Here is a 111828-nt window from a genome sequence, read left to right on the forward strand (position 1 = left end):
CGCAGGGGATTGAGCGCGGTCATCGGCTCCTGGAAGATCATGGCGATGCCGGAGCCGCGCACGGCGCGCATCTCCGCTTCCGTCAGCTGCGTCAGGTCGCGGCCGTCGAACAGAACCTGGCCGCCATCGATGGTCACGCCGGTCGGCAGCAGCCGCATGATGGCATTGGCAGTCATCGACTTGCCGGAGCCGCTCTCGCCGACCACGCAGAGGATCTCGTTGCCGGCAATGGCGAGCGAAACATCCTTCATGGCGTGCGGGCGGTCGGCGCCGGCGGGCAGCCGCACGCTCAGGCCTTCGAGGGTCAGGACGGGGGCCATGGTCACCGACCCTTCAGGCGCGGATTGAGCGCGTCGTTCAGCCCCTGGCCTACCAGCGAGACGGCGAGCACGGTGAGGAGGATGGCGATGCCGGGAATGGCCGAGACGTACCACTGGACGCGCAGCACGTCGCGGCCGAGGCCGATGAGATTGCCCCAGGAGGCGACGTTGGGATCGGAGAGGCGCAGGAAGGCCAGGGCGCTCTCCAGCAGGATGGAGACCGCCATGACGACGCTGGCATAGACGATCACCGGCGGCAGGGCGTTGGGCAGGATCTCGCCGAAGATCAGCTTGAGGTCCTTGAGGCCGAGGGTGCGGCCGGCCTGGACGAATTCACGGTTGCGCAGGGACAGGAACTCGGCCCGTGTCAGGCGCGCCGGCGCCGGCCAGGAGACGATGCCGATGGCGATGATGACCGTGTTGATGTTCGAGCCGAAGACAGCGACCAGGACGAGCAGCAGAAGGAAGTTGGGCAGGGTCTGGAAGGCTTCCGTGATGCGCATCAGCACATTGTCGACCCAGCCGCCATAATAGCCCGAGACGGCGCCGATGACGATGCCGATGAGGACGGCGATGACGGTCGCAACCCCGCCGATCAGCAGCGAGATGCGGGCGCCGTAGAAGATCTGGGCGGCGATGTCGCGGCCGGAATTGTCGGTGCCGAGGGGAAAGCGCGGATTGGTGAAGGGCCAGACCAGCGGCCGTCCGGCCAGGGCCAGCGGGTCACGCGGGAAGAGCCAGCTGGCACTCGCCGCCATGGCGATGACGACGAGGAGCAGGAACAGGCCGACAATGGCCGCCGGGGAGCGGAAATAGGCGCGCACGATCTCCACGGCTCAAACCCCCGTGGTGATGCGCGGGTCGAGGCGCGCATAGATGAGATCGACGATGAAATTGACGGTGATGACCAGCAGCGCCGAGACGAAGATGATGCCCAGCAGCGTGTTCAGGTCGCGCTGGACGACGCTCTCATAGGCGAGGCGCCCGAGGCCGGGCAGCGAGAAGACGCTCTCCACCACGACCGAGCCGCCGAGCATCGTGCCCGCCTGCAGGCCGATCAGCGTCACCATCGGCAAAAGCGCGTTGCGCAGCACGTGGCGGGTGATGATGCGCGTCTCGTCGAGGCCCTTGGAGCGGGCGGTGCGGACGAAGTCGAGGTTCAGCACCTCCAGCATCGAGGCGCGCATGATGCGCAGGTAGATGGCGAGGAAGATCAGCCCCAGCGTCAGGGTCGGCAGGATCAGGTGCCGCGCCGTGTCGAGCACCGCGCGGATGCCGGTCGCCGTCGAGGTGATGTCGGAGAGGCCGCCGGCCGGCAGCCATTGCAGATAGATGGAGAAGACGACGATGGCCATCAGGCCGAACCAGAAGGACGGCGTCGCGTAGAAGATCAGGCCGACGGTCGAGATCAGCGTATCCGGCCATTTGTTGACGCCGCGGGCGGCGATGACGCCGAGGATCAGGCCGAAGAAGAAGGCGAAGGACAGCGACGCCGTCATCAGGAGGATGGTCGCCGGCAGGCGCTCGGCGATGACGGTGGCCACCGGCTTGCCGTAGATGGCGGAGAAGCCGAGATCGAAACGCACCAGCCGCCACAGGTAATTGCCGAGCTGGGCCGAGACCGAGAGATCGAGGCCATAGAAGCGGCGCAGGTCCTCGGCGGTGCGGGCGTCGCCGCCGCCCATCTGCGCCATCATGGCGTCGACCGTGTCGCCCGGCGCGAACTGCAGCAGCAGGAACACGCCGACGAGGATGAGGATCAAGGTCGGGATCGAGGCGGCGAGACGCCGCCCCGCCAGGTTCAGGACACGCATGGGATGAGGCCTGGCTCCGTGCTGCGGACCTATTCGGCCAACCAAAGATCGTGCCAGGACGAGGACCCCCAGCGCGGCGTGTTGGAATGGTTGCGCGCCCGGGCCGTGATCGTGGTGACGAAGATCTGCTCGATCGGCATCCACAGCGGCAGGGCGGCATTGGCCTTGGTGACGAATTCGGCATAGAGCGCCTTGCGCTTGACCGGATCGACCTCGGTCGCGGCATCATCGATCACCTTGTCGATGACATCGTCCTTCCAGCCCCACTGGTTGGTCCAGGGCGCGCCGGCCGGCTGGCCGGAGCGATACCAGACCGTGGTCGAGACGGCGGGATCGTTGCGGTACTGGTGCCAGCCGGTGGCGAGATCGAAGGCATGGTCGGCATAGACCGACTTGAGGAAGCCGCCACCGTCGTTGCGCACCACCTCGACGCGGATGCCGACTTCGCCCAGCGACTGCTGGATGAAGGTCGCCCAGAGCGAGATGTCCTCGCCCCAGGGCGCCGGGAGCAGGCGCAGCGTCAGGCGTGTGCCGCCGGCGCCGGGGCGCAGACCCGCCTCGTCGAGCAGCCGGATCGCCCGGGCCTTGTCATAGGGATATTGCGGCGTGTTGGGGCCCGGATAGAAATCGGTCGAGACCGAGGGGATCGGGCCGGTGCCGAGCTTGGCGAAGTCGCCGAGGAAGTTCTCGATGAAGAAGGGCACGTTGATGGCATGGGCGATGGCCTGGCGCACCTTGATGTCCGCCAGTTCGCGGCGCCGGAAGTTGAACTCCAGCGTGTTGGTGCGGGCATTGCCCTCGTTGCCCTTGGTCGAGACGATGAAGCGCCGGTCCTTGGCGAGGCGCGCCATGTCGGAGATGGTCAGGCCGGAGAAGGGCGAATAGTGGAGCTGTCCGGCCTCCATCTGGGCGGCGGCGGCGGAGCGGTCGGTGATGACGCGCCAGACAATGCGGTCGAGATTGGCCGGGCCCTTCCAGTAGCCGTCATGGCGGTCGGCGATGATGTGCTGGCCGCGCTCGTACTGGACGAACTTGAACGGGCCGGTACCGACCGGGGCGAGGTTCAGCGGGTTCTGGCGGACGTCGCCGTTCTCGTAGAGGTGCTTGGCGGTGATGTAGCCGAGATCGGGCAGCGCCCGCAGCAGCAGGTTGAGCGGCATCGGCCGCTCGTAGCGGAAGATGGCGGTATGCGGGTCGGGCGTGTCGACGGCGGTCAGGAAGAGCTGCAGCGTGGTGCCGTAGTTGAGCACCTTCTTCCACATCTCCATGGCGGTGAACTGCACGTCCGCCGAGGTGAAGGGCTTGCCATCGTGCCAGGTGACGTTGCGCCGCAGCTTGAAGGTGATGGTCTTGCCGTCAGGCGTGGATTCCCAGCTCTCGGCAAGCACGCCGACCGGATTGCCCGCCGCGTCGAGATCGACCAGCGGCTCCTGGATCTTGCCGCTGACGATATAGACACCGGTCGAGGCCTGGATGCTGGGGTTCAGCTGGCGCTGCTCGGCGCCATAGTGGACGACGAAGACGCCGCCCTTGCGCGGAGCTGTCTGGGCGAAGGCGCGGAAGGGATCGACGACATTGGCGGCGATGGCGGCCGAGGTCATCAGGGCTGCGCGGCGGGTGAAGTTCATGGAGCTCTCCTAGCGGCAGGCAAGACAGATTTCACGATGGGCGACTGCGGATAGACCGTCAATCGCCGAACTGGTCGCGGGGTCGTCGTGCCGCTCAATGGGGCACGAAGCTGACGATGACGCCATTGGCGCGGGAGGCCGGCACGCTGACCGTCTCCTCGCCATGGGCGATGCCGCCCGAGGCCTTCGCAGCCTTGGCAAGATCGTCGGTGGCGATGACCAGGGCGACGGCGCCTTCCGATGCGGCGCCCTCGCGGATGGCGGCGGGATAGAGCGCCGCGAAGGTCTTGGCGTCATAGAAACGGAAGTCGGCGCGCTTGCCGCCCGAGGGCACGCGCCAGCCGTCCGGCGTCTCGGTCGCCGGCTCGTCGATCAGGCCGGCCATCTTTGCGGCGGCCGCCTTCGGATCGGCGGTGAGGATCTCGATGCGGGCGATGCGCCTGGCGCCGTTGGCATGGGTCATGATCTCCGGGATCCAGACCGTGTCGCGCGTCAGGTGCTGACAGGCGAAGATGCGCATGCCGCCGGGATTCTGATCCAGGGGCCAGCGGAAGACGTTGAACTTGGCTTCCCCGGTGCCGCCACCGGGAAGGTCGACCGGACGGCCGAAATGGACCGGGCCGAGCGGCACGAGGCCGCGCGCCTTCAGCTCTTCGGCGCCGGCCGCTGCATCGTCGGTGGTGAAGGCGGTGCGCTCGATGCCCTCGCGCCGGGCGAGGAAGTCGCGCGTCGGCTTGTTCTGGTCGGTCTCGGTGAGGACGCCGAGCAGTTCGAGATAATCGTCGGCGAACATGGTGGTGTAGTTGCCGGTCCCCAGATGGGGCGAATGGGTGCCGCGCGGCGACATGGAAAAGCCGATGCCCTCCCAAGCCTTGGCGGCGGCGTCGAGATCACGCACTGTGACCACCACATGGTCGGCGCCGAGAATATGCTTGAGCGGCATGGCAACAGCCCTCCCCTGATCATTGTGTGGGCACTTGACCCCAACATGGCGGCGGAGGCAACGCGGCGAGGGCGGCAGATTTGCCGGGTCACGGCTGCTCGGCACACATAGCTGGTCTAGCATATTATTCTTTTGGAAGTGGATTTTTAAGATACAAACGATATCATTTTTCTTCTTAAGGCATTACAAATGAAAATTTCATACTGACTCTCTGGGCAGTAGCCCGATCCCCGCGCTGTCGGGCCGCCCTCGCCGGGCCCGCCCGGTGGCCGCGCTCTTGCCGCGGCGCTGCCGGGTCGCTTTCATGGATCATGCCACATTCCGCGGAGATTGCTTCCATGCCGTCCACATCATCGGCTCCCTGGCCGCCGTCCCTCTGGGCGGCGACGGCCCCGCCGGGTCCGACCCTCGCGCCGCTGGTGGGAGACGAGACCGCCGACGTGGTGGTGATCGGCGCCGGCTTCACCGGCCTGTCGACCGCCATCCACCTGCGCGAGATGGGCGTCGCCGTCACCGTGGTGGAGGCGGTGGAGCCGGGCTGGGGCGCCTCGGGCCGCAACAACGGCCAGGTCATCCCGACGCTCGCCGGCCATGATCCCTCGGGCATGACGGCCCGCCATGGCGAGGCCGGCGAGCGCTTCAACGCGGTGCTGCGCGACGCGGCGCAATATCTCTTCGACACCGTCCGCAAATATGACATCCCGGCCGAGGCCGAGCAGGCCGGCTGGGTGCAGCCGGTCCATTCGCCCGGACGGTTCAAGATCGCCGAGAAGCGGGTGAGGGAATGGTCGGCGCTCGGCGCGCCGGTCGAGCTGCTCGACCGTGAGGCCATGGCGCGGATGCTGGGCTCGGAAGCCTGGTTCGGCGGGTTCTGGAACCGCACCGGCGGCCATATCAACCCGCTCGCCCTCGCCCGCGGCCTCGCCGAGGTCGCCCTCAGGCTCGGCGCGGTGATCCGCGCGCGCTCGCCGGTGCAGTCCTATGGGCGGGTCGGCGACAGCTGGGTGGTCAAGACCGAGAAGGGCCAGGTCACGGCCAAGGCCCTGGTGCTCGCCACCAATGCCTATACCGGCGAGTTCAGCGACACGCTCAATCCCGCCATCGCGCGCGAGGTGATCCCGGTCCTGTCCTGGCAGATGGCGACGCGGCCGATCAGCGACAATGTCGCCAAGTCGATCATCCCCGACCGGCAGGCCATGTCGGACACCCATCGCGAGCTCTATTTCTGCCGCTGGGACGCGCGCAACCGGCTGGTCACCGGCGGCGCCGCCATGTTTCCCGGCGCCGGCGGCGACAATCTGAGGCCCTATCTCGCCGAGCGCCTGAAAAAGCTCTGGCCGCAGATCGGCGATGTCGAGTTCGATTTCGTCTGGTCGGGCTATGTGGGCATGACGCCGGACAACCTCCTGAAGCCCCATATCGCCGGTTTCCCCCGGTTCCACCGGCTCGGTCCCGATGGCTATGCCTGGGCCGGCTGCAACGGCCGCGCCGTGGCGCTCTCGGTCGCGCTCGGCCGGGAGCTCGCGAAGGTCACCCAGGGCGTGCCGGAGAGCGAACTCGGCCTGCCCTTCTCGGAGCCGAAGCCGCAGCCCTTCCAGCCGATCATCCGGCGCATCGCGCCCTTCGCGCTGCCGCTCTACCGCCGCCTCGACGCACAGGAGATCTGAGCCATGAGCGCGCCCGTGCCCGGCGAGGTGAAGGTCTTCGGCCCGGAGGAAAGCCCCTCCTACTGGCAGCCCGTGCCGGCCAACGGCTTTGTGCGCTGCATCCTCAACCCGAAGACGATCACCTCGGACAGCCGCTTCGCCATGGGGACTCAGACCGTGGCGCCGGGCTGCCATATCCGCGAGCACACCCATGACCAGCACGAGGAGGTGATCCACCTCACCGCGGGCAAGGGCTTCGCCCGCATCGACGGCGAGGACATCCCGATGGAGGCGGGGTCGACGGTCTTCATCGGCCGCGACCGCAAGCACGGCTTCGTCAATCCCGGCCCGGAGCCGATGAGCTTCGTCTGGTTCCTGATGCCGGGCGGGCTGGAGGATTTCTTCGCCGCCATCGGCCGCGAGCGGGTGCCGGGACAGCCGGCGCCGGAGCCTTTCCCGCGCCCCGCCGACGTCGCCGAAATCGAGAAGCGCACCGTCTTCGGCTGGGCGGATCCGTCACATAATCCCCAAGCATTTCCGAGCGAAGCGGGCACCGGTTCGCGCGAAGGAAATGCGTCTCCGACGAAGACAGGATAGGACCATGATCGTCGAGGAGCGCGACTACCGCATCAAGACCGGGCACGTGGCGGAATTCGTCGGGCTCTACGAGGAGCACGGCCTGCCGATCCAGCAGGAGCTGCTCGGCACGTTCCACGGCTATTTCACCTCGGAGACGGCGGAGCTGAACCACGTGGTGGCCTGGTGGTCCTACGAGAGCCTCGACGACCGGCTCGCCCGCCGCGACCGGATGATGGCCGACCCGCGCTGGCAGGCCTATCTCGCCAAGGTGAAGGGGCTGGTGGAGACCCAGCACGTGCGGTTTCTCAGGCCGACGCGGTTCTCGCCGTTGCGGTAGGGGCGGGACGGGCTCTCGTTCGCGATGGACTGACCGCCGCCTGAAGGCTCACATCGCCCTCCCCGCGTCATGCCCGGGCGCGGCCCGGGCATCCACGAATTCCTTTCGAAGTGCGGCGTTCAAGTCGTGGATGCCCGCCACATGGGCGGGCATGACGGAAAGGTGGTGCGAGAGGTGGAGAGCGGCGCCCGTCGCGCCCCTCCAGCCCCTATTTGAATCCCACCACGGCATGCGGCACATAGGCACCTTCCAGCGTCGCGATCTCCTCGGCCGTGAGCTTCACCTTGAGGGCCGCCACGGCATCGTCGAGGTGGCCCATCTTGCTGGCGCCGATGATGGGCGCGGTGATGCCGGGCTTCTGCAGCACCCAGGCGAGCGCCACCTGCGCCCGCGGGATGCCGCGCGCCTTGGCGACGGCGGCCACCGCCTCGACCACCTTGCGGTCGGCGGCGGCGGTGGCGGCATAGAGCGTCTTGCCGAAATCGTCGGTCTCGGCACGGGCGCTGCCCTCCTCCCAGTCGCGGGTGAGGCGGCCGCGGGCGAGCGGGCTCCAGGGGATGACGCCGATCCCCTCCTCACGGCAGAGCGGCAGCATCTCGCGCTCCTCCTCGCGGTAGAGCAGGTTGACGTAGTTCTGCATGGTGGAAAAGCGCGTCCAGCCATGGGCCTCGGAGGTCTTCAGCATCTTCATGAAGCGCCAGGCGCTCATGGAGGAGGCGCCGATATAGCGGGCCTTGCCGGCCTTCACCACGTCGTGGAGCGCCTCCAGCGTCTCCTCGATCGGCGTGTCGTAATCGAAGCGGTGGATCTGGTAGAGGTCGACATAGTCGGTGCCGAGGCGCCGCAGCGAATGGTCGATCTCGGTCATGATCGCCTTGCGCGACAGGCCGGCGCCGTTGGGCCCCGGGCGCATGCGGTTGAAGACCTTGGTGGCGATGACGATGTCGTCGCGCCGCGCCATGTCCTTCAGCGCCTTGCCGACGATCTCCTCGCTGGAGCCGAGGGAATAGACATTGGCCGTGTCGAAGAAATTGATGCCGAGGTCGAGCGCCCGCCGGATGAAGGGGCGGCTCTCGGTCTCCCCCATGGACCAGGGATGGGCGCCCATGTCGGGGGCGCCATAGGTCATGCAGCCGAGGCAGAGGCGGGAGACGTCGAGGCCGGTGCGGCCGAGCTTCACGGTGTCCATGGGGCGGTCCTCAGGGGGCGGGACGGGAGGTCTAGCGCGCCGCGGCCGCCGCGGAAACGGCGGCGGCGCAGGGACCTGCCATGCCGTCAGTCCTCGCGGGTGCGGATGCGGCGCACGACGAGGGCCATGACCAGCACCACGAAGGGCAGGACCGCGGCAGTCGCCACCGTCGGTTCGAAGGGCAGGACTCCGGAATCCTTTCCGCCCTTGAACAGGTAGCCGAGCAGGCCGAGCACGTAGTAGGAGACGGCGGCGATGGAGAGCCCCTCCACCGTCTGCTGCAGGCGGAGCTGCAGCCGGCCGCGCTCGGACATGGTCTCCAGCAAGGTGCGGTTCTGCTGTTCGAGGGCGATGTCGACGCGGGTGCGCAACAGGTTGGCGGCGCGGGTGAGTTTCAGCGACAGTTCGGCCTGGCGGTCCGACGCGGTCTGGCAGGTACGCATGGCGGGCGCGAAGCGGCGGTCGAGGAAGGCCGCCCAGGTGGAATGGCCTTCGACCGGCGCCTCGCCGATGACGGCGAGACGCGAGCGCACCAGCGCCTCATAGGCCCGCGTCGCACCGAAGCGGAAGCTCGACAGGGCGGCCTCGGCCTCGAGCTCGGCGGCCTGGGCGACCAGAGTGTCGAGCAGCGCGGCATTGCTCTCCAGGCCCGTCGCCGTCTTCATTCGGCCGGCGACCGCCACGAGTTCGCGTTCGATGCGGCCGATGATGGGGCCCATGCGCTGGGCCTCCGGCAGGCCGAGCAGGGCGAAGCAGCGATAGGTCTCGACCTCGAGGAGCCGCTGCACCAGCGCGCCGGCCACCGCCGGGGTCAGCGCATGGTCGATGACCAGAATGCGGGTATAGCCGCGGGAGTCCTGGCGGAAATCGGTGGCGATGGTGGCGGCGCCGTCCATGGCCCCGGACACGCACAGGGATGCCGGATCGAACAGCCCCTGCCAGTCGGCCGGCAGGGCGCTGGCGCGCACCAGGGCAAGGTCGATGGCGACCAGAAGCGACCCTGGCGCGGCGACGGCCCCGCCCACCGGGCTCGGCTGCGGCAGCGGCCAGTGGAAGGGATCGCTGCCGGGCGCCGGCACGTCCCAGCCATAGGTGGAGAACTCGCTGTGCCGTTCCCACCGCAGACGCGCCGTCGGGAACACCGCGCGATGGAAATTGGCACCGTCATCCGGTCGCGCGGCGCCGGTGGCCGTGCACCAGGCGGCAAGCGCAGCGCGCTCCTGCGCCACCGGCATCTCGGCAGTGGCGAAGGCATGGAGCAGCACCCGGCGCGGCGTCTCCACCAGCTGGAACGGCCGGGCGTGCAGTTCATCCAGCACCTGGCGGCGGAGCGGATGCGGCGCGAAATCAAGACTCACGGGGAGCGCGTCCTTGGGCGAGGGAAGACGACATTGGAGCCCCGCCCCGCCGGCTTGGCAAGCGGCGGCGCGAGGCTGCGTCACTCGATGCCATAGGCCTTGCGGGCTTCCTCCACTTCCTTCTCGTCCCAGTAGCCGATGAGGATGCCGCCGCGCAGCTGCCGCGCCGGGCCATAGGTCTCGATCGCGGCGTCCGGCATGGTGATGCGGTTGTGATCGGTGAGGGCCCAGGCGAGGAGATGTTCCTTCAGCCGCTCGCGCTCGGCGGCGAAGTCGGGATCGTCGCCGCGGTCGCGATATTCCTGCGGGTCGGTCGCGAGGTCCCAGAGCATGGGGCGGAAGCCTGGCGCGTGGACATATTTGAACCGGCCGTCGAAGACCATGAAGAGGCGGCACTCGTCGGGGCCGCGGCCGAGCGTGCGGCGCGAGTCGAGCATGGAATAGTCGTATTCGGAGATCGCCACCTGCCGCCAGTCGAGCGGCTTCTGCCCGCGCAGGAGGGGCTTCAGCGACCGCCCCTCGATGATATGGCGCGGCACCGTGCCGCCGAAATGCTCGATGAAGGTCGGCGCGAGATCGATGGCCTCGACAAGGGCGTCGCAGGTGGTGCCGCGGGCCGCCGCGGCCTCCGGCGAGGGATCGACGATGATGAGCGGCACCTTCACCGAGACCTCGTGGAACAGGTCCTTCTCGCCGAGCCAGTGGTCGCCGAGATAGTCGCCGTGGTCGGCGGTGAAGACGATCATGGTCTTGTCGGTGAGGCCCTCGTCATCGAGGAATTTGAACAGCACGCCGAGCTGGTCGTCGATCTGCTTGATGAGGCCCATATAGGCGGGGATGACGCGGCGGCGCACCTCCTCGCGGGAGAAGTTCCGCGACACCCGCATGTCCATGAAGGCGCCGTAGACTGGGTGCGGGTTCTGCCGCTCCAGATCCGAGCGGATGGCCGGCTGGACGTCGTCCTCGGAGAACATGGTGTGGTAGGGCGCGGGCGCGATATAGGGCCAGTGCGGCTTGATGTAGGAGAGATGCAGGCACCAGGGGCGGCCGTCGCCCTTGGCCTCGCGGATGAAGTCCATGGCCCGGCGGGTCATGTAGGGCGTTTCGGAATGTTCCTCGGGGATGTTGGCTTCCTTGTCGGCATGGGCGAGCAGCCAGCCATTCTGCTTCTCCCCGTCCGGCCCGATCCCGGAATTGGCCCGGTCCTCCCAGGGGTTGCGGGCGGCAAATCCATGATCCTCGAGGTATTTGTCATAGGCCGGCCGGGCTGCGCCGGGGCGCGAGGGATGCAGGCCGTCGTCGCGCTCATAGGGCTCGAAGCCGCATTGCGCCGCCTCGACGCCGATGACCGAGCCCTTGGGGATGCCGAGGCGCTCCATGCCCTCGTCGTCGGCGGTCATGTGGGTCTTGCCGACGAGGACGTTGCGCACGCCGAGGGCCTTGAGGTGCTGGCCGAGGGTCGGCTCGCCGATGCGCAGGGGGAAATTGTTCCAGTTGGAGCCGTGGGAGCGCATGTAGCGGCCGGTATAGGTGCTCATGCGCGAGGGGCCGCAGACCGGCGACTGGACATAGGCCCGGGTGAAGCGCACGCCGCGGGCGGCCAGCGCATCGATGTTCGGCGTCTGCAGGGTCGGATGCCCGTAGCAGCTCAGGTAGTCGAACCGGAGCTGGTCGCACATGATGAAGAGGACGTTCTTGTCGGCGTGCGGCATGGAATGGACTCGGGTCGGACTTGAGGGCGGACAGTGCGACGGGATGGCAGGGCAAACAAGGTAGCTGGGGGCTCCGCGGGGTGCATGAGCCGCCCTCTGCGTCATGGCCGGGCTTGTCCCGGCCATCCACGACTTGAACACCGCACCATCAAGAAATTCGTGGATGCCCGGGACAAGCCCGGGCATGACGGAGGGGGCGGTGAACCTGTCAGGCCAGGCGGCGAGCCGACCTGCCCCTCAGCTCGGCTTGAACCCCGAGGCCTTCACCGCCGGCGTCCAGGCCTCGTGGTCTTCCTTCTGGATGCGGGCGAGATCCTCCGGCGTCGAGCCGGACGGCACCATGGAGAGGCGCAGGACCTTTTCCCTGACGCCGGCATCGCGCATCGCCGCCATGGTGGCGCGGCCGACACGGGCGATCGTCTCGGCCGGCGCGCCCGCCTTGGTGTAGAGCCCGTACCAGGCGCTGCCGACAATGGGGATGCCGGCTTCGGAGAAGGTCGGCACGTCGGGCAGGAAAGGCGAGCGCTCACGGCCCGAGACCGCCAGAACCCTGATGCGGCCGGCCCGCGCCAGTTCGGTGACGTCCGAGGTCGTCGTCATCACCATCGGCACCTGGCCGCCGAGCAGGTCGTTGAGGGCCGGCGCCGAGCCGCGATAGGGCGCATGCTGCATCGGTACGCCGATCGTCTCGGCCATCAGCGCCCCGAAGAAATGCGGCAGGTTGCCGACACCGGGCGAACCGTAGGTGGTCCGCCGCGGATCCTGCTTCATCCAGGCGACCAGTTCGGTCAGCGTCTTCGCCGGCGTGTCCGGGTTGATGGCCAGGGCGAAGTCGAAGGTGGTGACCAGGCTGATCGGCGTGAGGTCGCGGAACGGGTCGTAGGGCAGCTGCGGGAAGATGATCGGGTGGATGATGATCGGCGCCACCGGTGTCAGCAGCAGGGTGCGGCCATCGGCCGGCGCATTGATCACCGCCTGGGTACCGATCTGCCCGCCGGCGCCAGGCCGCGCCTCGACGATGGCCGTGTCGTTCAGCGCCCGCCCCACCTCGTCGGCGACGATACGGGTCAGGGCGTCCCCTGCCCCGCCGGCGGCGAAGGGAAAGATGAAGCGCAGCGGACCGGACTGGGCGCGGGAGGCCCCCGCCGCGAAGGGCGCCAGCGCTGCTCCTGCGATGAAATGCCTGCGATCCATGATCCCCTCCCGCTCCCTGTCGTTGCGCCCATCACTGCACGACGGCCGCATCCTAGCAACGGCACCCCTTCCTGTCAACGACAATTTTCCTATGATAGGTCTTTTTGTCTAGATCGTCACCACCGGCGCTCCCTGCCCGGCCGGCGCGCGGTGCCGCTCAATAGGCCCTGACCGGATGGATGAAGGGCCAGGGCGAGGCTTCCGAGCCACGGGCGACCTTGACCTCGATGAGGGCCGGCGCGCCCTTGGCCAGCGCTGCGGCCAGCACCGGCCGCAGCGCGGCCGGCGACGCGACGCTCGCCGTGTCGATGCCGAAGGCCCTGGCCAGGGCCGGAAAATCCGGATTGACGAGATCGGCGCCGATCAGCCGGTTGCCGTAGCGGGTCTCCTGGTCGCGGCGGACATTGCCGTAGGCCTCGTTGTTGAACAGGACGGTGACGAGGCCGATGCCATATTGGACCGCGGTGGCCAGTTCCTGCACGCCGAACATGAAGCCGCCGTCGCCGGTGATCGCCACCACGGGCCTGTCGGGATGGGCCACCTTGACCCCCAGCGCCGTCGGGAACCCATAGCCCAGCGTGCCCTGGAAGCCGGTCGAGACATAGGTCCGCGGCTGGTGGACGGGATAGCCGAAATAGCTGGCAAAGCCGGCCTGGCAGAGTTCCTCGACGAGCAGGCCGTCGGCGGGGAGGACGTCGCGGATGACGTCGAGATAATCGATCTCCGGCTGGACGATGCGGATCGCCTCTGCGGCCGCAGCGCGGGCGTCTTCGATCGCGGCGCGGTTGTCGACGGCGCGGTGTCCGTCGAGGGCGGCGAGCAGCGCCATGACGGCCTCGCCGCTGTCGGCGACGATGCCGGCATCGGCCTCGAGCCGGCCCATTTCCGCGGGATCGATGTCGATGCGGATGAGCGAGCGGCCGCCGTCGAGGTGGGTCGTTACCTGCATCATGTTGGCCCAGCGCATGGTCGGCATTTCGAGCCGCGTGCCGATGCCGATGACGAGGTCGCAGTCGCCGTAAAGCCGGAAGGCGGCATAGGAGGACAGGCCCCAGGGGCCGGCCTCGTCGACGACGCCGCGGCCGCCGCGGAAGGCCGCCACCGGCGCGCCGATGCGCTCGGCGAGGCGGGCGATGGCCGGGCCGGCATCCTGTGCCCCCGATCCGGTCATGATGATCGGGCAGCGGGCGGCGCGGATCAGATTGGCGGCATGGGACACCGCCAGCGGGTCGGGCTTCGGCGGCGTGTCGCGCACCGCGGCGGCAGCCTGCGGCACGTCCTCGGCTCCGGCCATGACGTCCCAGGCCATTTCGAGTGCCACAGGGCCGGGCCGGCCTGACTGCGCCTGACGGAAGGCCTCGGCGACGAGGGCCGGCGCATCGGCGGGCCGCTCGATCCGGGCCGCCCATTTCACCAGCGACGTGAGGGTTCCGAGCTGGTCGGCGATCTCGTGCAGATGGCCGCGCCGCCGGCCGATGAAGCCGGAGGGGATCTGCCCGGTGAGGCAGACCATCGGCGTGTTGCAACCCCAGCCGGTGGCCAGCGCCGCGGTGGTGTTGAGGACCCCGGGGCCCGGCACCACGGAATAGACGCCGGGCCGGCCGGTCGAGCGGCCATAGCCGAAGGCCATGTAGCCGCAGGCCTGCTCGTGGCGGGCGCCGACGGTGCGTATCCGGTCGGTGTTGCGGGCCAGGGCGTCGAAAAGCGGATACATCTGGGCGCCCGGCAGGCCGAAGACCGTATCGACTCCGTTGGCGATCAGTGCCGCGACGATCGCCTCGCCGCCGGTCATCGGCACGGACCCGCCATTCGGTGTTGCGGCTTTTTCGCTCACGGCCATTTCACCACCGGCGGCAGGGACGACAGGATGCTCTCGACATTGCCGCCGGTCTTCAGGCCGAAGACCGTGCCGCGGTCGTGCAGCAGGTTGAACTCGACATAGCGGCCGCGGCGGACGAGCTGTTCGTCGCGGTCGGCCTCCGTCCAGGGCGTGGTGAAATTGCGCCGCACCAGCTGCGGATAGATCTCGGCGAAGGCACGGCCGACATTCTGGGTGAAGGCGAAATCGGCGTCGCGGTCACCGCTGTCGAGATAGTCGTAGAAGATGCCGCCGATGCCGCGCGGCTCCTTGCGATGCGGCAGGTAGAAATAGTCCTCGCACCAGGCCTTGAAGCGGGCGTAGTCGGCGACCCCGTGGCCGTCGCAGGCGCCCTGCATCGCCGCATGGAAGGCGAGCGTGTCGGGATCGGTCTGGTTGCGCCGCCGGTCGAGGACCGGCGTCAGATCGGCGCCGCCGCCGAACCACATGCGGCTGGTGACGACGAGGCGGGTGTTCATGTGCACGGCCGGCACGTTCGGATTGACCGGATGGGCGATCAGCGAGATGCCGGTGGCGAAGAAGCGGGGATCCTCGCTGGCGCCGGGAATCTGGCTGCGGAACTCGGGCGCGAACTCGCCGTAGACGCTGGAACAGTGGACGCCGACCTTCTCGAAGACGCGTCCCGCCATCATGCTCATCACACCGCCGCCGCCATCGGCGCCGGTATGGTCGGTGCGCGTCCAGGGCTTGCGGGAAAAGCGGCCGGCCGGCGCCGTGGAGCCGGGCAGATCGTCCTCCAGCGCCTCGAAGCGGGCGCAGATGTCGTCGCGCAGGCTCTCAAACCAGGTTCGGGCCCTGACCTTGCGGTCGGACAGGTCGGGCGGCATGGGCGAGGGATCGGGACGGGGAGCGTTCTGTGTCTTCATGGCCCTGCGATCTAGCGCCCTTGGAACGTCGCGTTCAAGCCTGTCGGACGGCAAGGGGGCGGGACTTGGCGGGGCGGGACTTGGCGGGGCGGGATTTGGCGGGGCGGGATTTGGCGGGGCGGGATTTGGCGGGGCGGGATTTGGCGGGGCGGGATTTGGCGGGGCGACGACGGGCGGCATCCCGCCCGTCTCACAGCCGGGCGCTATCGTACCAGAAGCGCTCGATGCTCTCGGCGAGCGCGCGGTAGCCGTCGGAGGAGCGCGGCTTGACCACATAGGCATTGGCATGGTCGCGGTAGCAGCGCCGGATGTCGGTACTGCTTTCCGAGGACGAGAAGATCAGGGTCGGAAGGCCGCGGGTGACCTCATCGCTGCGGATCTGCAGGAGGACGTCGTGGCCGTCCATCCCGGGCATGTTGAGATCGAGCAGCACCAGATCGGGATTGAAGCGCGTGATCTCGGCGAGCGCCGCCTCGCCGCTGTCGGCGTGCCTGATCTCCAGCGGGACAGGCGCCGCGGCGAAGGCGTTGCGCAGAAAGAGGACCTCGTTGGGATCGTCATCAACGATCAGCAGTTTCCGGCCGGGATCGCGCATCGTCTCCTCCTGCTGGGCGGGTCTTCTCGTCCCGCTGCCGGGGCAGCGTGAACTGGAAGCGTGCGCCTTTCGGCCAGTCCTTGTCGAGCCAGATTTCACCGCCATGGCTTTCGACGATACGGCGGCACAGGGCGAGGCCGAGACCGAGGCCGGGATAGCGGCTCTCGTCGCGGTGCAGACGGCGGAAAATCTCGAAGATCCGCTCGCTGTACAGCGGGTCGATGCCGATGCCGTTGTCCTCGACGCTGATCTCCCATGTCCGGCCGGCCGGGCGGGCGCGGATCTTGACGACGAGCCGCTCCTCGCCGCGGTATTTGATGGCGTTGCCGACGAGGTTCTGGAACAGCCGCGCCAGCAGGTCGCCGTCACCCGCGACCTGCGGCAGGTTGAAGACCTTGATGGTGGCGCCGGCGGCGGCAATGTCGGCATCAAGCAGGGCGACGGCCTCGCGAACCGCGGCGGCGAGATCGATCTCGTCGCGTTTGACCTCGGCATAGGCGACTTGCGTGTAGGCGATCAGGCTGCGGATCAGTCGCTGCATGCGCTCGACGCTGGCCATGATGTTGGCCGCATAGCCGGCAGCCTCGGCATCGGTCTCGCCGATCCTCACCTTCAGCATGTCTGAGAACATGTTGATGTGGCGCAGCGGCGCCTGCAGGTCGTGCGACACGATGGCGGAGAACTGGCGCAGCGCCTCGTTGGTCTGCCGGAGCTTGGTCTCCTGGTCCTGCCGCTCGGTATCGTCGCGGACCACGACCATGATGTTGGGCTCGTGCGGACCGACGCCGTCGATGCGGCTGTAGGCCGCCTGGATCCAGACCCAGTGTCCCTCCTTGTGGCGCAACCGGTGGATGCTGAAGCCGAGATCGCGGCCCTCGCCGATGGCCCGGTTGATCGCCTCCACCCGTTCCCAATCGTCCGGATGGACAAGGGTGACGGGCCGTACCTCCATGAGTTCGTCGGCGGTGTAGCCGACGAGCCGCGTCGCCGAGGGCGAGGCGTAGAAGATGCGCCCCTCGACAGTCCGCAGCAGGATCATGTCGCGGGCGTTCTCGGCGAGCAGCCGGTAGCGCGCCTCGCTGGCCCGGAGTTCCAGCCCGCGCTGCTCGACCCGCTGCTCAAGCTCGCGGTTGGCCCGGGCGAGGGCCGAGGCCTGGAGATGCAGCTGGACGGAGGCCCGTCCGAAAGCCTCGCCGACCCGATTGACCTCGGCGACGCCGGTGCGCGGCACCACCGTCAGCTGGCCGCGCTCCATGGCGACGGCGGCATCGGCCATGGTGGCATTGGCGTCCGCCAGGCGCCGGACGATGAGCGTCGCCATGACGGTCGCGACGGCGATCAGGGCGACCGCGACCACGAGCATCCAGCCCAGCGAATGCCAGAGCGCCCGGTCGAGCGCCGCGACGTCGACGCCGAGCGACAAGAGCCAGCCCGAGGATGACAGGCGGCTGTAGAGGGCCGAGACCTCGACCCCGTCGGGTTTGACACCACGCCAGGTGCCGCCGCTCCCCGTCAGCATGTCGAAGGCCGGAAGGGGCCGGCCCATCAACTCGACATGGCGGGACGAGCGGGCGATGATCAGCCCCTGCCGGTCGGCGAGGGTCGCGTAGAAGGGCGCAGCGACGCCGAAATCGGCCATGATCCGGGTGAAGACCTCCGGCGTGAAGGTCGTGGACACGACGGAGACGACTTCACCGCCGCGGATGACAGGCAGGAAGATCGCCACTGCAAAGGTGCCGGTACCGCGGCTGACAAAAAGGTCGGAGAAGACCGGCGCCTTGCCGGTGATGGCGGCACTGATCGGGGCGAGGAGTGACCAGCGCGGCAGGGGGCTCCCCGGCTGCGTGCTGGTATCGACGAGCAGCTGCCCGTCCAGGCGCCGCAGGCGGATGTCGATGCCCATGGCGGCGAATTCGCGCGCCTGGGCGTCGAAGCCGGCGACATCGCCGCTGTCGATGGCTGGCGATGTCGCCAGGACGCGCAGGATGTCGAGGCGCGAGGACAGCAGGCGATCGATCTCGGCCGCAACGTTCTGGCTGCGCTGCAGAGCACCGGCCTCGAGCTGGCGGCCCTCCGCCTGGATGAAGCGCCAGGTGAGAAAGGCGGCGAGCAGGAGCAGGGGCACGGTCAGGGCTGCGGCGAAGGCGGCCAGGTAGATCGCCAGCGAGCGTTCCTTGACTGCGCCGTCCACGTCGCCCCGCCACGTCCGATTCGCGCCACTCCGCGGCGGTTATAGCATTATGACCGTCGTTGCGGCGCCAGCGACGGCATCAGCCGCCCGGCGACTCGTCGGTTCCGCAGAAGATGTCGTGGACGACGCTGATGACACGCCGCACATCGTCATTCGCGAGACTGTAGTAGATCGTCTTGCCGTCGCGGCGGGTCGAGACGAAACCTTCGAGGCGCAGGCGCGCAAGCTGCTGCGACACCGTGGGCTGCCGCAGGGAGAGGATCGTCTCCAGTTCGCCGACGGAGCGCTCCTTCTCCGACAGCAGGCAGAGCAGCACGAGGCGGTTCTCATGGGCGAGCGCCTTGAGGAACCTGCTGGCATCACGCGCCTTGTCGGCGAGACCCACGGTCGCAGTGGAGAGGTCCTCGGCGGCTCGCCAGTCGACCGATACCGCCTTCGCCATTCCCGCTGCCATCTCCGCGTCTCCCGTGTGCCCCGCCGCGCATCGCCGTCTCCGACATGCGCCGGCTGACTGGCCGAACGTCCGGCCAGGGCTCCAGAAAACCCTATATCATTAAGATGTTGATCATTCATACCGCCCGCTCGCGCACAGGTCGGTGAGGCCGCGGCCGGAGCGGGCGCGACCGCCAGTGCCGGAGCCTCCCCACAACCGCCCGGTGCAGAAGGCAGCCACAAGGACTTCCCCCGGGCACAACGATCACTGCAAGACTGGGCCTTGCAAACACAGGCTCATCACGCAGGGAGACTGAGTCGGGACCATGATATCGCGATTCCGATGATGCGCCGCACAACTTACGGATGCTCACCACCTTCCGCGCAACGTCATCATGCCGACTAAGGTTTTCGACCAGCACGGGATTTTAACGCTCGCATCTCCCATCGTAATCTGACACTGTGCCGGTGCCCATGCGGGCAGGTGCTGGCGCACCTCAGGCGCGACCGTCGCGTCGGCCCTGACGGAGGTACGTCCGTCCAGGTAGTGGAGTTCACCATGACCATCATCCGAGGCAGCCGTCTGGCTGCCGCCTTCGCCGTCACGATGCTGGCGTCCGGCCTCACCCTCGGACTGCCGTCCTCGGCGGCGCGGGCCGCCTCGCTCATCGACACGGCGCCGGTGTCGTCCCTCGACGCCGACCGTTCGCCGGTCGAAATGCAGCAGCGTCGCGGCGGTGGTTTCCGCGGCGGCCCTGGCTTTCGCGGTCCCCGCCCCGGCGGCGGTGGTCGACCCGGTTTCCGCGGCGGACGCGGGGGCGGCAATGTCGGCGCGGCCATCGGCCTCGGCGCGGCGGCCCTGATCATCGGCGGCGCTGCCGCCGCGGCGGCCTCGCAGCGCGACGGCTATTACCGGGACGACTATCGCCGGAGCTATGGCCCGCGGGAATGCTGGATCGAGCGTCGCTGGGTCGACACGCCCTATGGCCCGGAGCGCCGTCGCGTGCGCATCTGCGAATAAGCCGATTGCCGTGAATTGACGGGCCGGCCTCGTTCCTGCGGGAGCGGGGCTGGCCTTTTTGCGGAATATGATCGGACAGGCATCACCAAGCATACACTACCTGGCTACCCACCTGTCGCGGTCATTCCATAGTAGCCTCGCGGCGAGAGCACCCGATTCCGCTGGAGACTGGCATGCGGCAGTTGACTCGCCTCATGATCATTGACGACGAGCTTCATGACATCGGGTTCATGCTGCAGTTCTTCGAGGAGCGGATTCCCGATTGCGCTTTCGAGACATTCGGCTCCGCCGAGGAAGCCCTGGCGCGCCTGCATTTTACCGAGGCGCGGGGTGACAATCCGCACCTGCCGGAAGATCCCGATATCATCATTCTCGACCTGAAGCTGGGCGCAATGGACGGGTTCGATTTCCTGAGGTCGCTGCGCCGCGACGAACATCTGCGCCACATCCCGGTGATCGTGATTTCGGGCACGGCATCGCCCCTGGCCGTCGACCGCGCCTATGAATTCGGCGCCAATGCCATGTTCCGGAAGCCCTCGTCGCTGGGTGGCTATCGGGAAATGATCGGGGCGATCGTCGACTACTGGCAGCGCACGGCCCGCCACGCCGCAGCCTGAAGGACGCAGGGCTGCGGCTGACACCATCCGGCGTCCCCCCTGGTCAGGCGCGTGCCACGCATTCACGCCGCAGGCCGACCGATGGTCGCCGCGGGGAGAGCATCGGAGCGCCGGCGGCCGGCCTGATGCCGGGGCCCGTCCTGAGGCAGAGCCTTTGGTCCCCCCCCCCGCCCCAGAACCCCTCGGAGATCCGCATGATTCGCATCGCCCTCGTCTGCTTCGCCCTCCTCCTCGCGCCAGGCGCCGCAGCCGCCCGCGACGCCGGCTGCCGGATCGAACAGGCGGGACGGGTGGTGCTCGACCGGATCTGCGATTTCACCCCCGACGGTCGTAACGGCTCCTTCGCCCTGTCGCCGCGCGGCGGTGGCCAGGGCGCGCTGTTCGGGCCGATCCTGATGGTGTCGGTCTCCGTCATCGAGCCGGGGCTGGCGGAGGTCCGCGGTCTGACGCGCGACGGTATCAATTCGCGCTGGGGCACGGCCCGCCGGTCGGTCAGCGACCGGGCCTGCTGGGAGGGCAGCGACTTCCGGATCTGCGCCCGCTGACCGGAAGCCCCGGCCTCAGTCGGTGCCGGTGGGAGCGCCTGCTTCGGCATCCATGCCGAGTTCCGCGGCGACGGCCCGCATAATCTCCATCTGGCGGGCGGTCACCTCGCCCTGGAGCCTCGCATCCAGGGCGAGATCGACCGCATAGAGCGGCAGATTGCCTTCGATGAGGGCGAGGACGCGGTCGGAGGCGGGGGCGCCGTTGCGCGAAACCATGACGTTCTGGTGCGTGTCGGCGGTGCAGACCCGCGGCACGGACCGGCGCTCGGCATGCACTTCGGAGGCCAGCGTCACGAGAGCGAGGAGCCCCGCCGCCGTGCCCTGGCAAAGGTGTCGGTTCATCGCTGTCGTTCCCGGCGTGTCGGCTCCGCGTGACGAACGCCGCGAGAACCTGATGGCTGTGGAACGTGGAAGGACGCTGGGAGGTTCCGCTGCGGCCAGGTCTGGGGCCAGGTTGTGCCGTGGGCGATGCACAGGCTTCGCCTTCCCGGAATCACCAGGGGCGTTGGCTGGGTCGCTAGGATTCGAACCTAGATAGCGGGTACCAAAAACCCGAGTCCTACCATTAGACGACGACCCAAAGCCGGATTGCCCCGGCGCGGCGCGAAGCAGCGGGCGAAGCAGGCGGGCGGGACCATAGCGATGTGATCCGCCGGGTTCAACGGGCGCTGTGGAGACATTGCGGGCCGTCCTGCCTGCCGAACGGCCAAGCCGCGGACAGTGGACGGCGCGCGCCCTCCTGCACTAGGTTTCGCGCGAAACCGGCCGGCATCCGTTCGGCCAGCGCATCGCCGTGGAGGATACCATGCTGGGCCTGATGCAGGATTGGCCGCTGCTGATCCCGAAGATCATCGATCATGCCGGGCTCTATCACGGCGGCCGCAAGGTGATCTCGCGCTCCATCGAGGGGCCGATCGTCGAGACCACCTATGCCGACATCCGGCGCAACGCGCTGCGCGTCGCCAAGCGGCTGGAGAAGGACGGCATCGGTCTCGGTGACCGCGTCGGCACAGTGGCCTGGAACACATGGCGGCATCTGGAGGTCTGGTACGGCATCACCGGCATCGGCGCCATCTACCACACGCTGAACCCGCGCCTGTTTCCCGAGCAGATCGCCTGGATCGCCAACCACGCGGAAGACCGGCTGATGCTGGTCGACCTCACCTTCGTGCCGCTGATGGAGAAGCTGCAGGACAAGCTGCCATCGGTGGAGCGCTTCGTCGTGCTGACCGACGGGGCGCACATGCCGCAGACGGGCCTGCGCAACGCCGTCGCCTACGAGGACTGGCTGAACGAGGTCGACGACGACTTCGCCTGGAAGAGCTTCGACGAGAGCACCGCCGCCGGCATGTGCTACACGTCGGGCACGACGGGAAACCCCAAGGGCGTGGTCTATTCCCACCGCTCCAACATCATCCACTCGCTGATGTGCAACGCGCCCGACATGCTGGGCCTGTCGTCGCGCGACGTGATGCTGCCGGTGGTGCCGATGTTCCACGCCAATGGCTGGTCGCTGGCCTTCACCGCGCCGATGGCGGGGACCTCGCTCGTCATGCCCGGCGCCAAGATGGACGGCGCCTCGATCGCCGAACTCCTGACAACCTACAGGGTGACGCATTCGGCGGCGGTACCGACCGTCTGGCTGATGCTGCTGCAGGAACTGGAAAAGACCGGGCAGAAGCTGCCCGACCTGACCAAGGTGATCATCGGCGGCTCGGCCTGCCCGCGCGCCGTGACGGAAAAATTCCGCGACATCTATGGCGTCGAGGTCATGCATGCCTGGGGCATGACGGAAATGAGCCCGATCGGGACGCTCTGCTCGCTGAAGCCGGAATATGCCGACCTGACCGGCGATGCCTGGCTCGACATCAAGGAGACGACAGGCCACCCGCCCTTCGGCGTCGAGATGAAGATCGTCGACGACGCGCGCACCGAACTGGCGCGTGACGGCAAGGCCTTCGGCCGTCTGATGGTGCGCGGCCCCGCCATCGCGGGCTCCTACTTCAAGGGCGAGGGCGGCGCCATCCTGGACGCCGACGGCTTCTTCGACACCGGCGACGTCGCCTCCATCGATCCCTACGGCTATATGCGGATCGTCGACCGCTCCAAGGACGTCATCAAGTCCGGCGGCGAGTGGATCTCCTCCATCGACCTGGAAAACCTGGCGGTCGGCCATCCCGACGTCGCCGAGGCCGCGGTGATCGGCGTGGTCCATCCGAAGTGGGACGAGCGGCCGCTGCTCATCGTGGTGCCGAAGGCTGGCCGCACGCCGACGCGCGAGGCGATCCTCGCCTATATGGAGGGCAAGATCGCCAAGTGGTGGATGCCCGACGACGTGGTGGTGGTGGACGAGATCCCGCATACGGCCACAGGCAAGATCCAGAAGACCACCCTGCGCGAACAGTTCAAGGCCTACCGGTTCCCGGCGTGACCGTCCTGCAACGGTGATGCGGTCATCCCGGCGTGGCGCCGCAACCTGCGCGACGCTAGGATGGGCCAGCCGATGCCGCCGGAGAATGAGATGACCGATGCAGCCCAGCCCGGGCCATGGGGACCGCGATCCGCCGCCGCGGCCATGGCGGCGGCGGAACAGGCGCAGCAGCAGCGGGCATCGACGACCTCGGTGCCGGGCACGGTCCGGGCGACGCCCGCCACGACAGCGGTCGGCTTCACCGGCCGGGCGGGGGAATTGTTCGGCCTGCTGGTCAAGGGCTTCCTGCTGCAGGTGGTGACCCTCGGGATCTACCGGTTCTGGTTCATCACCGAGATCCGGCGCTATTACTGGGCGCACAGCTTTGTCGGCAGCGAGGACATCACCTATACCGGGCGCGGCCTGGAACTGCTGAAAGGGTTCCTCATCGCGCTGGCCATCCTGGTGCCGATCCAGGCGGCCTCCTTCTTCGTGCTGCTCGGCCTGCCGCAGGCGGAGATTGTCGTCACCCTCGTGGTCTTCGTCCTCTACCTGCTGCTTGGGCAGTTCGCCGTCTATGCCGCCCGCCGCTACCGGCTGACCCGCACCGCATTCCGCGGCCTCAGGCTGCGGATGACCGGCTCGGCCTGGTCCTATGCCTTCAAGGCCTTCGGACTGTGGATCCTGGTGATCCTGTCGCTCGGCCTCGCCTATCCCTGGGCGGCGACGATCATGGAGCGGCTGAAGATGCGCGCCACCTGGTTTGGCGATGCCCAGGGCGATTTCGTCGGCACCGCCGGCGACCTGATGAAGCGCGGCATTCTCCTGTGGATCCTGGCCCTCGGCCTGCCGCTGCTGATGATCGGGTCAGTACTCGCCGCCATTCCGGCGGATATCTGGCGCGAGCTCTTCGCCGCCCTCGACGACGGGGTGATCAGCCGGCGGTCGGCCACGGGCCTCGCCTTCGCCGCGCTGACCGGCGCGGGCATCCTCACCATCGCCATCCCGATCCTGCTGTTTCCGGCCTTCTCTGCGGTGGTCTTCCGCTGGCGGATGAACGGCACGCGGATCGGCGGCGCGGCGCTGGCCTCGACCTTCAGCATCGGCAGTTCCTACCGGGTCTTCGTCCTCGGCGGGCTCGCCATGTTCGGCATCGTCGTCCTCATGGCGATCGTCGGCCTTGTCATGTTCGGCGGCATCGCCGCGGTGGCCTTCGCGCGCGACGACCTGACCTTCGATTCCCCCGTCGCGGGGGTGACGGGCGTGGTGCTCCTGGTGCTCGTCTATATGGTCTTCATCGGCTCGCTGTGGATCGCCAAGCAGCTCCTCATCGACCTCAGGCTGCAGCGGGCCCGGCTGCGGTCGCTGAGCGTCCTCAACCTCGCCGCCCTGGACGCGGTCCGTGCCAACAATGTCGACGCCTCGGCCATGGGCGACAGTCTCGGCGACGCCGTCGACTTCGGGTTCGGTGCCTGATGCCCAGCGTCGCCGCCACCTATTACGACGGGATCGTGAGCCGCCGGCAGACGGTGGAGGTCTCGCTCCATCCGCAGGGTCTGGCGATCTTCTCCCAAGACGGCCTGGTGGCCGCCACCTGGCCCTATGCCGACATCCGGCGCATCGAGGGCTTTCGCGGCAGCGGCCTCGCCGTGACGCGGGTGCCCGAACCCGGTTCCACCGCCGAACCGCGCCTGGAGATCGCCGATCCGGTATTCGTCGCCGAACTGTCCGCCCGGGCGCCGCTGACGCTGACGGGCAAGGCTGCCGGACGCAGGGAAACCCGGTCGGTGGTCATCTGGGCCATGGCCGCCGTGGTCTCGCTGCTGGGGCTCGCCTATTGGGGCCTGCCGGCCATTGCCGGCCGCATCGCGCCGCTCGTGCCGGCCAGCGTCGAGGCGCGGCTGGGCGCCGCCATGGATCCGCAGATCCGCGCCGAGTTCGGTGGCCCCTCGGGCATGAAGACCTGCACCGCGCCGGCGGGCCTGGCGGCTCTCGCCGAACTTGTCGGCCGCTACGAGAAACTCGCCAACCTCCATGTTTCCCTCAAGGTCGTGGTCGTCGACAACCCGATGGTGAACGCCTTCGCCCTGCCAGGCGGCTACATCTATCTCATGCGCGGGCTGATCCAGCGCGCCCGCTCGCCGGACGAGGTCGCCGGCGTGCTCGGCCACGAGATCGGCCACGTCAAGTTCCGCCACGGCCTGCAGTCGGCGATCCAGAGCGGCGGGCTCGGCTTCCTCCTCGGCACGATCTTCGGCGACTTTGCCGGCGGCACGGCGATCCTCCTCGCCTCCCGCACGCTGCTCAGCAGCGCCTTCTCGCGTGATGCCGAGCGCGAGGCGGATGCCTTCGGCGTCGACCTGATGCTGAAGGGCGGCGGCAATCCGGAGGGCCTCGCCGGCTTCTTCGGCTCAGCCGGCGGCGGCGGCGCGCCGGGAGCGCTCAACTGGCTGACGAGCCATCCCGCCAGCGCCGAGCGCGAGGCCGCCATCCGGCGCCTGGCACAGAACCGGCCCGTTCTGTCCCCGGCGCTGACGCCCGACCAGTGGCAGGCGCTGCGCGGCATCTGTCAGACGACCAGCTGATGCGGAAGGCCTGACGATGCGCCGCGTTCCCCTCGTCGAACCGACCTCCCGCCTGGCGGTCTGGAGCCTACGGATCACGCTGGTCGGCCTCGCCGTGATGGTGGTGGCGGTGCTGGCGGCACGAACGGACAGGCTCGACGGGCTGCAGGCGGTCGTCGCCCTGGCCATCGGCATCGCCATCACCGGGATGGGTCTCCTGGCGGCGCTGATCGCCGGGGCGACGATCTGGTTCAGCGGTTATCGCGGTGCGCGCCAGGCGGCGGCCGCCGCGCTTCTCGGCCTCGCCGCAACGGCCTATCCGGCGGCGATGGTGCCGATCGGCCTCAGTCTTCCGGCGATGAACGACATCACGACCGACTTCGCCGATCCCCCGGGTTTTTCCATCGCCACCATGGCGCGGCCGGAGACCGCCAATCCCGTGGCCTATCCGGCGGCCTTCGCCACCATCCAGCGACGTCTCTATCCCGAGATCCGGCCGATCGAGGTCGACCTGCCCGCCGAGAGCGTCAATGCCATCGTCACCGACCTTGTCGAGGACCGCCGCTGGACCGTGCTCGACCAGGTCGATTATCGCGGGCCCGAACGCGAGGGCCGGGTCGAGATGGTGACCCGCTCGCTGCTGCTCGGCTTCCGCGACGACATCGTCATCCGCATTCGCACGGTGAACGGCAGGTCCCGGATCGACATGCGGTCGGCGTCGCGTTACGGAAGCCAGGATTTCGGCGTCAACGCCCGGCGCGTCATCGCCGCCCTGGACGAGATGCGCGCGGCGGCGCGGCGGGCCCAGCGCGAGCGATAGGTGACTGACATGAGCATAAAGGCGGCGACCGTTCCCCTCCATGAGGACGAGGTGATCGAGGGCATCCGCCGCTGGGTGACCATCGAGAGCCCGACCTATGACGTCGGCGGGATCGAGGCCGTCCTGGATGCGGTCGAGCAGGACTTCGAAGGCCTGCCCGTGGTCTTCGACCGGCGCGAGGGCCGGGACGGCTATGGTGGCATCCTCAAGGTGTCGTCGGCGGAGCCCTCCAACGAGAAGCCGATCCTCGTCCTCACCCATATCGACACGGTCCATCCCAAGGGGACGCTGACCGGCCGCCTGCCCTTCCGCCGCGACGGCGACAAGCTGTTCGGGCCGGGCCTCTACGACATGAAGGGCGGCGCCTATCTCGCCGTCGCCGGCTACCGGGCGCTGGTGCGCGCCGGCGTGCCGACCGCCCGGCCGGTGACCTTCCTGTTCACGCCCGACGAGGAGGTCGGCAGTCCCACCTCCCGCGCCGTGATCGAGGAGGAGGCGGCCAGGGCCGCCTATGTGCTCGTCACCGAGCCCGCCCGCGACGGCGGGCGTATCGTCACCGCCCGGAAGGGCGTCGGCCGCTTCACCCTCACCTGCACCGGGCGGCCCGCCCATGCCGGTGCGCGCCACATGGACGGCCGCAGCGCCATCCGCGAAATGGCGCACCAGATCCTCGCAATCGAAGGCATGACCGATTACGCGCGCGGCATCACCACCACGGTCGGCCTCATCAAGGGCGGCACGGCGGCCAATGTCACGCCCGAGACCTGCACGGCCGAGATCGACCTGCGGGTGCCCGATCCGGAGGTCGGTGCCGAGATGGTGGCGCGGATCCGCGGGCTCTCCCCGGTGGACCCCGACGTGACGCTGGCCATTGACGGCGGCATCAACCGGCCCGCCTATCCGAAGACCGCGATGATCGTCGACATGCTGGAGCGGGCCCGCCAGGTCGCCCATGCGGTCGGCTTCGACCTCGCGGACTGCCCGATGACGGGGGGCGGCTCGGACGGCAATTTCACCGCCGCCCTCGGGGTTCCGACCCTCGACGGCCTCGGCATCGACGGGGCCGGCGCGCACACGCTGGAGGAACATGGTTTGGTTTCCTCGATCCTGCCACGGGCCCGTGTTCTTGCAGGCTTGATGGAAACCCTGAGGTAAGGCGCATCCGCTAAATCTGTCCGCCGTTGGGCTCAGGGAGCAGGCGTGGCATGGCCGAGATGTGTGGCAATTGCCGGAATTTTTTCGAACCGCGCAGCGGCGGCGTCTGCCGCGCCCACCCGCCCACGGCGCGTGACGACGGAACGGCGCGCTGGCCCTCGGTGGCGCGCAGCGACTGGTGCGGCGAGTATCGGGTCACGCCGCCGCCGGAAAATCCCGGAATCCGGCGCCTCGCGACCGCGTGATCGCGCAGGCCCTGACCGTGCGGCGGCGGCGTGGCCCGCCAGCAGAAGTCACGGGACAGTCAGCGACCACATGATCAGATAGGCGCCGAGCAGGATCACGGCCGCCCCCAGGCTGATCACAAGCACGAGCAGGACCGGCTTTCCGAGGGGGCCGCTGCGGGCGGTGTCAGCTTTCAGGATCTGAGCGCCCGGTGCAGCCTCGCGCGGCGGCGGCATCTGCCGGTGATCGGGCTCAATAATCTTGGTGCCGTCATCGACCATGGTTCTCTCCCGTGACACGGAGAACCAACGCTGTCCGGGCGCCACCGGTTCCGCGACGGGCGGCCGGGCGCCCCCGGGAGATTGACGGTCAGCGCAGCGGATCGGCCGGGGTCAGCAGGACCATGTCGGAGGGCCGCATCCGGAACGTCTCGGCTTCGGCCTCCATATAGGCGGCATTCACCGCGAAGGTGCGGATCACCAGTTCCTTGACGCTGCGGACCAGCGCCAGACTGGTCTCCGGGTCGAGCGGCCCCTCGTCGATCAGCTGCGCGGCGCGCCCCAGTGAGGCCGTCGCCTCGGCGAAGGCCCGTACCACCTTGGCGCGCCCTGCCGCCTCTTCCGAGACCTCGCGCTGGGCGAAGAGCGAGACGATGTTCGATTGGGGTGTTGCACCGGGCGGCATGGGGAACCTCGACGTCGTCAAATAGTGCTTTTCTTGCACGTCACTTGGGGGAAAATGCTAGGCCAGCACGGTAAAAAAAGGATTAATGTTTACGTAACGTCATGCGTAAAGTGTCTACATGGACGGCTGTCCCGACGGTCTCTTGCAGACAAGATCGCAGTCGTCGAGGCGGTGAAAGCCGGCCCGCGGCGCGCTTGCCGGAGGACGAGGGGACAGTGGCCCAACGAAAAAGGGCGACCCGCAGGTCGCCCTTTTCGTCCACGAAGCCGCCAGAAGGCCTGAAGGCTTCCGCTGGTCGGAGTGGCAGGATTTGAACCTGCGACCCCCACGTCCCGAACGTGGTGCGCTACCAGACTGCGCTACACTCCGCCTCGCGAACAGGCCGCGTGTATAGCGGCGCCTTCGACCCCGCGCAACCCCATCCATGCCGCCTTTCGATGCTGCCGCCAGACGTCTCGACGCCGCCACCTGCGACCCCCTAGATTGCCGCCATGAGCCGACATTCCTTCGAGGCCGTCGCCTTCGCCGGCGGTGGCAACCGCTGTTACTGGCAGGGCGGGTTCTGGGACGCCCTGAATGCCGCCAGCCCGCAAAGGCCGGCCATCGTGGTCGGGGTCTCGGCGGGCGCCTTCCAGGCCTGTTTCTCGCTGATCGGCGCCGGCGACCGCGTGCGCCGGATCGTCCTCGACGCCTGCGCTGGGATCGACCGGGAGGTGGAGTGGCGCCGGCTCCTGCGCGGCCGGTCGCCCTTCATCGTTGCCGGGCTCTACCGCGACCTCATCGCCGAGGTCTTCGGCGATCTCGAACTGGCGGCGCTGCGGGCGGCGCCCGAGATCCTGATCCAGGTCACCCACCCGCCGGCCTTCATGCCGCCGCTGGTCGCCGCCTATGCCGCCATTGCGGCCTATCAGGTCGAGAAGCTCTGGACGGGCGCCGGCCATTCGCGCGCCGGGCGCCATGTCGGCCTGACGGCGGGCTTCGTCTCGACCCATGGGATCGCGACCCGCGAGGACCTGGTGGCGGCCCTGATGGGCACGGCGGCCGTGCCGCCCTTCATGCCGGTGGGGCTGGTGAACGGGCGCCCCGCCCTCGACGGCGGGCTGGTCGACAATCCGCCGGTGGAGCGCATCGCCGCGGTGGAAAAGGCCGGCGGGCGAACGCTGGTGCTGACGACGCGCGCCGGCGGCACCATCCCGGCGGTGGAGAACCGCACGGTGGTGCGCCCCTCGGTGCCGATTCTGTCCAGCCGCTTCGCGGTGACCGACGGGGCGGCGATCCGCGCCGCCTATGAACTCGGCCTCAAGGACGGCGAGGCTTTCGCGCGGCGCCGGGACTGACGAGGCTCAGGCCCGCCGGTCGAGCCAGGCGGCCACATCCATGAACGAGGGCAGCACCACGTCGGCATGGATCGCGAAATCGGCGGGCACCAGGGGACCGGTGGTGACGCCGACGGCGACAACGCCGGCAGCGCGGGCGGCATGCATGTCGTGCAGGCTGTCGCCAATCATCGCAACCTCGTGGGGCGCCATCGACCAGGCGTCGAGGAAGGCGTGGATCTGGCCGGGGGCCGGCTTGCGACCGTGGCCGGAATCCCAGCCGACGATGAAATCGAAATGGTGGTCGATGCCGAGCCGCGCCGTCTGGCTGCGGGCGCCGTTCTCGGAATCGTTGGTGACGACGCCAAGGACGAGGCCGCGGGCCTTGAGCGCGCCGATCGCCCCGGCGGGATCGCCGATGGGGGTCAGGCCGGCGAGCCCCTCCTCGACGAAGAGCACGTCCATCTCGTCGGTGACGGCCTTGGAGAAGGGCACGCCGATGGCCTCGGCCCAGAGCGGACCGTAGTCGGCGGAGGAACCGGCCACCAGCGGCGAGGTCGGATGGAAGCGCAGGGCGGCCTCGTCGAAATGGGAGACCTGCATCAGCCGCTCGATCTTGCCGCGGTCGCCGCGGGCCATGCGGTCCATGACGCGGAAGGCGGCCGGCCCCCAGGTCTTGTCGAAATCGACGAAGGTGCCGTCCTTGTCGAAGAGAATCGCGCGAATGGTCATGGGGCAGCTCCTAGACCCGCCATGTGACATGCAGGTCACAAGCGGTCCAGACGCCGCGGCGGGCTTGCCATGGGCGGGCTTGCGGCCTAATCCCGCCTCGACCCTTGATCCAGGCCGTGGAGGCCTTGCCATGCGCTACATCTCGACCCGGGGCGAAGCACCGGTGCTGGACTTCCCCGATGCGCTCCTCGCCGGCCTTGCCCGCGACGGCGGCCTCTATGTGCCCGAGACCTGGCCGGCCCTGACGCCGGAGGCCATCGCATCGCTGTCGGGCCAGCCCTATGCGGAGGTTGCCAAGCGCGTGCTCGCCCCCTTCGTCGACGGGGCGATCGCCCGTGGCGATCTCGAACGCATGATCGATGAGGCCTATGCCGGCTTCCGCCATCCGGCGGTCACGCCGCTGGTCCAGCTGTCCGCGTCGGAATGGGTTCTGGAGCTGTTCCACGGCCCGACCCTCGCCTTCAAGGACTGCGCCATGCAGCTCCTTGGCCGGCTGATGGACCATGTGCTGAAGGCGCGCGGCCAGCGCGCCACCATCGTCGGCGCCACTTCGGGCGATACGGGCGGGGCGGCGGTGGAGGCCTTCAAGGGGCTTGACCAGGTCGACGTGGTCATCCTCTTCCCCGAAGGCCGGGTGTCGGACGTGCAGCGTCGGATGATGACCACCGTCGATGCGGCCAATGTCCATGCGGTGGCCATCGACGGCACCTTCGACGACTGCCAGGCCATCGTGAAGGGCCTGTTCAACAACCACGCCTTCCGCGACCAGGTGCGGCTGTCGGGGGTCAACTCGATCAACTGGGCGCGGATCGTTGCGCAGGTCGTCTATTATTTCGCCGCCGGCGCGGCGCTCGGCGCCCCGCATCGCGCCGCCCGCTATGTCGTGCCGACGGGGAATTTCGGCGATGTCTTCGCCGGCTATGTCGCCAAGCGCATGGGCCTGCCGATCGCGGAACTGGTGGTCGCCACCAATGTCAACGACATCCTGGCGCGCACGCTCAAGACCGGCCGCTACGAGGTCACCGGCGTGGTGCCGACCTCCTCGCCGTCGATGGATATCCAGGTCTCGTCCAATTTCGAGCGGCTGCTGTTCGACGCCTATGGCCGGGATGCCGGTGCCGTGCGGCGGCTGATGGCGGGCCTTGCCCAGTCGAAGAGCTTCACCATCGACACGGGGCCTCTGACGGCAATGCGCTCTGAATTCGCCGCCGCCCGCGCCGACGAGGCGGAGGTCTCGGCCATGATGAAGGCGACGCTGACGGAGGCGGGCTATCTCCTCGACCCGCACACCGCCGTCGGCATGGTGGCGGCCCGCAAGGTCGCCGCCGACCCGGCCGTGCCGACCGTGGTGCTCGCCACCGCCCACCCGGCCAAGTTCCCCGATGCGGTCGAGGCGGCGACCGGCACCCGGCCAGCCCTGCCGCTCTGGCTCGGCGACCTGATGACGCGCGAGGAGCGCATCACCCTCCTGCCGAACGACCAGGCGGCGGTGGAAGCCCATGTGCTGGCGAAGACGCGGGCGGCGGTGGCCGGCGCTGCGTGAGGGTCACATCCCCAGATAGGCCTTCCTGACGCCGTCGTCGGCGAGGAGCTCGGCGCCCGTGCCGGTCAGCGTCACCCGGCCGTTCTCCAGCACGTAGCCGCGGCTGGCAAGCCGCAGGGAGACCGCGACGTTCTGCTCGACGAGGAGGCAGGTGAGGCCGCCCTCGGCGAGGTCGCGGATGGTGCGCAGCACGTCCTGGACGACGGTCGGAGCAAGGCCGAGGGAGGGCTCGTCGAACATGACGAGTTCGGGCTCGCCCATCAGGCAGCGGCCGATGGCGAGCATCTGCTGCTCGCCGCCGGAGAGCGTGCCGGCCGCCTGACCGGCGCGCTCCAGGAGCCGCGGAAACATGGCGTAGACGCGCTCGATGTTGCGGGCCTTGTGGCGGCGGGCGCGCGGGATCATGGCGCCCATGGCGAGGTTGTCGGCGACGGAGAGCGAGGGGAAGACCTGACGGCCCTCCGCCACCTGGCCGATGCCGAGATCGCAGACCTCGTGGCTGGGCAGTCCGGTGATGTCGCGGTCCTTGAAGCGGATGGTCCCAGCTGCGGGGCGGTGCATGCCGGCGATGGTGCGGATCAGCGAGGTCTTGCCGGCGCCGTTGGCGCCGACAATGGCGACGATGGAGCGCTCCGGCACCTCCAGCGAGACCTTGTCGAGGGCCTGGGCGTCGCCGTGGAAGACATCGATGTCGTGGACGAACAGCATCTAGAGAGCCTCCGCCCCGAGATAGCTCTCCAGCACCTTGGGGTGGCGCGTCACCTCCTCCGGCGTGCCCTCGGCTATGGTGGCGCCGTGATGCAGCACATGGATGCGCCCCGCCAGCGCCATGGTGGCGCGCATGACATGTTCGATGAGGAGAATGGTGACGCCGGAGCGGTTGATCTCGCGCAGGATGGCGACGATGCGGTCGACCTCGGTGGGACGCAACCCCGCCATCACCTCGTCGAGCAGCAGGAGCCGCGGCCCCGTGGCCAGCGCCCGGGCGCATTCCAGGCGCTTGCGGTCGGGCAGGGTCAGCGACTTCGCCTTGGCCTCGCGCCGGTCCCACAGATCGAGCTGGCGCAGCACTTCGCCGGCCTTCGTCCGTGCCGCCTCCATGTCGGGCGCGCGCATCATCGCGCCGATGGTGGCGTTTTCCAGCACCGTCAGTTCCGGGAAGGGCCTGACGATCTGGAAGGTACGGGCGAGCCCGCGCCGGCAGAGTTCATGCGGCGGCAGGCCGTCAGCCCGCGTGCCGGCGAAGGTCACGGTCCCCGCATCGGGGGTCATGGCGCCGGCGATCATGTTGAACAGCGTGGTCTTGCCGGCGCCGTTGGGGCCGATCACCGCGAAGATCTCGCCCTCCGTGACGGTGAGGGAGACGGTGTCGACGGCGGTGAGTCCGCGGAAGCGTTTGGTGACGCCGCGGACGTCGAGGAGCGGCGTCATTCGCGCCCCTCCGGAATGCCGAGCTTCTTCTTCAGCCAGGGCCAGACGCCGTTCGGGGTGAACCAGATGATGACCATCAGCGCCGCGCCGTAGAAGACGAGATTGACGCCGGGAATGGCGCGGCCGGCGATCTTCTCGACCAGGGCGATGAGCGTCTGGCCGAGGGGGGTGAGGATGAAGGCGCCGAGGATGGGACCGAACAGCGTGCCGAGACCGCCGATGATCGGCGCGAGGATCATCTCGATGGAGCGGGCGATGTCGAAGGTCTGGCTGGGAAAGAGATTGTTCTGGTAGAAGGCGTAGACGACCCCGGCCACCGCCGTCATGGCGGCGGAGATGACCACTGCCGCCATCTTGGCGCGGAAGACGTCGATGCCGAGGGCCCGCGCCGCCTCCGCATCCTCGCGCACGGCGAGCCAGGCATGGCCCAGCCGCGACCGGCGCAGCGCCGCGCAGAGGATGAAGGCGATGATCATCATCGCCAGCGCGACGTAGTAGAACAGCATGGGCCCGCCGCGCAGGTTCACCGGGCTGGCGGCCGCCGATACGGGGATGAAGAAGCCGGCGGCGCCGCCGACGAAGGACCAGTTGTCGAAGCCGATGCGCGCCACCTCGGCGAAGGCGATGGTCAGCAGGGCGAAATAGACGCCCTCGATGCCGAAGCGGAAGCCGAGCCAGCCGATGACGGCGCCGAAGGCCATGGCGACGAGTATGGCCGGCACGATGGCGATGGCAGGCGAGATGCCGAACTTCACCCAGAGCAGCGCGCCGATATAGCCGCCGAGGCCGACATAGAGGGCATGGCCGAGGGACAACTGGCCGCAGAAGCCCATCATGATGTTCCAGGCCTGGCCGACGGTGGCGAACCAGAAGATCAGGAAGAAGACCGAAAGCAGATAGCGGTCGAGCACGACCGGCGCCACCAGCAGCACGGCGAGGAAGGCCGCCAGCAACAGAAGGGCGCGGCGCGGCGCCTCGTCGACCAGCCGGGCGAGCGTTGCGAAGGGGTTCATGCCCGCCTCCCGAGGAGGCCCTGCGGCCGGAGCGCCAGGACAAGGACGAGCAGGCCGAAGGAGGCCATGGTCTTCATCGAGGGCGCGATGAGGACCGAGGCCAGCGCCTCGGCGATGCCGATCAGCAGGCCGCCGACGATGGCGCCGGTCATCGAGCCCATGCCGCCGATGATGACGATGGTGAAGGCGAGCAGCGTGAAGGCCGGCGCGATCATCGGCGTCGCATCGGTCAGCGTCACCATCAGCGCGCCCGCCGCCCCGACGCAGGCAAGGCCGAGGCCGAAGGTGAGCGCGTAGAGCTTCTTGACGTCGAGGCCGACCACGGCCGCGCCGACGAGATTGTCGGCGCAGGCACGGATGGCGACGCCGGTCGCGGTGAAGCGGAAGAAGGCGAAGAGCAGGGCCGCCACCGCCAGCGCGGCGATGGCCGCATAGACACGCACCTTGTCGACGATGATGGCGCCGATTTCCCAGCTGTCGAAGGAATAGGGCAGGTTGGCGCTGCGGGCATCCGGGCCGAAGATCATCAGCGTGCCGTTGACCATGATGATGGCGAGGCCCACCAGCAGGATGAACTGCTCGTGTTCAGGGCGCGAGACGAAGGGGTTGATCAGCGTGCGCTGCAGCCCGTAGCCGATGACGAAGAAGGCGGCGGCGATCGGCAGCATCGACAGGAAGGGGTCGATGCCGAAGGAGCGGAACAGCACGAAGGCGGCATACATCCCGACAACGGCGAATTCGCCATGGGCGAAGTTGACGACGCGGACGACGCCGAAAATGACCGAGAGGCCGAGCGCCATCAGGCCATAGACGAGGCCCGTCAGCACACCCTGGACGAGAACATTGGCGTAGAGCGACCAGAGCATGCCGTTCGGGGTGTCCGTTGTGGAAGACAGCCGCAGTTAGCCTGTCGGCAGGCCCGCGGCAACAGCCGGGGGCAGAGGCCCCCGGCGATATGCGCAGATTCAGCTCCGTCCCTGCCAGGCCGGGAAGGGCAGCACCGGCTCGGCGACCGCCACGTCCTTCGGCAGGACGACGGTCGGGACCCGTCTGAGGTTCTGCACCAGGGCGGAGCCGATATTCGGGTTCTGGCCCTTGGCGTCGAAGGTGATGGGACCGCCGATCATCACGTGCTCGGGCAGGTTGGTGGCCTTCACCGCCTCCATGAGCTGGGGCCCATTGGTCGTGCCGGCGCGCTTGAAGGCGTCGGCGGCGATCAGCATGCCCTCGAAGGCGAAGCCGGCATTGAAGCTGTCGACGGCGAAACGGTTGTTGGGGTTCGCCTTGACGAAGGCCTTCTCGAAGGCCTGGGTCATGTTCGACTTCGGGTTGGCCCAGGGCAGGCCGAAGAGCACGAAATCGGCCAGCGGCCCGAGGGCCTGGTAGAATTCCTCGTCATAGAAGCCGGGCGAGCCGGGCGAGATGATCGCCTTCGGCTGGAAACGCTGGCGCACCATGTCGCGCACCATCTTGATGGCGTCGGAGGCGCGGGTGACGCACATGACGAGATCGGGATTGATCGAGCGGATCTTGGTGACCTCGACCGAAAGGTCCTGCGCGCGCGGGTCGTAGGCGATCTTCTCGACAAGCTGGATCGGCAGGCCGACGCGCGGCCAGATGGCGTCCATGGCGTTGCGCTGGGCGGTGCCGAACGTGTCGTTGGCGTGGAGGAAGACCGCCTTCTCGAACTTGATGGACTTGGCCTCCATCACGTCTCTGATCAGACGCAGGCCGTTGGTGACGAGCTGGCCGCCGGTCTGGAAGTTGCGGACGAGGAACTTGTAGCCCTGCTCGGTGATCTGCGGGGCGGCAGCCACGTTGACGACGAAGGGCACCTGACGCTGCTCGGTCACCTGGGCGATGGCGAGGGTGTGGCCGGAATCGAAGGCGCCGGTCAGGACGTGGCAGCCATCGTTGATGGCGCGCTCGGCCTGGGTGCGGGCGACGTCGGCATTGGATTCGGTGTCGATATGGACGATCTCGACCCGGTAGCCGAGCTGACCGAGCAGTTCGGGGGCGGCCAGCACGCCACGATGCATGGACTGGCCGGCCTGGGCGAAGAAGCCGGAGCGCGGCAGCAGCGAGCCGATCTTGAGCGTCTGGCCCTGCGCCTTGACGACGGCGGGGGCGACCAGCGTGGCGGCGGCCCCGGCCATGGCGGTGCGGCGGGTGATGGTGGTTGTTGTCTTCATCGGTTCCTCCCTGGATCCGAATGGTCTTCCATCTCGGATCGCCTCGTAGCCCGATCTTACGCGAAGACGCGCCGAGGGAAAGCGGGGGCAACGCAAGGCCACGCCGCCGGCCTGCAGTCCCTTTGATCAGGCCGGGGTCTTCTGCTCGAAACGGCAGATATCGGCAATGAGGCAACGGGGGCAGTCGGGCCTCGCTGCCTTGCAGACATAGCGCCCATGCAGGATCAGCCAGTGGTGGGCGTGCAGCCGGTAGGCATCCGGCACGACCTTCTCCAGGCCGAGTTCGACGACGAGCGGCGTCTTGCCGGCCGCGAGGCCGGTGCGGTTGGCGACGCGGAAGAGGTGGGTGTCGACGGCGATGGTCGGCAGGCCGAAGGCCATGTTGAGCACGACATTTGCTGTCTTGCGGCCGACGCCCGGGAGCTTTTCCAGCGCCGCCCGGTCGGCCGGCACCGCGCTGCCGTGCTCGGCGATCAGGCGCTGGGACAGGGCGATGACGTTCTTCGCCTTGGTGCGGAACAGACCGATCGTCTTGATGTAGCCGATCAGCGCCTCCTCGCCGAGGGCCACCATCTTTTCGGGCGTGTCGGCGACCTTGAACAGGGGGCGCGTTGCCTTGTTGACCCCGATATCGGTCGCCTGGGCCGACAGCGCCACGGCGACGAGCAGCGTATAGGCGTTGACGCTTTCGAGTTCGCCCTTGGGCTCGGGCGTGACCTCATGGAAGCGGAAGAAGATCGCCTCGATCTCCTGCGGCGTCAGCCGGTCACGCTTGCGACGCCTGGCGGCGGCTTTCGCTGCGGCGAGATTGGCGATCGCCTTGGCCGGCCGCTTCGCCGGGCCCCCGTCGACCTTGGTTCGGATGGACTTCCGGGGAGTGGTCGGAGCACGCATTCCGGTCGTATAGTCTGCTGCAATGAGCAGCGGCAAGGCAGACGCGGTCCTGGATGCGGAGGCGAGAGCGGAAGAGGCGCCGCTCTTCGCCGCCCTGCTGACACCCCACCGCTCGATGGGCTGGCCCGGCTTCCTGGCCGTGATGGCGGCCGTGGGCCTGGTCAATCTCGTCGGCGCGGTGATCTTCTTCTCCATCGGCGCCTGGCCGGTCCTGCCCTTCCTCGGCCTCGACGTCCTGATCATCTTCCTCGCCTTCCGCGCCAATTATCGTCATGCGCGGGCCTTCGAGGAGGTGATTGTCACGCCCACCGAGATCCTGGTCCGCAAGGTGACCTGGCACGGCCAGGCGCGCGAATGGCGCTTCAACCCGGCCTGGACGCGCCTCCACCAGACGCGCGACGATGAGGACGGACAGGTGCTCGGCCTGACGCTCGACGAGGGGCGGCGGCAGCTGGACATCGCGACCTTCCTGCCCCCCGTCGAGCGCGAGGGCTTCGGCAAGGCGCTCACGGTGGCGCTGGCCGAGGCCAGGCGCGGACCGGTGCGCACCCATTTCGACTAACGGACCATTCGCATGGCAGGATCGATCGACCGCGTGAGGGCGGCGCTCAGGGACGCGGGGCATGACGACACGATCGTCACCTTCCCGGACAGCACCCGCACGGCGGCGGAAGCCGCCGCGGCCGTGGGCTGCGCCGTGGCGCAGATCGCCAAGTCCCTGGTGTTTCGCGCCGGCCCGCGGCCGGTGCTGGTCATCGCCAGCGGCATCAACCGGGTCGACACGGCCAAGGTGGCCGCACTGGTCGGAGCGGCTGTCGAGCGGCCCGACGTGCGCTGGGTGCGCGATGTCACCGGCTTTGCCATCGGCGGCGTGTCCCCCGTCGGCCACCTGACCCCGCCTGTCGTGCTGGTGGACCAGGACCTTGCCGTCCTCGACCCGATCTGGGCGGCCGCGGGTGCCCCGAATGCGGTGTTCCGGACGCGCTTCGCCGACCTGCTGACGCTCTCCGGCGGCCGGGTGGCTGCTATCGCCGAATAGGCGGTACGATCCGCAGGAATCGGGTGGCTGCCGGCAGGGTCATGGCCCATTGTCGCGGCAGATCGTCCCCTGGAGCCCCATCATGCTCAACGTCGTCCAGCTCGAACAGCACGGCCGGCCCATCCGCCTCAGCGAGGCCGCCGATGATTACGAGACCGTCCGCAAGACACTCGCCTTCATCACCGACCACTGGCGCCGCCAACCCTCGGTGGAGGAGATGGCCGGTCATGTCGGCCTCTCCGCCGGCCATCTGCACCAACTGTTCCGGCGCTGGGCCGGGCTGACGCCGAAGGACTTCCTGCAGGCGATCACGCTGGATGCGGCGCGCGCCCTGCTGCGCGACGAGGCAAGCGTCCTCGATACGGCCTACGAGGTCGGTTATTCCGGACCGGGGCGCCTCCACGACCTCTTCGTGACGCATGAGGCGATGTCACCGGGAGAGTTCAAGACCGGCGCGGCGGGGCTCGTCATGCGCTACGGCTTCCACCCCTCGCCCTTCGGCCTCGCCATCGTGGTGGCGACCGACAGGGGTCTCGCCGGCCTCGGCTTCTGCGACCCGGGCGGCGAGCCCTCGGCCCTCGCCGATATGCAGGGACGCTGGCCGAAGGCGGTCTTCGTCGAGGATGCGGCCGCCACGGCGCCGCTGGCGCTGCGGGTCTTCGATCCCGCCGCATGGACGGACGAGCGTCCCCTGCGGGTCTGTCTGATCGGCACCGATTTCGAGGTCAGGGTCTGGGAGACGCTGCTGCGCATCCCCATGGGCAAGGCGACGACCTATTCCACCATCGCCGGCCATATCGGCAGGCCGACGGCGGCGCGGGCCGTGGGAGCGGCGGTGGGCAAGAACCCCATCTCCTTCGTCGTCCCCTGCCACCGCGTGCTCGGCCGCTCCGGCGCGCTGACCGGCTATCACTGGGGCCTGACGCGCAAGCAGGCCATGCTCGGCTGGGAGGCCGGGCACACGGGGTGAGTGGCTGCCGGGCATCTGTCTTGGAAGAGGCTCTCACTCTCCGTGATGGCCGGGCTCGGCCCGGCCATCCACGACTTGAACACGACCGTTGCTGAATGACGTCTTGGATGCCCGGGCCAAGCCCGGGCATGACGGACAGGGTGGGGTCCATCCGCAAGCCCCATGCCTCCCCTGCCCGCCCGCCGCTGGAATTCCGCCGGCACCCGGCTAGAAGGGCGGCGTGACCACCGCTCTCGCAGCCTCCCCCGTCGTGACCCATCGCCGCGTGCTCGCCATCGCGGTGCCGATGATCTTCGCCCATGTGACGACACCGCTGCTCGGCATCGTCAGCGCCACAGCCATCGGGCGGCTCGGCGATGCGACGGCACTGGCTGCAGTCGCCCTCGGCGCCGTCATCATCGATGTGATCTTCTGGGCCTTCGCCTTCCTGCGCATGGGCACGATCGGGCTGACGGCGCAGGCGGTCGGTCGCGCCGATGCGGTCGAAAAGCGCGCCGTCATCGCCCGGGCCCTCATCCTCGCGGTGGCACTCGGGCTGGCGCTGATCGTGCTGCAGAAGCCGCTGCTGTTCCTGTTCTTCACGGCCATGGGCGCCTCCCCGGCCGTCACCGCCGCGGCCGATACCTATGTGTCGGTCCGCCTGTGGTCGGCGCCGGCGGTCTTCGTCAATTTCGCCGTGCTCGGCTGGCTGATCGGCCAGGCGCGGACCATGACCGGCCTGGTGCTGCAGATCGTCATCAACGTCGCCAACATGGCGCTGACGGTCGTCTTCGTCTCCGTCCTCGGCCTCGGCATCACCGGCGCCGCTACCGCCAATGCCCTGGCCGAATATGGTGGCGCGGCCGTCGGCCTCGTCGTCGTCATGGCCTCACTCGGCTGGCGCTTCGCCGTCCCGTGGCGGGTCGTCCTCGACCGGGCGCGCATCCTGCGCACCATCGCCATCAACCGCGACATCATGATCCGCACCGCGGCCCTCGTCGGATCCTTCGCCTTCTTCACCCGCCAGGGGGCGGTCGGCGGCGATGCGACCCTCGCCGCCAATGCCATACTGATGAATTTCGTCGGCGTCGTCGCCTTCTTCCTCGATGGCTTCGCCACATCGGCCGAGCAACTCGGCGGCCAGGCGGTGGGGGCCCGCGACGAAAAGGCCTTCCGCCGGACCCTCTGGCTGTCGAGCCTGTGGGCGATCGTCTTTGGAACGCTCGCCTCCATCGCCTTCTTCGCCGGCGGGGCGCAGGCCATCGACCTCGTCACGACCTCGGAGGCTGTCAGGGCGGAGGCGCGGCGCTTCCTGCCCTATATGGCGCTGACGCCCTTCACCGGGGTCATGGCCTTCCTGCTCGACGGCGTCTTCATCGGCGCGACCTGGACCGCCGCCATGCGCAACTGCATGCTGGCGGCGGCGGCGACCTTCGTCGCGGCCTGGTGGCTGCTCTCCGGCTACGGTAATGACGGGCTGTGGATCGCCTATCTCGTCATGCAGGCCGTGCGCGGCCTCTATCTCGGCCTCGCCATGCCCGGCCTGATGCGCGCAACCTTCAGGTGAGGCGCCACTCGGCATTGGCCTTGCCGACGAGGTCGGCGACCGAGGCGACGCGTTCGCGCACCAGCCGCTGGGCCAGCCCCTGCTTGATCTCCCCGACCAGGCCGAAGCCCTTGAACACCAGGCCCGAATAGAGCTGAACCAGCGTCGCCCCCGCGGCGATCTTGGCATAGGCGTCCTCGGCCGAGGCGACGCCGCCGACACCGATCAGGGGAAACTGACCCTCGACGCGGCGCCAGGCCTCGGCGAGCATGACCGTCGACCGGCCGAAGAGCGGCCGTCCCGACAGGCCGCCGGTCTCCCTGGCGGTCGCCTGGTCCTTCAGGCTCGCCGGGCGGTCGATCGTCGTGTTGGAGACGATCATGCCGTCGATGCCGCGGCGGCGGCTGACGGCCACCATGTCGTCAAGGCCTTCCAGCGACAGGTCGGGCGCGATCTTGACCAGCACCGGGCGGCCCGGCGCGGCCTTGTCGCGGGCTTCAAGGCAGCGGGCGAGGACCTCGTCGAGGAAGCTCGCCTGCTGCAGGTCGCGCAGGCCCGGCGTATTCGGCGAGGAAACGTTGACCGAGAGATAGGACACGTGGGGGCTGAGCTTCTCGACCAGCAGGCCGTAATCGGCGACGCGGTCGGCGGAGTCCTTGTTCGGCCCGATATTGACCCCGACGATGCCGCTGCGGCCCGCCCGTTCCGCGAGGCGCCGGGCGACGACGTCAGCGCCGTCGGAATTGAGGCCGTAGCGGTTGATGACCGCTTCGTCAGGCACGAGGCGGAAGACACGCGGCTTGGCATTGCCGGGCTGGGGCTTCGGCGTGACGCCGCCCACCTCGACGAAGCCGAAGCCGAGCCTGAGCGACGCATCGGGCACTTCCGCGTGTTTGTCGAAGCCGGCGGCAAGACCGATCGGATTGGGGAAATGGAGGCCGAAGGCCGAGACAGCAAGGCGCCGGTCATCCGTGCCGCAGCCCGGCAGCGGCAGGGTCTTCAATGCCGCAATGGCGAGGTTGTGGCCCGTCTCCGGATCCGTGGAGAGCAGAACCGGGCGGACGAGGCGCGAGGCGAGAGAGAGCAGGGACATGGGTGGTTTCTGGCACCGCGCGGCGGGGCGGGCAAGGGTGGAGGTCAAGAACCCTGCCCTCAGCCCGCCGCGTCACGTCAAATCCGCACGATCTTGGCGTCCACCGGCCATTCCAGCGTCTTCAGCGCCTGGGCGAGGTCCTCGATCAGGTCGTCGGGATCCTCGAGGCCGACGGAGAGGCGCAGCAGCCCGTCGGTGATGCCCATTTCCAGCTTCTCGGCAGGGGTGAAGCGGTCGTGCGTCGTCGTCGGCGGATGGGTGATGAGGCTCTTGGAATCGCCGAGGTTGTTGGAAATCCTGATGATGTTCAGCGCGTTGGCGACGCGGAAGGCGCCGGCCTTGCCGCCCTCGACCTCGAAGGCGATCAGCGTCGAGCCGCCGCGCATCTGGCGCTTGGCGAGCGCGTATTGCGGATGGTCCTTGCGGCCGGGATAGATGACCTTGGTAATGCCCGGCAGCGCGGCCAGCGCATCGGCAATCCTGGCCGCGCTGGTCGTCTGGCGTTCGACGCGCAGCGGCAGGGTCTCCAGGCTCTTCAGCACCACCCAGGCGTTGAACGGGCTCATGGCCGGGCCGGTCTGGCGCAGGTACTGGTAGACATTGTCCTGGATGAACTGCCTCGAGCCGAGGATGACGCCGCCGAGGCAGCGGCCCTGGCCGTCGATGTGCTTGGTGGTGGAATAAACCACGCAGTCGGCGCCGAGGGCGAGCGGGCTCTGCATCATCGGCGTGGCGAAGACGTTGTCGACGGTGACCTTGATGCCGCTCTTCCTGGCGATCGCGACGATGGCGGCGATGTCATAGACCTCGAGGGTCGGATTGGTCGGGCTCTCGAGGAAGAAGACCTTGGTGTTGGGACGCACCGCCGCTTCCCACTGGGCGAGGTCGGCGCCGTCGACAAGGGTCGACTGCACGCCGAAGCGCGGCAGCAGCGTCTCGATGATGTAGCGACAGGACCCGAACAGCGCCTTGCAGGCCACCACATGGTCGCCGGCGGAGAGCTGGCCGAACATGGCGGCGTTCACCGCGGCCATGCCCGTGGCGGTCGCCTTGGCGGCCTCGGCCCCTTCGAGCAGGGCGATGCGGTCCTCGAACATCTGGACCGTCGGGTTGGAGAAGCGGGCATAGATGAAGCCGGCATCCGTGCCCTTGAAGCGGGCCTCGGCCTGTTCGGCACTGTCATAGACATGGCCCTGGGTGAGGAAGAGGGCCTCCGACGTCTCGCCGAATTCCGAACGGAGGGTCCCGCCATGGACGAGGCGGGTGGCCGGCCGCATGCGGGAGGGATCAAAGGGCTTCTTCATCGCATCGCTCCTCGTGGCGCGGCGGCGGGACACTTGTCCCCCGAAAAAACAGAACCCGACCTGGCAAAAGCCGAGGCCGGGTTGATCCCATGCGCCCGGCCTTTTAGCGAATTGTTTAGCGTGGTTCGCAAGCCGGCCGGCCAAATCTCCACGTCGTGGTGAGGTTGGTAGGGCGGCGGTGCGCAGGCGTCAAGCGGTTTGTTCGTTTTGACGAACGTTTCGTTCGTCGGAGTTGGGGCGCATGCAGGACGACATGGTTCAGGGCATTCTGCCCGCACAGGCGATCGAGGATCTGGTGGCGCGCGGCGCGATCCGCATCGCCCGGGCGCTCGATGCCGACCAGGTTCAGCCGGCCTCCCTCGACTTGCGCCTCGGCACCCGCGCCTATCGCATCCGGGCGAGTTTCCTCCCCGGTCCCCATACGACGGTGGCCGACCGGCTGCAGGCTGTCGCCCTGCACGAGATCGACCTGTCGCGCGGCGCGGTGCTGGAGACGGGCTGCGTCTATCTGGTCGAACTGATGGAGGGGCTGGCCCTGCGCGGCGGCATTTCGGCCACCGCCAATCCGAAGAGCTCGACCGGCCGGCTCGACGTCTTCACCCGCGTCATCCTCGACCGCGCCCAGGCCTTCGACACGATCCCCGCCGACTATGAGGGGCCGCTCTATCTCGAAGTCTCGCCGCAGACCTTCCCGATCCTCGTGCGCGCGGGCTCGCGCCTGTCGCAGATCCGCTTCCGCCGCGGCCGCGCCGACCTGACGCTCGACGAGGTCAATGGCCTGCAGGAGACCGAGCGGCTGGTGGATACCGGCACGCCGGTGGTGGGGCCGGTCGGCATCGCGGTGACCATCGACCTCCTCGGCGAGGCCTGGGGCGGGCTCCTCGGCTACCGTGCCAAGCGCCATTCCAGCGTCATCGACGTCGACAGGAAGGCCGCCCACGACGTGCTCGACTTCTGGGAACCGATCCAGGAGCGCGGCAAGGGCGAGATGATCCTCGACCCCGACGAGTTCTATATCCTCGCCTCGAAGGAGGCCGTGGTGGTGCCGCCGGATTATGCGGCGGAGATGCTGCCCTTCGATCCCCTCGTCGGGGAATTCCGCGCCCATTATGCCGGCTTCTTCGACCCCGGCTTCGGCCATGCCACCGCCGGCGGCCGCGGCGCGCGCGCCGTGCTCGAGGTGCGCTCGCGCGAGGTGCCCTTCATCCTCGAACACGGGCAGATCGTGGCGCGTCTCGTCTATGAACGGATGACCGAGCGGCCGCGCACGCTCTATGGACAGTCGGGCTCGAACTACCAGGCGCAGGGCCTGAAGCTCTCCAAGCATTTCCGCTGATCGGGTCCCACGCGGGCAACCCGGCCGCCGGCGCTATGGTTCCTGTTCTCCACCCGGCACAGGCCTGAAGGAGCCGCCCAAGGCCCTCTTGAGCGTCACCAGCGGGGACTCACCGAAAACATCGCGGTATTCGGTGGAGAAGCGGGCCACGTTCGAAAAGCCGAGACGATTGGCGGCATCGCGCACCGTCGTGATCTCGCCGCTTTCCAGCAACTGCCGGGCCTGGCGCAGGCGCGCGCGCTTGATCACAGTGTGCGGCGAGGCTCCCATACGGCGACGGAAGGCGAGTTGCAGGGCGCGGACGCTGACGCCCACGGCCTCGGCGACCTCGGTCACCGTGAGGGGGGTGTCCATCGCCTCGATCAGTTCCATCGCCCGACTGACCTGATGGGCAGATGGCGGCGCGACATCGTCCGGATCTCCCAGGCCAAGGAAGATGCCGGCCTGCTCGATGATGAACATCAGCAAGGCCTCTTCGGTCAAACGAAGAGAATGGTTCGCGGCGCGTCTGGCGCGGTGAGCCAGCTGAATGTTCACCAGGGCAGAACTGACATGGGCATTGAGACCGCGGCCGACCGGACTATCGACCCCGAAAGCCTTCGCCCAGGGCCAGTCATCGCCGATCGGACGATCGATCAGCAGGCGCGCCATTTCGGTCGCCCTGTCGAAACACATCAGCACCAAGCGGCAATCGGAGTCGGCCGATGCGAAATGCCGTTCTGAGCGCAGCGTGTCGAAGATCAGTCCCTGGTCCGGCGCGATGATCATGTCCTCACCTGCCCGGGAGACCCCGACGAGGCCTTTGCTGACGGTTCTGATTCCGATGCAGCGCACGCCATTCCGGCTGCAGGCCGTGCTGCCATAACCGTTGAAGGAATCGACCACGAAGGTCGAGCCGTTGGAGACGAACGCGACGTCAAGGGCGAAGGGACCGGGCGCCGCAGGCCGGATGGATATCCGGCAATTCGTCGAACGCCCGAGTTCGTCGGATGCCTGATCGGCATCGCGATATGCGGCGCTTCCCAACAGCAGCTCACCGGGAAACATCAGACAGCTCCTAAATCAAATGACATTTGATCCCTGCTTTACACAGCGCCGGACCTGCCGCAAGGATATTTTATAAAATCTCGCGATCGCAGAATTCCTAGGGTGTCTATATTGACCAATTGATGATCCGTCCATGAAAAGGACCGCACATTCATCGCTACTATTGATGAATACGTTTAACGTACCGCTATACAAAACGCGAATTCTCATCGATTAACTTCGGATTAACTGAAAATGTGCCTATTTGTCGCATGGCCGACCTGCGACTTTAGGAGAGCCCCGCGTGGTCGCTCCTCGCCTCTAGGTCATCCCCACGTGCATTGGCGCGCCGGACCGCTGGCCGCGCGCTCCCCGATCCACATATTGGAGGCCACCACCATGCTGTCTCTCGGCGCCGTCAGAACGACCCCGAAAATTCTCGCCCTGGTCATTCTTCTCAATATTGCCATGGTCGTCGTCGGCCTGGTCGGCATTTTCGCGGTGAGCATCGTCTCGAATGACGCGCAGGAGGCATCGGGGGCCGCCCAGCGCGCCGTCGCCTCGGCCCGAATCAACAGCGGTGTTCTCGCCCTGAACCGCATCGAACTGCTGATCGCCGCCGACCCGCGCCCCGAACGGATCCGCGAGCTGACGGCGGATGCCGGTCGGGAAATGGAGCAGACCCGCCAGCGCTTCGACATCATCCGTGCGTCGACGGCACCGGTCGTACAGGAGGCCCTGCGCAAGGCCGAAACCTCCTTCGAGCCGCTGCGCGCCTCGGTGCAGAGGAGCCTTGCCGCCGCGGCGCAGGTTCAGGGGGCCATCACCGCCGAGCAGCAGAAACAGCTCGACGAGATGTCGCTGAACAGCCGGCGGCTCATGGTCGAGACGCGCCAGGTGGTTGCGGATATGACCAATGTCCTGATCGGACGGTCCACTGAACGCGCCAAGGCCATCCAGGACACTGCGGACGAAAAGGAAAAGCTGCTCTACGTCATCATGGCGATCACCGGCATCATCGGCATCGGTCTCGGCGTCCTCATCGGCCAGGTTGGCATCGCCCGGCCGATCCGCGCCATCAACGAGACGCTGGCGAGCCTGGCCGAGGGCAAGTTCGACGTGAAGGTCACGGGGACCGAGCGCAAGGACGAGGTCGGTGACATCGCCCGGGCGGCCGAGATCTTCAAGGCCAACGGCCTCGAGACCAGTCGCCTGCGCGCCGAACAGGAGGCCGCCAAGGCCCAGCAGGAGCAGCAGCAGAAGGCGATGATGCGCGAGCTCGCCGACCGCTTCGAAGCCTCCGTCGGCGGCATCGTCGACATGGTGTCGGCAGCGGCCACCGAGATGCAGGCCACCGCCACGCAGCTCACGGCCTCCGCCCAGGAAGCCTCGGCCCAGTCGACCTCGGTCGCCAGCGCCGCCGAAGAGGCCGGCGCCAATGTCACCGCCGTCGCCAGTTCGGCGGAGGAGCTCGGTGCCTCGGTGCAGGAGATCGGCCGCCAGGTCGAGCATTCGGCAAACCTCGCCCGCGGGGCGGTCAAGGAAGCCGATTCCACCAGCGGCATCGTCGCCGAACTGTCGCAGGGCGCCGCCCGCATCGGGGCGATCGTCGAGATGATCTCGAACATCGCCAGCCAGACCAATCTCCTCGCCCTCAACGCCACCATCGAGGCGGCGCGGGCGGGCGAGGCCGGCAAGGGCTTTGCCGTCGTCGCCCAGGAGGTCAAGGGCCTTGCCGAGCAGACAGCGAAGGCGACCAGCGAGATCGGTTCGCAGATCGTCTCGATCCAGGAAACGACGCGCAAGGCGGTGGACGCCATCGCCGGCATTACCGGGAGCATCCGCTCGATCGACGACGCCAGCTCGTCGATAGCCTCGGCGGTGGAGCAGCAGGGCTCGGCGACCCGCGAGATCGTCAACGCGGTCGGCCAGGCCTCGACCGGCACCAGCGAGGTATCCTCCGCCATCACCTCCGTCGCCCAGGCCGCAGCGGAGACCGGCCACGGCGCCTCGCAGGTGCTCAGCGCCTCCTCCGACCTCGCCCGCCAGGCCGAACGCCTCTCGGCCGAGGTGCGGCAATTCCTCGCCAATGTCAGGGCCGCCTGATCGGCAGTGACGAAAGGCCGGGATTCGGGCTGCAGCCGCCCGGGTCCCGGCAAGGCCTTCAACGCGACACGGTCAGCCCCGATGAAAAAAACGTCCTTCCGTGTGGTCGACGCATCCTTCGTGCAGCCGGGCGCTGCGACCTTGATCGCGACGGAGATGCATGTGCTGGCGAGCGCCCTGCAACGCCTGCAGATGCCCATCGCCAACGCGCCGTTCCACAATCATGAAGAGCTCAACGTCCAGTTCGCTGTCATGACAAAGACCTACATCGAATTCTTCGCCTGCTATTGCGCAGCCATCCAACGCGCCCTGGACACATCCGGCTGAGCGTCCGGCGAAACGGATCCCTGATCGGGGCCGGACCAGGGAGGTGACCGGGACGAGGCCAGCGCGCCCAAAGCCGCCGACGGGCAACCCTTGCGAACAGCAACGCACTGAGCTCCGGCAAGTCGCCCGTCCTGAGCGGGAAGACCGACCGCGTCTGTCAGGCACCCGCTTCAGGTCTCTTCTCACTTCTGATATCACACCCTCGCCATTCGACTGACAATGTATCCATTAAACGCAAAACAGTACAGAAAGCGAATTATTGTTTTAAGGTCATAATCAAACTATTTATATTGAAATTTTACAAACTCTGGCTCAGACTTTCCAATCACAACATTACTCTTCCGCATGGGAAATTCGGCGCGATCTCGTCAAACCAAGATGCACTTACATGATGGGTGGTGAGATAATCCGGACGATCTCCGGTTCGCGGACCTGCCTCTGCGGCATGGCGCGGCATCCCTGCGGCGCGCCCCATCGCGACACGATCGCAGCAGCTCATGCGCAGAGCCAACAGCCCCGCCCCAATCTCCGAGAATGCCGGCCGGAGGGCGGGTCCCTGCGTCGGGAGCGATGCCGGGTGCCTTCCGCCGTTCTGGCGCGCGCCGGTTTCACAGGTCGTTACAGAATCACATGGCCCGGCCGTTGCCATGCGATCTCAGAGGGGCGTGGCACGGCATGACGCAATCTGCATCCGCCGCGCCAGTGATGCCCCCCGGGGTCTTGCTGGCCTATGATCCGGACAGCGTGGCCCTTGCACGCGCGTGCCGGGACCTGGCCACCGACATGCCGATCACACAGCTTCCCCACGAAGGCCTGCCGCGCCAGTTGGCGGCCGACGCCTATGGTGCCATCGTCTATTGTGGGGACCTGCGCAACATCGCGACGGCCCGGGCGGTCCGGGCCCATTCCAGTGCGGTCGCCGGCACGTGCCGGCTCTACTTCGGCCTGACACGCTTCGACCACTGGGCGCGCACGCAGGCCTTCGCCTTCGGAGCCAGCGGCGTGCATGCCGTCACATGCGGCAAGGACCTGCGCGCGCTTGTCTCGAAGGTGCGATATGGGTTTTCGCCCGAAACCGCCGACAGCGGCGAGCAGTTCCATGGGATCTTCGCGCTCGGACAGCAAGGCAACCGGCTCAGGGCGGATATGGTCGAGGCTGCCGGCGAGACCGTCATCGACGAGATCGAATCGATCGGAATCGGCGAATGGCTGAAGAGGGTGCGCGAGCATCACCAGGGAACCTATCAGCACTGCATGACCGTCACCGGGCTTGCCGCCCGCTATGGCGGATTGCTCGGGTTTTCTCACCGGGACCAGAAGCACCTGACCGAGGCCGCCCTGCTGCACGACATCGGCAAGGCCTTCATTCCGCTCGCCATCCTCGACAAGCCCGGACGTCTCGACATGAACGAGGTCGAGATCATCCGTGCCCATCCGGTCGAGGGGCACCGCTACCTCGAGGACCTCGCCCAATGTGACCCCATGGTGCTGGAGAGCGTCCTTCGCCATCACGAGCTTCTCGATGGCAGCGGCTATCCCGATGGCCGGAGCGCCGGCCAGATCTCCGATCTGACGCGCCTGATCACCATCTGCGACATCTATTCGGCGATGATCGAACAACGCTCCTACAAGGTCTCGCATACGCCCGCCGCGGCCATCGCGGAACTCGAGGCCATGGCCGGCGCCGGCAAGCTGGATCGGGCTCTGGTGCGCGCCTTCGGCCGCCTGGAGGCCGAACTGGCCTGAGCCTGACATGGACCTGTGGGAAGCTGCGCCGCTGCCGGACGCTGTCCTGCCCGCCTCTTCAGGTCCCCGCCAGTTGCTGCTCGACCAGCCTTGCGAAGCAGCTCGCGCCGATCGGCAGCAGATCGTCGTTGAAGTCGTAGTGGCCGTTATGGACCGGCACCGCCTTGTGGGTCTCGGTCACCTGTCCCAGCAGCATGAAGGCGCCGGGAGCCTTCTCGAGATAGTAGGCGAAGTCCTCGCCGGCGGTGAGCGAAGGCAGGTCGGTCTTGATGAGATCGTCGCCCACCACATCGCGCGCCGCGGCCTCGAAGGCGGAGGCCTCCTCCACCGTGTTGATGGTCGGCGGATAGGAGCGCTTGTAGTCGAGGATGAGCTCGACACCGTGGGCGGCGCAGAGGCCGTTGACGGTCTGGTGGAAGAGCGCGTCCATCGCCAGCCGCGTCGCGGGCTTCAGCGTGCGGATGGTGCCGGACATGGTCACCGTCTCGGGAATGACGATCTGCGAGGTTCCCGCATGGAACATGCCGATGGAGAGCACCACGGTGTCGTGCGGGTCCATACGGCGGCTGACGAGGTTCTGCAGCGCGCCATAGATCTGCACGGCGCAGGGCAAGGGATCGAGCCCGCGATGGGGCTGGGCGGCATGGCTGGAACGGCCCTTCACGGTGATGGTGAAATAGTCGACCGCCGCCAGCACCGTGCCGGGGCGGATGGCGGCGGTGCCGAGCGGCAGGTCCCAGGCATTGTGGATGCCATAGACCTGGTCGCAGGGGAATTTCTCGAAGAGCCCGTCGCGCAGCATTTCGGCAGCGCCGGTGAGGCCTTCCTCGGCCGGCTGGAAGATGAGATGGACGCTGCCGGAGAAGTTGCGCGTCTCGGCGAGATAGCGCGCCGCGCCGAGCAGCATGGTGGTGTGGCCGTCATGGCCGCAGGCATGCATGCGGTTCTCGTAGGTGCTCTTGTAGGGCAGGTGGTCGTTGAGTTCCGGCATCGGGAGGGCGTCCATGTCGGCGCGCAGACCGATCTTGCGGTTGCCCGGCCGGCCGTGGATGACGCCGATGAGGCCGGTCTTGCCGAAGCCGCGATGCACCTCGATGCCCCAGGATTCCAGCTTCTCGGCGACGATGCCGGAGGTGCGGACCTCCTCGAACCCGATCTCGGGATGGGCGTGGAAATCGCGGCGCCATGCCGTCATCTCGGGGTGGAATGCGGCGATGCGGTCGATGACGGCCATGGCGATGGTCCCGGGTGACGAAGTGAGGCGCAAAGGCTAGCCGGCGGCGGCAATAAGGCAATCCTCAATGCCGCTGAACCGGCCCTGCACCTCAGCGGCGGGCGAGCGGCACGGGCACCTGCCGGCCGTCGACCAGGACGCGGGTGCAGGCGAGGCCGAAGACCGTGCCCAGCAGCGCCTCCGACAGGGTCTCCTCCGGCGGGCCGGCCGCCATCAGGCGGCCCTGGTCAAGGACCGCGACCGTGTCGGCGAACCGGGCGGCGAGCGTCAGGTCGTGCAGGACGGCGAGAACGGTGCGCCCCTCGGCGGCGATCTCGCGCAGGAGGCCGAGGACGGCGAGTTGGTGGGCCGGATCGAGGGCGGTGGTCGGCTCGTCGGCGAGGAGGAGCGGCGCCTCGGTCGCGAGCGCGCGCGCGAGCATCACCCGCGCCCGCTCGCCCCCGGAAAGCTCGGTGACGGGCCGGCCCGCAAGGGCTGCGAGGCCGAGCCGATCGAGGGCCGCGGCAACAGCCCGCCCGTCCTCGGGCGTCGCCCGGGAGAAGGGATCGCCATGGGGGAGCCGACCGAGCAGGACGGCGTCGCGCACGCTCAAGGCCCAGGCAAGTTCGGAGCGCTGCGGGAGATAGGCGATGCGGCGCGCCCGTGCCGCCGCGGCTCCCGCGCCGAGCGTCTCGCCACCGAGACGGATGGTGCCGGTGAAGGGCGCGAGTCCGGCGACGGCCCGCAGCAGGCTCGTCTTGCCGGCGCCGTTCGGGCCGACGACCGCGAGCAGGGCTCCCGCCGCGACCGCGAGCGTGACGTCACGCAAGACCGGGTGGCCGCCGAGGGACACCGAGACCTGATCGAGGGCGAGGCCGCTCATGCACCCTCCTCCGCCCGCCGGATATGCAGGATGCGCCACAGGAAGAAGGGCACGCCGACGAGCGCCGTGACGACGCCGGTCTTGATCTCCGTCGTCGCAGGAACGAGGCGCACCAGGATGTCGGCTGCCGTCAGCAGGGCAGCGCCGGCGAGCGCCGACGGCAGCAGGATGCGGGCGGGATCGGAGCCTGCGGCCCGGCGCACCAGATGCGGCGCGACGAGGCCGACGAAGCCGATGGCCCCGGTGACAGAGACCGCAGCGCCAACGCCCAGCGCCAGCCCCGCGGCGACGGCGAGGCGGCTGCGCGCAACATCGGTCCCGAGGCTCGCCGCGACCTCCTCGCCCAGCGTCAGGGCACGGTAGGCCTTGGCCTGTGAGGCGAGCAGCAGCGCGCCGAGCGCCATGAAAGGCCCGGCCAGCGCCAGATGGACGAAGGAGCGGTCCTCGAGCGAGCCGAGCAGCCAGAAGGCGATCTCGAGGGCGGCGAAGGGGTTGGGCGCGAGATTGAGGACAAGCGCCGTGGCGGCGCCGAAGAAGGCGTTGAGGGCGAGGCCCGCCAGCAGCAGGACGGTGATGCCGGCACGCTGGCCGGCGACGAGGAAGAGCAGCGCCACGGACACGAAGGCGCCGGCCATGCCGGCGACCGGCAGTGCCAGCGACAGGGCCGAGGCGCCGCCGAAGGCCAGAACGAGGGCCGAGGCGAAGGCCGCCGCCGCAGGCGCGCCGAACAGGGTCGGCTCGGCCAGAGGGTTGCGCACGAGCCCCTGCAGCGCGGCGCCGGCCAGGCCGAGCGTCGCCCCGATGGCCAGGGCGAGCAGGGTCCGCGGCAGCCGGATGTCGGTGACGATGATGGCGGCCGTGCTCTCGCCGCCAGCCAGCCCCTGCAGGACTTCGGCCGGCGGCAGCCAGACGGGTCCCGCCATCAGCGACAGGCCGGCGAGGAGGATGCACAGAAGGGCCAGCGCCGCCGTCACGTCATCTCCCCGGCGGTCAGTTGCGCCGGAAGGTCAGATAGCACGGCGTGCGGCCCTCGCGCAGCGCCTTGGCCTCGTAGCGGGTCGACTGCCAGTTCGGCCAGGGCGTCTTCCAGTCGCTCGCCGTCTCGGCGGCAAAGGTGAAGTCCGGAGCGCGCAGGACATGTTCCAGCGTCCAGGCGGCGTAGTGGTCGATGTCGGTGGCGAAGCGGAACTCCCCGCCGGGCTTCAGGATGCGGGCGAACTCGGCGACGGTGTGGTCGCCGACGAACCGGCGCTTGTGATGGCGCGTCTTCGGCCAGGGATCGGGATAGAGCAGATAGACGAGGTCGAGCGAGGCGTCCGGGAACCAGGGCAGGAGAAGGCCGGCATCCTTGGTGTGCAGGCGGACATTGTCGATGGTGCCGCGGTCGATCTCGGCCAGCATCTTGGCCATGCCGTTGACAAAGGGCTCGACGCCGACAAAGCCAAGGCGGGGGAAGGCCGTCGCCTCGCGCACCAGATGCTCGCCACCGCCGAAGCCGATTTCCACCACATAGCCTGCGACCGGGCGGGGAAAGAGCCCGGCGAGATCGCAGGGCCCGGACGGATCGACGCGCAGGCGCGGCAGCAGGGTCTCGAACAGGTCGGCCTGGTGCGCACGCAGGGGCTTGCCCTTGCGCCGCCCGAAGAAGGAGCCCTGCCCCGCGAGGCGCTTGTCGTCGGTCATGATCGAATGCGGTGTCCCGGACATCCACGAAGTCTGCTGGCGCATCCGGTTACAAGTCGCGGATGCCCGGGACAAGCCCGGGCATCACGCAAGGTGGGCGGCGCCGGCCAACACAACAGAAAAGGGGGCCAGGGGCCCCCTTCCCTTCAACATGCGGACCGTTCGCCTCAGGCGGCGACGGCTTCCTTCAGCTTGGCGACGAGGTCGGTCTTCTCCCAGGAGAAGCCGCCATCACGGGACGCCTTGCGGCCGAAATGGCCGTAGGCCGAGGTGCGGGCATAGATGGCCTTGTTCAGGCCGAGATGCTCGCGGATGCCGCGCGGCGAAAGATCCATGACCTCGGCCAGCGCCTTCTCGATCTTCGCCTCGTCGATGCCGGCCTTGCCCGTGCCGTGCAGGTCGACATAGATCGACAGCGGCTTGGCGACGCCGATGGCATAGGCCAGCTGGATGGTGCAGCGGTCAGCCAACTTGGCGGCGACGACGTTCTTGGCGAGGTAGCGCGCCGCATAGGCGGCGGAGCGGTCGACCTTGGTCGGATCCTTGCCGGAGAAGGCACCGCCGCCATGGGGGGCCGCGCCGCCATAGGTGTCGACGATGATCTTGCGGCCGGTGAGGCCGGCGTCGCCGTCCGGGCCGCCGATGACGAACTTGCCGGTGGGATTGATCCACCACTTGCAGTCCTTGGCGATCTCCAGGCCCTCCAGCGTCTCGCGGATCACCGGCTCGACGATCTTCTGGACGTCCTTCGAGGTCAGCTTTTCGTCGAGATGCTGGGTCGACAGCACGATCTGCGTGACAGCGGCGGGCTTGCCGTTCTCATAGCGGATGGTGACCTGGCTCTTGGCGTCCGGGCCAAGCTTGCCGCAATTGCGCTCACCGGCCTTGCGGTACTTGGTCAGGTTCTCGAGGATCTTGTGGGCGTAGTAGAGCGGCGCCGGCATGAGTTCCGGGGTCTCGCGGCAGGCATAGCCGAACATGATGCCCTGGTCGCCGGCACCCACGTCCTTGTTGCCGGCCTCGTCGACGCCCTGGGCGATGTCGGCGGATTGCGGATGCAGCAGAACGTCGATCTTCGCCTTCTTCCAGTGGAAGCCGTCCTGCTCGTAGCCGATCGCCTTGATCGCCTTGCGGGCCGCCGACTTGAACTTGGAGGGATTGACGACCGGATTGCCGTGCGCGTCCTTCACGACCTTGCCGTCCTTGCCCTTCTTCAGCAGCGAATCCGGCACGCGGACCTCACCGGCGATGACGACGCGGTTGGTCGTGGCCAGCGTCTCGCAAGCGATGCGCACGGAGGCGGCGGGAACGCCGGCCTTGGCAGCCTCCTTGAAGACCAGGTCGACGATCTCGTCAGAGATGCGATCACAGACCTTGTCCGGATGGCCTTCAGACACGGATTCCGAGGTGAACAGGTAGGAACTGCGGGACACGAAACGTCCTCCAGAAGCAAAGGCCCGCGGTTATGGCGGGGCGAGGCGCCGTCGTTATCGGTGGCACCATGAACCGGATTTGAACATCCGCGCGCCTGAGAAGCCGCGCGGCTGCCGGGGACGCACGCATCGTCCGGCGCCCAAGACGGGCGAGGTTCTGGCAACAGCTTGTTCGGCGGTCAAGTCCGAATATGGCAAAAAGGCCGGTTCGTTCGCAAAAAAGAACGTCCGTGACCTTTTTCTCCGGCGAAATCCGATGTCAGGCGGATTCTTCCTCGTCACCAGCGAAGGCGCTGACGAGATCGACGATCTTGCGGCGGACCTTGGGATTCTTGATGCGGATGAACGCCCGGTTCAGCGCAAGGCCCTCGCTCGTCGACAGGAAGTCCGACACATAGGACGCTGCGGCGACGTCTGAGAAGCCTCCTTCAGGGGCCGGTTCACCCGAGGGTGCGCCCTCGAAAAAGAAGGAGACGGGAACCGAGAGAATGGCGCCGATCTGCTGGAGCCGGCTTGCGCCGATTCGATTCGTGCCCTTCTCGTATTTCTGCACCTGCTGGAAGGTCAGGCCAAGGCGCTCGCCCAGTTTTTCCTGGCTCATGCCGAGCATCATGCGACGCATGCGCACTCGACTTCCAACGTGCTTGTCGATCGGGTTCGGGGACTTCTTCACTACCATCAAAGACTCTCCGTGCCTCCGCACGCCTTCAAGAAACCCACCCGAGAAGCCCCCCGGCTTCGCAACGTCGCCTGTATGGTCGAACGCCGCAGTGCGACCATATCACCCACATCACGCGGTACCAAATGCCGACGGGAGGGGGGCACTCTGGCATCTTTCAGTTTGCTTATGGCTAATTGTGCAGATCGTTACAAGTAAATTGACGATCGGCCTCGGCGTCAGGTCGGATGCAGACCCGTCCGGCGGCTCCGCCGCAGCAGGATCAGGACCAGACCAAGGGCGGCGACGGCCAGAGGAACGTGGCCGGCACGTGCAAAAAAAGTGGGTTGGAGGGCTTTTGGCAGATCCGCATCGAGAACGTCACGGGTGCCCAGCGGCAGGGCACGCAGCGTCCGGCCCAGTGGATCGACCACCCCGGAAATCCCACTATTTGCGGCACGAATCACCGGCAGCCCCTCTTCGATCGCGCGCACGGCGGTCTGGTGCATGTGCTGGAACGGCCCGGGCGTGAAGCCGAACCAGGCATCGTTGGTGAGGTTGAGGAGCCATTGCGGCCTGAGATCGGCGGCTGTGGCGGCACCGGGAAAGATCACCTCGTAGCAGATAAGGATGCCGACCGGCGGGATCCCCGGCACGAGAAGCGTGCGACGACGGTCACCGGCGGAAAAACCGCCGCGCTGGCGCGTGATGGCTTCCAGGCCAAGCGACTCCAGACGCTCCTGAAACGGCAGATATTCCCCAAAGGGAACCAGATGAACCTTGTCGTAGGTCTGGTTGATGACCCCGTGGTGGTCGATCACATAGGCCGAATTGAAGACGCGCGGCTCGCTTCGACCGGGCAGAGGCTCGTCCGGACGCGCGGCGCCGGTGATCAGTGTCACGCCCGGCGGGATCAGGTCGGCGATCTTCGACAGCGCCTCGCGATCCCAGATGAGGAAGAAGGGGAAGGCCGATTCGGGCCAGATCAGGTGGGTAACGTCACGCAGGCCCGAGCGCTCCGGCGAGGTCGCCTTGTCGGAGAGTTCGGCGTAGCGGGCGAGGATCTCGTCACGGGCCTCCGGACGGAAGCGCTGGTCCTGGGGGATGGCCGGCTGGACGATCCGCAGCTTGACGCCGGGGACGAAGGCGATCTCCGTCGCCGAAACACGCCAGCCGCCGAACAGCGCCAGGCACATCAGCGACAGCACCGCCCCGGTCGGCACGGCGAAGCGCACGGTGGGCGTCGCCTCCTCGTCCCCCATCACGGTGGGGGCCGCGAAGACGAGAATCGTGATCAGAGTCAAGCCGTAGACGCCGACCAGGGCGGCACCCTGGGCGAGCCAGACATACTGGGTCAGGGCATAGCCGTAGAGGTTCCAGGGAAAGCCGGTCAGGACCGTGCCACGCAGAAATTCGGCGAGGGTCAGGCCGAGGGCGAGTGCCAGGATGCGCCGCGCGCCCGGACGCCAAAGGAGCCGCGCCACCATCGCCCCGAAGGCCGTGAACAGGGCGAGACCGGCCGGCAGCAGCATGACGGCGGCCGGCAGAAGCCAGGCGAAACGGTCGGCCTCGACGAGGAAGGCGGCACCCACCCACCAAAGACCGGCGAGGTGATAGCCGAAGCCGAACCACCAGCCCGTCCGGCCAGCGGCGAGCAGCGTCCGCCAGCCGCCGCCCGCGGCGGAAGCGCCGTCGAGCAGCCAGACGAGAACGGGGAAGCTGACGGCGAGGACCGGAAAGACGCCGAACGGCGGCATGGCGAAGGCGGCGAGGGCGCCGGTGCCGAAGGCCAGCCCCGTCCGCTTCCATCCCCAGGCGAGGATGACCGTGCGCGCCAGACCGCCGACCGTCACGGGGCGGCGCCCGCATGGGATCGGGGCGAATCGGGCAATGTTCCGCTCATGGGCCCCGTGTCCGACAGCGCGGCCACGGGGTCAAGCGGCCCCCGCTCAGGTCTTGTCGCCGCGGCCGGGAACCGGCGGCGGCGACACCGCTTCGGACTGGACGGCAGGTGGCGGCAGCATCTGCCCCGCCACAAGGGATGCGGCGGGAGGCGAAGGCGCGGCGGCCGGTGTGGAGGCCACGGCCGCGACGGCGGCCTGCTCCTCCTCGTCCTTGCGGCGGCCACGCGCGGGCGGCCGGCTGATCAGGCCACGACCGCGGGTGATCTTGACGCGCTTCACGCGGCGGGGATCGGCGTCGACAATCTCGAATTCCAGTTCGCCAGGGCCGGCAACGAGTTCGCCGCGCACCGGCACGTGGCCGGCAACCACCGTGAGATAGCCGCCGATCGTGTCGACATCCTCGGTCACATCCTCGCCGGGATCGAAATCGGGGCCGAGAACCTCGCGGACCTCGTCGAGGGTTGCCCTGGCATCGGCGATGTAGGCGCCGTCGGCGAGCTGCGCGATGGTCTTGCCATCGTCGACGTCGTGCTCGTCCTCGATGTCGCCGACGATGCTCTCGACGATGTCCTCCATGGCGATGAGGCCGTCGGTGCCGCCATATTCGTCGACGACGAGCGCCAGCTGGATCCGCGTCGCCTGCATGCGCGCAAGCAGGTCGATGGCGGGCATGGAGGGCGGCACGAAGAGGATCGGTCTGATCAGCCGCGTCCCCGACAGCGACACCTTGAGGTCGACGGCACCGAGATCGAGACCCGGTGCGATCTTCCCAGCGGCGGGCTTGTCGGCCGCGGCGCCGGCCTCGGCCTCGCTTGCCCGCGCGCGCCGCTTGCGCGTCGCCTTCTTCGCCTCGGCAAAGAGGTGTTTCACCAGGTCCTTGATGTGGACCATGCCGACGGGATCGTCGAGTGTATCGTCGAAGACGACGAGCCGGGTATGGCCGGCATCCTCGAAGGCCTGCATCAGGTCGGCCAGGGAGACATCCTTCTGGACCGCCATGATGTCGGCGCGCGGCTGGGCGAGATCATTGACACGGCTCTCGCGCAAATCGAGGATATTGCGCAGCATGGAGCGCTCTTCCGGCGAAAAGCCGGCGGCAGCGGGCGCATTTTCCTCGAGAACATCTTCGAGATTCTGCCGCGCCGAGGTCTGTGTCCTCAGGCGCAGTCGCGCCATGAGCCGGTCGATCCAGCGGTCGTGCTTGTCTGCGGCACGCTCGGGCGGCGGTCTTGGACCCTCCGCAGGCTGTCCGTTCGCAGGGGTCGACGTGGAAGCGGCCTCGGCCGCGGTGGTTCGGTATCGACTGTCGCTAGGGTCGGGCATGGGTTCCGTCGGGCATCATCCGCCCGGTCGCGTGGGGATCGCTGATTCCAAGAGTCGCAAGAATGGAGGTTTCCATCGCCTCCATCGCCACGGCCTCAGCCTCGGACTCGTGATCATAGCCTAAAAGATGCAAGAGGCCATGGATCGTCAAGTGGGTCAGGTGGTCGGACGGGGTCAGGACCTCCTCGCCGGCCTCCCGGACGAGGGTCTGGTAGGCGATGACGACGTCGCCGAGGAGAGGCCCCCGCGGCGCCGGAAAAGACAGCACGTTCGTGGGTTTGTCCTTGGCGCGATACTCGCGGTTCAGGCGCTGGACCATGGCATCGTCGGCGAGCGCCACCGACAGTTCCGCATCCGCGGGGATCGCGACGTCGCGCCGTTCCGAAACGGCGGACACGGCCCGGCGGACGATGTCCTCCGCCGCCGGAAGGCCATCCCACAGGTCGGAGAGGATCGCGATGTCCGTCCGGATCGCGGCCTCGTCGTGGCCGGAAAGGCTCATGGCTGACGCATGCGCCGCGGCTGGTGGGGCGCGGCATGTTCGCCCGCCCGGGTCGCGGCCTCATAGGCCCGGACGATGCGGCCGACGAGTTCGTGGCGCACTACATCATCCTCGGTGAAGTAGCACTGGGCGATGCCATCGACGGTCTCGAGGAGGTCGAGGGCTTCCGATAGGCCCGACTTCATGCCGGGCGGCAGGTCGACCTGGGTCGGGTCGCCGGTGATGATCATGCGCGAGTTCTCACCGAGGCGGGTGAGGAACATCTTCATCTGCATGGATGTCGTGTTCTGCGCCTCGTCGAGGATCACCACGGCATTGGTGAGGGTGCGGCCGCGCATGAAGGCCAGCGGGGCGATCTCGATCATGCCCGACTGCATGCCGCGCTCCACCCGCGGCGCGTCCATCAGGTCGTAGAGCGCGTCGTAGATCGGCCTCAGATAGGGATCGACCTTCTCCTTCAGGTCGCCGGGCAGGAAGCCGAGGCGCTCGCCGGCCTCGACCGCGGGACGCGTCAGGATCAGCCGGTCGACCAGGCCCTTGTCGAGCAGCGCCACGGCCTGCGCCACTGCGAGCCAGGTCTTGCCGGTGCCGGCAGGGCCGATGCCGAAGACCAGTTCGTGGCGCTTCAGGGCGCGGATATAGCCGTCCTGAGCGGGGGTGCGGGCCCGGACCGTCCGCTTGCGCGTGACGATCTCCTCGTGGCCGAGACGCGGCGCGCCGTCGGCCTCGAACAGGGACCCCTGGGAGGTGGTCATGCGGATGGCGCCGTCGACGTCGCCGAGGGTCAGGTCCTGGCCGCTCTTCAGCCGCGCATAGAGATTTTCCAGCACGACCTTGCCCTGTTCGCAGGGATCGGCGGGACCGACGAGGTTGACGAGATTGCCGCGGGCGGTGGCGCGAATGCCGAGCCGCTTTTCCAGGAAGGCGAGGTTCTGGTCATACTGGCCGAACAGGCGGCTCGCGAGGCGGTTGTCGTCGAAGGAGAGGGTGATCTCGGCCTCGGCCGTGTCGTCATGGGTCGCAAGCCAGGGAATGTTGCGTCCGCTGTCCGGGCCAAAGCCGCCCCCGCTGGGATTTTTCAACCGCGCCGTCCTCTTGTCCTGGGTTGAGACCGCTCACTCTGCCGCATGCACTGCCATCATATGGGCATCCGCCGCGAGAACGCCATCCAGGGAGTTTGTCTTGGCCCCGGTGATTCGCACAGGGACGATGCTGCCGATCACAGACGACGGTGCGATGACCTGGACCGGCGAGAGATAGGGCGAGCGGCCGACCATCTGCCCCGGCTTGCGGCCGGCCTTCTCGAAAAGGATGTCGACGGTGCGGCCGATGAGGCTCTCCTGGAAAGCCTGCTGCTGGGCTGTCACCAGCGCCTGCAGCGCATGAAGCCTCTCGGTCTGCAGCGATTCCGCCACGTGGCCGTCCATCTCGGCACCGGGCGTTCCGGGCCTTGCGGAATAGGCGAAGGTATAGGCGGCGGCGAAGCCGACCTGGCGCACGAGGTCCATCGTGTCGGCAAAATCCGCGTCACTCTCGCCGGGGAAGCCGACGATGAAGTCGGAGGTGAGCGCGATATCGGGCCGCGCCTGGCGGATGCGGTCGACGAGGCGCAGGTAGTCGTCGCGGGTGTGCTTGCGGTTCATCCGCTTCAGCACGGCCGTCGAACCGGATTGCACCGGCAGGTGCAGGGAGGGCATGAGGCTCGCCAGGTCGCGATGGGCGGCGACGAGATCGTCGCTCATCTCGCGCGGATGGCTGGTGGTGTAGCGCAGCCGGGCGATGCCCGGCACATCGGCGAGGCGGTGGAGGAGCCGGGCGAGCGTCCATTCCGAACCCTCCGGCCCCGCCCCGTGATAGGCATTGACGTTCTGGCCGAGCAGGGTCACCTCGCGCACGCCCGATGCCGCCAGTTTCTCCACCTCGGCGAGAATCTGCGTGATGGGGCGGGAGACCTCGGCGCCGCGGGTATAGGGCACGACGCAGAAGGTGCAGAACTTGTCGCAACCCTCCTGCACGGTGACGAAGGCGGTGAGGCCGCGGGCGCGGGTCCTGGCTTCGCTCGCCGCCGGCAGGACCTTGAACTTGTCCTCGACGGGAAATTCGGTGTCGACCACACCGGGCGTGACACCGGCGCGGGCGACGAGGTCGGGCAGACGGTGATAGCTCTGCGGGCCGACGACGAGATCGACGACCTTGGCGCGCCGGACGATCTCCTCGCCCTCGGCCTGGGCGACGCAGCCGGTGACGCCCACCATGACCTTGCGGCCCCTTGCCCGCGCCTCCTCCTTGATGACGCGCACGCGGCCGAGTTCGGAATAGACCTTCTCGGCGGCGCGCTCGCGGATGTGGCAGGTGTTGAGGAGGATGAGATCGGCCTCCTCCGGCGTCGCCACCTCGCGATAGCCCTCAGTGCCCATGACGTCGGCCATGCGCTGGCTGTCATAGACGTTCATCTGGCAGCCATAGGACTTGACGTAGACGGCCTTGGTCTGGGTCTTTTCGGCGGTTTCGCTCATCAGGGGCTCCGTTGGCCGGTGCTATAGCGGGTTCCCGAAGGGCCGTTAAGGGGGCGCCATTGATGTCACAATCGCGTGATCTCCCGCCGCATCTGCCGAACCATGGACAGATTCCTGGCGTAAGATCACGTTTGTCACCATCGGCGGAGATGACCCATGCATGTCCTGAAGACGGTTGTCTTGTCCGGAGCATTGCTCGCGGCAAGCCTTGCGGGCGCCCAGGCGCTGGAAGGCAACTGGCTGCGCGGTGACGGCAATGCCCGGGTGCGCATCGCCCCCTGCGGCGACAAGGTCTGCGCCACCAATCTGTGGATCGGCGACACGAGTTCCGGCGAGGAGGTGGGCGACCGGCTGGTCATGACCCTGGCCCCCAAGGGACCCGGGAAGTTCGAGGGGACGGCGTTCGACGTCAAGCGTGGCCGCAACTACAACATCATCATCACCACCAGCGGTGATCGTCTCAGCACGCGCGGCTGCATCCTCGGACGCCTTCTGTGTCGGGAAGTGACCTGGACGGCCGCCCGCTAAGGGGCGGCGATCGGAAGGGGGCGTCAAAGGTCAGCGATCACCCCGTCAGCCCGCATCCAGCGGCGTCGTTCCTGCCGGAGACCCGTCGGCGGCCAGCGTGATCTTCTGGACCCGCGCCTCGGCGTCGCGCAGCAGCGCCTCGCAGCGCTTCTTCAGGGCCTCGCCGCGCTCGTAGATGGCGATGGAATCCTCGAGCGGCACGTTGCCGCCCTCCAGTTTCTGGACGATCTGCTCGAGTTCGCCGAGCGCCTTCTCGAAGGAGAGGGCCGCGACATCGGCATGGGGGGCGGCGCTCTTGTCGCTCATGGGCACTCCCGGGGAATCGGCTGGGGTCAGCCGCGCATCAATGCCATGACATGGGCGCCGACGGAACGGCCGAGCCCCTCGAGGTCGTAGCCGCCTTCCAGCACCGAGACGACACGGCCGGAGCAGGTCTCGTCCGCCACCTCCATCATCCGCTTGGTCGCCCAGGCGAAATCGGCTTCCGTCAGGTTGATGTTGGCGAGCGGGTCGCGCTCATGGGCATCGAAGCCGGCCGAGATCAGCACGAGATCGGGACGGAAACCGCGCATGCGCGGCAGGATCACCGTGTCGAAGGCCTCGCGGAAGGCGTCGCCGCCGTCGCCGGCGCGCAGCGGCGCATTGACGATCTGGTTGTGGGCGCCGGTCTCGTTCAGCGCGCCGGTGCCGGGATAGAGCGGCATCTCGTGGGTCGACAGATACATGACCGAAGGGTCCGACCAGAAGATGTCCTGGGTGCCGTTACCGTGGTGGACGTCGAAATCCATGATGGCGACGCGCGTCGCGCCATATTTCGCCTGGGCGTGTCGGGCAGCGATGGCGACATTGTTGAACAGGCAGAAGCCCATGGCGGTCGCCGTCTCGGCATGGTGACCGGGGGGGCGGGTAGCGACGAAGGCGTTGCTGACCTTGCCGGCCATCACCTCGTCGACGGCGAAGACGGCGCCGCCGGCGGAGCGCAGCGCCGCCTCGTAGGACCCGGGCGACAGGGTCGTATCGCCATCGACGTGGACGAGGCCGACGAAGGGCGTGGCATTGACCAGCTTTTCCACGAATTCGGGCGGATGGACGCGCAGAATGGCCTCGGCGGAGGCTTCCGGCGCCTCGTCGCGGGCGAGGTCGGCGAAACGCTCGTGCTCCAGGACATGGGTGATCATGCGGAGACGGTCGGCGCGCTCGGGATGGCCGAAGGGTGTCTGGTGCTCCAGGCACTTGGCATGGGAAATGACGAGTGTGGTCACAGCGGCCGGCCCTTCCATGCACTGTCACGGGGCGCAGAGGCCTCGCCGCCGCCCATCCCGGAATGATTAAAGCATGGGGCGTCCCGCGCAACGGGGGGGCCCCACGCAAACGTGATGGCGCTTGCCGTTTTCCCTGTTGGTGCATCGCAAAACATGGTTTCCCCCCTCGCATCGCCTGTGTCAGGCTGATGACGTTCGGCCACTTGCTCGGGGTTTTTCATGATCCGTGCATTGATCCTTGTCGTGTTCCTGTCTCTCGCCGGGCCCATTGCAGCGCAAGCCCAGAGCCGATCCGCCGCCAGCGAAGTCGATGTGCAGATCGTGCTGGCGGTCGACATTTCCTATTCGATGGATCCCGAGGAGCAGCGCCTGCAGCGCGAGGGCTACGTCAAGGCGATCACCTCGCCGGAGGTGCTCGATGCGATCCGCAAGGGCCTGGTCGGCAAGATCGCGGTGAGCTACCTGGAATGGGCCGGTCATCACGAGCGGCAGGTCGTCATCGACTGGCGGATCATCGACGGGCCGGAGAGCGCCCAGGCCTTCGCGGCCGAACTGCAGTCGAAACCCTATCGCCGGGCCTTTCGCACCTCGATCTCCGGCGCCATCCAGGCAAGCGTCGACCTTCTCGAGAAATCAGGCCTGCGCTCGCTGCGACGGGTCATCGACGTGTCGGGCGACGGCTCCAACAACAACGGCCCCCATGTGGAGATCGCCCGCGACGACGCCCTCGCCAAGGGCATCGTCATCAACGGCCTGCCCATCGTCATCCCGCGGCAGAACACCCGCTATGTCGATATCCCCAATCTCGATGCCTATTACCAGGACTGCGTGGTCGGCGGTCCCGGCTCCTTCGTCATCCCCATCACCAACCCGGAGGAGTTCGTCACGGCGACCCGGCGCAAGCTGATCCTCGAAGTCGCTGGCATCACACCCGTCTGGCCGCTGCCCGGGGGACCCTTCGTCGTCCCGGCCCAGGCCCAGAAGGTCGACTGCCTGGTCGGCGAACGGATCTGGCGCGAGCGCTGGGAGCGGAACTGAGCGCAGCGCGCCAGGGCCGCCCGCGACGGCGCGGGCGTCACGCCGCGCGGGGGGGGGGCATCAGAGGCTGACGAGGCGGATGGCCGTGCCCCAGGGATCGGCCGTCGCGAAGCCGCCGGACAGGGCGGTAATCCCGGTGCCCGCCGAGGCGAGCCTCGCCTGCTGCGCGTCGAGGATGGCGCGGTCCTTCACCTCCAGCGAGAACCAGGCGATGCCTGTTGCGTTTGCATCGCGGGCGCCGGCGCCCTGGCTGCGCCAGGCATTGATGCCGAGATGATGGTGGTAGCGGCCCGAGGAGAGGAAGGCCGCGCCGCTGCGCTGGCGCGTCGTGTCGAGGCCGATCGCCGCGCCGTAGAAGGCCTGGCCGCGGGCGACGGAGCCGACGCGCAGATGCATGTGGCCGATGCGCAGGCCCGCCGGCGCGGAGGCATAGTCGCTGACCTGGGTATTGGTCAGGCCGACGAGGTCGTCGACATCCAGCGGATCGGTGGTCATGGTGACCGCATCGCCGTCCCAGCGCCAGAGGTCCGGGGCGCGGTCACTGTAGACCTCGATGCCATTGCCCTCGGGATCGTCGAGATAGACGGCCTCGCTGACGGCATGGTCGGCAAAGCCGGTGAGCCGCACGCGGTTGCGGGCGACATGGACCAGCCAGCGGGCCAGGTCCTTGCGGGTCGGCATCAGGAAAGCGGTGTGGAACAGGCCGGCCGTGCCCTGGCGCTCGAAAGGCGCCGACGGCCGCTCCTCGAGCACCAGCAGCACATGGCCGCCGGCACCGAGCCCGACGCGACCTGGGGCGGTCTCGATCACCGAAAGGCCGAGCACGTCGCGGTAGAAGCCGGAGACGAGGGCGAGGTCGCGGACGACGAGGGAGACCTGTCCGACGCGCATCGGCGTCTGGTGGGCGAAGAGAACCGGAGCCGGCTCCGTCCGCGGGCCGGCGGCGACGCCCTCGGCCCGCGCCGCCGCAACCGCCGCAACCGACAGGCTGGCGGCGCCTGCCATCTCCAGCAGCGCACGGCGCGTCATCCCCGCATTGAACGCCATCGTCCCGTCTCCTGCCTGTCCAAAAAGCCGCGTCGCCGGTAGCATGGCGGAAGGCCAGCACGCATTTCACGTCCACGTCAGGACCGGTCATGGAATCGTCGATCGCGGCGCTGGGCAGTCCCGCGACCCGTGCTCTTGCATCGGCGCGCGCTTCGGGTTTGTCTGCGCGCCCGTTTCCCCTGGGAGGATGACATGGATTTCGGCCTGTCCGACAAGAAAGCCCTCGTTCTGGCGTCGAGCCGCGGTCTCGGCCTCGGCATCGCCGAAGCGCTGGCGGCTGAAGGCGCGACCGTCATGCTGGTCGGCCGCACCGCCGACCGCATCAAGGCCCATGCCGAGGCGATCACCGCCCGCGGCAAGGGCAAGGCCTATGGCATGGCCGCCGATCTCGGCGCCGACGGCGCCGTCGACGAGATCGTCGCCCTCGCCGAGAAGACCCTCGGCCAGATCGACATCCTCGTGAACAACACGGGCGGCCCGCCGGCCAAGCCTGCGACCGAGGTTGCCCCGGACGAGTGGGCGAAGCTGTTCAAGGTGATGGTCGAGCCGGTCTTCCAGATCACCGCCAAGGTCCTGCCGGGCATGCGCGCCCGCAAGTGGGGCCGCATCCTGACGGTCGCCTCGTCGGGCGTCGAGAACCCGATCCCCAACCTCGCCCTGTCGAACGCCCTGCGCTCGACCATCGTCGGCTGGTCGAAGACGCTGTCGAACGAGGTCGCCAAGGACAATGTGACGGTCAACATGATCCTGCCCGGCCGCATCGCCACCGACCGGATCAAGGAGCTCGACGAGGCCAATGCCAAGCGCTCGGGCAAATCGATGGACGAGATCCAGGCCGCCTCGATCGCCACGATCCCGGCCGGCCGCCTCGGCACCGCCGCGGAATTCGGCGCCACCGCCGCCTTCCTCTGCTCCGAGCAGGCCGCCTATATCACCGGATCGAAGATCCGCGTCGACGGCGGCGCGACCAAGAACGTCTGAGCCAGGCGGGGGCAGCCTCCACAAGGGGCTGCCCCACCGCCCCCCAGCGTCGGGGCAGGGCCAGCTGTTCGTACCGGGCATGACGGAAAGGTCGGCGCCAAGGACCCGGCCCGGATGACACGTCCGCCGCCCTCGGCTAAATCCTCCCCCCATGATCCATCCCGCCAAGGCCGCCCTGCGCGAGGCCGCGCTCGCCCGCCGCGACGCCCTTGATCACGCCTTTCGCATCGAGGCGGCGTTGACGCTGGCCGAGACCTTCCCGCTCGACCGCATTCCCGTCGCCGGCAGGGTGGTGTCGGGCTTCCTCCCCATCCAGTCCGAGATCGACATCCGTCCGCTGATGGACCGCCTGCGCCAGGCCGGCGCGCGCCTGGCGCTGCCGGCGTTCCCGGACCGCAAGGGCCCCATGATCTTCCGCGAGCTCGTCCGCGGCGCCGAGCTCGTGCCCATGGGCTTCGGCACCTATGGCCCGGGACCCGAGGCCGCCGAGGTCCAGCCCGACATCCTGCTCACCCCGCTTTCCGCCTTCGACCAAGCCGGGCACCGCATCGGCTACGGCAAGGGCCATTATGACAGGGCGCTCGCCCGCCTCGACGCGCTGGCGCCGCGCATCGCTGTCGGCATCGCCTTCGCCTGTCAGGAGGTTGACGCGGTGCCGCACGAGCCCCATGACCGGAGACTGGATTTCGTGCTCACTGATAGCGGTTTCAGGACCTTCTGATGCGCCTCCTCTTCCTCGGCGACGTGGTCGGCAAGGCCGGCCGCACCGCCGTCACCGAAAAGCTGCCCGGCCTCATCGCCGACCTGAAGCTCGACTGCGTGGTGATCAACGGCGAGAACGCCGCCCATGGCTTCGGCATCACCGAGGCGATCTACGAGGAGCTGCTCGATGCCGGGGCCGACTGCGTCACGCTCGGCAACCATTCCTGGGACCAGCGCGAGGCCCTGGTCTTCATCGACCGTGCGCCCCGCCTCGTCCGCCCGGTCAATTACCCGTCCGGCACGCCCGGCCGCGGCGCGGCGCTGGTCGAGGCCAAGAACGGCGCGCAGGTGCTCGTGGTGAATGTCATGGGCCGCGTCTTCATGGACGCCATGGACGATCCCTTCGCCGCCGTCGAGCGCGAGGTGGAGGCCGCCCCGCTCGGCCGCGTGGCGGACGCCATCGTCGTCGACATCCATGCCGAGGCGACCAGCGAGAAGCAGGTGATGGGTCATGTGCTCGACGGACGCGTCTCGCTGGTCGTCGGCACCCATACCCACGTGCCGACCGCCGACCACCGCGTGCTCTCCGGCGGCACCGCCTTCCAGACCGATGTCGGCATGTGCGGCGACTATGACGGGGTCATCGGCATGGACAAGGCCGAGCCCCTGCGCCGCATGCGCGAGAAGACGCCGGGCGGCAAGTTCGAGCCGGCGGGCGGGCCCGCCACCCTGTCGGGCATCATCGTCGACATCGGGCCGAACGGTCTCGCAACTGCGGTGACGCCGCTGCGCGTCGGCGGGGCGCTGTCGCCGACCTGACGGCCGTCAGGGAAAGAGGGCGCCGGCCGCGGCGAGGGACGTGTTCTCGACGAGGTCGACGCGACGGACGGTGCCCCCGGCATCCTGTGCCGAGCGGGCGAGGCCGTCGGCGATCTCCGCCGCCTGGGCGTCGCGATGGACCCGCACCGCGGCGACAGTGGTTTCGGTGGCACCATCGATCCCGAAGAAGACCAGGTGGCCTTCGCCCCGGGCTTCCAGCAGGACCAGGCGGTCGACGAGCGCCGCCCGCGCCCTCTCGGCGTCGGGCGGCAGGCTGATGAGCAGGACGACCGCCATGACCGTCAGCCGTTGCGGAAGAGGTAGCTGTAACCGTTGATCGCCGGCACGCCGCCGAGATGGGCGTAGAGCACCTTCGATCCCTTGGGGAAAAAGCCCTTCTTCACCAGATCGATCATGCCCTGCATGGATTTCCCCTCGTAGACGGGGTCCGTCATCATGCCCTCGAGCCGGGCCGACAGCCGGATGGCCTCCACCGTCTCGGGCGAAGCGAGGCCGTACTCCGGATAGGCATAGTCCTCGTTGAGCACGATGTCGGCGTCGGTGATGGCGCGGCCGAGGCCGACGAGGTCGGCGGTGCGTTCGGCGATGCGCTTGATCTGCGCCCGCGTCTCCTTCGGGGTGGCGGAGGCGTCGATGCCGATGACGCGGTCGGCGCGGCCGTCGGCCGCAAAGCCCACCACCATGCCGGCCTGGGTGGAGCCGGTGACCGAGCAGACCACGATGTAGTCGAAGGCGAAGCCGAGTTCGGCCTCCTGCGCGCGCACCTCCTCGGCGAAGCCGACGAAGCCGAGGCCACCGAACTTGTGGTCCGAGGCGCCGGCGGGGATCGCATAGGGCTTGCCGCCCTTGCGCTTCACGTCCTCCAGCGCATTCTCCCAGCTCTGCTTGAACTCGATGCCGAAGCCCTCGTCGACCAGTTCCACATGGGCGCCGAGGATGCGGCTCATGAGGATGTTGCCGACACGGTCATAGACGGCGTCGTTCCAGTTCACCCAGCTCTCCTGCACCAGGCGGCACTTCATGCCGAGCTTGGCGGCCACCGCCGCCACCTGGCGGGTGTGGTTCGACTGCACGCCGCCGATGGTCACCAGCGTGTCGCAGTTCTGCTGGATCGCCTCGGGGATCAGATATTCGAGCTTGCGCAGCTTGTTGCCGCCGAAGGCGAGGCCGCTGTTGCAGTCCTCGCGCTTGGCCCAGAGCTCGACGCCGCCGCCGAGATGGGCCGACAGCCTGTCGAGCTTCTCCAGCGGCGAGGGGCCGAAGGTCAGCTTGTGGCGGGGGTAGCGGTCGAGTTTCAGGGCAGTGGCCATGGCGGCATCTCCGGAGGGTGGGCGGAGGCGGCCACCGGCAGCATCCGATGGGCCATGATGGTGAGCCATCCGGAGAGCACCGGGGTTGCGAACTTGCACAAGAATTGCATCGTCTGTTGCGTCAATCGCCGCCGAAAGCGCAATCCGGATGAAGAAACCTCAAGTCTCACGCAATCCCAAGTCGCAGTCTGCGATGTCCCCTCCGGAGCCGCTGGACCGCATCGACCGGAAGATCCTCAACCGGCTTCAGCGCGACGCCGCCATTCCCAACCAGGATCTCGCCGATGCGGTGGGGCTGTCGCCGGCCCCGACGTCACGCCGCGTCCGGCGCCTGAAGGACGAAGGCTACATCGCCCGCGAGGTCGCCCTCGTCGATCCCGCGCGGGTCGGCTCGATGCTCATCGCCTTCGTCTCGGTGGAACTCGACCGCCAGCGCGAGGACGTGCTGCGCTCCTTCGAGCGGGTGATCTCGACCCAGCCCGAGGTGCAACAATGCTACTTCGTCACCGGCGAGACCGACTACATGCTCATCGTCCTGTGCCGCGACATGGACCACTACAACGACTTCGTCCGGCAGGTCCTCGCCCGTGAGCACAACATCAAGCGCTTCCGCTCGAGCTTCAATCTCCAGCGGATCAAGTTCGACACGGGCATCTATCTGGAGGAATGAGGGGAATTGGCCTGTTGAGCTCGTGCCAAATTCCGGCACTCCTCGACGAAATCGGGAAACCGCAGCCGCATCTCAATCTGCTCGGGAAGCGTTAGATTGTACCAGAAGCCAATCCCAATGGGACCCACCGTCCGAGATGATACGAACCTAATTGGGGTCAAACTGGGCGGCTTTGTAACTATGACGATTCCGCCATGGGCTGCATATTGGAGAGGAGAATCGTTGCCCAAGACATTTTGAATTTTATCGAATTGCGAGTCTCGACCAATATCGATCCATATGCAATTGCGAGAATTCCGCTGTAATACAAATCTCGCAAGGTGCATCGGGATCGGGGCGCCAATTTCAGCGATATGGCAACCAATAAGCTTTGCGAAATACCTGAACAAATCCGTATATAATTCGCTTCCCGTCTGAAGGTCTTTTTTATCAAAAACGGCTCGGGGGTGCAAATCCTGACTGGCATATGCTTCGGCGCGAGCAATAAATGTGCTATACACGCGATCAGCCCGCTGGGTAGCACTTGTATTGCAGATCTCACAGCTTGTGGCCGAGAATTTTAGCCGCTTCGCGTTTGGGCTCTGCAACAAATAGACTGGCTGCATTGACCCACCTGTGGGGGCCAAAGTAATTGCCTCTGATCCAAAATGCCGACGAATGTCGGTTGACTTTATCTTATGCTCGCGCGTCATTCTGAGCCCGCTCGTGCAAATCCAGCACTGGTTCGGTGCGAACGGCTTCACAAAGAAGTAGGGTAGCATTGACAAGTCCCGGCCGCCCAATTGGTCGCCAGCGACCCTAGCTGAGGCGCAAATGCGCAGCAGCGGCCTGATTCTCTCAGTTGGGACGTCACCTCCAACCGCTTGACCCCCCATCAGCTTCCCCCTAATCCGCAGCCCATGTCGCACAACACCTTCGGCCACCTGTTCCGCGTCACCACCTTCGGCGAGAGCCACGGGGTGGCGCTCGGCTGCGTCGTCGACGGCTGCCCGCCTCGGATCCCGCTGACCGCCGAGGACATCCAGGCCGATCTCGACCGCCGCCGTCCCGGCACCTCGCGCTTCACCACCCAGCGCCGCGAGCCCGACGCGGTGAAGATTCTCTCCGGCGTGATGATCGACGACGACGGCGTGCAGGTGACCACCGGCACGCCCATCGCCCTGGTGATCGAGAACACCGACCAGCGCTCGAAGGACTATTCCGACATCAAGGACAAGTTCCGGCCGGGACATGCCGACTTCACCTATGAGGCGAAATACGGCATCCGCGACTATCGCGGCGGCGGCCGCTCCTCGGCGCGCGAGACGGCGGCCCGCGTCGCCGCCGGTGCCATCGCCCGCAAGGTCGTGCCGGGGCTGGTGGTGCGCGGCGCCCTCGTGCAGATGGGCCCGCATGCCATCGACCGCGCCAGGTGGGACTGGGACGTGGTCGGCGCCAACCCGTTCTTCTGTCCGGACCCCGACAAGGCCGCCTTCTACGAGACCTATCTCGACGGCATCCGCAAGGCCGGCTCCTCCATCGGCGCTGTGCTGGAGATCGTCGCCGAGGGCGTGCCGGCCGGCCTCGGCGCGCCGATCTACGGCAAGCTCGACGCCGAGATCGCCAGCGCCCTCATGGGCATCAACGCGGTCAAGGGCGTCGAGATCGGGTCGGGCTTCGCCTCCGCGGCGCTGACCGGCGAGGAGAATGCCGACGAGATCCGCATGGGCAATGACGGCAAGCCGCTGTTCCTCTCCAACCATGCCGGCGGCATCCTCGGCGGCATCTCGACCGGGCAGGCCGTCGTCGCCCGCTTCGCCGTCAAGCCGACCTCGTCGATCCTCACGCCGCGGCTGACCATCGACAAGGCGGGCGGCGAGACCGACATCCTCACCAAGGGCCGCCACGACCCCTGCGTCGGCATCCGCGCCGTGCCCGTCGGCGAGGCCATGGTCGCCTGCGTCATTGCCGATCACTATCTGCGGAACCGCGGCCAGAACGGGTAGGGCAGCATTTGCTGCGTCAGCGAGCTGCGCCCTTGGAGGCTCACCATTTCGGCGCGCGCCTCGGGATGATGAACGTGGAGCTGACATCTGGGCGCGGCAAAGGTTGGGTTGCCTCCCTTCCCGCCTTGTGCCGCTCACCGCCCTCCCCATCGCGAGGTGCGAGCGGAGCGAGCCTCGAAGGACGCACCGTCGCACCGCAGTCTATTCATCCCTGCCAAAACGCAGGGCTGTATCCGCAAAAATTCAGTTTGACTGAAAATTCCTCCCCCGCCATTTTCGGGCCATGAAGCTCGACATCTGGCTCGCCCGTGCCGGCATGACGCGGCTGGCCTTCGCCCGCCGGCTCGGCGTGTCGCCGGCCACCGTCACTGCCCTGTGCAATGGCGATGCGCCGTGGATGTCGCGCGACACGGCGCAGCGCATCGCCGAACTCACGGCGGGGGCCGTCACCCCCAATGACTTTATCGGCCTTGCCGGGCCGCGTGATCAGGAGAGATCCATGCTCGAAGCCACCGAACGCGTGAAGGCCGCCCTCGACGCCTTCGGCAAGGGGCAGATGGTCGTGGTCACCGACGACGACGACCGCGAGAACGAGGGCGACCTGATCGTCGCCGCCTCGCTCTGCACGCCCGAGCAGATGGCCTTCATCGTCCGCCATACCTCCGGCATCGTCTGCACGCCGCTGACCCTGCAGGAAGCGCAGCGCCTGCGTCTCGATCCCATGGTCTCGTCCAACGACTCGCCGCATGGCACGGCCTTCACCGTCTCGGTGGATTACCGCCACGGCACGACCACCGGCATTTCCGCCGATGATCGCACCGCCACGGTCCGGGCGCTGGCCAATCCCAATGTCGGCGCCGTCGATTTCGTCCGCCCGGGCCACATCTTCCCGCTTATCGCCAAGGAGGGCGGGGTGCTCATGCGCTCCGGGCACACGGAGGCGGCGGTGGATCTGTGCAAGCTCGCCGGCCTGCCGCCGATCGGCGTCATCTGCGAACTGGTCAACGACGATGGCACGGTCACCCGCGGACCGCAGGTCACCGCCTTCGCCGAGAAGCACGGCCTCCTGATGGTGTCGGTCGCCGATCTCATCAAGTACCGCCAGGCGCGAGACCGGCTGGTCGAGCGTGCCGGCGAGTTCCCGATCGAGACGCCCTATGGACCCGCCCGGGGCATCGCCTACCGCACGCCCTATGACCGCGTCGAGCATCTGGCGCTGGTCTTCGGCGAGGTCGACGAGGCCGGAGCGACACTCGTCCGCCTGCACCGCGAGACGGTGCTGCGCGACGTCTTCGGCAAGAACCGCTCCTGCGACGCGGCGATGAAGACCCTGGCGCGGAAGGGTGGTGTGCTGGTCTATCTGCGCGACGGCACGGCCGGCGTTCCCGCCCAGTCGCTGGCCGCCACCGCCCCCGCCCCCGACATCCATGAGAGCCACGGCTCGGCCAAGATGCGTGACGACCAGTGGCGCGAGATCGGCCTCGGTGCCCAGATCCTCCGGGATCTCGGTGCCAACCGCATCCGTCTGCTGGCCTCCAAGACCCGCCACTATGTCGGGCTCGGCGGCTTCGGCATCGAGATCGTCGCGACCGAGATGCTGGAGGGCTGACCGGCCCCGCGGCTCCCGGTTCCGGGAGCCGCCGCGGTCATTCGGGCCTGATATTGGCCGCTGCCGCGATGGCCTTCATCTGCTCGATTTCCCTGGCGATCTCGCCAGCCCAATCCGGAATGACACGGTAGACGGGTTCAAATCCCGATTTCCGCATTTCGGCCTGGGCGGCCGGATCGCGCAGGACAGCCGCAAGGGCCTCGCCGAGCTTCGCCCGTGCATCGGCGGGAATGCCGCTCGCCGTCACCACGGCGACCCAGGAGGACAGGTCGATCCCGCCAAAGCCGAGTTCCTGGAGGGTCGGGACGTCCGGCAACATCGGCGACCGCGTCGCCGAGGTCACGGCGAGGGCGCGGACCCTTCCCGATTCGATCTGCGGCCGCGCCGCCACCACCGTGTCAACGAGGAAGGGCACGTGCTTGCCGACGAGATCGTTCATGGCCGGCCCGCTGCCCCGGTAGGGGACATGGACCATGCGGATGCCGGCGACCGACTTGAACCACTCGCCGGCGAAATGCGACACGGTCCCCGTCCCGAACGATGCCAGTGTCAGCTTGTCCGGCTCGGCCTTGGCTGCTGCCACAAGGGCCGGCACGTCCCGGATCGGATGGTCGGCATAGGTCAGGAGCACGAGATTGGCGGTCGCGACCTGGGCGAGAGGTTCGAAATCGCGGGTCGCCACGTAGGGGAGGTTCGGCATGATCGCCGGATTGAGCGTGAAGGTCGAGTTCGACGTGAGGAGGAGGGTGTAGCCGTCCTTTGGGGCCTGAAGCAGCGCCTGGACGCCGATCACAGTGCCGGCGCCCGGCCGGTTGATGACGATGACCGGCTGGCCGAGTCGGCTCTCCAGGGCCCGGCCGAGAAAACGGCTCAGCACATCGGCGGCCCCGCCCGCGGCAAAGGGCGCGATGATCTGCAGCGGCCGTTCGGGGAAGCGGGTCTGGGCCTGCGCCCCCAGCGGGGCAAGAGCTGTCAATGTCGCCAGCAGGGTCGTCACAATGCGTCTGTTCACAATGTTCTCCGCAACGGGGCCTCGCCGGCCCCTCTCGTTCACGACGATCGGCGAAGGGTGAGCCTCGCCGGAACACCCCGTCGCAGCCGCCCGTTCGGGCATGGCGGAATGATCCCCGCGGAAAATAGGCTGCCGATCGGCAGGGCTGCAAGCGGTGGCCGCTGCGCGCCTTGCGTGCAGCACCGTCCGCGCCCTGCGGCCTAATGTCCTTGGGCCAGGACTCCGGAACCGCAGACGTGCGCCTTACTTCCGCGTCATGAAGGCCATGAAGGCCTGTCGCGCCTCGTCGCCCTTGAGCAGCTCGGCGAAAAGCGCGCCTTCCTCGTCCATCCGGGCCCGTACCTCCTCCGCCCCCTTGCGCATGAGGCGGCGCGAATGGGCGAGGGCGATCGGCGGCTTGGAGGCGAGCTTCGTCGCCACCGCGAGGGCCTTGGCCTCGATCTCAGCCGAGGGCACGACGGCGTTGACGAGGCCCATGGCCTCGGCCTCCTGCGCCCCGAAAGGCTCGGCCAGCAGGAGATATTCGGTGGCCTTCTTCATGCCGGCGAGGCGCGGCAGCAGCAGCGACGAGGCGGCCTCCGGCACCAGGCCGAGATCGACGAAAGGCATGCGGAACATGGCAGCCGGGCTGGCATAGGCGAGGTCCATATGCAGCACCATGGTGGTGCCGATGCCGATGGCGAGGCCGTCCACCGCGGCGATCATCGGCACCTCGACGGTCGCCAGCGCCTTGATGAAATCGCCCGCCGGCGATCCGGCGGAAGCCCCGGCCGCCGAGCGCTGCATGAAGTCGGCGATGTCGTTGCCGGCGGTGAAGACGCCCGGGCCGCCGGCGAAGACAACGGCACGCGTGCCCTCGGCAGCCGCATTCTCGATGACGCCGCGCATCGTGTCGTACATGGCGCCGGTCAGCGCGTTCTTCTTGTCGAACCGGTTCATCCGCACCAGCACCACGCCCTTGTCGTGACGGGTGACGGTGACATGGTCGGTGCCGGCCTGCGCAGAGATGCGGTCCATGGAGGGATCCTCAGCTCGCGAGCGGGATGTCGAGGTCGGTGACCGAATGGCCGCCGGTGACGATGGAGGCACCGAGCCCGGGCGCCGCCGTGGCGAGGTTCTCGGCGAAGAAACGGGCCAGGCCCAGGGCCTCGGCGCGCTCGGTATCCGAGGCGCCGTTGCCGCGCAGCCGCAGCGCCTTCTCGGCGAGCGCCGTGCCGCCCAGCGCCAGTCCGAACAGCCGCGCATAGGGCGTGGCGCCGGCCTGCGCATCCGCGGGGTCGGAGGCCAGCGCCGTCAGCAGGTGCTGCGTCGCGCTCTCCAGCGCATCGACCGCCGCACCGAGCCGCACCGCGGTCTGGCCGAAGCCGGCAGCGTTGGCGCCCTTCACCTCGGCGATGACGTGGCGCATGCGGGCGATCTCAGCCGCCACCAGCCCGCCGCCGTCGATGCCGATCTTGCGGGTGACGAGGTCGATCGCCTGGATGCCGTTGGTGCCCTCGTAGATCGCGTAGATGCGGGCGTCGCGCATGTGCTGGGCGGCGCCCGTCTCCTCGACAAAGCCCATGCCGCCATGCACCTGGACGCCGAGCGAGGCGACCTCGTTGCCGATGTCGGTGGCATAGGCCTTGGCGATCGGGGTGAGCAGCGAGGCCCGGGCATGGCCGGCCTTGCGCTCGGCTTCGCTGGCGCCGAGATGGGCGCGGTCGATCTCCGCCGCCAGCATGTAGCAGATGGCCCGCGCCGCCCGCGTCGAGGCGCGCATGGTCGCCAGCATGCGCTTGACGTCCGGGTGTTCGATGATCGCGCTGATGCCCTCGCCCTTCGACCCCGGCGCCCTGCCCTGGCGGCGCTCCATCGCATAGGCCACCGCCTGCTGCGTCGCCCGCTCGGCGATGGAGACGCCCTGCAGGGCGACGGCGAGACGGGCATTGTTCATCATCGTGAACATCGCCATCAGGCCGCGGTTCTCCTCGCCCACCAGCCAGCCGATGGCGCCGCCGGCGTCGCCATAGACCATGGTGCAGGTCGGCGAGCCGTGGACGCCCAGCTTGTGCTCGATGGAATGGCAGCGCACGTCGTTGCGCGCGCCGAGCGCGCCGTCGTCGTTGACGAGGATCTTCGGCACCAGGAACAGCGAGATGCCCTTGGTGCCGGGCGGTGCGTCGGGAAGGCGGGCCAGCACGAGGTGGATGATATTCTCGGTCAGGTCGTGCTCGCCATAGGTGATGTAGATCTTCGAGCCGGTGATCCGGTAGGTGCCGTCACCGGCGCGCTCGGCGCGGGTCCTCAGGCCCGACAGGTCGGAGCCGGCCGACGGCTCGGTGAGGTTCATGGTGCCGGTCCATTCGCCGGAGACCATCTTGGGCAGGTACTTCGCCTTCAGCGCCTCGGAGGCATGGGCCGTGATCGCCTCGATGGCGCCCTGGGTCAGCAGCGGGCCGAGGCCGAAGGCGCCGGAGGCCGCGTTCCACATCTCGATACAGGCGGAGTTGACGACACAGGGCAAGCCCTGCCCGCCATAGGCGTCGGCGGCCATCAGCGCGTTCCAGCCGGCGGCGGCCCAGTCGCTGTAGACCTCCTTCCAGCCGGGCGGCATGGTGACCACGCCGTCCTTGAACGGGGTTCCGTGGTGGTCGCCGAGCCGGTTCAGCGGAGCGATGCGCTCGGCGGCGAACTTTCCGGCTTCATCGAGGATGGCCGCGATGTCCGCGACGGTAAGATCCCCGTAGAGGCCGCTCGCCAGCATTTGTTCGAGGCCGACCACATGCTTCAGCGTGGCGAGCATGTCGGTCACGGGCGCGCGATAGGTCATGGGCAATCTCCGTACGACTTTGGTTCTAGGTCTGACATGGTCCAGCGACAAGGACGCCAAACGCATGATTGATCGGCGCCTCGCAGACGGTCCGGAGGGCGGGTCGCCGATGGTCCTGAATGACGGGGCCTTTGCCTGCGGCGGGATCGCGGGAGATGAGTTTCTGCGGCCGCCGTGCTAAGCGCCGCCTATGCCGCCCCGCTCCACCCTCCGTCTCGCGCCTGACGCCGCCGGCATGGCCGAAGCCGGCCGCCTCCTGCGTGCGGGGCGGCTCGTCGCCTTCCCCACCGAGACCGTCTACGGCCTGGGCGCCGACGCCACCGACGGCCGGGCGGTCGCCGCCATCTACGCGGCCAAGGGCCGGCCGAGTTTCAACCCCCTCATCGCCCATGTGGCGACGCCAGAGGCGGCGCTCGCCCTCGGCCGCTTCAATGCCGATGCGCGGGCGCTCGCGCGCGCCTTCTGGCCAGGGCCGCTGACGCTGGTCGTACCCGTCGCTTCCGGCGAGGCCGTCGCCGATCTTGCCCGCGCCGGCCTCGACACGGTCGGCCTGCGCGTGCCGAGCCACCCGGTGGCGATGGCCCTGCTCGCCGCCACCGGCCGCCCCGTCGCGGCGCCCTCGGCCAATCTCTCGGGTCATGTCAGCCCGACCACCGCCGCCCATGTCCTCGCCGATCTCGACGGCCGGATCGACGCCGTGATGGACGGCGGCGCAACCGCTGTCGGCGTCGAATCGACGATCGTCGCCTGCCTCGACGGCCCGCCGGTCCTGCTGCGGCCCGGCGGCGTGCCGCGCGACGCGGTGGAGGCGGTCATCGGTCGGCCTCTCGCATCCGCGACGGGGGAGGCGACCATCGCGCCGGGCATGCTGGCCTCGCACTATGCCCCGAAGGCAGCCATCCGGCTCGACGCCACCGGCATCGAACCCGGCGAGGCGTTGCTCGCCTTCGGGCCGGGGGCCCCGTCCGGTGCGGCTGACATCCTCAACCTGTCGCCGACGGGCGATCTCGCCGAGGCCGCCGCCAATCTTTTCGGTCACCTGCGGCGGCTCGATGCGTCAGGCGCCCGGCGCATCGCCGTCATGCCGATCCCGGCGCAGGGGCTCGGCGAGGCGATCCGCGACCGCCTCGCCCGGGCCGCCGCGCCGCGGGACTGACGCTTAGCGTTGGAATGTCGCCACCAGTTCCACATGCGCCGACCAGGTGAACTGGTCGACCGGGGTCACCGTCCCGAGTTTCCAGCCCCCCGCGGCGAGGAGGCAGGCGTCGCGCGCGAAGCTCGCGGCGTTGCACGAGACCGCAACGATCCGGCCGATATCAGCCTTGGCGAGGATGGCGGCCTGCGTCTCCGCTCCGGCGCGCGGCGGGTCGAAGACGACGGCGTCGAGCCCCTTGAGGTCGGCGGCCATGAGCGGCCGGCGGAACAGGTCGCGGGTCTCCGCCTGGATCGGCTTCAGCCCGGAGGCCATACGTACGGCCTGGGCGAGGGCGGCGATGGCGCCCGCGTCGGCATCCACCGCCCGCACCTTGGCCTGCCGCGCCAGCCTGAGGGCGAAGGGGCCGACGCCGCAGAAAAGATCGGCCACGGATTTCGCCTTGCCGACCCCCGCGAGGACCAGTTGCACCAGCGCCTCTTCCCCGGCTTCCGTCGCCTGCAGAAAGGCGGCGGGCGGCAGCGGCACCCGGTGGCCGTCGATCATGATGCTCGGCGGCTCGCGCTGCATCACCAGGTCGCCGTGATTGGTGAGGCGAGCGAGGGGGGCGGCATTGGCCGCCTCGATCAGGCGCAGCCGGTCCTTCTCGCCGAGCTTGCCGGGACCGCGCATGTCCATGTCGAGCCCCTGCAGCGTCGCGGTGACCTGCAGGTCGATCGGCTTGCCGACGCCCTCCAGCGCACGGGCCACGAGCCGCGCCGCGGGAAGCGCCCTGTGGAGGGAGGAGGCGAGGAGCGGGCAGGCCTCGATGGCGACGATGGCGTGGCTGCGGGCGGCGGCGAAGCCGACATCGAGCCGGGTTCCCGCGCCGCGCCGGGCGTGGAGCGTGACGCGCCGCCGTCCCGCGCCCTCGGCGTCGATGGTGGGCGCCACCTCCGGGTGAAGCCCGTGCTGGGCGAGGGTCGCGACAACCAGGTCCCGCTTCCAGGCGAGATAGGGCGCCCGCGCCCAATGCTGCAGGGCGCAGCCGCCGCAGGTGCCGAAATGCGGGCAGGGTGGCGCGACCCGCTCAGGGCTCGCGGTGACGATGCGCGAGGGGACGACGCGTTCCGCGACGCCCTCCACCTCCACCACCTCGCCCGGCAGGGTGAAGGGGACGAAGCGCCCCGCGGCGACGCCATCGCCGCGATGGCCGACATGGGAGATGGTGAGGCGGGTGGTCATGGGTTTCCGATCGTTGCCTGCCTGCACTTGGCCCATAGGGGCTGACGGCAGCTCAAGGCCTCGTCCCATGTATCAGGAACTCGCGGTTGCCGTCGCCGCCGGCGATCGGGCTGTCGATCAGGCCGCCGATGCGCCAGCCGAGGCCTTCCGCCTCGGCGCGGACCGCCGCCACAGCGGCCTCGCGCGCCGAGACATCCGTGACGATGCCGTTCTTGCCGACTTGGCCGCGGCCAACCTCAAACTGCGGCTTCACCAGCGCGATGAACGTGGCGTCGGCGGCGAGCAGGGCCGTCACGGCGGGCAGGACGAGCCGCAGCGAGATGAAGCTGACATCGATGACCGCGAGATCAGGCACCGCCGGCAGATCCGACGGCGTCAGCTTGCGGATGTCGGTCGCTTCCATCAGCGTGACGCGGGGATCCGCACGCAGGCTCGCATGAAACTGGGCGCGCCCCGTATCCACCGCGATGACCCGGGCCGCGCCCTCGGTCAGCAGCACATGGCTGAAGCCGCCGGTGGAGGAGCCGACGTCGAGGCAGGTCCGGCCGCCGGGCCTCACCGAGAAGGCCGCGAGCGCCGCGGCAAGCTTGATCCCGCCGCGCGACACCCAGGGATGCGGCGCCTCGGCGGTGATGTCCGCCGTGGAGGCGATCTCCTCCGAGGCCTTGCGCACCGGCCGGCCCTCGGCACGGACGAGCCCCGCCGCGATCGCGGCCTGCGCCCTGGCGCGGCTGTCGAAGAAGCCGCGCTCGACCAGCAGGAGGTCGGCCCGCAGCCGGCGCGGGCTCAAGCCCTCAGGGCCCCGGTTTCGGCCTGGATGAGTTCACGCCCCAGGGCCTCGAAGACCTTGCCGACGATGCCACGCGCATCCAGCCCGCAGCGCGCATACATGGCCTCGGGCTTGTCGTGGTCGAGATAGACGTCCGGCAGCACCATCGTCCGCACCCGGCAGGCGCCGTCCAGCAGGCCGCGATCGGCGAGCGCATGCAGCACGAAGGAACCGAAGCCGCCGATGGAGCCCTCCTCGACGGTGATCAGCACCTCGTGCTCGCGCGCGAGCCGGGTGACGAGGTCGATGTCGAGCGGCTTGGCGAAGCGGGCGTCGGCCACCGTCGTCGACAGGCCGAGCGCCCCGAGATCCTCGGCCGCCTTCAGGCATTCGGCGAGACGGGTGCCGAAGGACAGCAGCGCGATGCGCGAGCCCTCGCGCACGATGCGGCCCTTGCCGATGGCGAGCGGAACACCCTCCACCGGGAGGTCGACGCCGACGCCCTCGCCGCGCGGATAGCGGAAGGCGATCGGCCCGGCTTCATGGACGGCGGCGGTCGCCACCATATGGACGAGTTCGGCCTCGTCGGCGGCGGCCATGATCGTCATGTTCGGCAGGCAGCCGAGATAGGCGACATCGAAGGAACCGGCATGGGTCGCGCCGTCGGCACCGACCAGCCCGGCGCGGTCGATGGGGAAGCGCACCGGCAGGTTCTGGATGGCGACATCGTGCACGACCTGATCATAGGCGCGCTGCAGGAAGGTGGAATAGATGGCGCAGAAGGGCTTGTAGCCTTCCGTGGCGAGCCCGGCCGCAAAGGTCACCGCATGCTGTTCGGCGATGCCGACATCGAAGGTGCGGGCGGGATAGGCCTTCTCGAAGATGTCGATGCCGGTGCCCGAGGGCATCGCCGCGGTGATGGCGACGATCTTCCCGTCCTTCGCCGCCTCTTTCACCAGGCTCTCGCCGAAGACCTTCGTGTAGCTCGGCGCATTGGCCTTGGCCTTGACCTGGGCACCGGTGACGACATCGAACTTCGCCACCGCATGCAGCTTGTCCTCGGTCTCTTCGGCGGGGCCATAGCCCTTGCCCTTCTGGGTGACGACGTGGACGAGGATCGGGCCGAAATCGGCGTCCCGGACATTCTTCAGCACGGGCAGCAGATGGTCGAGATTGTGGCCGTCGATGGGGCCGACATAGTAGAAGCCGAGCTCCTCGAACAGCGTCCCGCCGGTGACGAAGCCGCGGGCATGTTCCACCGCGCGGGTCACCGTCCTGTCGATGGTCCGGCCTAGGCGCTTGGTGAGTTGTTTGCCGATGTCGCGCAGCTTCAGATAGGTCTTGCCCGAGGCGAGGCGGGCCAGATAGGCCGACATGGCCCCGACCGGGGGAGCGATCGACATATCGTTGTCATTGAGGATGACGATCAGCCGTTCCTGCCGGGCCCCGGCATTGTTCATCGCCTCATAGGCCATGCCCGCCGACATGGCGCCGTCGCCGATCACCGCGATGACGGCGTTCTTCCTGCCCGACAGATCACGTGCCACCGCCATGCCGAGCCCGGCCGAGATGGACGTGGAGGAATGGGCCGCGCCGAAGGGGTCATATTCGCTCTCGGACCGGCGGGTGAAGCCGGACAGGCCGCCGCCCTGGCGCAGGGTGCGGATCCGGTCGCGGCGCCCGGTGAGGATCTTGTGCGGATAGGCCTGGTGGCCGACATCCCAGATGATGCGGTCGGACGGCGTGTCAAAGACAAAGTGCAACGCCGTGGTCAGCTCGATGACGCCGAGGCCGGCGCCCAGATGGCCGCCGGTGACCGAGACGGCCGAAATGGTTTCGGCACGCAGCTCTTCGGCGACCTGCCTGACCTGATGTTCGGGGAGCTTGCGGAGATCGGCGGGGATGCGGATCGTGTCGAGAAGAGGCGTGGCTGGGCGGTCTGTCACTCGTGTCACCGGCTTGTGGCGGGACGGATCAATGCGGTTCTCAAGGGCGTCGAGGGGTACACCACCGGACATGGCGGCGCAATGCAGCGGGTGTAGGGCGGCTGATTGGCGCAGCCATGATCTGCGGTCGCAGCGTTGTCGAGAGCCGTGGCTCCCATTATATGCAAAACATAGAATATGAAAAAGGAGCCTCAGTCATGACCAAGGTCTATCCCGAGATCACCCGGGACCTCTCCGCCGGATTGCGCGAATTGCGCAAGGAGGCCGGCGACACCATGGCCGGCTTCTCGACCCTGACCCAGGCCGCCATGAAGGACGGCGCCGTGTCGAAGAAGACCAAGGAGTTCATTGCCCTGGCCCTCGGCGTCGCGGCCCGCTGCGACGGCTGCCTCGGCTACCATGCCGAGGCGCTGGTCAAGCTCGGCGCCACCCGCCAGGAGGTGGCCGAGGTGCTTGGCGTCGCCATCCAGATGGGCGGCGGGCCCTCGCTCATGTATGCGGCCGACGCCTACACGGCCTTCCTGCAGTTCGAGGAGAAGGCCAGGGCCCAGGCCTGACGCCTCACGCCGGCAGGGGGATGAACTCCTCCTCGTCCCCCGGCACGGTGTCGAAGCGCTTCTGCTTCCAGTCCTCCTTGGCCTGGTCGAGCCGCTCCTTCGACGAGGAGACGAAGTTCCACCAGATGAGGCGGGGCCCGTCCATGGTCGCGCCCCCGCACAGGATCAGCCGCGCCGGCGTCACCGCCGCAAGGGTGATGCGGTCGCCGGGGCGCAGCACGAGAAGCTGCCCTTCGCCGAACATGTCGCCCTGGAGGTCGATCTCGCCGGAGACGACATAGAGGCAGCGCTCTTCCGTGTCGGCGTCGACCGGCAGCTTCGCGCCGGCCTCCAGCGCGATGTCGCCATAGATGGTCGGCCAGTGCTGGGTCGCCGGAGAGGTCGCGCCATAGAGCGTGCCCATCACGACGCGGACGGTCTTGCCGTCACCGCTGATGACGGGCAGGTCGCGCTGCGCGACATGTTCGAAGCCCGGTGCCGTCTCCTCGTGGGTCTTCGGCAGCGCCACCCAGCTCTGGATGCCGTGCAGCCTGTGACCCTGGCTCTTCAGGGCGGGATCGGTGCGCTCGGAATGGACGATGCCGCGCCCGGCGGTCATCAGGTTCACCTCGCCCGGCCGCACCGGCAGGTAGGTGCCGAGGGAATCGCGGTGCTGGATCTCGCCTTCGAACAGATAGGTCACCGTCGACAGGCCGATATGCGGATGCGGGCGCACGTCGATGCCGCCGCCGTCGGTGAAGGTGGCAGGCCCCATATGGTCGAAGAAGATGAAGGGCCCGACCATCCGCCGCTTCACGAAGGGCAGGGCCCGGCGCACCGTGAAGCCGCCGATATCGTGGGTGCGCGGGACGATGACCATATCGATGGCGTCGCAGGCGAACCTGTCGCCAGGGGCCGGATCGGGGGTCGGGGCGAAGGACATCGCAGAGCTCCTCTGGGATGGGGCGTCGATGTTGGAAAGGCTAGCGGAGGCGGCCCCCCGGGGCGACCGGCAATCGGGCTCTCACAGATTGCAAGGATGCAAGGTGTCCAGAGGTTCGACTGCCGATCATCGCACTTCGGCGCCCGCAGGCCCCGCCCTTTTTCGCCGGGTCACGTTTGAAGACCGGAGCCATCCCTGAATGGACCGCCGCCCTTCCCAGAATTCACAGATGCCCGGGACAAGGCCTGGAATGGCGGATGGGATGGATACTGGGTAGGGGGCTGGCAGCGTCAGGAGCGCCCTCTATCGGCGTCGCCGCCTGGCGAGAGGACAGTGGAGCCGCTCTGCCGTTGGACAAGCGATCCCGGGAACCTACCTAAGTAGGTGGGCGCCGTGTACCCAAGACCAGGGTCGAGGACAGGGACAGCTCCCGTGAGATCGATAAGGCCCCGGGGAATTTGTGTCCTGACGTGCGTCGCAGCTCCACTTTCACAGATAGGTCGAAAAGCCCTCCGGCGGAAGACCCGTCGGACCGCTCGCAGTGAATTCACCGCCGTCATCCTCTCGAACCCGTTGACGCTTGCGCCCCACCCGTCCCAATAGGCAGCCCGATTTCCCGAATGCCGCCGCCGGAACGCCCGCCATGCCGCTGCCGAAGCCCGTCACCGCCCTCGCCCCGCCGATGCCGGCGCCGCTGATCGAGCGCTTCGCCGCCATCGTCGGGCCCCGCTATGCCATCACCGATCCCGGCGACCAGGCGCCCTATCTGCGCGACGACCGCAGCCTGTATCACGGGCGCACCTCACTGGTGGTGCGGCCAGGCTCGACGGAAGAGGTCGCGGCGGTCATGGCGCTCGCCCATGAAACCGGCACGCCGGTGGTGCCGCAGGGCGGCGCGACGGGCCTCGTCGGCGGGCATGTGCCCCATGAGACCGGTGCCGAGATCGTGCTGTCGCTCAACCGCATGACGGCGGTCCGCGCCGTCGATCCCGCCGGCAATACGATGACGGTCGATGCCGGCGTGACGTTGCAACAGGCGCAGGACGCCGCCGGCGAGGTCGGCCGGCTGTTCCCGCTGAACATCGGCTCCAAGGGCTCCTGCACCATCGGCGGAAACCTCTCGACCAATGCCGGCGGCACCCAGGCGGTGGCCTATGGCATGGCGCGCGATCTTGTCCTCGGGCTTGAGGTGGTGCTGGCCGACGGCCGCATCTGGCACGGCCTGAGGACGCTGAAGAAGGACAATACGGGCTACGATCTCAAGCACCTGTTCATGGGCGCCGAAGGCACGCTCGGCATCATCACGGCGGCGGTGCTGAAGCTCTATCCGGCGCCGCGCGCCATCGAGGCGGCCTGGGTGGCGGTGCCCTCGCCGGAAGCAGGCCTCGCCCTGCTCAACGCCGCGCAGGAGCGCGCCGGACCCTCGGTCACCGGCTTCGAGCTGATGCCGCGCAACCTCTTCGACTTCGTGCTCCGGCACCTTTCCGGCGCGCGCGATCCCCTGGCCGAGCCCTCGCCCTGGTACTGCCTGATGGAACTGTCCACCGCCTCGGCCGCGGGCCTGCGCGAGACGCTGGAGGAGATCCTCGCCGCCGGCTACGAGGAGGGGATCGTCACCGATGCCGCCCTCGCCGACACGATCGACCAGCGCAACGCCTTCTGGCGCCTGCGCGAGGGGATGAGCGAGGTGCAGAAGATGGAAGGCGGCTCGATCAAACACGACGTCTCGGTGCCCGTCGCGGCCGTCCCCGACTTCATCGCGGCAGCGGTCGCGGCCTGCCTCGCCTATATGCCGGACTGCCGTCCCGTGCCCTTCGGCCATCTCGGCGACGGCAACATCCACTTCAACATCAGCCAGCCCGTCGGGATGGACAAGGCGGCTTTTCTCGAGCACTGGGACGCAGTCCAGACCATCGTCCACGATATCGTCGGCACGTTCGGTGGCTCGATCTCTGCCGAGCACGGGATCGGCCGCATGAAGCGCGACCTGCTGCCGGCGGTGAAGGACCCGGTCGCCATGGACATCATGCGACAGATGAAGGCCGTGCTCGACCCCAGGGGCATCCTCAACCCCGGCAAGGTCCTCTAGGACCCCTGCCGGGGCGTCAGGGCCGCGTCAGGCAGCGACCTTGCCGAGGAAGTCCTCGACGGCCGTGCCGAGCCCTGTGGCCGCGCCCTCGACCTTGGCGGTGGTCTCGGCCATGGTCTCCGACGAAGCGGCGCTGGCGCTGGCCCGGGTGGCGATGTCGCTGACGGCCGTCTCGATCCGATTGGTGAGGTCACGCATCTCGCCGATGCTGCGGTTGATCTCCTGGACCGCGGCCGACTGCTCCTCGATACCGGAGGCGAGCGCCGCGGCATTGTGGTCAATCAGTCCCATGCGGCTCGAAATCCCCTCGATCGCGCCGACGGCCCCCTTGGTCAGATGCTGCACGGCGGAAATCTGCTGGGCGATCTCCCCGGTGGCCTTCGAGGTCTGGACGGCGAGGGACTTCACCTCGGAGGCAACGACGGCGAAACCCTTGCCGGCGTCGCCGGCACGCGCCGCCTCGATGGTGGCGTTGAGGGCGAGAAGGTTGGTCTGCTCGGCGATCGACTGGATGAGGGCGACAACCGCGCCGATCTTCTCGGCGGCGGCCGACAGTTCGGAAATGCTGTCATTGGCCTGGGTCGCCTCGCCGGCCAGTTCTCGGACCACTGTCGCGGTCTCGCCGACCTTCTGGGCCAGTTCACCAACGGAGGCACTGAGCTGGTCGCTGGCGGCGGCCACCGCACCGATATTGGTGACGGCGGCCTGGGAGGAATGCGCTGCCCGGCCGGTGATCTCGACGGTCCCCTGGGCCGCCTTCCGGACGGTGCCAGAGGCATCGCCAAGCGCCGTCATGCCGTTGCGCATGCCGGCGAGAATGCCGGCGACGTGTCCCTTGAAGTCGCCGATCGCGGCTTCGAGACGGGCCTGCCGTTCGGCCTGGTCTGTGGCCAGCGAGCGCTCGCTGGAGGCGGCGGCCTCCATGCGCTCGGTGGCACGGTTGGCTTCCGAGACGGCGGCGTCTGACGCCGCGAGCGCGGCCGCGAGGCGGTCGCAGAGCCAGGCCAGCGCCACGGCCTGCGCGACCAGGATGACGGCATGGATGACCACGCGCCCGAAGTCGCCGCCCTCGGGGAACACCGCCATCGGATAGATCATGTTGAGGCCGAGGTGGTGGACGGCGACGACCACCGTATAGGCGGCGACCGACCGCCAGCAGCACCACAGGGCGACGATGGCGAGGCCGGCGAAGAAAGCCATGTGCATGTCGATCTGATAGATCGACCGTTCGAGCGCGAAGGTCAGCATGGCGACCAGTGCCGCGGCGGAGACGGACGAGCCGATGCGGGCCGTCGCATCCGTCCGGCCCTTGCCGATGGCGAGCAGGCCGAGCGCCGCGACGAGCACGGTGCCGGCGAGGGTGATGACCATGCCGCCGGAGCCACGCATCAGGGCGATGGCGATGACCAGCACGGCGACGGCGGCGAGAATGCCCTGCATTGCGACGGCGACCGATCCGCGCAGACGGTCGAGCGTGGATGTGGGTGAAACGAGGCTCATGACGTGGCGTCCCTTCTCAGAGCGAGACGAAAAGTGAAAGACAGGCGGCGGCCATGGTGGCGTCGATGACGAGAAGTGCCCCGGCGCCATAGAGCCGCGTCACGAAGTCGGGATGGTTCGACGAGGCGATGACGATGCGGTTGCTGCGGCTGGCCGAGCGCAGTTCGCCATCCGAGCGCGCGGCGATGGCGGCGGCTCCACCGGCATGGGTCGACCAGGCGAAGACGGCCACCGGCTGGCCGGCGCGCGGCGCCGCAGCCGCGACGATGGGAACCGCGAGGCAGGTCAGAACGGTGAGTGGGAGCAGCAGACGCGCGCTCAGTGCCGGACGCGGAGACATGAAGGATCCGTGGCAGCCCCGGGACGGACGGGATAGTCCGGCGCGAGTCATGGCAAATTGCGCGGAATTTGTTGTTATTTGTTTAAGCATGTGGCACCGGCGGCCGCGGGCCGGTCTCCGATCGACGGGGATCAGTCGAACAGGCTGCCCTGCCCCTTCTGCGGCGCCGCGGCGGAACGGCGGCGGGGTTGCGCCCCGGCGGGCGCGGTGGTCGCAGCGCCGGCCGGCTCCTGCAGTTCAGGCCCGTCATTGGCGACGCGGTTGACCGCCGGCGAGACCGGCACGAGTTCGAGTTCGGTCTGGACCGCCGGCTCGAGCAGCACCGCGGCGCGGTCCGCCGTGGTGGCCGGATCGAGCCATTCGTTCCAGTTGGCGGGCTCGATGATCACCGGCGTGCGGTGATGGATCGCCGCAAGCGGCGGCAAGGCCGGCGACGTCAGCATCGCCACCGTGTCGATCTCGGAGCCGTCCGGCGAGATCCAGGTCTCCCAAAGCGCGGGAAAGGCGAAGAGCCCGCCATCCGGGCGGCGGGCCATGTAGGGGGTCTTCACCTGGCCCGCCCTGTGCCATTCGTAGAAGGCGTCCGCCGGCATCAGCGCCCGACGTCGGACGAAGGCGGCGCGGAACGAGGGCTTCTCTCGCGCGGTCTCGCTGCGGACATTGATGACCAGGGGAAAGTCCTTCGGGTCCTTCACCCAGCCGGGGATGAATCCCCAGCGCATCAGCACGAAACGCCGCCGCCCCTGATCGATGGTGACGACAGGAACAGGCTGTGTCGGCGCGATGTTGTAGCGCGGCGGGAAGTTCGGCCGGTCTTCATAGCCGAAGGCGGCCTGCATCACTTCAGGAATGGTCTTGATCGCATAACGGCCACACATTCAAATCTCACCTGCCCTTGCGTCCTGGAAACTCATGGTCACGACTTAAGGCTTCTTTCACTGCAGGCGTGGCTGAGTGGCGTGTAAAGTTGGGGGCGACCATATTCCATGCTCGACGTCGTTCGTCAGGACTCCACGACAGCGCTGACGCCTGAGCGCCTGCGTGCGGCCAATATTCATCCGGACACGCGGCTCGCCACCGACTACCTCAACCATTTCAACGAAGTCATCATGCTTCTGGAACTGGTCCCGACCATGCCCGACTGCGTGGATGACGTCCTCGCCTGGCAGCCGGCATCCTACCAGCAGCATTTCAACCGCTCCCACTATCGCGACAAGGACCTCGTGCTCCAGGCCTTCGCCGAAGCGCCCGTCGGCTCTCGCCGCCGCTTTCTCGCTTTTGTGGCGGAGATGGACACGGTGATGCTCGATACGATCGCCCAACTGAGAACCCATGCCGGAACACCGATGGCCGGCTACATCGCCGAGGAAGCCTCGGACCGGCTGAAACACCTCGCCGCACGCACGTCCGGCGTCATGAACGCGGTGATCCATGACGACGAGGGCGACGGCGCCTCGGCGCAGGACGCCATCGATGCACTGATGACGCGGTGAGCGGTTCCGGCGGCATCCTCGCGGCGGACCGGTCCTATCCCGCCCGCCCCATCCTCGCCGTCTCGACCGCGGTCATCCGCGACGGGCGCATCCTGGTCGCGCAGCGCGCCAACGCCCCCGGCGCCGGACTGTTCAGCCTGCCGGGCGGTCTGGTCGAGATCGGCGAGACGCTCGCCGAGGCCGCCGCACGCGAACTGATGGAGGAGGTCGGCGTCGTTGCGGCCCCCATCGGCCTGTGCAGCGCCCGCGACATCATCCTGCGGGACGGCGATGACCGGGTGGAACGCCATTTCGTCGTGCTGTCCTTCGCCGCCCGCTGGATCAGCGGCGAGGGCACCGTCTCACCGGAAGCCGCCGCCATCCGGTGGATCCGGCCGGACGAGGCGGCCAGCCTGCCGGCAACCGAGGGGCTGGCGAAGGTCCTTGCTGCCGCCCTCGCCCTGGCCCCGCCCTGAGCGCGTCAACCACCCGCGCAGCTTTCCGTTGCGGCCAGCGGCCACGTCGCTCATATCTCGGCCATGATGAAGCTCGTCCAGGCTTTTGCGCTGCTCGTGGCGCTGGTTCCGGTTGGTCCCGCCGTGGCGCAGGCGCCACGGGCGGCGGCAGCACCCGTGCCGGTACCTCCGGCCGCGCTCAGGGCTCCCTATGAGCCACAACTCCTGCGCCTGTCGGAGATCATCGGCGCGCTGCATTACCTGCGTACGCTCTGCGATGGCCCGGAAGGCGGGGCCTGGCGGCGCGAGATGCAAGCCTTGCTCGATGCCGAGGCTGCCGGAGGGGAACGGCGGGAAAGGCTCGTGCAGGCGTTCAACCGCGGCTATGGCGGCTTCGAGCAGACCCATCGCAGTTGCGCACCCGCGGCCCGGCTGGCGACACGGCGCTATGTCGCCGAAGCGCGGCGGCTGATCGCCGAGATCACCAGCCGCTACGGAAACTGACCGTCTGTATCATTTGGGGAACGGCTCGATTTTCTTCACAGCCGTTAACCTTCCGGTCAGAAACGGGTGTCCCGGCGGGCGGACCATGCTAGGGTTCCGTCTCGTGAAAGGGTCGATCGACGGCCCCGCAATGGACGTCATGATGCATTTTTCTCCTGAGACGACCGTCCGGTCGGCCGAGGCCGAAGACCAGCGCCACGCGGCCATGGGCTACGTCTCCGAAGCCTTCGCCGAGGCTCGCCTTGACGGGCTCGACGTCGATTGCATCGCCCAGGCCGCCATCTTCGCCTCGTTCGTCGAGATGGTCGCGACTTATGGCGAAGAGGCCACCGCCACCTTCGCCCAGCGTCTGGCCGAGCGCGTCCGGGACGGCGAGTTCACCGTCGACCGCTCTTCCCATTGATTCGGACCGCCACCCCCGGGGGCGCCTCGTGGACCCGCGCAGACTGGCCCTTCTCGCAGCCCTGATCACGACGGCGGTGCTCGGCGTATCGGTGGCACAGATCATGCCGCGGGAGGCCCCGCGTCTGGCCGAGCCGGTCGTCGGCGCCGGCTCACCGCTGCGCTCGACGATCCGGGACGTGACGCCGCTGGCGACGGAGGCTCCCCCACCGGCGGCGAGAACCGCGCCACCGCCTGCCACGCCTCCCGCCCCGGCACCTGCCGTTGCGACGCCTCCTGCTGTTGCGACGCCTCCTGCCGCGACACCCCCGGCCGCGACGCCGGTCCCGGCGCCAGGTCCGCGGCGAGCAGCGCGCGCCCCGGTCTCGGTCGAGATCCTCCCGGACAACGAGGACCTGCGCGAACGCGTCGGCTCGATGCGCGAGCGGCTGATCCTCGCCGCCCGTTCCGGCGACATTGCCCGCCTCGGCGTGGTCTTCCAGATCAACGAGACGATGCCGGTCTTCACCCGTGGGCCGGAGCGCGACCCCGTGGCCTTCTGGAAGGCCGCCTCGGGCGACGGCGAGGGGCGCGAGATCCTCGCCGTGCTGCTCAACATCCTCGACCTGCCGGCGGCCCTCATCAACAAGGGTACGCCGCAGGAAATGTACGTCTGGCCCTATCTTGCCCATGTGCCACTGACCGACCTCACCCCGCGCCAGTCCGTCGATCTCTACCGGCTGATGACGGCGCAGGACGTGCGCGACACGCGCACGCTCGGCGCCTGGGTGTTCTGGCGGCTGGGAATCGGCCCGGACGGCACGGTCCATTTCTTTTTGGCCGGAGAATAGGACTGTATTAATCATGTGATGACGCTGGGGCAGCAGCTTCGCCCGGCTGAAGCTTGTCTTATGCGCCCGTTAAGGCTGCAGCCCTTACTTTCGTAAGCTGCATGGTCGCAGGTGGCGACCTCAGCGGAACCGCCGAGCATGCCGGACAGCAAGACCGTCACCATCGCCATCGACGAACTGGTGGCGCGGCAACCGAGCGCCGGACTGACCGACAAGGTCGTCCGGCTCATCGACCAGTTCGCCGAGAATGCCGCGGTCTATACGAGCGAACAGGCGGACACGGTCGACCACGTCATCGCCCGCCTTGTAGCCGATGTGCCGCCCGATGGGCGGATCGCCATCGCCGAGCGGGTGTCGAGCGACCCCAAGGCGCCGCCGCGCGTGGTGGAGCAACTGGCGGAGGACGACTGGATCGATGTGGCGGGACCGGTGCTCGCCCGCTCGCCCCTGCTGTCGAACGAGACCCTGCTTAAGGTGATCGATAGCCAGGGCCAGTCTCATCTGCTCGCCATCAGCCGTCGCCGCACCATTCCTGCAGCCGTCGCAGATGCGCTGGTGGTCCGCGGCAACCGCGCCGTGGTCCGCGCCATTGACCGCAATCCCGGGGCCGATCTGTCGGCGGAGGCTCGGACGCACCTGGACCAGCGTCAACGCGCCAGGTTCGAGGAACTGCGCAAGGCCCCCCGCAAGGCCGTCGAATATCCGGCCGAACTCAGCCGCCAGGACGGAGGCGGCACGGTCAGGTGCCGGCTGGTCGACATCTCCAAGACAGGCGCCAAGCTGATGCTGGCGACGTTGGCGCGCCCGTCGGGGCCGCTGCTCCTGAGCTTCGCCAGCACCGCCGTGAAGCGCAGCTGCGAGCCGGTCTGGCAGGATGGCCGCGACATCGGCGTCCGTTTTCTCTGATCCCCGACGGCGGCTGGCCCAGAGGCCTCAGGCGGCGGCCCGGAGCCGGGATGCCGTCACGCCCGCTGGTCCTGGAAACGGACCACCTGCCCGCCCGAAGGCGTCGCGAGATCACCCTCCCACATGACCCGGCGGCCGCGGATGACGGTGCCGACCGGCCAGCCGGTGACCTGCTTGCCGTCATAGGGCGTCCACTGGCTCTTCGAGGCGATCCAGCCATTGGTGATGGTCTGGCGCCGCTTGAGGTCGACGATGGTGAAGTCGGCATCGTAGCCGGCGGCGATGCGGCCCTTGCCGGCAATGGCGAAGATGCGACAGGGGCCGGCGCTGGTCAGGTCGACGAAGCGCTCCAGCGTCAGCTTGCCGGCATTGACGTGGTCGAGCATGGTCGGCACCAGCGTCTGCACGCCGGTCATGCCGGAAGGCGAGGCCGGATAGGTCTTCTGCTTCTCCTCCAGCGTGTGGGGAGCATGATCGGAGCCGAGCACGTCGACAATGCCCTGTGCGATGCCCTTCCAGATGCCGGCCTGGGCCCTGATGTCGCGCACCGGCGGGTTCATCTGGGCGAGGGTTCCGAGCCGCTCGTAGCAGTCAGGCGCGACGAGGGTCAGGTGGTGAGGCGTCGCCTCGCAGGTGGCGACGTCCTTGTGGTGCTGGAGATAGTCGATCTCCTCGGCGGTCGAGATATGCAGCACGTGGATCTTGGCGTTGAAGCGCTTGGCGATTCCGACGAGCCGCTCGGTGCAGATGAGCGCTGCGGCCTCGTCGCGCCAGACGGGATGGGAACGCGGGTCGCCCTCGATACGTTCGCCCTTGCGGTCGCGCAGGCGGAACTCGTCCTCGGAATGGAAGGCGGAGCGTCGGCGGGTGTTCTGCAGGATCGCGGCGACGCCGGCGTCGTCCTCGACCAGAAGGGACCCGGTGGATGAGCCCATGAACACCTTGATGCCAGCGGCGCCGGGCAGGCGCTCCAGTTCGGCCACGTCCTTGGCATTGTCATGGGTGCCGCCGACCCAGAAGGCGAAGTCGCAATGCATGCGGGATGTGGCACGGCTCACCTTGTCAGCGAGCGCCGCCTCGGACGTGGTCAGCGGATCGGTGTTCGGCATCTCGAAGACAGTGGTGACCCCGCCCATGACGGCGGCGCGGGAGCCGGTCTCCAGGTCCTCCTTGTGGGTCGGCCCCGGCTCGCGGAAATGCACCTGGCTGTCGATGACGCCGGGGAGGATATGGAGGCCGGTGCAGTCGACGACCTCTCCGGCGGAGGCCTGGCCGAGGTCGCCGATGAAGGCGACGCGGCCCGCCGTGACGCCGATGTCGCGGAGGGTCCGGCCGTCCTGGTTGACCACCGTGCCGTTCCTGTAGATGACGTCGTAATTGGGCATGGCGCGGCTCCCGGCATGATGCCGGGCCTTGTCCCCGGCGGGGACTTGCTTATGTCCGAGAACCATTACCGTGCCAAGCGAACGAGATGCCTCATGCCCAGCGCAGCCCTGCCTGACCGTGGCGTCATCCGCGTCAGCGGCGAGGACGCCCCTACCTTCCTGCAGGGCCTTGTCACCTGCGACGTCGTGGCGATTCCGGCGGGCGAGGCCCGTTTTGGGGCCCTTCTGACGCCGCAGGGCAAGATTATCGTCGATTTCTTCGTCATTCCGGCACCGGGCGACACCGGTGGAGGCTTTTTCGTCGATGTGCCGCGGGCACTCGCCGCCGACCTCGCCAGGAAGCTCGCCTTCTACCGGCTGCGCGCCAAGGTCGCAGTCGCGGACCTGTCGGACGAGGTCGGCGTGATGGCGATCTGGGGTGACATGGGCAAGCCGGAGGGCGCCGTCGCCGTGCGCGACCCACGCCATCCCGCCCTTGGCTGGCGCATGATAGCGCCGCTGCCGCTGGAGAACCCGTCGGATGCGGGCGCCTATGACGCCTACCGCATCCGCCTCGGCATTCCCGCGGGCGGCCGCGATTTCGCCTATGGCGACGCCTTCCCGCACGAGGCGGATATGGACCAACTCGCCGGCGTCGACTTCGCCAAGGGCTGCTATGTCGGCCAGGAGGTGGTGAGCCGCATGCAGCACCGCGGCACGGCCCGCACCCGCGTCGTGCCGGTGACCTTCTCCGACTTCCCGCCCATGGAGGGGCTGGATGTGATGGCCGGCGAGAAGACAATCGGCATGATGGGATCGGCGGCGGACGGCCGCGGACTTGCCAAGCTCCGCCTCGACCGCGTCGCCGATGCGCTGGCGGCCGGCGAGGCGATCACGGCGGGCGGCATCGCCCTGACGCCGGTCAAGCCGGACTGGGCGCGCTTCGCCTGGCCGGGGGAGACGGGCGGGGGCTGAGGGACGAAGAAGGGCCCCACCCGCCCCCTCCCCCTGCTGACGCCAGGAGAGGGAGACTCCGGCGTCGGTTTTGCTTTGGCTCCGGTTGCACCAGGCTCTCCCCCCTGCGATTGGGCGGCGACGTCAAAGTCCGCCTCTCCGCGCAAAGCGGGAGGGCGAGGGTTGGGCCTTCGCTTCTCAATTCACAGAAAACTCTGCGGATCGACGTCGATCTCCAGCCGCACATTGCCGCGCGGGGCCTCGACCGCGGAGAGCCAGCGGCGCATCCAGCCCGACAGGTCGAAGGCGCGGGGCGAGCGGGCGAGCAGGCGGACGCGGTGGCGGCCGCGCACCAGCGCCAGTGGCGCCTCCGCCGGCCCCAGCACTTTCACCTCCGGGGTCGGCGGCACGGCGCGCACCAGCGTCCGCGCATAGGCCTGCGCGTCGCCCAGCGCCTCGGCCGAGACGACCAGGGCGGCAAGGCGTCCGAAGGGCGGCAGCATGGCCGCCTCGCGCATGGCGATCTCGGCCTCGTAGAAGCCCTCGCGATCCCCCCGCACGATGGCCTGGATGATCGGGTGCTCCGGCTGGTGCGTCTGGATCAGGGCGCGCGAGCCGTCCTTCGCCCGCCCTGCCCGGCCGACCACCTGCTGCAGCAGCTGGAAGGTGCGCTCGCCGGCCCTGGGGTCGGCATTGGAGAGGCCGAGATCGGCGTCGATGACCCCAACCAGGGCGAGGTTGGGGAAATTGTGCCCCTTGGCCACCAGCTGGGTGCCGATGACGATGTCGGCCTCGCCGCGGGCCACCGCCTCGATCTCCTGGCGGATGCGCTCGATGCCGCCGGCCATGTCGGAGGACAGCACCAGGAGCCGCGCCTCCGGGAAGAGCGTGGCGCATTCCTCGGCGAGGCGCTCGACCCCCGGACCGCAGGCGACGAAACTGTCGACCGCCTCGCATTTCGGGCAGTGCTCCAGCGGCGGCATGTTGAAGCCGCAATGGTGGCAGACGAGCCGGCGGCGGAAGCGGTGGTCGACCAGCCAGGCCGAGCAGTTCGGGCACTGGATGCGCTCGCCGCAGGTGCGGCAGAGGGTGAGCGGGGCATAGCCGCGCCTGTTGAGGAAGAGCAGCGCCTGCTCTCCGGCCTCGACCGTGCGGCGGATTTCCGCCTCCAGCGCCGGGGCGATCCAGCGGGTGCGTTGCGGCCCGGCGCTGCGCAGGTCGACGGTGGCGATCTTCGGCATGTCGCGGCCGCCGAAACGCTCGGGCAGAACCAGGCGGCGATAGCGGCCGCGATCGGCATTGACGCGGCTTTCGACGGAAGGGGTGGCGGAGGCGAGGATGACGGGAATGGTCTCCAGCCGGGCGCGCACCACCGCCATGTCGCGGGCGTGGTAATGGACGCCGTCATCCTGCTTGTAGGCACCCTCGTGCTCCTCGTCGACGACGACAAGGCCGAGATCGGCGAAGGGCAGGAACAGCGCCGAGCGGGCGCCGATGACCACCTGAACCTCGCCCGAGGCGACGCCGGCCCAGACGCGGCCGCGCTTCGTCGCGCCGACTCCGGAATGCCAGGCGGCGGGACGGTGGCCGAAGCGGGCGGCGAAGCGGTCGAGGAACTGGGTCGTCAGGGCGATCTCGGGGACGAGGATCAGCACCTGGCGGCCCTGGCGCAGCGCCTCGGCGACGCCTTCGAGATAGACCTCGGTCTTGCCGGAGCCGGTGACGCCGTCGAGCAACTGGACGGCGAAGGCACGGGCCGCGACGGCGTCGCAGAGGGCGAGCGCGGCGGCATGCTGGGCATCGTTGAGGGAGGCCACGCCGTGATCGGGGTCGAGCCTGGCCAGGACTTCCGGCGGCAGCAGCACGGCTTCCAGCGCGCCGTCATCGACCAGGCCGTCCACCACGGAGGCCGAGACGCCCGCCTCGCGGGCCGCCTCGCCCTTGGCGCGGGCGAGACCGTCGGCGAGATGGGCGAGAAGGCGCCCGCGCGCCGGCGTCAGGCGGGCCGGCGCGGCACCGGTGACACGGATGCCGACCCGCGGCTTCGGGGGCGTGAGATCCTCCGGATCGCGCAGCGCCATGCGCAGCACCATGCCGCGGGGACTGAGGGTGTAGTCGGCGAGCCAGTCGCAAAGCTGGCGCACCGCATGGGGGACCGCCGGCACGGCGAAGCGCTGCGCCACGTCCTTCAGCCGGTTGTGGGAGACACCGCCGGGCGTGTCGCGCAACGCCCAGACAGCCCCGATGGTCGTCCGGTTGCCCAGCGGCACGGCCACGACGTCGCCGGGCGCCAGCACCATCCCCTCGGGGACGCGATAGCTGTAGGGCCGGTCGACAGCGACCGGAATCAGCACGTCGGCAAAGCGGGGCGCGGTCATGACGATGGCCTAGCGTGCCACGGACGCGAAGGGAATGGCACCGGCGGCGCAAGCGCTCCGGCCGGGAGCGCCGCAAGGCTGGCGGCCACGAAGCAGGCGTCCAGTTTGGATTCGTTCCAATGTTTTGGCGACGCATTGCCGCTAGTCCCGTTTCGCGTTAGATAGCTGACAGCCTCAGTCAACTTTACTCGCCTCGCTGGACTGGAGCGGAGAGCCGCTGTGATCGTCTGTCACTGCAACGTCCTGAGCGATCATGACATCCGGGCCTGCCTCGGTGACGGACCGGACTGCCCGCGTGGCGTCGGTGAGGTTTATAGCTGCCTCGGCTGCAGTCCCGAATGCGGACGCTGCGCCCGCACCATCCGGGCCATCCTGCGCGAGGCGGGCGTCGGGGGCTGTGCCGCCTGCCCCGTGGGCGAGTGTGGTGGCCACGAGATCGCCGCCGAGCCGATGCTCACCGCCGCCGAATAGCCGATCCTCGCGCCATCGCGCCACCATAGCCCCGCTCCGGCGGGGCTTTGCTGTATGGCCTCTTGCCCCATCAACCTAGAATGATTATAAACTGGATCGCGCCCTCGAGGCAGCGATTCATTGCAACAGTGGAGCCGGCCATGAAGGGCGACAAGAAGGTCATCGATTATCTGAACAAGGGGCTGCGCAGCGAGCTGACCGCCGTCAGCCAGTACTGGCTCCACTACCGCATGCTGCACAATTGGGGCTTCCTCGATCTCGCCAAGTACTGGCGCAAGGAATCGATCGAGGAGATGGTCCATGCGGACAGGTTCATCGACCGCATCCTGTTCCTCGAAGGCCATCCGAACCTGCAGGTGCTTGATCCGCTGCAGATCGGCCAGGATGTCGGCGAGATCATCCAGAGCGATCTGAATGCCGAGATCGGCGCCCGCGCGCTCTACCAGGAGGCCGCCGGCTATTGCGAGACGGTGAAGGACTATCCCTCGCGTGACCTGTTCATCCAACTGATGGCGGACGAGGAAGGACATATCGACTTCCTCGAGACGCAGCAGGAGATCATCAAGACCATCGGCGTCCAGCTCTACATCCAGAAGCATATGGGCCCGGTCGGCGGCGACCACTGAGGCCGTTCACCCCCCGTGAACGCGTGCCATGGCAGGTTCCTGCCATGGCGTTTCCCCGCACATCCGCAACGGTCCTGATCCCCGGCGCCGCCGACGACACGGCGGCCGCCCTCGGCCAGTGGCTCCTGCACCTCTCCGCCGAGCGCGGCCTGTCGCCGAAGACGCTGGAGGCCTATGGCCGCGACGCCCGCTTCTTCCTCGCCTTCATGGCCGGACATCTCGGCCGACCCGTCAGCCTCGGCGCATTGGAGGGACTTCAGCCGCGCGACGTCAGGGCCTTCATGGCGAAACGCCGCGGCGACGGCCTGGACGGTCGGTCCATCGCCCGGGGGCTGGCTGCCGTCCGCTCCTTTGCCCGGTTTCTCGAGCGCGAGGGTCGCGGCCAGATGGCGGCCTTCGCCGCGGTGCGGACGCCCAAGACCGGCCGGCGTTTGCCCCGCCCGCTGCCCGTCGCGGCCGCCCGCGCCGTCTCCTCGATCGAGGCGCGGGCCCATGATGACGTGCCCGACTGGGTGATCGCGCGCGACACCGCCGTCCTCGCCCTTCTCTACGGATCCGGGCTGCGCATCTCCGAAGCCCTCGGCCTGGCCCAGAAGGATGCACCGCTGCCTGACGGCGACGGGCAGATCACGGTCCTCGGCAAGGGCGGCAAGATGCGGCAGGTCCCGGTCATCCGGCCTGTCGCCCGGGCCATCGCCGACTACCGCCGCCTGTGCCCCTGGGCGCTCGGGGCGGACGATCCGCTTTTCGTCGGGGTCAAGGGCGGCCCCTTGTCGCCGCGGATCATCCAGCTCGCCATGGAACGCCTGCGCGGCGCGCTCGGCCTGCCGGAGACGGCGACGCCCCATGCCCTGCGCCATTCCTTCGCCACCCACCTGCTCGGCCGCGGCGGCGATCTCAGGTCGATCCAGGAACTGCTCGGCCACGCCTCGCTGTCGACCACCCAGATCTACACCGAGGTCGACACCGCCGCCCTGCTGCGCGTCTACGAGAGCACGCATCCGCGGGCGTGAGGCTCACCGTGCGGCGTGAAGAGCGGCCCGCTCGCGCCGCAGCCGCCGGAAGCGCATGAGCAGGCGCAGGGAGCGGCGGGCCCGTCCAGCCCGCAGGATGCGCAGATGGCCGAGGATCCGGCGCTTGATCGGGTCGACATGTCCATGGGCCCAGGCGAGCCAGCGAGTCCAGATCCCGTAGAGGCGGACGAAGAGCGGGATCTGCAGGAGCTTCGGCTTGCAGGTCTCGAAGAGGAAGGCGGTGACGCCGACCCCGACCACCTTGGCGAGGACCAGCACACCGGCACCGAGCACGAGATGGCCGGAGGCGATGAGCCCGAGGGCTGCGAGCTTGAAGGGAAAGAGCAGAGCGGCGGGCACGGCGAAGACGGCGAGGGTCGCATAGGGCGGCAGGCGCCCGATGGCGTCATGGATCGCCTGTTTGAGCGCCTTGAACGGCAGCACCTCGACCAGGCGCGCGATCACCGGGCCGAGCCGGTCCCAGATCCAGGTTTCGACGAGGATGACGACGGCCGCCGCGACGATCACGGGGCGAAGAACGAGACGATGAAGGGGCTGGGACACGACTGGGTTTCCGGTGACACGCAAGCGGGCTTGTCGCTGCCGGCCGGCGAACCCACCCGCGCGATCCTAGGCCTCGCGCACGAGGAAAACGTTACCCTTCGACCGTTCGGGAAGGGCGCGATAGCCGCAGCCGGCCAGAACGGGGCGGATGTCCTCAGCCCAGAGATGGGAGAGTTCATCCTCGAGACAGATGGCCGAGGGCCAGAGGCTCTCGGGTGCACTGGCGAAGAAGGCTGCGAGCACCCGGTCCTCTATGCCCTCGACATCGATCTTCAGGACGTCGATGCGCGTCAGGTCGGACTCACGACAGATCGAGAGCAGCGATTTCATCGGCACCACCACATTGCCGGCCGCATCGGCCTTGGACAGGGCCGTGTCTCTGGCATTGACCGAAAAGCGCAATGCGCCGTCGCTGTCGCCGACCGCGCAGGGAACGATCGTCAGGCGGTCGGCCAGGCCGGAGAGGGCGGCATTGGCACGCAGCCGGTTCAGCGGATTCTCGGTGGCCTCCACCGCCACGACGCGGCCGCCGGCACCGGTCGCGATCAGGCCGGCAAGGGCGAACTGGCCGACATTGGCGCCGCAATCGACCAGGGTGCCGCCGTGCGGCAGCCGTTCCGTGACGAAACGGATGCTGGCCCTCTGGTAGTGCGGGTCGAGGAGCAGGCCGACCTCGACGGCATTGTCGGCAACGTCGAGCCGGTAGCGCAGCGGCCCCCGCTCCACATCGACGGGCCCGGGGCGCAGCCGGGAGACAAGACGGGACAGCGGCCGCCGGAACGTGCCGCGGCGCAGGATGCCGGCGAGCGGCCCCGACTGGCACAGGCCGATGATGGTCTGCTGCATCGGGGTCGGCGCGAAAGTGCCGAAGGGCGGCGTTTCAGCATTCACGGCGAGGTCCACCCTCCAGCGACAGTCCATGCGGCCGGACCCGGCAGGCAGGGTCGGGTCGAGCCACAGCCGGCAGGCAGGGGAACCGGCCGGAGCGGCGGCCGGAGCCCCCAGGGGTGCCGGCGCGCCAGCGACATGGTCAGTACACGCGGGCCTTGGGCTCGATGTACTGGATCTCGTTGGTCATGGTGTAGGTGTGGACCGGACGGTCGTCGAGCGTCACGGTGCGCGACGCCGTATCGGCGAAGGCCAGCGTGTGCTTCATCCACTCCTTGTCGTTGCGGTCGGGGAAATCCTCGCGCGCATGGGCGCCGCGGCTCTCCTGCCGGTTCGCCGCCGATTCCATCGTCACCACGGCCTGGGCGATCAGGTTGTCGAATTCCAGCGTCTCGATGAGGTCGGAATTCCAGATCAGCGACCGGTCGGTCGTCTTGATGTCGACCGCGCCGCGCCAGACGTCGCCGATCAGCTTGCGGCCCTCTTCCAGGATCTCGCCGGTGCGGAACACGGCGCAGTTCGACTGCATGACCCGCTGCATCCCGCTGCGCAGTTCCGACGTCGCGGTCGACCCGGAGGCATGGCGGAAGGCGTCGAGGCGCGACAGGGCGAGGTCCGAGGCATGGGCCGGCAGGTCCTCGTGCTTTTCCCCGGGGGTGACCGTCTCGGCGGCGCGCAGGCCGGCGGCGCGGCCGAAGACCACGAGGTCGATCAGCGAGTTGGAGCCCAGGCGGTTGGCGCCATGCACGGAGACGCAGGCTGCCTCGCCGATGGCCATGAGGCCGGGGACGATGGAATCGGCGTCGCCGTTCTTCTTGGTCAGCACCTCGCCGTGATAATTCGTCGGGATGCCGCCCATATTGTAGTGCACCGTCGGGATGACCGGGATCGGCTCCTTGGTGACGTCGACGCCGGCGAAGATCTTGGCGCTCTCGGAGATGCCCGGCAGGCGCTCGTGGAGGATCTTCGGGTCGAGATGGTCGAGGTGCAGGTAGATGTGGTCCTTGTTCTTGCCGACGCCGCGGCCCTCGCGGATCTCGATGGTCATCGAACGCGAGACGACGTCGCGCGAGGCGAGGTCCTTGGCCGAGGGAGCGTAGCGTTCCATGAAGCGCTCGCCCTCGGAATTGGTGAGATAACCGCCCTCGCCGCGCGAGCCCTCGGTGATCAGGCAGCCCGAGCCGTAGATGCCGGTCGGGTGGAACTGCACGAACTCCATGTCCTGCAGCGGCAGGCCGGCACGCAGGACCATGGCGTTGCCGTCGCCGGTGCATGTGTGGGCGGAGGTGGCGGAGAAATAGGCGCGGCCGTAGCCGCCAGTGGCGAGGATGGTCTGGCGGCCGCGGAAGCGGTGGATCGTGCCGTCGTCCATCTTCAGGGCGACGACGCCGAGACAACGGCCGTTCTCGCTCATGATCAGGTCGATGGCGAAATATTCGATGAAGAACTCGGCATTGTTCTTCAGCGCCTGGCCGTAGAGCGTGTGCAGCATGGCATGGCCGGTGCGGTCGGCGGCGGCGCAGGTGCGCTGGGCCGTGCCCTTGCCGAAATGGGTGGTCATGCCGCCGAAGGGACGCTGGTAGATCTTGCCGCTCTCGGTGCGCGAGAAGGGCACGCCCCAGTGCTCGAGCTCATAGACCGCGGCCGGCGCGTTGCGCACCAGATATTCGATCGCGTCCTGGTCACCGAGCCAGTCGGAGCCCTTGACGGTGTCGTACATGTGCCACTGCCACTGGTCCTCGCCCATATTGCCGAGCGAGGCGGCGACGCCGCCCTGGGCCGCGACCGTGTGCGACCGGGTGGGGAAGACCTTGGAGATGCAGGCGGTCTTGAGACCGGCCTGGGCGCAGCCGACGACGGCGCGCAGGCCGGCGCCGCCGGCCCCCACGATGACCACGTCATAGGTGTGGTCGGTGATGTCGTAGGCGCGGCCGTTGGTGGCAGGTGAGGCGGCTTCAGCCATGGGGCGAGCTCCCGGTATGAACGACGTTTCGACGTTTATACGCCGAAGGAGAGTTTCAGGATCGCAAAGACGCAGCCCATTCCGACGGCGACCGAGAAGAAGGTGTTGGCGAGCAGGAGGACGACCTTGGTGCCCTCGGCCGGCACATAGTCCTCGATGATCATCTGCATGCCGAGGCGCATGTGCCAGGTGGCCGAGACGACGAAGAGAATCAGCGGAATGGCGACGAGCGGAGCGCCGAGGGTCGCCTTGACCGCGGCATAGTTGGACCCGGCCGTCGTGATGATCAGACCGATGACGAAGAGCGACAGCGGCACGTTGGCGACCGCCGTGACCCTCTGCATCCAGAAGTGCTCGGTTCCCGAGCGGGCCGAACCGAGGCCGCGGACACGGCCGAGCGGAGTACGCATGGAGGACTTGGAGTGCGACATGGTTCCCGGCCTTTCTCAGAAGCCGCCGCGCACGGCATAGGCGACGATCCAGGTCAGGACCGTCAAGACGATGGAGCCGACGAGATTGGCCCGCACGAGCCATTCGCGCTCGCTCGGCCCGAAGCCGCGGCCGGTATCCCAGATGAAGTGGCGGATGCCGCCGAGCATGTGGTGGAACAGCGCCCAGGTGTAGCCGAACAGGACGAGGCGCCCGATGATCGAGCCGGCGAACCATTGGAACGTCGCATAGGCGGTCGGACCGGATGCGGCGGCGATCAGCCACCAGGCCATCAGGAGCGTGCCGAAAAACAGGGCCGCGCCGGTGATGCGATGCACGATCGACATCATCATCGTCAGCATGGGGCGGTAAATCTGGAGGTGCGGCGAAAGCGGGCGCTCGCTCACGGGCTTTGGATCGGCCATCTTGGGCATTCCTCATATCCGGCTGGGACGCTTGCTGCAGTGCCACCGGAAATCATGGGCCTGTTTACGGGACCCGGCGCGCCGACGCAACGAGTCTGGAATGAGACAAAGGAGGGACGAAACGCCGGTCTGCACATGGCGCGGTTCTGCCTTGCGCGGCTTGCCGAGGTCCAGCCCTGCCTTTATTGCCTGAGGCCGATGCCCAATACGCTGTCCCGCTATCAGGCGCTGGTCGATGCCGGCGAGATGTCCTTCGATGCCGCCCAGGCCGCCGTCGCCGGCCGGCTGGCCGCACTCAATGCGCGGTTGTCCGACTACCGGCTGACGCGCCGCAAGTCCTCGGCCCTCGCCTGGCTGTTCTCGCGCGGCCAGAAGCCCGAGCCGGTGCGCGGCCTCTATATCTGGGGCGATGTCGGCCGCGGTAAGACCATGCTCATGGACCTGTTCATGGAAGGCAGCCCCGTCAGGCGCAAGCGCCGGGCGCATTTTCACGAGTTCATGGCCGACGTCCACGAGCGCATCCATGCCTATCGGCAGAAGCTGAAGGCCGGCGAGGTCAAGGGCGAAGACCCGATCGGTCCCGTCGCGGCGGAACTGGCCGAGGAGGCCTGGCTCCTGTGCTTCGACGAATTCTCGGTGACGGACATTGCCGATGCGATGATCCTCGGGCGGCTGTTCACCCGGCTGTTCGAGGAGGGCGTGGTGGTCGTCGCCACCTCCAACGTGGTGCCGGACCTGCTCTACCGCGATGGGCTCAACCGGGCGCTGTTCCTGCCGTTCATCACGTTGCTGCAGGAACGGATGGACGTGCTGAAGCTGGAATCGCGGACTGATTTCCGGCTGGAGAAGCTGGCCGGCCAGCCGATCTGGACGACACCGCTCGGCCCGGCCTCGGATCAGGCGATGGACCAGGCCTGGATGCGCCTCACCGGCGGGGTGGAGGGCGAGCCGACGGCCCTGCAGGTGAAGGGGCGGCGGGTACCGGTGGCGCGGCAGGCGCATGGCGTCGCCCGGTTCAGCTTCGCCGAACTCTGCGAGACGCCGCTCGGCGCCTCGGACTACCTCGCCATCGCCCATGCCTTCCACACGGTGCTCGTCGACCGGATCCCGGTGATGAAGGGGCTGGAGACGCGCAACGAGGCCAAGCGGTTCATCACCCTGATCGACGCGCTCTACGACAACCAGGTCAAGCTGGTGGCAAGCGCCGGCGACCAGCCGAACCGGCTCTATCTCTCCGACAGCGGCACCGAGGAGTTCGAGTTCCATCGGACCGCCTCCCGCCTCATCGAGATGCGCTCCGACGACTATCTCGCACTGCCCCACGAAAGGCGCAACGAGCGCGCCGGCGATACCGGTGGTATCGTCGAGACGTAACGCTGCTGGTCAGGCCTCAGCCGGCAAAGGGAAGAGCGATGGAACAATCTCCGATCCAGGCCGGCAACAGCCTTTCACCCGCGGCCTGAGGGCATCGCATGGCCCGGCGTCCAGACCGCATCGGCGCGATCGCGCCGCCGACCGAGGACCGCGTCCAGACGCGGCTGGTGGCGATCGCCGCCGACCATATCCGTCGCTTCGGCCCGGAGCGGGTCACCGTGGTCGCGGTGGCGCGCGAGGCGGGCATGAGCCACGCCAATGTCTACCGCTTCTTCGCCTCGAAGGCAGGGCTCATCGAAGCGGTCGTCGTCGCCTGGGCGCGGACCGTTGAGCTTCAGCTCGGCGACATCGCCAATGCGCCCGACCCGGCCGACGACAAGCTGGAACGCTTCCTCGCCGCCTGGGCCAAGGCCCAGCGCGACGGGCTCGACCGCGATCCGCCGATCTATGCCACCTTCGCCACCCTCTGGCAGGGGCGGAGGGACACGATCATGGCCCATCGCGCGCGCGTGCGCGCATTCCTCGCCTCCATCATCGACGAGGGCGTCGAGCCCGGACCCTTCCGCGTCAAGGACGAGGAACGGGCGGTCGCCTTCGTCGCCGACGCCATGCAGCGCTTCATCCACCCGGTCCTGGTCATGGAAATGCGGGACCTGTCGCGCCAGCAGATCGAGCAGCGGCTGGCGGTGATGACCCGGACGATCGTGCGGACTCTGGTGTCCGGCGCCGCCTGAACCTGCGCATCCGCGCCGTAACAATTTACATATTTTGAAATTTGTTCGCACGACCTGCGCGCGATTCTGCGGGCCGATGACCATTGCGGGCATCGACCCGGCGGTCACCGGCGCGGCCCGGCCGCCGGAACAGGGCTTCCTTTTCCCTGCCCATCCCTCTGTTATGCAATACTATTTTGCTTTCTTTACCACCCCTCGCGCGGCACGTGCGCGACTCGGTTTTTTCCGGTAAATCAGACCGAGGTACAGCTTGAAAGCCATTGGATTTTCTGGATTAGAAAAGCCCGCAGGCGGCCCGACCCGCTCCCGCAACCCTTTCAGCGAAAGACCCTTCCATGGCGCGCAAGAAACTCGCGATGATCGGCTCCGGCCAGATCGGCGGCACCCTGGCTCTCCTGGCCGGCCTCAAGGAGCTCGGCGACATCGTGATGTTCGACATCGCGGAAGGCACGGCCAAGGGCAAGGCGCTGGACATCGCCCAGGCCTCGGCGGTCGAGGGCTTCGACGCCAAGATGAGCGGCGCCGGCTCCTATGAGGCCATCGAGGGCGCCGACGTCTGCATCGTCACCGCCGGCGTGCCGCGCAAGCCCGGCATGAGCCGCGACGACCTCCTCGGCATCAACCTCAAGGTCATGGAACAGGTGGGCGCGGGCATCAAGAAATATGCTCCCAACGCCTTCGTCGTCTGCATCACCAACCCGCTCGACGCCATGGTCTGGGCGCTGCAGAAATTCTCCGGCCTGCCCACCGAGAAGGTCGTCGGCATGGCCGGCGTGCTCGATTCCTCGCGCTTCGAGCTCTTCCTGGCCGAAGCGACCGGCGTCTCCATCGAGGACATCCACGCCTGGACGCTCGGCGGTCACGGCGACGACATGGTGCCGATGGTCCGCCACTCGACGGTCGGCGGCGTGCCGTTGAACCAGCTCGTCAAGTCCGGCTGGCTCACCCAGGAGAAGCTGGACGCCATCGTCGAGCGGACCCGCAAGGGCGGCGGCGAGATCGTCGGCCTGCTCGGCAACGGCTCGGCCTTCTATGCCCCGGCGGCCTCCGCCATCGCCATGGCCGAGAGCTACCTGAAGGACAAGAAGCGCGTCCTGCCCTCGGCGGCCTATCTGACGGGCCAGTACGGCGTGAAGGACATGTATGTCGGTGTGCCGGTGCTGATCGGCGCCGCCGGCGTGGAGAAGATCGTGGAGTTCGAGCTCGACAAGGGCGAGCAGGAGATGTTCGCCAAGTCCGTCGCCTCGGTGAAGGGCCTGGTCGACGCCTGCAAGGCGATCGCCCCCGAACTCGCGAAGTAAGCAGCGCGTGGCGTCCAGCAGACCGGCGGACGCCACGGCGCCCGCCGCAGCAGCAGCCCAAAAACCTGAGCGAGCGGCGACGACCGCCTAACAGAGGGTCTCAGATGAACATCCACGAATATCAGGCGAAAGCCTTGCTGAAGGAGTTCGGCGCACCGGTCTCGAACGGCGTCGCGATCTTCAAGGCCTCGGAAGCCGAGGCCGCGGCGAAGAAGCTCGGTGGCCCGCTCTGGGTCGTGAAGTCGCAGATCCATGCCGGCGGTCGCGGCAAGGGCAAGTTCCAGGAGAAGGCGGCGGGCGAGAAGGGCGGCGTGCGCCTCGCCAAGTCGATCGAGGAGGTCGAGGCCTTCGCCAAGCAGATGCTCGGCAACACGCTCGTCACGATCCAGACCGGACCGGCCGGAAAGCAGGTCAACCGCCTCTATATCGAGGACGGCTCGGATATCGAGAAGGAGTTCTACCTGTCGATGCTGGTCGACCGGCAGACCGGCCGCGTCGCCTTCGTCGTCTCCACCGAGGGCGGCATGGACATCGAGGCCGTCGCCCATGACACGCCGGAGAAGATCCTCACCTTCTCCGTCGATCCGGCCACCGGCTACATGCCCCATCACGGCCGCACCATCGCCAAGGCGCTGGGCCTGTCCGGCGATCTCGCCAAGCAGGTCGAGAACGTCGCCGGTGTCCTCTACAAGGCCTTCGTCGCCAAGGACATGGAGATGCTCGAGGTCAACCCGCTGATCATCACCAAGCAGGGGCAGATCAAGGTCCTCGACGCCAAGGTGTCGTTTGATTCCAACTCGCTCTACCGCCAGCCCGACGTCGTCGCCCTGCGCGACCTGACGGAAGAGGACGAGAAGGAGATCGAGGCCTCCAAGTTCGACCTCGCCTATATCGCGCTCGACGGCACGATCGGCTGCATGGTCAATGGCGCCGGGCTCGCCATGGCCACCCTCGACATCATCCAGCTCTATGGGGAGAGCCCGGCCAACTTCCTCGACGTCGGCGGCGGCGCCTCGGAGGAGAAGGTCACCGCGGCCTTCAAGATCATCACCGCCGACCCGAAGGTGAAGGGCATCCTCGTCAACATCTTCGGCGGCATCATGAAGTGCGATGTCATCGCCCGCGGCGTGCTCGCCGCGGTGAAGGCGGTCGGCCTGCAGGTGCCCCTCGTCGTGCGCCTCGAGGGCACGAATGTCGCGGAAGGCAAGAAGATCATCCGCGAATCGGGCCTCAACGTCATTCCGGCTGATGACCTGGACGATGCGGCGCAGAAGATCGTCAACGCCGTGAAGGGCGGCGGCAAGGCGCCGGCCAAGGCCCCCAAGGCGCCGGCCAAGAAGCCTGACGCCAAGAAGGGCGGCAAGGCGCCCGCCAAGGCGGCGAGCGCCTCCGGCGGCGCGAAGACGTCTTCCAAGGCCCCGGCGGCGAAGGCTCCGGCTGCGAAGGCTCCGGCCAAGGCCGCCGCTCCGAAAGCTGCCACCAAGGCTCCTGCCAAGGCCGCTGCTCCGAAGGCTGCTGCGCCCAAGGCCCCGGCCAAGGCCGCTGCTGCTCCGAAGGCCGCCGCCGCGAAGGCTCCGGCCAAGGCCGCTGCTGCTCCGAAGGCCGCTGCCGCGAAGGCTCCGGCCAAGGCCGCTGCTGCTCCGAAGGCCGCTGCTGCTCCGAAGGCCGCCGCTGCTCCGAAGCCCGCCGCCGCTGCTCCGAAGCCCGCCGCCGCAAAAACCCCGGCCAAAGCTGCGGCCAAGGCCCCCGCAAAGGCGCCTGCCAAGGCGCCTGCCAAGTCGGCTGCGGCCAAGACCCCCGCCAAGGCTGCAGCCAAAGGCAAGGCTCCCGCCAAGGGCAAGGCTCCCGCCAAGGGCAAGAAGTGACACCCGGTCGGCGCGCGGTGCTCGCTGCCCGCGCGCCGGTCGATCCACACGGTTGCGGCATCCTTCGTCGTCCGGACAGGGACGCGGGAGGATCATCGCAAAGACCGGTGATCGCGGGCCGGCAGGACCCGGCCCGCATCATCGGATCGTCATTCGCGGTCCCTCGGCTGCACATTCTCATCGCGCGCGGCCGAGCCGGCTCGCACAGGAGCTATGAATGTCCATTCTGATCACCAAGAAGACCAAGGTCATCACCCAGGGCTTCACCGGCAAGAACGGCACCTTCCATTCCGAGCAGGCGATCGCCTATGGAACCAAGGTCGTCGGCGGCACCTCGCCCGGCAAGGGCGGCTCGACCCATCTCGGCCTGCCGGTCTTCGACACGGTCGCCGAGGCGCGCGAGGCGACCGGGGCGGACGCCTCCGTCGTCTATGTGCCGCCGCCGGGGGCAGCCGATGCGATCTGCGAGGCCATCGACGCGGAGATTCCGCTGATCATCTGCATCACCGAGGGCATCCCGGTGCAGGACATGATCCGCGTCAAGCGCTCGCTGGTCGGGTCGAAGTCGCGGCTCATCGGCCCGAACTGCCCCGGCGTCGTCACCGCCGGTGAATCGAAGATCGGCATCATGCCGGCCAATATCTTCCGCAAGGGCTCGGTCGGCATCGTCTCGCGCTCCGGCACGCTGACCTACGAGGCGGTGTTCCAGACCTCCAGCGAGGGCCTCGGCCAGACGACGGCGGTCGGCATCGGCGGTGATCCGGTCAAGGGCACCGAGTTCATCGACATGCTGGAAATGTTCCTCGCCGACCCGAAGACCGAGTCGATCGTCATGATCGGCGAGATCGGCGGCTCGGCCGAGGAGGATGCCGCCCAGTTCCTGCGCGACGAGGCCAAGCGCGGCCGGAAGAAGCCGATGGTCGGCTTCATTGCCGGCCGCACCGCCCCTCCCGGCCGCCGCATGGGTCATGCCGGCGCCATCATCTCCGGCGGCAAGGGCGGCGCCGAGGACAAGATCGCGGCCATGGAGGCGGCGGGCATCCGCGTGTCGCCCTCCCCGGCCCGCCTCGGCAAGACCCTGGTCGACGTGCTGAAGAAGCGCTGAGGCCGATCAAATCTGGAAATCGGCCCGGCGCGGGCCGATTTCCGCCATCGACGCGGCGCCTGATCAGGCTCCGTACGACAGCGCGGATACCGGATCGCCGCGGGCGATCCCGAAGCTGCAGGAAACGACCATGGCACGCCAAGACGAGACCATTGCGCTCACGTCCTTCCTCTACGGCGGCAATGCCGCCTATATCGAGGACCTCTACGCCCGATACGAGGCCGATCCGGCCTCGGTCGACGCGCAATGGCAGGCCTTCTTCTCCACGCTCGGCGATGATCGCAAGGACGTGGTCAAGAACGCCGAAGGCCCGTCCTGGTCGCAGCCGCACTGGCCGATCGCCGCCAATGGCGAGCTCATCTCGGCGATGGACGGCAACTGGGCCCAGGTCGAGAAGGCGATCGGCGACAAGCTCAAGGCCAAGGCTGCCGACAAGGGACGCAGCGCCGAGATCACCGCCGAACAGGTGCAGCAGGCGACGCGCGACAGCGTCCGCGCCCTGATGCTCATCCGCGCCTACCGCATGCGCGGCCATCTGCACGCCAATCTCGACCCGATCGGCCTCGATCCGCCGAAGACCCACGAGGAGCTCGACCCGAAGTCCTACGGCTTCACCGAGGCCGATTACGACCGCAAGATCTTCATCGACAAGGTGCTGGGCCTGGAGTTCGCCACCATCCGCGAGATGGTCGGCATTCTCGAGCGCACCTATTGCCAGACGCTCGGCGTCGAGTTCATGCACATCACCGACCCGGCGCAGAAGGCCTGGCTGCAGGAGCGCATCGAGGGTCCGGACAAGGAGATCGCCTTCACCAAGGAGGGCAAGCGCGCCATCCTGCAGAAGCTGGTGGAGGCCGAGGGCTTCGAGAAGTTCCTCGATGTCCGCTATACCGGCACCAAGCGCTTCGGCCTCGACGGCGGCGAGAGCATGATCCCGGCGCTGGAGCAGATCATCAAGCGCGGCGGCCAGCTCGGCGTGCGCGAGATCGTGCTCGGCATGGCCCATCGCGGCCGCCTCAACACCCTCACCCAGGTGATGGGCAAGCCGCACCGGGCGCTGTTCCACGAGTTCAAGGG

General features: G+C 68.2%; 108 protein-coding genes, 2 tRNA genes, 1 other RNA gene, 1 pseudogene and 1 riboswitch (2 of these 113 cut by a window edge). Of the genes and pseudogenes, 49 read left to right on the forward strand and 63 right to left on the reverse strand.

What is annotated here, in order from left to right:
* The 5 genes from Q0C57_RS02935 to Q0C57_RS02955 all read right to left on the reverse strand — a co-directional run.
* A protein-coding gene (locus tag Q0C57_RS02935; RefSeq protein ID WP_296571842.1) for an ABC transporter ATP-binding protein crosses the window boundary here: on the reverse strand, positions 1 to 320 show its 5' portion. The gene continues 1303 nt to the left of window position 1, outside the view; 320 of the gene's 1623 nt are visible here — the first part of the coding sequence; its start codon is at positions 318 to 320; the stop codon falls past the left edge of the window.
* Positions 321 to 322: 2 nt separating this feature from the next.
* On the reverse strand, positions 323 to 1153 hold the full coding sequence (locus Q0C57_RS02940) for an ABC transporter permease (protein ID WP_296571845.1): 831 nt from the start codon (positions 1151 to 1153) through the stop codon (positions 323 to 325).
* Positions 1154 to 1156: 3 nt separating this feature from the next.
* Positions 1157 to 2134: an ABC transporter permease gene (locus Q0C57_RS02945; RefSeq protein WP_296571847.1), complete on the reverse strand. Its 978-nt coding sequence runs from the start codon at positions 2132 to 2134 to the stop codon at positions 1157 to 1159.
* 29 nt (positions 2135 to 2163) lie between these two features.
* A complete protein-coding gene (locus Q0C57_RS02950; protein ID WP_296571852.1) occupies positions 2164 to 3762 on the reverse strand; it encodes an ABC transporter substrate-binding protein in 1599 nt (532 codons plus the stop codon).
* 94 nt (positions 3763 to 3856) lie between these two features.
* The gene (locus Q0C57_RS02955; protein WP_296571855.1) at positions 3857 to 4705 is read right to left on the reverse strand and encodes a VOC family protein; all 849 of its coding nucleotides are present in this window, start codon (positions 4703 to 4705) and stop codon (positions 3857 to 3859) included.
* Between the two features lie 338 nt (positions 4706 to 5043).
* Here Q0C57_RS02955 and Q0C57_RS02960 point away from each other — a divergent pair, with 338 nt between their 5' ends.
* The 3 genes from Q0C57_RS02960 to Q0C57_RS02970 are packed head-to-tail and all read left to right on the forward strand — an operon-like array spanning position 5044 to position 7267.
* On the forward strand, positions 5044 to 6372 hold the full coding sequence (locus Q0C57_RS02960; protein ID WP_296571858.1) for an FAD-binding oxidoreductase: 1329 nt from the start codon (positions 5044 to 5046) through the stop codon (positions 6370 to 6372).
* 3 nt (positions 6373 to 6375) lie between these two features.
* On the forward strand, positions 6376 to 6948 hold the full coding sequence (locus Q0C57_RS02965; RefSeq protein ID WP_296571861.1) for a cupin domain-containing protein: 573 nt from the start codon (positions 6376 to 6378) through the stop codon (positions 6946 to 6948).
* Between the two features lie 4 nt (positions 6949 to 6952).
* Complete coding sequence (locus Q0C57_RS02970) at positions 6953 to 7267, forward strand: NIPSNAP family protein (RefSeq protein ID WP_296571864.1); 315 nt, start codon at positions 6953 to 6955, stop codon at positions 7265 to 7267.
* Between the two features lie 208 nt (positions 7268 to 7475).
* Here Q0C57_RS02970 and Q0C57_RS02975 read toward each other — a convergent pair whose 3' ends face one another.
* The 9 genes from Q0C57_RS02975 to Q0C57_RS03015 all read right to left on the reverse strand — a co-directional run bounded on the left by Q0C57_RS02975 (position 7476) and on the right by Q0C57_RS03015 (position 18705).
* Positions 7476 to 8456 carry an aldo/keto reductase gene (locus Q0C57_RS02975; RefSeq protein WP_296571866.1) on the reverse strand — a complete coding sequence of 327 codons (981 nt, stop codon included), beginning with the start codon at positions 8454 to 8456 and terminating at the stop codon, positions 7476 to 7478.
* Positions 8457 to 8542: 86 nt separating this feature from the next.
* Positions 8543 to 9814 carry a DUF3422 family protein gene (locus Q0C57_RS02980; RefSeq protein WP_296571869.1) on the reverse strand — a complete coding sequence of 424 codons (1272 nt, stop codon included), beginning with the start codon at positions 9812 to 9814 and terminating at the stop codon, positions 8543 to 8545.
* 80 nt (positions 9815 to 9894) lie between these two features.
* Positions 9895 to 11526 (reverse strand): alkaline phosphatase family protein, encoded by a 1632-nt coding sequence (locus Q0C57_RS02985; RefSeq protein WP_296571872.1) that lies wholly within the window; start codon positions 11524 to 11526, stop codon positions 9895 to 9897.
* A gap of 237 nt (positions 11527 to 11763) precedes the next feature.
* On the reverse strand, positions 11764 to 12720 hold the full coding sequence (locus tag Q0C57_RS02990) for a tripartite tricarboxylate transporter substrate-binding protein (protein ID WP_296571875.1): 957 nt from the start codon (positions 12718 to 12720) through the stop codon (positions 11764 to 11766).
* Between the two features lie 157 nt (positions 12721 to 12877).
* Positions 12878 to 14512: a thiamine pyrophosphate-dependent enzyme gene (locus Q0C57_RS02995; protein ID WP_296572138.1), complete on the reverse strand. Its 1635-nt coding sequence runs from the start codon at positions 14510 to 14512 to the stop codon at positions 12878 to 12880.
* A 38-nt stretch (positions 14513 to 14550) separates the two neighbouring features.
* Positions 14551 to 15465 (reverse strand): oxygen-dependent coproporphyrinogen oxidase, encoded by a 915-nt coding sequence (hemF, locus tag Q0C57_RS03000; RefSeq protein WP_296571878.1) that lies wholly within the window; start codon positions 15463 to 15465, stop codon positions 14551 to 14553.
* A 190-nt stretch (positions 15466 to 15655) separates the two neighbouring features.
* Positions 15656 to 16060, reverse strand: a complete 405-nt coding sequence (locus Q0C57_RS03005) for a response regulator (RefSeq protein ID WP_296571880.1) — start codon at positions 16058 to 16060, stop codon at positions 15656 to 15658.
* The gene (locus tag Q0C57_RS03010; RefSeq protein WP_296571882.1) at positions 16026 to 18251 is read right to left on the reverse strand and encodes an ATP-binding protein; all 2226 of its coding nucleotides are present in this window, start codon (positions 18249 to 18251) and stop codon (positions 16026 to 16028) included. Before Q0C57_RS03010 ends, Q0C57_RS03005 begins: the two co-directional genes overlap by 35 nt.
* A 79-nt stretch (positions 18252 to 18330) precedes the next feature.
* On the reverse strand, positions 18331 to 18705 hold the full coding sequence (locus Q0C57_RS03015; RefSeq protein ID WP_296571885.1) for a metalloregulator ArsR/SmtB family transcription factor: 375 nt from the start codon (positions 18703 to 18705) through the stop codon (positions 18331 to 18333).
* A gap of 537 nt (positions 18706 to 19242) precedes the next feature.
* Between Q0C57_RS03015 and Q0C57_RS03020 the strand changes: the two genes are divergently transcribed.
* The 3 genes from Q0C57_RS03020 to Q0C57_RS03030 all read left to right on the forward strand — a co-directional run bounded on the left by Q0C57_RS03020 (position 19243) and on the right by Q0C57_RS03030 (position 20866).
* A complete protein-coding gene (locus Q0C57_RS03020; protein ID WP_296571888.1) occupies positions 19243 to 19704 on the forward strand; it encodes a hypothetical protein in 462 nt (153 codons plus the stop codon).
* A gap of 173 nt (positions 19705 to 19877) precedes the next feature.
* Positions 19878 to 20321 carry a response regulator gene (locus tag Q0C57_RS03025; RefSeq protein WP_296571890.1) on the forward strand — a complete coding sequence of 148 codons (444 nt, stop codon included), beginning with the start codon at positions 19878 to 19880 and terminating at the stop codon, positions 20319 to 20321.
* A 194-nt stretch (positions 20322 to 20515) separates the two neighbouring features.
* The gene (locus tag Q0C57_RS03030) at positions 20516 to 20866 is read left to right on the forward strand and encodes a hypothetical protein (RefSeq protein WP_296571893.1); all 351 of its coding nucleotides are present in this window, start codon (positions 20516 to 20518) and stop codon (positions 20864 to 20866) included.
* Between the two features lie 15 nt (positions 20867 to 20881).
* Here the strand turns inward: Q0C57_RS03030 and Q0C57_RS03035 are convergent, their stop codons facing one another.
* Entirely contained in the window at positions 20882 to 21208 is a 327-nt protein-coding gene (locus Q0C57_RS03035; protein WP_296571895.1) for a hypothetical protein, read from the reverse strand.
* Positions 21209 to 21372: 164 nt separating this feature from the next.
* A tRNA-Gln gene (locus tag Q0C57_RS03040) sits at positions 21373 to 21446 on the reverse strand.
* Positions 21447 to 21671: 225 nt separating this feature from the next.
* Here Q0C57_RS03040 and Q0C57_RS03045 point away from each other — a divergent pair.
* The 6 genes from Q0C57_RS03045 (at position 21672) to Q0C57_RS03070 (ending at position 28060) form a co-directional block, all read left to right on the forward strand.
* Positions 21672 to 23297 (forward strand): long-chain-fatty-acid--CoA ligase, encoded by a 1626-nt coding sequence (locus Q0C57_RS03045; protein WP_296571898.1) that lies wholly within the window; start codon positions 21672 to 21674, stop codon positions 23295 to 23297.
* A gap of 90 nt (positions 23298 to 23387) precedes the next feature.
* Positions 23388 to 24752 carry a DUF898 family protein gene (locus Q0C57_RS03050; protein WP_296571905.1) on the forward strand — a complete coding sequence of 455 codons (1365 nt, stop codon included), beginning with the start codon at positions 23388 to 23390 and terminating at the stop codon, positions 24750 to 24752.
* Positions 24752 to 25861, forward strand: a complete 1110-nt coding sequence (locus Q0C57_RS03055; RefSeq protein ID WP_296571908.1) for a M48 family metallopeptidase — start codon at positions 24752 to 24754, stop codon at positions 25859 to 25861. Before Q0C57_RS03050 ends, Q0C57_RS03055 begins: the two co-directional genes overlap by 1 nt.
* Before the next feature lie 16 nt (positions 25862 to 25877).
* A complete protein-coding gene (locus tag Q0C57_RS03060; protein WP_296571911.1) occupies positions 25878 to 26660 on the forward strand; it encodes a DUF1499 domain-containing protein in 783 nt (260 codons plus the stop codon).
* A 9-nt stretch (positions 26661 to 26669) separates the two neighbouring features.
* Complete coding sequence (locus Q0C57_RS03065) at positions 26670 to 27815, forward strand: M20 family metallopeptidase (protein ID WP_296571914.1); 1146 nt, start codon at positions 26670 to 26672, stop codon at positions 27813 to 27815.
* Between the two features lie 50 nt (positions 27816 to 27865).
* Entirely contained in the window at positions 27866 to 28060 is a 195-nt protein-coding gene (locus tag Q0C57_RS03070) for a hypothetical protein (protein ID WP_296571917.1), read from the forward strand.
* Between the two features lie 48 nt (positions 28061 to 28108).
* Here Q0C57_RS03070 and Q0C57_RS03075 read toward each other — a convergent pair whose 3' ends face one another.
* From Q0C57_RS03075 to Q0C57_RS03085, 3 genes are all read right to left on the reverse strand, one after another.
* Positions 28109 to 28321, reverse strand: a complete 213-nt coding sequence (locus Q0C57_RS03075; protein ID WP_296571919.1) for a hypothetical protein — start codon at positions 28319 to 28321, stop codon at positions 28109 to 28111.
* 88 nt (positions 28322 to 28409) lie between these two features.
* The gene (locus tag Q0C57_RS03080) at positions 28410 to 28724 is read right to left on the reverse strand and encodes a hypothetical protein (RefSeq protein ID WP_296571922.1); all 315 of its coding nucleotides are present in this window, start codon (positions 28722 to 28724) and stop codon (positions 28410 to 28412) included.
* Positions 28725 to 29016: 292 nt separating this feature from the next.
* Positions 29017 to 29093, reverse strand: a tRNA-Pro gene (locus tag Q0C57_RS03085).
* 122 nt (positions 29094 to 29215) lie between these two features.
* On the opposite strand from Q0C57_RS03085, the gene Q0C57_RS03090 reads away from it, so the two are divergent.
* On the forward strand, positions 29216 to 30061 hold the full coding sequence (locus Q0C57_RS03090) for a patatin-like phospholipase family protein (RefSeq protein WP_296571925.1): 846 nt from the start codon (positions 29216 to 29218) through the stop codon (positions 30059 to 30061).
* Positions 30062 to 30067: 6 nt separating this feature from the next.
* On the opposite strand, the gene Q0C57_RS03095 is transcribed toward Q0C57_RS03090, so the two are convergent.
* On the reverse strand, positions 30068 to 30772 hold the full coding sequence (locus tag Q0C57_RS03095; RefSeq protein WP_296571927.1) for an HAD-IA family hydrolase: 705 nt from the start codon (positions 30770 to 30772) through the stop codon (positions 30068 to 30070).
* 130 nt (positions 30773 to 30902) lie between these two features.
* Here Q0C57_RS03095 and thrC point away from each other — a divergent pair, with 130 nt between their 5' ends.
* On the forward strand, positions 30903 to 32315 hold the full coding sequence (gene thrC / locus Q0C57_RS03100) for a threonine synthase (protein WP_296571929.1): 1413 nt from the start codon (positions 30903 to 30905) through the stop codon (positions 32313 to 32315).
* 3 nt (positions 32316 to 32318) lie between these two features.
* On the opposite strand, the gene Q0C57_RS03105 is transcribed toward thrC, so the two are convergent.
* From Q0C57_RS03105 to nth, 6 genes are all read right to left on the reverse strand, one after another.
* A complete protein-coding gene (locus Q0C57_RS03105) occupies positions 32319 to 33023 on the reverse strand; it encodes an ABC transporter ATP-binding protein (protein ID WP_296571930.1) in 705 nt (234 codons plus the stop codon).
* A complete protein-coding gene (locus tag Q0C57_RS03110) occupies positions 33024 to 33746 on the reverse strand; it encodes an ABC transporter ATP-binding protein (protein ID WP_296571932.1) in 723 nt (240 codons plus the stop codon). It abuts the gene before it with no gap.
* The gene (locus tag Q0C57_RS03115; RefSeq protein WP_296571935.1) at positions 33743 to 34759 is read right to left on the reverse strand and encodes a branched-chain amino acid ABC transporter permease; all 1017 of its coding nucleotides are present in this window, start codon (positions 34757 to 34759) and stop codon (positions 33743 to 33745) included. Before Q0C57_RS03115 ends, Q0C57_RS03110 begins: the two co-directional genes overlap by 4 nt.
* On the reverse strand, positions 34756 to 35625 hold the full coding sequence (locus Q0C57_RS03120; RefSeq protein ID WP_296571937.1) for a branched-chain amino acid ABC transporter permease: 870 nt from the start codon (positions 35623 to 35625) through the stop codon (positions 34756 to 34758). Before Q0C57_RS03120 ends, Q0C57_RS03115 begins: the two co-directional genes overlap by 4 nt.
* Before the next feature lie 99 nt (positions 35626 to 35724).
* A complete protein-coding gene (locus tag Q0C57_RS03125; RefSeq protein ID WP_296571940.1) occupies positions 35725 to 36951 on the reverse strand; it encodes an ABC transporter substrate-binding protein in 1227 nt (408 codons plus the stop codon).
* A 126-nt stretch (positions 36952 to 37077) separates the two neighbouring features.
* Positions 37078 to 37845 (reverse strand): endonuclease III, encoded by a 768-nt coding sequence (nth, locus tag Q0C57_RS03130; protein ID WP_296572141.1) that lies wholly within the window; start codon positions 37843 to 37845, stop codon positions 37078 to 37080.
* Positions 37846 to 37867: 22 nt separating this feature from the next.
* Here nth and Q0C57_RS03135 point away from each other — a divergent pair, with 22 nt between their 5' ends.
* The 4 genes from Q0C57_RS03135 to Q0C57_RS03150 all read left to right on the forward strand — a co-directional run bounded on the left by Q0C57_RS03135 (position 37868) and on the right by Q0C57_RS03150 (position 41400).
* The gene (locus Q0C57_RS03135) at positions 37868 to 38407 is read left to right on the forward strand and encodes a DUF2244 domain-containing protein (RefSeq protein WP_296571942.1); all 540 of its coding nucleotides are present in this window, start codon (positions 37868 to 37870) and stop codon (positions 38405 to 38407) included.
* Positions 38408 to 38419: 12 nt separating this feature from the next.
* Positions 38420 to 38884, forward strand: coding sequence for a YbaK/EbsC family protein (locus Q0C57_RS03140; protein ID WP_296571945.1), 465 nt, complete (start codon positions 38420 to 38422; stop codon positions 38882 to 38884).
* Positions 38885 to 38966: 82 nt separating this feature from the next.
* Entirely contained in the window at positions 38967 to 39854 is an 888-nt protein-coding gene (locus tag Q0C57_RS03145) for a bifunctional helix-turn-helix domain-containing protein/methylated-DNA--[protein]-cysteine S-methyltransferase (RefSeq protein ID WP_296571948.1), read from the forward strand.
* A gap of 220 nt (positions 39855 to 40074) precedes the next feature.
* Positions 40075 to 41400 carry an MATE family efflux transporter gene (locus Q0C57_RS03150; RefSeq protein WP_296571951.1) on the forward strand — a complete coding sequence of 442 codons (1326 nt, stop codon included), beginning with the start codon at positions 40075 to 40077 and terminating at the stop codon, positions 41398 to 41400.
* Here Q0C57_RS03150 and Q0C57_RS03155 read toward each other — a convergent pair.
* Positions 41393 to 42472 carry a quinone-dependent dihydroorotate dehydrogenase gene (locus Q0C57_RS03155; protein ID WP_296571953.1) on the reverse strand — a complete coding sequence of 360 codons (1080 nt, stop codon included), beginning with the start codon at positions 42470 to 42472 and terminating at the stop codon, positions 41393 to 41395. The genes Q0C57_RS03150 and Q0C57_RS03155 overlap by 8 nt on opposite strands.
* Positions 42473 to 42549: 77 nt before the next feature.
* On the reverse strand, positions 42550 to 43776 hold the full coding sequence (locus tag Q0C57_RS03160; RefSeq protein WP_296571956.1) for an O-succinylhomoserine sulfhydrylase: 1227 nt from the start codon (positions 43774 to 43776) through the stop codon (positions 42550 to 42552).
* Between the two features lie 83 nt (positions 43777 to 43859).
* Positions 43860 to 43938, reverse strand: a riboswitch (SAM riboswitch).
* Between the two features lie 79 nt (positions 43939 to 44017).
* Between Q0C57_RS03160 and Q0C57_RS03165 the strand changes: the two genes are divergently transcribed.
* Positions 44018 to 45112, forward strand: coding sequence for a 2'-deoxycytidine 5'-triphosphate deaminase (locus Q0C57_RS03165; RefSeq protein ID WP_296571959.1), 1095 nt, complete (start codon positions 44018 to 44020; stop codon positions 45110 to 45112).
* A 33-nt stretch (positions 45113 to 45145) separates the two neighbouring features.
* On the opposite strand, the gene Q0C57_RS03170 is transcribed toward Q0C57_RS03165, so the two are convergent.
* On the reverse strand, positions 45146 to 46159 hold the full coding sequence (locus Q0C57_RS03170; protein WP_296571961.1) for a helix-turn-helix transcriptional regulator: 1014 nt from the start codon (positions 46157 to 46159) through the stop codon (positions 45146 to 45148).
* A 378-nt stretch (positions 46160 to 46537) separates the two neighbouring features.
* Between Q0C57_RS03170 and Q0C57_RS03175 the strand changes: the two genes are divergently transcribed.
* The 3 genes from Q0C57_RS03175 (at position 46538) to Q0C57_RS03185 (ending at position 50317) form a co-directional block, all read left to right on the forward strand.
* Positions 46538 to 48244: a methyl-accepting chemotaxis protein gene (locus Q0C57_RS03175; protein ID WP_296571964.1), complete on the forward strand. Its 1707-nt coding sequence runs from the start codon at positions 46538 to 46540 to the stop codon at positions 48242 to 48244.
* 102 nt (positions 48245 to 48346) lie between these two features.
* Positions 48347 to 48571, forward strand: a complete 225-nt coding sequence (locus Q0C57_RS03180; RefSeq protein WP_296571967.1) for a hypothetical protein — start codon at positions 48347 to 48349, stop codon at positions 48569 to 48571.
* Positions 48572 to 49354: 783 nt separating this feature from the next.
* Positions 49355 to 50317 (forward strand): HD domain-containing phosphohydrolase, encoded by a 963-nt coding sequence (locus Q0C57_RS03185; protein ID WP_296571971.1) that lies wholly within the window; start codon positions 49355 to 49357, stop codon positions 50315 to 50317.
* Between the two features lie 58 nt (positions 50318 to 50375).
* Here the strand turns inward: Q0C57_RS03185 and Q0C57_RS03190 are convergent, their stop codons facing one another.
* From Q0C57_RS03190 to miaB, 11 genes are all read right to left on the reverse strand, one after another.
* Positions 50376 to 51551: a M20 aminoacylase family protein gene (locus tag Q0C57_RS03190; RefSeq protein WP_296571974.1), complete on the reverse strand. Its 1176-nt coding sequence runs from the start codon at positions 51549 to 51551 to the stop codon at positions 50376 to 50378.
* A gap of 91 nt (positions 51552 to 51642) precedes the next feature.
* Positions 51643 to 52413, reverse strand: a complete 771-nt coding sequence (locus Q0C57_RS03195; RefSeq protein WP_296571977.1) for an ABC transporter ATP-binding protein — start codon at positions 52411 to 52413, stop codon at positions 51643 to 51645.
* Complete coding sequence (locus Q0C57_RS03200; protein ID WP_296571980.1) at positions 52410 to 53387, reverse strand: iron ABC transporter permease; 978 nt, start codon at positions 53385 to 53387, stop codon at positions 52410 to 52412. Before Q0C57_RS03200 ends, Q0C57_RS03195 begins: the two co-directional genes overlap by 4 nt.
* Positions 53388 to 53403: 16 nt before the next feature.
* Positions 53404 to 54120 carry a tRNA (guanosine(46)-N7)-methyltransferase TrmB gene (gene trmB / locus Q0C57_RS03205; RefSeq protein WP_296571983.1) on the reverse strand — a complete coding sequence of 239 codons (717 nt, stop codon included), beginning with the start codon at positions 54118 to 54120 and terminating at the stop codon, positions 53404 to 53406.
* Between the two features lie 143 nt (positions 54121 to 54263).
* A complete protein-coding gene (gene metK / locus Q0C57_RS03210; protein WP_296571985.1) occupies positions 54264 to 55529 on the reverse strand; it encodes a methionine adenosyltransferase in 1266 nt (421 codons plus the stop codon).
* Positions 55530 to 55788: 259 nt separating this feature from the next.
* A complete protein-coding gene (locus Q0C57_RS03215; protein ID WP_296571988.1) occupies positions 55789 to 56208 on the reverse strand; it encodes a helix-turn-helix domain-containing protein in 420 nt (139 codons plus the stop codon).
* A 218-nt stretch (positions 56209 to 56426) separates the two neighbouring features.
* A complete protein-coding gene (lnt, locus tag Q0C57_RS03220) occupies positions 56427 to 58040 on the reverse strand; it encodes an apolipoprotein N-acyltransferase (RefSeq protein WP_296571992.1) in 1614 nt (537 codons plus the stop codon).
* Positions 58041 to 58136: 96 nt separating this feature from the next.
* Entirely contained in the window at positions 58137 to 59267 is a 1131-nt protein-coding gene (locus Q0C57_RS03225; protein WP_296571995.1) for a hemolysin family protein, read from the reverse strand.
* A 133-nt stretch (positions 59268 to 59400) separates the two neighbouring features.
* Positions 59401 to 59916: an rRNA maturation RNase YbeY gene (gene ybeY / locus Q0C57_RS03230; RefSeq protein ID WP_296572000.1), complete on the reverse strand. Its 516-nt coding sequence runs from the start codon at positions 59914 to 59916 to the stop codon at positions 59401 to 59403.
* A complete protein-coding gene (locus Q0C57_RS03235; protein ID WP_296572145.1) occupies positions 59913 to 60950 on the reverse strand; it encodes a PhoH family protein in 1038 nt (345 codons plus the stop codon). Before Q0C57_RS03235 ends, ybeY begins: the two co-directional genes overlap by 4 nt.
* An 81-nt stretch (positions 60951 to 61031) precedes the next feature.
* Complete coding sequence (miaB, locus tag Q0C57_RS03240; protein WP_296572002.1) at positions 61032 to 62432, reverse strand: tRNA (N6-isopentenyl adenosine(37)-C2)-methylthiotransferase MiaB; 1401 nt, start codon at positions 62430 to 62432, stop codon at positions 61032 to 61034.
* Positions 62433 to 62588: 156 nt separating this feature from the next.
* On the opposite strand from miaB, the gene Q0C57_RS03245 reads away from it, so the two are divergent.
* The gene (locus Q0C57_RS03245) at positions 62589 to 62960 is read left to right on the forward strand and encodes a DUF2147 domain-containing protein (protein ID WP_296572005.1); all 372 of its coding nucleotides are present in this window, start codon (positions 62589 to 62591) and stop codon (positions 62958 to 62960) included.
* 45 nt (positions 62961 to 63005) lie between these two features.
* Here the strand turns inward: Q0C57_RS03245 and Q0C57_RS03250 are convergent, their stop codons facing one another.
* Both Q0C57_RS03250 and Q0C57_RS03255 read right to left on the reverse strand, forming a co-directional pair.
* Complete coding sequence (locus tag Q0C57_RS03250; protein ID WP_296572007.1) at positions 63006 to 63266, reverse strand: exodeoxyribonuclease VII small subunit; 261 nt, start codon at positions 63264 to 63266, stop codon at positions 63006 to 63008.
* Between the two features lie 26 nt (positions 63267 to 63292).
* Complete coding sequence (locus Q0C57_RS03255) at positions 63293 to 64222, reverse strand: histone deacetylase family protein (RefSeq protein WP_296572011.1); 930 nt, start codon at positions 64220 to 64222, stop codon at positions 63293 to 63295.
* Between the two features lie 219 nt (positions 64223 to 64441).
* Here Q0C57_RS03255 and Q0C57_RS03260 point away from each other — a divergent pair, with 219 nt between their 5' ends.
* Complete coding sequence (locus Q0C57_RS03260) at positions 64442 to 65260, forward strand: DUF1194 domain-containing protein (protein WP_296572016.1); 819 nt, start codon at positions 64442 to 64444, stop codon at positions 65258 to 65260.
* Between the two features lie 60 nt (positions 65261 to 65320).
* Here Q0C57_RS03260 and Q0C57_RS03265 read toward each other — a convergent pair whose 3' ends face one another.
* Entirely contained in the window at positions 65321 to 66307 is a 987-nt protein-coding gene (locus Q0C57_RS03265) for a VOC family protein (RefSeq protein WP_296572019.1), read from the reverse strand.
* Between the two features lie 192 nt (positions 66308 to 66499).
* On the opposite strand from Q0C57_RS03265, the gene Q0C57_RS03270 reads away from it, so the two are divergent.
* The 3 genes from Q0C57_RS03270 to Q0C57_RS03280 all read left to right on the forward strand — a co-directional run bounded on the left by Q0C57_RS03270 (position 66500) and on the right by Q0C57_RS03280 (position 68809).
* Positions 66500 to 67288 (forward strand): SDR family oxidoreductase, encoded by a 789-nt coding sequence (locus Q0C57_RS03270; RefSeq protein WP_296572021.1) that lies wholly within the window; start codon positions 66500 to 66502, stop codon positions 67286 to 67288.
* A 151-nt stretch (positions 67289 to 67439) separates the two neighbouring features.
* Positions 67440 to 68009, forward strand: a complete 570-nt coding sequence (locus Q0C57_RS03275; protein WP_296572024.1) for a 5-formyltetrahydrofolate cyclo-ligase — start codon at positions 67440 to 67442, stop codon at positions 68007 to 68009.
* Positions 68009 to 68809, forward strand: coding sequence for a TIGR00282 family metallophosphoesterase (locus Q0C57_RS03280; protein WP_296572026.1), 801 nt, complete (start codon positions 68009 to 68011; stop codon positions 68807 to 68809). Before Q0C57_RS03275 ends, Q0C57_RS03280 begins: the two co-directional genes overlap by 1 nt.
* Positions 68810 to 68815: 6 nt before the next feature.
* Here Q0C57_RS03280 and Q0C57_RS03285 read toward each other — a convergent pair whose 3' ends face one another.
* Together Q0C57_RS03285 and Q0C57_RS03290 are read right to left on the reverse strand one after the other, a co-directional pair.
* Entirely contained in the window at positions 68816 to 69106 is a 291-nt protein-coding gene (locus Q0C57_RS03285; RefSeq protein ID WP_296572029.1) for a hypothetical protein, read from the reverse strand.
* 5 nt (positions 69107 to 69111) lie between these two features.
* A complete protein-coding gene (locus tag Q0C57_RS03290; protein WP_296572031.1) occupies positions 69112 to 70140 on the reverse strand; it encodes a 1-aminocyclopropane-1-carboxylate deaminase in 1029 nt (342 codons plus the stop codon).
* A gap of 193 nt (positions 70141 to 70333) precedes the next feature.
* Between Q0C57_RS03290 and Q0C57_RS03295 the strand changes: the two genes are divergently transcribed.
* From Q0C57_RS03295 to ribB, 3 genes are all read left to right on the forward strand, one after another.
* Positions 70334 to 70810 carry an Lrp/AsnC family transcriptional regulator gene (locus Q0C57_RS03295; RefSeq protein ID WP_296572034.1) on the forward strand — a complete coding sequence of 159 codons (477 nt, stop codon included), beginning with the start codon at positions 70334 to 70336 and terminating at the stop codon, positions 70808 to 70810.
* Between the two features lie 899 nt (positions 70811 to 71709).
* On the forward strand, positions 71710 to 72795 hold the full coding sequence (aroC, locus tag Q0C57_RS03300) for a chorismate synthase (RefSeq protein WP_296572037.1): 1086 nt from the start codon (positions 71710 to 71712) through the stop codon (positions 72793 to 72795).
* Between the two features lie 283 nt (positions 72796 to 73078).
* Positions 73079 to 74404, forward strand: coding sequence for a 3,4-dihydroxy-2-butanone-4-phosphate synthase (gene ribB, locus Q0C57_RS03305; RefSeq protein WP_296572040.1), 1326 nt, complete (start codon positions 73079 to 73081; stop codon positions 74402 to 74404).
* Between the two features lie 37 nt (positions 74405 to 74441).
* On the opposite strand, the gene Q0C57_RS03310 is transcribed toward ribB, so the two are convergent.
* From Q0C57_RS03310 to Q0C57_RS03320, 3 genes are all read right to left on the reverse strand, one after another.
* Complete coding sequence (locus Q0C57_RS03310) at positions 74442 to 75416, reverse strand: tripartite tricarboxylate transporter substrate binding protein (protein WP_296572043.1); 975 nt, start codon at positions 75414 to 75416, stop codon at positions 74442 to 74444.
* A gap of 243 nt (positions 75417 to 75659) precedes the next feature.
* Positions 75660 to 76433: an enoyl-CoA hydratase-related protein gene (locus Q0C57_RS03315; protein ID WP_296572046.1), complete on the reverse strand. Its 774-nt coding sequence runs from the start codon at positions 76431 to 76433 to the stop codon at positions 75660 to 75662.
* 10 nt (positions 76434 to 76443) lie between these two features.
* Positions 76444 to 78228, reverse strand: a complete 1785-nt coding sequence (locus Q0C57_RS03320) for an acyl-CoA dehydrogenase (protein WP_296572049.1) — start codon at positions 78226 to 78228, stop codon at positions 76444 to 76446.
* A gap of 190 nt (positions 78229 to 78418) precedes the next feature.
* Between Q0C57_RS03320 and Q0C57_RS03325 the strand changes: the two genes are divergently transcribed.
* Positions 78419 to 79384, forward strand: a complete 966-nt coding sequence (locus Q0C57_RS03325; RefSeq protein WP_296572052.1) for an L-threonylcarbamoyladenylate synthase — start codon at positions 78419 to 78421, stop codon at positions 79382 to 79384.
* A gap of 3 nt (positions 79385 to 79387) precedes the next feature.
* Here Q0C57_RS03325 and Q0C57_RS03330 read toward each other — a convergent pair whose 3' ends face one another.
* The 3 genes from Q0C57_RS03330 to dxs are packed head-to-tail and all read right to left on the reverse strand — an operon-like array spanning position 79388 to position 83320.
* On the reverse strand, positions 79388 to 80605 hold the full coding sequence (locus tag Q0C57_RS03330; RefSeq protein WP_296572055.1) for a methyltransferase: 1218 nt from the start codon (positions 80603 to 80605) through the stop codon (positions 79388 to 79390).
* Between the two features lie 52 nt (positions 80606 to 80657).
* Positions 80658 to 81395, reverse strand: a complete 738-nt coding sequence (locus Q0C57_RS03335; RefSeq protein ID WP_296572057.1) for a TlyA family RNA methyltransferase — start codon at positions 81393 to 81395, stop codon at positions 80658 to 80660.
* Positions 81392 to 83320 carry a 1-deoxy-D-xylulose-5-phosphate synthase gene (gene dxs, locus Q0C57_RS03340; protein ID WP_296572060.1) on the reverse strand — a complete coding sequence of 643 codons (1929 nt, stop codon included), beginning with the start codon at positions 83318 to 83320 and terminating at the stop codon, positions 81392 to 81394. Before dxs ends, Q0C57_RS03335 begins: the two co-directional genes overlap by 4 nt.
* 197 nt (positions 83321 to 83517) lie before the next feature.
* On the opposite strand from dxs, the gene Q0C57_RS03345 reads away from it, so the two are divergent.
* The gene (locus Q0C57_RS03345) at positions 83518 to 83877 is read left to right on the forward strand and encodes a carboxymuconolactone decarboxylase family protein (RefSeq protein ID WP_296572061.1); all 360 of its coding nucleotides are present in this window, start codon (positions 83518 to 83520) and stop codon (positions 83875 to 83877) included.
* 4 nt (positions 83878 to 83881) lie between these two features.
* Here Q0C57_RS03345 and Q0C57_RS03350 read toward each other — a convergent pair whose 3' ends face one another.
* Positions 83882 to 84799, reverse strand: coding sequence for a pirin family protein (locus tag Q0C57_RS03350; RefSeq protein WP_296572064.1), 918 nt, complete (start codon positions 84797 to 84799; stop codon positions 83882 to 83884).
* Between the two features lie 332 nt (positions 84800 to 85131).
* Positions 85132 to 85286, reverse strand: a non-coding RNA gene (ssrS, locus tag Q0C57_RS03355) — 6S RNA.
* 156 nt (positions 85287 to 85442) lie between these two features.
* On the opposite strand from ssrS, the gene Q0C57_RS03360 reads away from it, so the two are divergent.
* Positions 85443 to 86888, forward strand: coding sequence for an FAD-binding oxidoreductase (locus Q0C57_RS03360; protein ID WP_296572066.1), 1446 nt, complete (start codon positions 85443 to 85445; stop codon positions 86886 to 86888).
* Positions 86889 to 86915: 27 nt separating this feature from the next.
* Here the strand turns inward: Q0C57_RS03360 and Q0C57_RS03365 are convergent, their stop codons facing one another.
* The 3 genes from Q0C57_RS03365 to Q0C57_RS03375 form a co-directional block, all read right to left on the reverse strand.
* Positions 86916 to 88388 carry a methyl-accepting chemotaxis protein gene (locus Q0C57_RS03365; RefSeq protein WP_296572068.1) on the reverse strand — a complete coding sequence of 491 codons (1473 nt, stop codon included), beginning with the start codon at positions 88386 to 88388 and terminating at the stop codon, positions 86916 to 86918.
* A gap of 16 nt (positions 88389 to 88404) precedes the next feature.
* Positions 88405 to 88728 (reverse strand): hypothetical protein, encoded by a 324-nt coding sequence (locus Q0C57_RS03370; protein WP_296572069.1) that lies wholly within the window; start codon positions 88726 to 88728, stop codon positions 88405 to 88407.
* Between the two features lie 131 nt (positions 88729 to 88859).
* On the reverse strand, positions 88860 to 89606 hold the full coding sequence (locus Q0C57_RS03375; protein WP_296572070.1) for an SOS response-associated peptidase: 747 nt from the start codon (positions 89604 to 89606) through the stop codon (positions 88860 to 88862).
* A gap of 108 nt (positions 89607 to 89714) precedes the next feature.
* On the opposite strand from Q0C57_RS03375, the gene Q0C57_RS03380 reads away from it, so the two are divergent.
* The 6 genes from Q0C57_RS03380 (at position 89715) to Q0C57_RS03405 (ending at position 93297) form a co-directional block, all read left to right on the forward strand.
* Positions 89715 to 90221 carry a hypothetical protein gene (locus tag Q0C57_RS03380; protein WP_296572071.1) on the forward strand — a complete coding sequence of 169 codons (507 nt, stop codon included), beginning with the start codon at positions 89715 to 89717 and terminating at the stop codon, positions 90219 to 90221.
* Positions 90218 to 90676: an NUDIX hydrolase gene (locus Q0C57_RS03385; protein WP_296572072.1), complete on the forward strand. Its 459-nt coding sequence runs from the start codon at positions 90218 to 90220 to the stop codon at positions 90674 to 90676. Before Q0C57_RS03380 ends, Q0C57_RS03385 begins: the two co-directional genes overlap by 4 nt.
* Positions 90677 to 90739: 63 nt before the next feature.
* Positions 90740 to 91159, forward strand: a complete 420-nt coding sequence (locus Q0C57_RS03390) for a TIGR02301 family protein (RefSeq protein ID WP_296572073.1) — start codon at positions 90740 to 90742, stop codon at positions 91157 to 91159.
* A gap of 142 nt (positions 91160 to 91301) precedes the next feature.
* Positions 91302 to 91562, forward strand: a complete 261-nt coding sequence (locus Q0C57_RS03395; RefSeq protein WP_296572074.1) for a hypothetical protein — start codon at positions 91302 to 91304, stop codon at positions 91560 to 91562.
* Between the two features lie 28 nt (positions 91563 to 91590).
* Positions 91591 to 92391 (forward strand): hypothetical protein, encoded by an 801-nt coding sequence (locus Q0C57_RS03400; protein WP_296572075.1) that lies wholly within the window; start codon positions 91591 to 91593, stop codon positions 92389 to 92391.
* A gap of 138 nt (positions 92392 to 92529) precedes the next feature.
* The gene (locus Q0C57_RS03405; RefSeq protein ID WP_296572076.1) at positions 92530 to 93297 is read left to right on the forward strand and encodes a DUF2336 domain-containing protein; all 768 of its coding nucleotides are present in this window, start codon (positions 92530 to 92532) and stop codon (positions 93295 to 93297) included.
* A 56-nt stretch (positions 93298 to 93353) separates the two neighbouring features.
* On the opposite strand, the gene Q0C57_RS03410 is transcribed toward Q0C57_RS03405, so the two are convergent.
* A complete protein-coding gene (locus tag Q0C57_RS03410; RefSeq protein WP_296572077.1) occupies positions 93354 to 94682 on the reverse strand; it encodes a dihydroorotase in 1329 nt (442 codons plus the stop codon).
* A gap of 93 nt (positions 94683 to 94775) precedes the next feature.
* Here Q0C57_RS03410 and Q0C57_RS03415 point away from each other — a divergent pair, with 93 nt between their 5' ends.
* Positions 94776 to 95636, forward strand: a complete 861-nt coding sequence (locus tag Q0C57_RS03415; RefSeq protein WP_296572080.1) for a folate-binding protein — start codon at positions 94776 to 94778, stop codon at positions 95634 to 95636.
* Between the two features lie 182 nt (positions 95637 to 95818).
* Here Q0C57_RS03415 and Q0C57_RS03420 read toward each other — a convergent pair whose 3' ends face one another.
* Positions 95819 to 97993: a primosomal protein N' gene (locus Q0C57_RS03420; protein WP_296572082.1), complete on the reverse strand. Its 2175-nt coding sequence runs from the start codon at positions 97991 to 97993 to the stop codon at positions 95819 to 95821.
* 219 nt (positions 97994 to 98212) lie between these two features.
* Between Q0C57_RS03420 and Q0C57_RS03425 the strand changes: the two genes are divergently transcribed.
* From Q0C57_RS03425 to Q0C57_RS03435, 3 genes are all read left to right on the forward strand, one after another.
* The gene (locus tag Q0C57_RS03425; protein ID WP_296572084.1) at positions 98213 to 98464 is read left to right on the forward strand and encodes a (2Fe-2S)-binding protein; all 252 of its coding nucleotides are present in this window, start codon (positions 98213 to 98215) and stop codon (positions 98462 to 98464) included.
* Between the two features lie 140 nt (positions 98465 to 98604).
* Complete coding sequence (gene bfr, locus Q0C57_RS03430) at positions 98605 to 99090, forward strand: bacterioferritin (protein WP_296572086.1); 486 nt, start codon at positions 98605 to 98607, stop codon at positions 99088 to 99090.
* A 44-nt stretch (positions 99091 to 99134) separates the two neighbouring features.
* Positions 99135 to 100103: a tyrosine recombinase XerC gene (locus Q0C57_RS03435; RefSeq protein WP_296572088.1), complete on the forward strand. Its 969-nt coding sequence runs from the start codon at positions 99135 to 99137 to the stop codon at positions 100101 to 100103.
* A 3-nt stretch (positions 100104 to 100106) separates the two neighbouring features.
* Here the strand turns inward: Q0C57_RS03435 and Q0C57_RS03440 are convergent, their stop codons facing one another.
* The 5 genes from Q0C57_RS03440 to sdhC all read right to left on the reverse strand — a co-directional run bounded on the left by Q0C57_RS03440 (position 100107) and on the right by sdhC (position 104372).
* Entirely contained in the window at positions 100107 to 100667 is a 561-nt protein-coding gene (locus Q0C57_RS03440) for a hypothetical protein (RefSeq protein ID WP_296572090.1), read from the reverse strand.
* Between the two features lie 66 nt (positions 100668 to 100733).
* The gene (locus Q0C57_RS03445) at positions 100734 to 101558 is read right to left on the reverse strand and encodes an FkbM family methyltransferase (protein WP_296572091.1); all 825 of its coding nucleotides are present in this window, start codon (positions 101556 to 101558) and stop codon (positions 100734 to 100736) included.
* A gap of 139 nt (positions 101559 to 101697) precedes the next feature.
* Entirely contained in the window at positions 101698 to 103518 is a 1821-nt protein-coding gene (gene sdhA, locus Q0C57_RS03450; RefSeq protein ID WP_296572094.1) for a succinate dehydrogenase flavoprotein subunit, read from the reverse strand.
* Between the two features lie 35 nt (positions 103519 to 103553).
* Positions 103554 to 103949: a succinate dehydrogenase, hydrophobic membrane anchor protein gene (gene sdhD, locus Q0C57_RS03455; protein ID WP_296572096.1), complete on the reverse strand. Its 396-nt coding sequence runs from the start codon at positions 103947 to 103949 to the stop codon at positions 103554 to 103556.
* 15 nt (positions 103950 to 103964) lie between these two features.
* On the reverse strand, positions 103965 to 104372 hold the full coding sequence (sdhC, locus tag Q0C57_RS03460; protein WP_296572098.1) for a succinate dehydrogenase, cytochrome b556 subunit: 408 nt from the start codon (positions 104370 to 104372) through the stop codon (positions 103965 to 103967).
* Between the two features lie 198 nt (positions 104373 to 104570).
* On the opposite strand from sdhC, the gene zapE reads away from it, so the two are divergent.
* The 6 genes and pseudogenes from zapE to Q0C57_RS03490 form a co-directional block, all read left to right on the forward strand.
* Positions 104571 to 105746, forward strand: coding sequence for a cell division protein ZapE (gene zapE, locus Q0C57_RS03465; RefSeq protein WP_296572099.1), 1176 nt, complete (start codon positions 104571 to 104573; stop codon positions 105744 to 105746).
* Between the two features lie 98 nt (positions 105747 to 105844).
* Positions 105845 to 106480 carry a TetR family transcriptional regulator gene (locus tag Q0C57_RS03470; protein WP_296572102.1) on the forward strand — a complete coding sequence of 212 codons (636 nt, stop codon included), beginning with the start codon at positions 105845 to 105847 and terminating at the stop codon, positions 106478 to 106480.
* A gap of 335 nt (positions 106481 to 106815) precedes the next feature.
* Positions 106816 to 107781 (forward strand): malate dehydrogenase, encoded by a 966-nt coding sequence (gene mdh / locus Q0C57_RS03475; RefSeq protein ID WP_296572105.1) that lies wholly within the window; start codon positions 106816 to 106818, stop codon positions 107779 to 107781.
* 104 nt (positions 107782 to 107885) lie between these two features.
* Positions 107886 to 109076, forward strand: a pseudogene (gene sucC, locus Q0C57_RS03480) (ADP-forming succinate--CoA ligase subunit beta); the annotation flags it as partial.
* A gap of 787 nt (positions 109077 to 109863) precedes the next feature.
* The gene (sucD, locus tag Q0C57_RS03485; RefSeq protein ID WP_296572107.1) at positions 109864 to 110751 is read left to right on the forward strand and encodes a succinate--CoA ligase subunit alpha; all 888 of its coding nucleotides are present in this window, start codon (positions 109864 to 109866) and stop codon (positions 110749 to 110751) included.
* 130 nt (positions 110752 to 110881) lie between these two features.
* On the forward strand, positions 110882 to 111828 hold the beginning of the coding sequence (locus Q0C57_RS03490) for a 2-oxoglutarate dehydrogenase E1 component (protein ID WP_296572110.1). The gene runs 2014 nt beyond the window's last position; only the first 947 of its 2961 coding nucleotides appear in the window; the start codon lies at positions 110882 to 110884; the stop codon falls past the right edge of the window.

Origin of the sequence: Phreatobacter sp. (assembly GCF_022843985.1) — a bacterium.
Lineage (GTDB): Bacteria > Pseudomonadota > Alphaproteobacteria > Rhizobiales > Phreatobacteraceae > Phreatobacter.

Coding starts and splice junctions, on each gene's coding strand:
- Q0C57_RS03175 (WP_296571964.1), top strand. CDS start 46,538: ATGCTGTCTCTCGGCGCCGTCAGAACGACCCCGAAAATTCTCGCCCTG.
- ribB (WP_296572040.1), top strand. CDS start 73,079: ATGAAGCTCGACATCTGGCTCGCCCGTGCCGGCATGACGCGGCTGGCC.
- Q0C57_RS03350 (WP_296572064.1), bottom strand. CDS start 84,799: ATGTCCTTCGCCCCGACCCCCGATCCGGCCCCTGGCGACAGGTTCGCC.
- Q0C57_RS02950 (WP_296571852.1), bottom strand. CDS start 3,762: ATGAACTTCACCCGCCGCGCAGCCCTGATGACCTCGGCCGCCATCGCC.
- sucD (WP_296572107.1), top strand. CDS start 109,864: ATGTCCATTCTGATCACCAAGAAGACCAAGGTCATCACCCAGGGCTTC.
- Q0C57_RS03225 (WP_296571995.1), bottom strand. CDS start 59,267: ATGGCGCGACTGCGCCTGAGGACACAGACCTCGGCGCGGCAGAATCTC.
- Q0C57_RS03075 (WP_296571919.1), bottom strand. CDS start 28,321: ATGGTCGATGACGGCACCAAGATTATTGAGCCCGATCACCGGCAGATG.
- Q0C57_RS03160 (WP_296571956.1), bottom strand. CDS start 43,776: ATGAAGAAGCCCTTTGATCCCTCCCGCATGCGGCCGGCCACCCGCCTC.
- Q0C57_RS03435 (WP_296572088.1), top strand. CDS start 99,135: ATGGCGTTTCCCCGCACATCCGCAACGGTCCTGATCCCCGGCGCCGCC.
- Q0C57_RS03325 (WP_296572052.1), top strand. CDS start 78,419: ATGCCGCCCCGCTCCACCCTCCGTCTCGCGCCTGACGCCGCCGGCATG.
- nth (WP_296572141.1), bottom strand. CDS start 37,845: ATGCGTGCTCCGACCACTCCCCGGAAGTCCATCCGAACCAAGGTCGAC.
- Q0C57_RS03415 (WP_296572080.1), top strand. CDS start 94,776: ATGCCCAGCGCAGCCCTGCCTGACCGTGGCGTCATCCGCGTCAGCGGC.
- Q0C57_RS02975 (WP_296571866.1), bottom strand. CDS start 8,456: ATGGACACCGTGAAGCTCGGCCGCACCGGCCTCGACGTCTCCCGCCTC.
- Q0C57_RS03110 (WP_296571932.1), bottom strand. CDS start 33,746: ATGACGCCGCTCCTCGACGTCCGCGGCGTCACCAAACGCTTCCGCGGA.
- sdhC (WP_296572098.1), bottom strand. CDS start 104,372: ATGGCCGATCCAAAGCCCGTGAGCGAGCGCCCGCTTTCGCCGCACCTC.
- Q0C57_RS03195 (WP_296571977.1), bottom strand. CDS start 52,413: ATGAGCGGCCTCGCCCTCGATCAGGTCTCGGTGTCCCTCGGCGGCCAC.
- Q0C57_RS02945 (WP_296571847.1), bottom strand. CDS start 2,134: ATGCGTGTCCTGAACCTGGCGGGGCGGCGTCTCGCCGCCTCGATCCCG.
- ybeY (WP_296572000.1), bottom strand. CDS start 59,916: ATGAGCCTTTCCGGCCACGACGAGGCCGCGATCCGGACGGACATCGCG.
- Q0C57_RS03280 (WP_296572026.1), top strand. CDS start 68,009: ATGCGCCTCCTCTTCCTCGGCGACGTGGTCGGCAAGGCCGGCCGCACC.
- Q0C57_RS03380 (WP_296572071.1), top strand. CDS start 89,715: ATGCTCGACGTCGTTCGTCAGGACTCCACGACAGCGCTGACGCCTGAG.
- bfr (WP_296572086.1), top strand. CDS start 98,605: ATGAAGGGCGACAAGAAGGTCATCGATTATCTGAACAAGGGGCTGCGC.
- zapE (WP_296572099.1), top strand. CDS start 104,571: ATGCCCAATACGCTGTCCCGCTATCAGGCGCTGGTCGATGCCGGCGAG.
- Q0C57_RS02960 (WP_296571858.1), top strand. CDS start 5,044: ATGCCGTCCACATCATCGGCTCCCTGGCCGCCGTCCCTCTGGGCGGCG.
- Q0C57_RS03155 (WP_296571953.1), bottom strand. CDS start 42,472: ATGTCCCTGCTCTCTCTCGCCTCGCGCCTCGTCCGCCCGGTTCTGCTC.
- Q0C57_RS03215 (WP_296571988.1), bottom strand. CDS start 56,208: ATGGTAGTGAAGAAGTCCCCGAACCCGATCGACAAGCACGTTGGAAGT.
- Q0C57_RS03165 (WP_296571959.1), top strand. CDS start 44,018: ATGCAGGACGACATGGTTCAGGGCATTCTGCCCGCACAGGCGATCGAG.
- Q0C57_RS02985 (WP_296571872.1), bottom strand. CDS start 11,526: ATGCCGCACGCCGACAAGAACGTCCTCTTCATCATGTGCGACCAGCTC.
- Q0C57_RS03365 (WP_296572068.1), bottom strand. CDS start 88,388: ATGAGCCTCGTTTCACCCACATCCACGCTCGACCGTCTGCGCGGATCG.
- Q0C57_RS03420 (WP_296572082.1), bottom strand. CDS start 97,993: ATGACCGCGCCCCGCTTTGCCGACGTGCTGATTCCGGTCGCTGTCGAC.
- miaB (WP_296572002.1), bottom strand. CDS start 62,432: ATGAGCGAAACCGCCGAAAAGACCCAGACCAAGGCCGTCTACGTCAAG.
- Q0C57_RS02955 (WP_296571855.1), bottom strand. CDS start 4,705: ATGCCGCTCAAGCATATTCTCGGCGCCGACCATGTGGTGGTCACAGTG.
- Q0C57_RS03035 (WP_296571895.1), bottom strand. CDS start 21,208: ATGAACCGACACCTTTGCCAGGGCACGGCGGCGGGGCTCCTCGCTCTC.
- Q0C57_RS02995 (WP_296572138.1), bottom strand. CDS start 14,512: ATGACCGGCGGCGAGGCGATCGTCGCGGCACTGATCGCCAACGGAGTC.
- Q0C57_RS03115 (WP_296571935.1), bottom strand. CDS start 34,759: ATGAACCCCTTCGCAACGCTCGCCCGGCTGGTCGACGAGGCGCCGCGC.
- Q0C57_RS03405 (WP_296572076.1), top strand. CDS start 92,530: ATGCCGGACAGCAAGACCGTCACCATCGCCATCGACGAACTGGTGGCG.
- Q0C57_RS03015 (WP_296571885.1), bottom strand. CDS start 18,705: ATGGCAGCGGGAATGGCGAAGGCGGTATCGGTCGACTGGCGAGCCGCC.
- Q0C57_RS02965 (WP_296571861.1), top strand. CDS start 6,376: ATGAGCGCGCCCGTGCCCGGCGAGGTGAAGGTCTTCGGCCCGGAGGAA.
- Q0C57_RS03375 (WP_296572070.1), bottom strand. CDS start 89,606: ATGTGTGGCCGTTATGCGATCAAGACCATTCCTGAAGTGATGCAGGCC.
- Q0C57_RS03030 (WP_296571893.1), top strand. CDS start 20,516: ATGATTCGCATCGCCCTCGTCTGCTTCGCCCTCCTCCTCGCGCCAGGC.
- thrC (WP_296571929.1), top strand. CDS start 30,903: ATGCGCTACATCTCGACCCGGGGCGAAGCACCGGTGCTGGACTTCCCC.
- Q0C57_RS03360 (WP_296572066.1), top strand. CDS start 85,443: ATGCCGCTGCCGAAGCCCGTCACCGCCCTCGCCCCGCCGATGCCGGCG.
- Q0C57_RS03290 (WP_296572031.1), bottom strand. CDS start 70,140: ATGGCCACTGCCCTGAAACTCGACCGCTACCCCCGCCACAAGCTGACC.
- Q0C57_RS03270 (WP_296572021.1), top strand. CDS start 66,500: ATGGATTTCGGCCTGTCCGACAAGAAAGCCCTCGTTCTGGCGTCGAGC.
- Q0C57_RS03315 (WP_296572046.1), bottom strand. CDS start 76,433: ATGGACCGCATCTCTGCGCAGGCCGGCACCGACCATGTCACCGTCACC.
- Q0C57_RS03140 (WP_296571945.1), top strand. CDS start 38,420: ATGGCAGGATCGATCGACCGCGTGAGGGCGGCGCTCAGGGACGCGGGG.
- Q0C57_RS03120 (WP_296571937.1), bottom strand. CDS start 35,625: ATGCTCTGGTCGCTCTACGCCAATGTTCTCGTCCAGGGTGTGCTGACG.
- Q0C57_RS03470 (WP_296572102.1), top strand. CDS start 105,845: ATGGCCCGGCGTCCAGACCGCATCGGCGCGATCGCGCCGCCGACCGAG.
- Q0C57_RS03045 (WP_296571898.1), top strand. CDS start 21,672: ATGCTGGGCCTGATGCAGGATTGGCCGCTGCTGATCCCGAAGATCATC.
- Q0C57_RS03190 (WP_296571974.1), bottom strand. CDS start 51,551: ATGGCCGTCATCGACCGCATCGCCGCATTCCACCCCGAGATGACGGCA.
- Q0C57_RS03050 (WP_296571905.1), top strand. CDS start 23,388: ATGACCGATGCAGCCCAGCCCGGGCCATGGGGACCGCGATCCGCCGCC.
- sdhA (WP_296572094.1), bottom strand. CDS start 103,518: ATGGCTGAAGCCGCCTCACCTGCCACCAACGGCCGCGCCTACGACATC.
- Q0C57_RS03125 (WP_296571940.1), bottom strand. CDS start 36,951: ATGAAGACAACAACCACCATCACCCGCCGCACCGCCATGGCCGGGGCC.
- Q0C57_RS03250 (WP_296572007.1), bottom strand. CDS start 63,266: ATGAGCGACAAGAGCGCCGCCCCCCATGCCGATGTCGCGGCCCTCTCC.
- Q0C57_RS03070 (WP_296571917.1), top strand. CDS start 27,866: ATGGCCGAGATGTGTGGCAATTGCCGGAATTTTTTCGAACCGCGCAGC.
- Q0C57_RS03135 (WP_296571942.1), top strand. CDS start 37,868: ATGAGCAGCGGCAAGGCAGACGCGGTCCTGGATGCGGAGGCGAGAGCG.
- aroC (WP_296572037.1), top strand. CDS start 71,710: ATGTCGCACAACACCTTCGGCCACCTGTTCCGCGTCACCACCTTCGGC.
- Q0C57_RS03370 (WP_296572069.1), bottom strand. CDS start 88,728: ATGTCTCCGCGTCCGGCACTGAGCGCGCGTCTGCTGCTCCCACTCACC.
- Q0C57_RS03080 (WP_296571922.1), bottom strand. CDS start 28,724: ATGCCGCCCGGTGCAACACCCCAATCGAACATCGTCTCGCTCTTCGCC.
- Q0C57_RS02990 (WP_296571875.1), bottom strand. CDS start 12,720: ATGGATCGCAGGCATTTCATCGCAGGAGCAGCGCTGGCGCCCTTCGCG.
- Q0C57_RS03395 (WP_296572074.1), top strand. CDS start 91,302: ATGCATTTTTCTCCTGAGACGACCGTCCGGTCGGCCGAGGCCGAAGAC.
- Q0C57_RS03145 (WP_296571948.1), top strand. CDS start 38,967: ATGCTCAACGTCGTCCAGCTCGAACAGCACGGCCGGCCCATCCGCCTC.
- hemF (WP_296571878.1), bottom strand. CDS start 15,465: ATGAAGACACAGAACGCTCCCCGTCCCGATCCCTCGCCCATGCCGCCC.
- Q0C57_RS03005 (WP_296571880.1), bottom strand. CDS start 16,060: ATGCGCGATCCCGGCCGGAAACTGCTGATCGTTGATGACGATCCCAAC.
- Q0C57_RS03320 (WP_296572049.1), bottom strand. CDS start 78,228: ATGACCTATCGCGCGCCCGTGACCGACATGCTCGCCACGCTGAAGCAT.
- Q0C57_RS03105 (WP_296571930.1), bottom strand. CDS start 33,023: ATGCTGTTCGTCCACGACATCGATGTCTTCCACGGCGACGCCCAGGCC.
- Q0C57_RS03185 (WP_296571971.1), top strand. CDS start 49,355: ATGCCGATCACACAGCTTCCCCACGAAGGCCTGCCGCGCCAGTTGGCG.
- Q0C57_RS03020 (WP_296571888.1), top strand. CDS start 19,243: ATGACCATCATCCGAGGCAGCCGTCTGGCTGCCGCCTTCGCCGTCACG.
- trmB (WP_296571983.1), bottom strand. CDS start 54,120: ATGTCCGGGACACCGCATTCGATCATGACCGACGACAAGCGCCTCGCG.
- Q0C57_RS03170 (WP_296571961.1), bottom strand. CDS start 46,159: ATGTTTCCCGGTGAGCTGCTGTTGGGAAGCGCCGCATATCGCGATGCC.
- Q0C57_RS03260 (WP_296572016.1), top strand. CDS start 64,442: ATGATCCGTGCATTGATCCTTGTCGTGTTCCTGTCTCTCGCCGGGCCC.
- Q0C57_RS03245 (WP_296572005.1), top strand. CDS start 62,589: ATGCATGTCCTGAAGACGGTTGTCTTGTCCGGAGCATTGCTCGCGGCA.
- sdhD (WP_296572096.1), bottom strand. CDS start 103,949: ATGTCGCACTCCAAGTCCTCCATGCGTACTCCGCTCGGCCGTGTCCGC.
- Q0C57_RS03390 (WP_296572073.1), top strand. CDS start 90,740: ATGATGAAGCTCGTCCAGGCTTTTGCGCTGCTCGTGGCGCTGGTTCCG.
- Q0C57_RS03345 (WP_296572061.1), top strand. CDS start 83,518: ATGACCAAGGTCTATCCCGAGATCACCCGGGACCTCTCCGCCGGATTG.
- Q0C57_RS03265 (WP_296572019.1), bottom strand. CDS start 66,307: ATGGCGTTCAATGCGGGGATGACGCGCCGTGCGCTGCTGGAGATGGCA.
- Q0C57_RS03090 (WP_296571925.1), top strand. CDS start 29,216: ATGAGCCGACATTCCTTCGAGGCCGTCGCCTTCGCCGGCGGTGGCAAC.
- Q0C57_RS02970 (WP_296571864.1), top strand. CDS start 6,953: ATGATCGTCGAGGAGCGCGACTACCGCATCAAGACCGGGCACGTGGCG.
- Q0C57_RS03275 (WP_296572024.1), top strand. CDS start 67,440: ATGATCCATCCCGCCAAGGCCGCCCTGCGCGAGGCCGCGCTCGCCCGC.
- Q0C57_RS03330 (WP_296572055.1), bottom strand. CDS start 80,605: ATGACCACCCGCCTCACCATCTCCCATGTCGGCCATCGCGGCGATGGC.
- mdh (WP_296572105.1), top strand. CDS start 106,816: ATGGCGCGCAAGAAACTCGCGATGATCGGCTCCGGCCAGATCGGCGGC.
- Q0C57_RS03285 (WP_296572029.1), bottom strand. CDS start 69,106: ATGGCGGTCGTCCTGCTCATCAGCCTGCCGCCCGACGCCGAGAGGGCG.
- Q0C57_RS03055 (WP_296571908.1), top strand. CDS start 24,752: ATGCCCAGCGTCGCCGCCACCTATTACGACGGGATCGTGAGCCGCCGG.
- Q0C57_RS03065 (WP_296571914.1), top strand. CDS start 26,670: ATGAGCATAAAGGCGGCGACCGTTCCCCTCCATGAGGACGAGGTGATC.
- Q0C57_RS03410 (WP_296572077.1), bottom strand. CDS start 94,682: ATGCCCAATTACGACGTCATCTACAGGAACGGCACGGTGGTCAACCAG.
- Q0C57_RS03095 (WP_296571927.1), bottom strand. CDS start 30,772: ATGACCATTCGCGCGATTCTCTTCGACAAGGACGGCACCTTCGTCGAT.
- Q0C57_RS03295 (WP_296572034.1), top strand. CDS start 70,334: ATGTCCCCTCCGGAGCCGCTGGACCGCATCGACCGGAAGATCCTCAAC.
- Q0C57_RS03025 (WP_296571890.1), top strand. CDS start 19,878: ATGCGGCAGTTGACTCGCCTCATGATCATTGACGACGAGCTTCATGAC.
- Q0C57_RS03060 (WP_296571911.1), top strand. CDS start 25,878: ATGCGCCGCGTTCCCCTCGTCGAACCGACCTCCCGCCTGGCGGTCTGG.